Origin of the sequence: Halobacillus salinarum (assembly GCF_022919095.1) — a bacterium.
Lineage (GTDB): Bacteria > Bacillota > Bacilli > Bacillales > Halobacillaceae > Halobacillus_B > Halobacillus_B salinarum.
In genome coordinates this window covers 2,649,165-2,764,507 of the sequence record NZ_CP095073.1, presented here as the reverse complement: position 1 = coordinate 2,764,507, position 115,343 = coordinate 2,649,165, and the positions used below count along the sequence as shown (strand labels likewise).

The window sequence follows — 115,343 nt, the reverse complement described above, 5'->3', positions numbered from 1 at the left end:
GCTGCTCAAAGCACGCGATAAGTCTTGTAAGTATGGCTGCTTTCTATTCATAATAAACCTCCGTTGGGTGAATGCCTTTCTCAATCAGTGAATATGTATAGATACTGAATCCTTAATCGAGAGGTTGATCTTCATTGCAGAAAGCAGTCCAGCTGGAAATAGAGCGGCTCATCAATCTTTTGAAGGCAGAACAAACCAGTGACGGGTCCTGGAATTACGCTTTTGATACAGGTGTAATCACTGACGCCTATATGATTATATTATTGCGTTCTTTATCAATTAATAATGAGGAAAAATTAATCATCGAGTTAACTGAACGAATTATGAGCAAGCAAGAACAAAATGGAGCTTGGAAGCTTTACTACGATGAAGAACAAGGTAATTTGTCAAGAACAATCGAAGCTTATTATGGCCTTCTTTATTCTGGCTACTATGATAAAGATGATGAATGCATGCAAAAAGCACAGACTTTTATTCTCGCACGCGGCGGGCTTGAAAAAGCAGGAATGTTCACCAAAATCATGCTCTGCCTGACCGGACAGCTGCCTTGGCCAGTATTTTTCCCAGTGCCGATTGAAGTTATGCTGCTTCCTGCTTATTTTCCTGTACATTTATTTGATATTTCCGTATTTGGAAGAGCTAACATTGTTCCTATTCTTCTTCTTGGGAATCGCAAGCATGTGTTTACAACAAAGGATACTCCTGAGTTGTCCCATTTGAAAACACAGAAAAGAGAGCAGGAAGTTTTTGTGCATCCTCAATTAGACGAATGGCAAGAGTATTTTTCCTCTCTCATACAAGCAAGAGGAGAGGAACTGCGTTTTTTTGAAGGACTGGAGCAGCAGGCGATTAACGATGCAGAACAATATATGCTCCGTCGAATTGAGCCAGATGGTACCTTGCTAAGCTATTTTAGTTCCACATTTTTAATGATTTTCGCCTTGCTTTCCATCGGTTATTCCGAGAATGATCCTCTCATTGAGCGGGCTCTCGATGGATTAAAATCTATGAAGTGTAAAATAAACGGCTGCAGTCATGTTCAATATACTACAGCAGATGTCTGGAATACTTCTTTAATAAGCTATGCATTACAAGAGGCTGGGGCTGCCCCGGCTGATGAAACCATTCGAAAAGCAAATGCTTACTTATTATCGCGTCAGAATGTGAAGTATGGGGACTGGGCAATCCATAATCCACATCAACTCCCTGGGGGCTTTGGTTTTTCAAATATTAATACCATTAATCCAGATGTAGATGACAGCACGGCTAGTTTGAGATCTCTTGCCCACGAAGTTTTCCAAGAACCTGGTACTTACTCGCGCTGGCAGCTTGGGTCCTCATGGGTTCTTTCCATGCAAAATGATGATGGAGGATGGCCCTCCTTTGAAAAAGGAATAAATAAGCCCTATCTTTCTCTGCTGCCGATCGAAAAAGCAGCATTTATATTTGAGGATCCTTCCAGTGCTGATTTAACTGGAAGAACATTAGAGTTCTTAGGCAATTACACAAATCTTTCAAAACAGCATCCAAGTGTAAAGAAAGCTCATAAGTGGCTGAAATCCAATCAAGAAGCCAATGGCTCATGGTATGGCCGCTGGGGCATCTGCTACATCTACGGTACGTGGGCAGCTGTTACAGGGTTGGCTGCAACTGGCGCCGCCCCTGGAGGAAAGCTGCTAAAAAAAGCAGTCAGCTGGCTGGAAGAGATCCAGAGAATAGATGGGGGATGGGGAGAGTCGTGTGAAAGCGATCAGAAAAAGAAGTATGTTCCTTTACAGGCCAGTACTCTTACTCATACCGCATGGGCGGTAGATGCGCTTATCTCAGTTTCAGAGACACCGACGAAAGCGATTGAAAAGGGGATTCAATTTTTAGTGAAGCATGGAAAATCTCAAAAATGGACGGAGGATTATCCAAAAGGACAGGGAATGGGCGGGACTTTTTATATTCATTACCATAGCTACCGATTCATTTGGCCGCTGCTGACACTCAGCCACTACACGCGGAAATATAGCTGAGGATAAATACAAAGGAAGAGCTTAATTTCTTCCTTTGTATTTTCTGAATGTTCAGGGGACATGCAGCATATATACGTAAGTAAAGAGGATGGGGGTTAAAAAAAGTGGATCTCATAATGGCTGTGCTGGAAGGATTAGGAGTAATTTTTTTGTTTATCGTTCTTGTCATGGTTAAGACGGTTTATGACTCCAAAAAGCGGAAGTAATTGTCAGTCGTTTATATATACATAAAACCCCTGGGGGAGTCCCAGGGGTTTTTTTAATGACCGAGCGAACGCATGATAAATTCAACGAGAAAAACCATGGCAATACAAACAACCGGTACCGATAATTCTTTTTGTTTCCCGATCGCAAACTTAACAAGCGGGTATGCAATAAATCCAAATGCCATCCCATCTGCAATGGAATACGTAAAGGGAATCATTACAATGATTAAGAACGCAGGCATTGCTTCAGCCAAATTGACGAGCGGGATGTGCTTAATGTTTTGGACCATCAGAGCCCCGACAATAATTAATATCGGGCTAATTGCTGTTGAAGGCACCATCGTAATCCAAGGAATGATGAATAACGTTCCTAGAAAAAGCAGTGCCGTAACCAATGCTGCCCTTCCAGACTTTGCGCCGGAGGCGATTGATGCCGCGCTTTCAGCAGAAGAAACAGTGGGTGAAGTACCTAAAAAGCCGCAGAACAACGCTGAAAATGCCGTGGCTTGATAGGATTTTTTGAACTTTTCCTCCTGATTGAGCATGCCCAGTTGTCCATGAATTAACCCCATGTTCTCAAAAATAAGCACAATGGCTAATGGAAATACTGCCATCCAAAAACGGAAGTCTCCGATTTCGTTGAAAGATGGAAGCATGATCCAATGCTGGTCGCTTAGTTCAAGGGATGAACCTTGAGGGTTTAAAACCCCTGTAAATTTTGCGATCAGAGTTCCGATGAGCATGCTGATGAGAAAATTACCCGGCACGTTCCTGACAAATAACAATATGGCAATAAAAAGTGTGATCAGACTGGTAATCACCAGGGCCGAAGAAGGATTCCCCAATTGAATTAAAGAATGTTCTCCTTTGACGACGAGCCCGCCTTTTTCTAAGCCAATCAGTGTAAGGAACAAGCCTAACCCAACAGTAATGGCATGCTTTAACGATTCAGGAATTGCATGTTTCAACCATTCACCAAGCTTAGTGAATGCAGTCAGGAGAAAAATAGCTGATGCTGCTGTTACAACTCCGAGTCCCTCCTGAAAACTGAAACCTCCGCTTTCGACAATCGAATAGGCGAATAAAGCATTAATCCCCATGCCAGGGATGAGAATCATCGGTGCTTTCGCATATAGAGCCATGATCAAACAGCCAACCGCGCTGGCAAGAATTGTGGCTGTCATACCGCTTTGCAAAGGCAATCCGGCACTTTCAAGAATTTGACTATTAACTGCAACGATGTAGACCGTCGTAAAATAACCAATCATGCCTGCCACAATTTCATTTTTCCAGCTGGACTGGCCGGAATGCTGATTGAGCATAAGAAACTCCTCTATGAAATTATCCCTCTCCCACCCGGTTACCGAGTAACCCACAAAATATTATTTTACCTCGGTTATTTAAAAGAAGCAATATTAACAACATCTTTTCATTACTTTCTTAGAAAATATGATAAGATAGTATTGGCATGAAACTGGATTAGAAAGCGTTTTCTCGTTAAAATAGATAGTGAGAATAAAGGATGGTGGAAGTTATGAAATATCGATCAGTTTTTGATATTATCGGTCCAGTCATGATTGGACCTTCAAGTTCACATACAGCCGGAGCTGCAAGAATCGGGCGTGCAGCGAGGCATTTATTTGGCCGGGAGCCAAACTATGCCCACATTCACCTCTATGGTTCCTTTGCGAAGACATACAAAGGCCACGGAACAGACGTAGCGATTGTAGGAGGTCTGCTGGACTACGATACGGATGATCCCCGAATTAGTGAGGCATTGAAAAAAGCGAGAGCGGGAGGCATGAAAGTCCGTTTTCACGAAGAGGATGCTCATACAGACCATCCGAATACAGCGCGGATAAAAATTGGGGACGACGATGGGGAACTCGAATTAGTCGGCATTTCAATCGGCGGCGGGAAAGCAGAAATCACTGAGCTGAATGGCTTTGAGCTCAGACTTTCGGGCAGTCATCCAGCTATACTGCTCATTCATAACGATCGTTTTGGGGCCATAGCTTCATCTACAGCCATTTTGGCCAAGCATCAAATTAATATCGGCCGGATGGAGATGTCAAGGAAGGCTGAAGGAGAACAAGCTCTGATGGTCATCGAAGTCGATCAGAATGTCGGTGACTCGCTGCTAAGTGAATTGGAACGGGCGGATCATATTATTCAAGTGGCAAAGATCTCTGATTAACCTTTGAAAGGAGAAAGTCTATGTTTAGAAATGTAGCTGAATTAGTTGAATTAGCTGAAACTGAAGGCATACAAATATCCGAAGTCATGATTCGGCAGGAAATGAAAGTGAAAGAACTAACAAGAGATGAAGTTGTCGGTCAAATGGAAAAAAATCTGGATGTTATGGAAAAGGCGATTGAAGATGGTCTTAAAGGTGTGAAATCCCACAGCGGCTTGACAGGAGGAGATGCGGTCCTCATTCAAAATTACATGAAAAACCATACTCCTCTTTCTGGACAGCTGCTTATGGATGCAGTGAGCAAAGCGGTAGCCACCAATGAAGTGAACGCAGCCATGGGAACCATTTGTGCGACACCGACAGCAGGAAGTGCAGGTTGCGTCCCGGGCACTCTATTCGCGGTTAAAAACCAATTAAATCCAACGAGAGAGCAAATGGTTCGTTACTTGTTTACCTCTGGGGCATTTGGGTTTGTTGTCGCCAATAATGCATCGATTTCCGGTGCAGCCGGCGGCTGTCAAGCAGAAGTCGGCTCGGCTGCTGGAATGGCAGCAGCAGCTATAGTAGAAATGGCAGGTGGTACGCCTTCGCAGTCTGCAGAAGCCATGGCCATTACTTTGAAAAATATGCTAGGCTTAATTTGTGATCCTGTAGCAGGGTTAGTGGAAGTTCCATGTGTAAAAAGAAATGCTATGGGTGCCTCCAACGCTGTAGTCGCAGCGGATATGGCACTGGCCGGCGTGAAGAGCAGAATCCCTTGTGATGAAGTAATCGATGCCATGTATAAAGTAGGGCAGAGAATGCCGTCTGCTTTTCGTGAAACTGCTCAAGGAGGGCTTGCTGCTACTCCTACAGGCAGAGAGCTGGAAGCAAAAGTATATGGAATATCCTTAAAAAGAGAGTGAGTGAAAAATTGTGCTGCGTCAGCCGATTAATGAAGTGAAAGGGGTAGGAGAGAAGGTTGCGGCTCATTTAAACGAGCTCGGTCTTTTTACCGTAGAGGATTTGCTTTTTTACTTCCCTTTTCGTTATGACTCATACGAAGTAAAGCCGCTGACAGAGCTTGCCCACAATGAAAAAGCTACGATTGAAGGGAAGGTGGTTTCTGAGCCTTCCCTTAGCTATTTTGGCAGAAGAAAATCTCGGCTTACGATGACTTTGCAAGTGGAACAATTTGCTGTCAAAGCTGTGATGTTTAATCGAGCTTTTGCTAAAAAGCAAATTCAACAGGGCGATACCATTACCGTTACCGGTAAATGGGATCAGCAGCGCCTGCAAATTACAGTGAGTCAGTATAAAAAAGGGGAATCAAAATCGCAGGAGCCTATCCAGCCCGTCTATTCTTTAAAAGAGAATCTTACCTTAAATACGCTAAGGAAAGTGATCAAGACAGCTCTTGATGATTATTCGCATGAAGTTCAGGAAATTCTTCCTGAGGATATAAAAAACTCCTATAAATTACCGGATCGTGCCGGTGCTTTACATCAGATGCATTACCCACAGTCAAGAATTCTTTTAAAACATGCAAAAAGACGATTTATTTATGAAGAATTTCTCCTCTTTCAGCTAAAAATGCAGCTGTTAAGAAAGAGTCATCGGGAGTCTACCAAAGGAAATGCCCAGCGGTATAACAATGATGAACTGACTTCTTTTGTGCAGTCCCTGCCTTACGAGCTTACGAACGCTCAAAAAAAGTCTCTGGCTGAAATTTTAAAAGATATGAAGAGTTCTTACAGGATGAATCGACTCCTTCAAGGGGATGTAGGTTCAGGGAAAACAGCAGTTGCGGCGATCGCCCTGTACGCTTCCTTGACCTCAGGGAAACAGGGGGCGCTGATGGTGCCGACTGAGATTCTTGCCGAACAGCATTTCCATTCTTTACAGGAAATGTTCCACAGCCGGGCGAATGTAGTGCTGCTTACCGGTTCTGTTAAAGGCAGGCGGAGAAAAGAAATTCTTGAAAGGATCAATAAAAAAGAAGCGGATATCATTGTCGGTACACATGCTCTGATCCAGGAGGAAGTAGTCTTTAATGATTTAGGCATGGTTATCGTTGATGAACAACACCGCTTCGGAGTTCAGCAGCGTAGAACCCTTAGAGATAAAGGTCTCCACCCGGACGTCTTATTTATGACCGCCACCCCAATTCCAAGAACTCTGGCAATTACTGCCTTTGGTGATATGGATGTTTCTGTCATTGATGAAATGCCAGCAGGAAGAAAGCCGGTAGAGACCTATTGGGTAAAAGGAGAAATGACCAACCGGGTGCTGTCCTTTATTCATAAAGAAGTAGCGGACGGACATCAGGCCTACGTTATTTGTCCTTTAATTGAAGAATCAGACAAACTTGATATTCAAAATGCTGTGGATATCTATACCCAATTGAGTGCTGTTTTTGAACCAGACAGTTCCGTAGGACTTATGCATGGCCGGCTTAGTAACGAAGAAAAGGAAGAAGTGATGAAGCGTTTCTCTGAAAATGAGTTGCAAATTCTCGTATCTACGACAGTTGTAGAAGTTGGAGTAAATGTCCCTAACGCGACTGTGATGGTGATTTATGACGCCGAACGTTTTGGATTATCCCAGCTTCACCAGCTCAGGGGGCGAGTCGGAAGAGGAGACAGGCAGAGCTACTGTATTCTGCTCGCAGATCCAAAAGGGGATGTAGGTAAAGAACGTATGAGAATCATGACAGAGACTAATGACGGGTTTGAGCTTTCAGAACAAGATTTAAAGCTCAGAGGTCCCGGAGACTTTTTTGGCAGAAAGCAAAGCGGACTTCCTGATTTTAAAGTAGGTGATATGGTCCATGATTACAGAGCTCTTGAAACAGCCAGACAGGACGCACTAGATATCATTGAAGGGGAGAAGTGGCTTCATGACCCTTCCTACAGTGAAATAAAAGCTTTGCTGGAAGAGGACGAGCACTTGAAAGGCGAAGTTCTGGATTAACAGGTAAAAGTCACCTCTTGTCCTGCATATCTTTTAAAATAGGAAACCTTAAAACGCATGCGGAAGGTTTCCTATTTTAACTAGGGAGGATAAGAAGATGATACAGCCGAAAGCACTGCGCCGAGGAGACGCTGTAGGTGTAATAGCACCGGCGAGTTCTCCTGATCAAAGGAAGTTAACCCGCGGGATTCAGTTTCTTCAATCACTGGGGTTAAAGGTTTATCTTGGACGAACTGTAACCGAAAAGCAAGGTTATTTAGCAGGTTCTGATCAAGTCAGGCTAGGCGATTTACACGAAATGTTTCTGAATCCTTATATTCGAGCTGTATTTTGCGCTAGAGGCGGATACGGAACCGCTAGGATAGCTGAAGGCATCGATTATGATTTAATAAAGTGCCATCCAAAGATTTTCTGGGGTTACAGCGATATTACTTATTTACATATGGCAATTCAAAAGTTTACGGGTCTCGTTACGTTTCATGGACCGATGATAGTCTCGGATTTTAATTCAGCGGCCCGTTTTTCTTTTTTGCAGCTTTTTCAGCCTCTTGGTCTTGCTTACAATGATAGGATTTCTCCACTCCAGGTCATAGCGGAAGGAAAAAGAGCGGGAAGTCTGACAGGCGGAAATTTAACCGTTTTAACTGATACGATTGGCACGCCTTTTGAAATCGAAACAATAGGAAAAATACTTGTCATTGAAGATGTGAATGAACCTGTTTACAGAATTGATGCCATGCTGCAGCAGCTAAAGTCCTCCGGTAAGTTTAATGGTATTCAAGGAGTCGTCATAGGAGATTTTACGATGGATAAGGATCAAGAAGCGTATAGTAAGGAGCTTGATTATTTTTTTCGCTGCTTTTTTCAATCGGCCCCCTTTCCTGTGCTAAGCGGATTCAAGTTTGGTCATGGAAGAAGGAATTATGGATTAGCATTTGGGGTAAATGCCTGTATAGATACCGCAGGTAAATTATTAACAGCTGAGCCAGGCATTCAATTATAAGCAGAGCGAGGGGCAAGTCTTGCGTAAACGGTTCAGCTATTATATATTACTATTAGTACCTAGTCATAAGGTTGAAGTTACTTGGAAGGGTACAGGCGGTGGAAATGAATGAAAAAATCAAAACAATTACGTCAGGAGGAGCTCAAACAGACGATTGAGCGCACTCCTTTTATTACAGATGAAGACTTAGCGAAACAATTTGGAGTAAGCATTCAAACGATAAGACTTGACCGGATGGAGTTATCCATTCCTGAGCTTCGGGAACGAATAAAATCTGTCGCAACACAAGAGTGGAAGGAAACTGTTAAGGCACTCCCTATAGAAGAAGTAATCGGGGAGGTTATTGACCTGGAATTGGACGAGAGAGCGCTTTCAATTTTTGACGTCAGACAGGAACATGTATTTTCCAGAAACAATATTGCCCGCGGCCATCATTTATTTGCCCAAGCCAACTCCTTAGCTGTAGCGGTAATAAACGATGAGCTTGCGCTCACTGCCCGTTCGGACATTGCTTTTAGAAGGCAGGTTAAATTAGGGGAACGAGTAGTTGCGAAAGCCACGGTTCAGGGTGAGGACGAAAAAGGCCGGACAATCGTTTCTGTTCACAGCTATGTGGAGAACGAAGAAGTGTTTTCGGGTTTGTTTGAGATGTTTCGCTCAAATCAACACAAGGAGCTTGATAACCATGAAACTAGCCATTGACGCAATGGGCGGAGACCACGCACCAGAAGCCATTGTGAAAGGAGCGGTAGAGGCAGTTCATGCCAACCCGGCTTTAGAGATAACTTTAGTTGGAGATGAGGAAAAGATCCGCCCTCATTTAAATGAGGAATCCAATATATCAATTTTACATACCACTGAAGTTATTACTTCAGAAGATGAGCCTGTGCGGGCAGTCAGAAGAAAGAAAAATGCATCCATGGTACTAATGGCCAAGGAAGTAAGCGAGGGTCGTGCCGAAGCTTGTATTTCAGCTGGAAATACGGGAGCTCTCATGAGTGCTGGTTTGTTCATTGTAGGCAGAATGGAAGGCGTGGAGCGGCCCGCCTTGAGTCCAACCCTTCCTACTCAGGATGGAAGCGGGTTTTTAATGCTTGATGTCGGGGCTAATGTGGATGCAAAGGCAGAGCATCTGCTGCAATATGCGATCATCGGATCCATTTACTCTGAAAATGTCCGGGGCGTTAAAACTCCGCGCGTAGGGCTGCTGAATGTAGGAACGGAAGAAGGCAAAGGCAGCGATCTTACAAAAAAAGCTTTTCAGCGGATGAAAGAAGCACCAATCCATTTTATCGGCAATGTGGAGGCTAGAGACTTGCTTGATGGAGCAGCTGATGTAGTCATTACGGACGGGTTTACAGGAAATATCGCTTTAAAAACAATAGAAGGCACGGCACTTACGATGTTTTCTATGATGAAAAAAACCTTTATGTCCAACATGAAAACAAAAATCGCTGCAGGTCTAGTAAAAAGTGATTTAAAGGGATTACAAAAGCAGCTGGATTATTCGGAGTATGGAGGAGCTGGCTTGTTTGGATTAGCGGCGCCAGTAATTAAAGCCCATGGTTCATCCAATGCGAGAGCCGTATACAGTGCAATCCGCCAGGCAGAGCAAATGGTCGAACAAAATGTCACTAGGACGATAGCAAAAACACTTAAAGAATTGCGGTTGAAGGAGGAGGAGCAAAAATGAAGCAATTAGCTTTTATTTTTCCAGGGCAAGGTTCTCAGGAAGTAGGAATGGGCAAAGATATGTACGACCAGTATGATAAGGTGAGAGAATTGTTTGACGAGGCTGACGAAGCGCTCGGTTACCCTTTGACAAAACTGATGTTTGAAGGTCCTTCAGATGAACTGACTAAAACAGAAAATGCCCAGCCTGCATTATTGTTAAACAGTGCTGCCATCGCATTAGTATTGAAAGAAGCAGGAATAGAACCAGTGATGACCGCAGGGCATAGTCTGGGTGAATACAGTGCGCTAGTTTCTGCGGGAGCGCTTACTCCAATAGAAGCGGTGAAGCTTGTCCATATCCGCGGGAAGCTGATGGAGGAAGCTTACCCTACTGGTAAAGGGGCGATGGCTGCTGTCCTGGGGCTGTCTAAGGAAGACATCGAAGCTGCTATAGCCGAATTGCATTCAGACGAAGTGGTGGATCTTGCAAACATTAACTGCCCCGGTCAAATTGTCATTTCCGGAACAAGGGAAGGAGTGGAAGAAGCCTCTTCTTACCTTAAAGAAAACGGGGCAAAACGTGTGCTCCCCCTAAATGTAAGCGGTCCGTTTCACTCGAAGCTGATGGAACCAGCAAGCGAAGATTTTTCCCGTTATTTAAACGAAACGACCGTAACGAAAGCGGATATTCCTGTTTATGCGAACGTCACGGCTCAGCCTGTTCAGGAGCCTGAAAAAATTGAAAAACTCCTTGTTGAACAGCTGTACTCTCCAGTGCGGTTCCAGGAAATATTAGAGAGCTTCACGACTCAAGAATTAGATGCTATCGTTGAAGTGGGCCATGGAAAAGTATTGAGTGGTTTAGTAAAAAAAGTGAACAGAAGAACGAAGACTTTTGCGATACAAAACCCGGAATCTGTCAGCGAACTGATTACGTGGTATAAGGAGGAGTCTTAATGCTGAATGAACAAGTAGCTTTAGTCACAGGTGCATCAAGAGGAATAGGCAGAGCCATCGCACTAGAGCTTGCTGCTAAAGGCGCAAAAGTGGCGGTCAATTATGCTGGCAGCGAAGCAAAAGCGGAGGAAGTCGTAAACCTGATTAAAGAGCAGGGTGGAGAGGCCATTAAAATTCAAGCCAACGTAGCAGACAGCGATGATGTGACGAATATGATTAAAACGGTTGTCAGTGAATTTGGACGGCTTGACATCCTCGTTAATAATGCAGGGATAACGAAAGATAATCTGCTGATGAGAATGAAAGAAGAAGAATTCGATGATGTAATTGATATAAATCTTAAAGGGGTCTTCCTTTGTACGAAAGCTGTGACCAGGCAGATGATGAAGCAGAAATACGGGCGCATCATTAATATTGCCTCGATTGTAGGGGTTTCAGGTAATCCGGGGCAGGCAAATTATGTAGCCGCGAAAGCAGGAGTCATCGGCTTGACGAAATCATCTGCAAAAGAACTAGCCACACGTAATATCCTAGTAAATGCTGTTGCTCCAGGTTATATTTCCACAGATATGACAGATGCACTTACCGAGGAGCAGCGTGAACAGATGCTTGCTTTAATTCCGTTAAAGCGTCTCGGCAGCGGGAAAGATGTCAGCCGTGTAGTTCGTTTCCTCGCTTCAGAGGATGCTTCCTACATGACAGGACAGACTCTTCATGTGGACGGCGGAATGGTGATGTGAAAATAATCTGGTTTTCCGCCGGGAAATTTACTATAATGACTGAAGGGAGGTGAAGTTCCAATGGCAGAAACATTTGACCGTGTAAAACAAATCATTGTCGACCGTCTTGATGTAGACGAATCAAAAGTAAAAATGGAAGCTTCCTTCAAAGAAGATCTAGAAGCAGACTCTCTTGATGTTGTAGAATTAGTAATGGAGCTTGAAGATGAGTTTGATATGGAAATCTCCGATGAAGAAGCTGAAAAGATTAATACAGTTGGCGATGCTGTGAATTACATAAGCAGCCAGAGCTAAACTTTGAATAGCTGCCTGCTTTTTGTAGGCAGCCTTTCTGTATGATTCTATTGTAAAGGATAAGGTGAACTATGGACGATTTTTCCAGTTTGCAAAAAAAAATAGATATTTCCTTTAATGAACTATCGTTACTGGAACAAGCTTTTACCCATTCATCCTATGTGAATGAGCATCGAAAAAAGGACCGGGAAGATAATGAACGGCTTGAGTTTTTAGGGGACGCTGTACTTGAGCTTGGAGTATCCCAATATTTATATCGTGAATTCCCTGATATGGCTGAAGGAGAGCTAACTAAATTTCGTGCCTCCATCGTTTGTGAAGTGTCTCTCGTGAAATTTGCCAATGAGCTGAATTTTCAAGATTATATTCTGCTTGGCAAAGGAGAGGAAATGACGGGAGGAAGAAGCCGGCCGGCGCTTCTTGCTGATGTGTTTGAAGCATTCATTGGGGCTCTTTATCTTGATCAGGGTTTTGACCAAGTCATTCTTTTCCTGGAGAAGTATGTCTATCCTAAAATTAAAAAAGGTGCTTTTTCTCATGCGATGGATTTTAAGAGTCAGCTTCAAGAATTTATCCAACGGGACAACCACAGTAAGATTGAATATGAAATCGTAGAAGAAAGAGGACCTGCCCACAGCCGTGAATTTATTGCTCATGTAAGAATTAAAGAAGAGACAGCGGGGATTGGGATTGGCCGAACAAAAAAAGAAGCCGAACAAAAAGCTGCTCAACAAGCACTACTTAACCATAATGCGTACCAATAAAAAGCCCGCAGGGAACGAAGGGTTCCTTACGGGCTTTCATTTTTATTATTTACGGTATTGACCAAGCTCTTGAACAAAAGCCTGGATCTCTGATACACTCAGCTGACCTTTCATTTGAATGACATCATGGAGGGACTTGATTTCATCGTATTTACTGAGGTCATAGTCTTCCGGGTCCATAATGGAACGATTGACGACTTGGAGTTTGTCTGCCATATCATTAATCAGTACCTCTAAATTATCCGTAGTTGCTTCTTCTAAACTCACTCTTTTTTCCTCCTTCACTAACTTCAACTCTTTTTAGTAGTTTCTATGATAAATTAATTAGATCGTTTTTAAAACCCTTATTAATAGTGTAAGCCCTTTCATTTAGTGCGCTGTAGAGAAGGATCCTACCGCAACCGTTAAGTTTATGATAAAATAACTAAGTTGAACACTGAAAGATTGCTAATTATACAGGAGGATGAATATGTTCCTCAAACGTTTAGATACCAAAGGTTTTAAGTCGTTTGCTGAACGGGTTACCGTAGATTTTGTAAATGGCGTAACCTCTGTCGTTGGACCGAATGGCAGTGGGAAGAGTAATATTACGGATGCCATTCGCTGGGTGCTCGGAGAACAATCGGCAAAGTCACTGAGAGGGTCAAAAATGGAAGATATTATTTTTGCCGGCAGTGACTCGAGAAAACCGTTAAACATGGCAGAAGTAACTTTAACTTTAAACAATAAAGACCAGACACTTCCCCTTGATTATGAGGAAGTCAGTGTCACCCGCAGAGTATATCGGTCGGGTGAAAGTGAATTTTATATAAACAATCAAACGTGCCGGTTAAAAGATATTGTCGACTTGTTTATGGATTCCGGGCTTGGGAAGGAAGCTTTCTCGATCATAAGCCAGGGGAAAGTTGAAGAAATTTTAAGTTCAAAGGCCGAAGAGAGAAGGTCGATTTTTGAAGAAGCTGCCGGAGTCCTTAAATATAAACAGCGAAAGAGAAAAGCGGAACAGAAGCTCGGGGAAACGCAGGAGAATTTAAACCGGGTGGAAGATATCGTCTATGAAATTGAAGGACAGCTGGAACCGCTGAAACTACAGGCTTCGGTTGCAAAAGATTATCTGGAAAAAAAGGAAGAATTGAAGAAAATAGAAGTCTCTCTTTTAATTACACAGATTGAATCACTGCACAGTGATTGGCAAAAGCTGCTTGATGAACTGAAAGAAATTAAGCAGCAGGAAGAAGAGCTTAACAACTCGATTGAATCAGGTCAGGAAAAAATTGAACGACAGCGTGACCAGATGCAGGCGCTGGATGAATCCATTGAAGATCTGCAGGAGACCTTGCTTGTTCTTACGAAAGATTTAGAGAATCTTGAAGGTAAAAAAGAGCTGATGAAGGAAAGACACAAGCATTATTCGGAAAACAAGACAAAAATTGAAGGCGAATACAAAGAGCTTTCGATAAAGCTTGAGGAACTGAAGGTAACTCTTCAAAAAGAAAATTCAGAGCTTACAGAGGCCAGAAATCAAGGAAGGCAGCTTAAGAAGGAACTAAAGGAAACGAATGAAACATTAAGCCAGGGCGCACAGAATATCGAAGACCAAATCGAAGAATTAAAAAGTGAATACATTGATCTCCTGAATGATCAGGCTGCTAAAAAGAATGAAAAACAGCTCTTAAGCCAGCAGCAGGAGCAGCTTTCTACAAAACAGGACAGACAGCAGGATAAGTTTAAAGATTTACGGCTGGAAAGAGAAAAAACAGAAAAGAAACTCACTTCCGTACAAACAGCCTGTACGGAAAAAGAGCAAGAACGCACGGGTTTACAAAGACGCCATGCAGAGCTCAGCCAATCCTATGAGAAGAACGAAGCCGCCTATCAAGAATGGCAGCAGAAGCTTTATCAAGGCTATCAATATATGGAAAAACTCAGGTCGAAAAAAGAAATGCTGGAAGATATGAAAGAGGATTTTTCAGGATATTTTCAAGGTGTGCGCGAAGTGTTAAAAGCACGCGAAGCTGGAAAGTTATCAGGAATCGAGGGTGCTGTCATAGAAGTAATGGAGGTACCTTCCCATTTGATTACGGCTATTGAAACAGCTCTGGGTGCCCAAGCCCAGCATGTGATTGTTACCGATGAACGTTCTGGCCGTGCTGCTATTCATTGGCTGAAACAGACGAACAAGGGAAGAGCTACCTTTCTGCCTCTTTCATCAATCCATCCCCGCTCACTGCACGGACAGGCAGCTGGGTCTTTGGAGAATCTTGAAGGAGTAGTGGGTGTCGCGGGTGATCTCGTTTCTTATCAAGAGAAGCACAAAAAAGCGATTCAGCATTTACTTGGGCACATCGTCATTGCTGAAACATTGGAACAGGCAAATGCCATAGCCCGGCAGTTAAACAGAAAATACAGGGTTGTTACTTTGGAAGGCGACGTTGTAAATCCAGGAGGTTCCATGTCCGGCGGAGCCCAGAAAAAATCCGGCCAGTCCTTGTTTACGAGAGACAAGGAACTCCAGGAGCTGACTCAAAAAATTTCGACGTATGAGCAGAAAACAGCAGAAGTTGAGAAAAAGGTCCAGCACTTAAAAACATCTGTTCAGAAAGAGAAGCAGGAAGCGGAAAGGCTCAAGGTCCAATTGGAAGAAGCTCAAAATGAAGAGTATGAAATCCAATCCCAAAAGAGAGAATTGGAATTGAAAGTGCAGCATTTAAACGACCAGCTTCAATTATTCGATCAGGATCAACTGCAGTTTCGTGAAGATCACCAGTATACGAATGAAAAACTTGATAGTTTGGAAGCTGCACTATCGGAGCTCAATCACCAGCTTGAAACAATCCAACAGGAGATTGAGTCGTTAACGGAAAGAAAACAAAAGCAAAAATTAGACGAGGATCATTTGCAGGGGCGAGTTCAGGAACTAAAGGTGCTGATCGCTGAACAAGATTCCTTTATTAATAACCAGCAGGAAAAAGTGGAGCGTTACCGAGTTTCTTATCAAGAGACAGAAGCCCAGCTCGTACAAAATAAAGATTCTTATCAACAACTAGTTGAGATTGTAGAATCCAATCAAACGGAAGAAGAGATTGGGGAACAAATTGAGCAGACAAAACAGAGAAAACAAGCCACTTCCCAGCTGATTCAGGAACGAAGAAAAGAGCGCAATGAATATGGAGTGAACGTTCAGGAGGCAGAACGTCTGCTGAAAGAAACGAAGCGTAGACATGGAAATTTTGTCCAGGAAATCCAGCAGAAAGAAGTTAAGGAAGGTCGAATGGACGTCGAATTGGAAAATCTGCTCACTTACCTGCAGGAAGAATATGTGATGACTTTTGAAAAAGCTAAACAAAACTTTCCGAGAGTAGAAGATATCCGTCAAGCTGAAACAGACGTAAAGCTCATAAAGCGATCCATCGATGAACTTGGCACCGTAAACTTAGGTGCGATTGAAGAATATGACCGCATCCTCGAACGTTATGAATTCCTTACAGGACAGCAGGAGGATTTACTTGAAGCTAAGCGAACGCTGCATTCAATTATTAATGAAATGGACGGCGAAATGCAGCGCCGTTTTGAAGATACGTTTACAAAGATCAAAGCAGAATTCGGGAGTGTTTTTCAGAGTTTATTCGGCGGCGGAAAAGCAGACCTGGTGTTGACAAGCCCCGAAGATCTATTGGAAACCGGGGTAGATATTGTTGCCCAGCCGCCAGGTAAGAAACTTCAAAATCTCAGCCTGCTATCTGGTGGAGAGCGTGCACTGACAGCCATTGCCTTGTTGTTTTCTATTTTAAGAGTCCGTCCGGTACCTTTTTGTGTGCTGGATGAAGTTGAGGCTGCTTTAGATGAAGCCAATGTAGACCGGTTTGCTAAGTTTCTAAAAGAATTTAGTTCCAAAACGCAGTTTATCGTTATTACCCATAGGAAAGGCACGATGGAAGAATCAGATGTGCTTTACGGGGTTACGATGCAGGAATCCGGAGTGTCTAAGCTGGTTTCCGTCAAATTAGAAGAAACTACAGAACTATTGGAAGTGTAGAAAGGATGAGGTCATGAGCTTCTTTAAAAAACTAAAAGAAAAATTTATAGGAGAAGAAACGGAGCAAGAGAAAGAGCAGGAAGAAGCAGAGCAAACAGCAAATGAAGATCCGACAGGTGACGAAGAACCTCAACAACATGAACTGCGCATGGAAGAGTTACAGGGTGAATCAGAAGTAGAAGAGGAGCCTGAGCTTGAAGAGCAGGAAGAAACACAGGAAGAAATAGAAGAACCTAACGAGGAATCTGTCGCTTCAAAGTTTAAGAGAGGTCTTGCTAAAACGAGAGATTCCTTCTCGAGTAAAATCAATGATCTCGTCGCCAGGTACCGTACAGTGGATGAGGATTTTTTCGAAGAACTCGAAGAAGTACTTATTTCCGCAGATGTCGGCGTGAGTGCGGTTATGGAGATGATAGATGAACTACAAATGGAAGTGAAACGACGTAACATCAAAGATACACAACGTGTTAAAGAAGTCATCTCTGAAAAGCTTGTCGAAATGTACTATGGTGATGACACAGAGAATGAGCTCGAAGGCCTTAGAGAAAGCTCCGAAGGGCTGACGATTTATTTATTTGTCGGGGTGAACGGAGTAGGGAAAACTACTACAATTGGAAAGCTTGCCCATAAGCTGAAGAATGAAGGAAAACGTGTCGTCTTAGCGGCGGGTGACACATTTAGAGCAGGGGCTATCGAACAATTGGAAATCTGGGGGACCGTGTCGATGTTCCTGTTGTAAAACATGGAGCTGGCGGAGATCCGGCTGCTGTCATTTTTGATGCGATTAAATCAGCTAAATCTAAGGATGCAGATGTATTAATTTGTGACACAGCGGGCAGGTTGCAAAACAAGGTAAACCTGATGAATGAACTTTCTAAAGTTAAACGGGTAATTGAACGGGAAGTCCCTGACGCTCCTCATGAAGTGCTGTTGACTCTGGATGCTACGACCGGGCAGAACGCGATGAGTCAGGCAAAAACATTTTCCGAAGCGACGGATGTTTCAGGCATAGTCTTAACTAAGCTTGATGGCACAGCTAAAGGCGGAATTGTGCTGGCTATTCGTAAAGATTTGGAAATTCCGGTCAAACTCGTTGGACTCGGAGAAAAATTAACAGATTTAGAAACCTTTGATGCTCATGCGTTTGTTTATGGATTGTTTGCTGACATGATTGAGGAGTATGAGGAAGAGGAGAATGAAGGGGTATAGCTTGACACGAAACTGCCGCCTCCGTTACTATTTTAATATGTAAAGGTATTTCACTTAACAAGGAGTGCTTTTCATGCTTGAAAAAACAACCCGGATTAATTTTTTATTTGATTTTTATCAATCGCTGCTCACTCCAAAGCAAAGGAATTATATGGAGCTCTATTACCTTGAGGATTACTCGCTTGGTGAAATATCTGAAACCTTTGACGTCTCAAGGCAGGCCGTTTATGATAACATTCGACGTACAGAACATATGCTTGAGGAGTATGAGGAAAAATTACACTTATATGAGAAGTTTGAACAGCGCCAAAGCTTGATCCAGTTCATGCTTGACGCAGTAGATACAGATAATAAAGAACTCGTTCACTCTTTGAAGCAACTACAAGAATTGGAATAGGAGGGTCCTTCGATGGCTTTTGAAGGTTTATCCGACCGTTTGCAGGAAACGATTAAAAAGATTAAAGGCAAAGGCAAGGTCACCGAACAAGATGTGAAAGAAATGACGCGTGAAGTTCGTCTTGCCCTCCTTGAAGCTGATGTTAACTTTAAAGTAGTCAAGGATTTTGTGAAACGCATTAGAGAGCGGGCAGTGGGGCAAGAAGTTATGAACAGCCTCACTCCCGGTCAGCAGGTTATTAAAGTCGTTAAAGATGAGCTGACGGAATTGATGGGTGGGGACGAAAGTAAGATCGCCGTTGCCAAGCGCCCTCCTACTGTGATCATGATGGTAGGTTTGCAAGGGGCGGGGAAAACGACCACCACCGGGAAGCTGGCGAATCTGCTTCGGAAAAGCTATAACCGGAGTCCGTTACTCGCGGCAGCAGACGTTTACCGCCCTGCTGCTATCAACCAGCTGCAAACACTCGGTAAGCAGCTGAACATGCCGGTCCATGAACAAGGAACAGAGGCAGATCCTGTGGACATTGCAAAGAATGCCATTGAAAAGGCAAAGGAAGAGCACAATGATTATGTAATCATTGATACGGCAGGTCGTCTCCACGTTGATGGGGAACTGATGGATGAACTGCAGCGAATCAAAGATGCCGTAAACCCTGACGAAATTTTCTTAGTTGTTGATGCAATGACTGGTCAGGATGCAGTAAACGTAGCAGAGAGCTTTGATGAACAGCTGGATATCAGCGGGGTGTTGCTAACGAAATTGGATGGGGACACCCGTGGCGGTGCTGCGCTGTCCATTAAAGCCGTAACTGGAAAACCGATTAAGTTTGCCGGTATGGGAGAAAAGCTTGACCAGCTTGAAGCCTTCCACCCGGAGCGGATGGCTTCCCGGATTTTAGGAATGGGAGATATGCTCACCCTGATTGAAAAAGCTCAGACGCAGGTGGATGAGCAGCAGGCAAAGGAACTGGAATCAAAGATGCGCTCCGCTTCGTTTACTTTTGAAGACTTTCTCGATCAGATGGAGCAGGTAAAAAACATGGGGCCGCTCGATGAGCTTATCAACATGATCCCCGGAGCTAACAAGATGAAGGGGTTAAAGAACGTCTCTTTTGATGATAAACAGATTGTCCACGTAGAGGCGATCATCCAGTCGATGACAAAAAAAGAACGCATTGAACCATCTGTTATGAATGCGAGCCGGAAAAAGCGGATTGCGAAGGGGTCCGGTACTTCAGTTTCTGAAGTCAACAGGTTGTTAAAACAGTTTGAAGAAATGAAAAAAATGATGAAACAAATGAGCAATACGAAAGGTAAAAAGGGTAAGGGTATGAATTTTCCTTTTATGTAATGGAAAAAACCTTTACACATTATCTAAGTTCTGCTAAAATCTAAAATTGTGTGAAACACTTAAGAAGAATTATAATGGAGGTAGTTAAATATGGCAGTAAAAATTCGCCTTAAACGTATGGGTTCAAAACGTAATCCTTATTATCGTGTAGTTGTAGCAGATTCCCGTTCTCCTCGTGATGGACGTTTCATTGAGCAGATCGGCACATATAATCCTGTAGCTAACCCTGTAGAAGTTAAACTGGATGCTGAGAAAGCTATTACTTGGATGTCCAATGGGGCACAACCGAGCGATACAGTGCGCAACCTTTTTTCAAAAGAAGGCATCATGAAGCAATTTCACGACAAGAAAAACCAAAAGTAAAGAAGTGATATCATGAAAGCCTTAATTGAAACGATCGTCACCCCGCTCGTTGACCACCCTGAGGATATTCAAGTGAATGTGAATGAGGAAGAACGCAAGGTGGTGTACCACTTAACCGTTCATCCGGATGATGTCGGTAAGGTGATTGGGAAAAACGGACGGATTGCAAAGGCGATCCGCACTGTCGTTTACGCGGCAGGCTCTGATTCTAAGAAAAGAATCTATCTGGATATCATGTAAAAAAGGGAAAGGGTGAACCTTTCCCTTTTTTACCATGCAGAGATATGTGGAGAGGCGGTCGGTGGATGCAGATCATTAGACGAATACCCGTAAAACATGTACTCACAGAGCAAAGCAGAAGCAAACTGAAAAATCGTTTTGATGCTCGAGTAAAGCAGTTGGAGCAGGAATGCTACCATTTGACCTTTGAACAGAAAAAGCTTGAAAGAAAGCCTGGTCTTTCCAAACAAGAGGTGGGCCGCAGATTTTCTAAGGAAATAAGCAGACGTAAAGATGAACTACGCTGGATGGAACACCAGCTTAATCAGCTTAATATTCTACCTGATGGCAGTGAGCTTGAAACAGATGAAGTAGAAGCAGTACTTTCCATTAATGAGGGAGACGAGTGGAGCGAGAGTGTTCTAGAACAGCAAATTGTCATTAAAGACGGAATCGTAATACGAGCGAGGTAAGAGAACCATGAGTGGACAAATGTTCAATGTTGGAAAAGTTATTAATACACACGGCATTAAAGGTGAAGTGAAAGTTCATCGAATCACCGATTTCGATGAACGATTCCAGCCAGGGCAGCTTTTGTATTGGGTAATTGAAGGAAAAGATCCTGTGGAGCTTAAAGTAGCCAGTCACAGAGTGCATAAGGGCTTTGATTTGCTTACGTTTGAGGATCACTCCACGATTAATGATGTGGAAAGGTATAAAAACGGCATGCTTATGATTGATGAGCAGGAGCAGGCAGAACTTGGAGAGCATGAATTTTATTTTCATGAAATCATCGGCTGTCATGTTTATCTATCCAGCGGTGAGGAAATCGGAGAGATTAAAGAGATTCTTACACCTGGAGCGAATGATGTCTGGGTAGTTAAGTGCCAGGGTAAACCAGATGTACTCATTCCGTACATTGGAGAGGTTGTGAAGGAAGTTCATCCAGAAAAGCAACAGGTGATCATTGATCCAATAGAGGGGCTGCTTGATTAATGCATATCGATATCCTTACGTTATTTCCGGAGATGTTTGAAGGTGTTCTGAATGCTTCGATATTGAAAAGAGCACAGGAAAGAAATGCGTTCAGCTATCAAACCACCAATTTCCGCGAGTACACTTTGAATAAACATAACAAAGTGGATGATTATCCTTATGGGGGAGGCGCGGGGCTTGTGTTATCGCCGCAGCCAATCTTTGATGCCGTGGAAGCAGTTAAAGGAAAGACGGATACCCCTCCGAGAGTGGTGCTTATGTGTCCGCAGGGAGAGCCTTATAACCAAAGAAAAGCTGAAGATTTTTCCTATGAGGAACATCTGATTATCATTTGCGGTCATTATGAGGGTTTTGATGAACGAATTCGTCAGGAATTGGTTACGGATGAAGTATCGATAGGTGATTACGTTTTAACCGGCGGAGAACTGGGAGCAATGGTTGTCGTTGATTCTGTAGTTCGTTTGCTCCCCGGTGTACTCGGAAATGAATCCTCTGCTCCTCGTGATTCGTTTTCCAGCGGATTGCTTGAACATCCTCATTATACGAGACCGGCTGAGTTTCGCGGAGCCCAGGTTCCTGATGTACTGCTTTCAGGCAACCATGCGAAAATTGACGAATGGCGGCATTATCAATCTCTAAAGCGCACGTATGAACGACGCCCCGATCTGTTGTTAAATAGAGCGCTCTCTGATAAGGAAAAAGCGTGGATTCAGGCGTGGAAAGATGAAGAGTAAACCTTGCGTATCAACTGAAATTATGATATATTAATTTTTGTGCTTAAACGTTCGGTTTAAGCGGAAAACGATGTTCCGCTGCCTCTTAGCAGGTAAGAGCATTAGTTAAGAAGGAGTGAAATACCATGCAGCAACTAATTCATGAAATTACGAAAGAACAGCTTCGTACAGACATCCCGGACTTTCGCCCAGGTGATACTGTAAAAGTACACGTGAAAGTTGTCGAAGGAAACCGCGAGCGTATCCAGGTTTTCGAAGGGGTTGTAATCAAGCGTCAAAACGGCGGTATCAGCGAAACTTTTACTGTTCGTAAAATTACTTACGGTGTAGGAGTAGAGCGTACCTTCCCGCTACATTCACCAAGAGTAGCTAAAATCGAAGTTTCTCGCCGCGGAAAAGTACGTCGTGCGAAACTTTACTACTTGCGCAACCTTCGCGGTAAAGCAGCAAGAATTAAAGAAATTCGTTAATCCATTTCTTAGGGAGCTTGCATATGTCAAGCTCCTTTTTCTCATCAATCGTAGGAGAGGAGGGGGATGACAATGAACAAACAGCTGCTCGATTGGCTGAAAGCTTTCGCGATTGCAGCTATTCTAGCGATCGTTGTTCGCGTTTTTCTGTTTGCCCCTGTCGTTGTCGAAGGCCCCTCAATGTTAAATACACTGCATAATGGGGATCATTTAATCGTGAGTAAAATAAATTACACTCTAGGTTCCCCGGACCGGTTTGATGTCGTGGTGTTTCACGCTACCGAAACAAAAGATTACATAAAACGTGTAATTGGACTGCCTGGTGATCATATTGAATATAAAAATGACCAGCTCTATGTAAATGGGAAAAAAGTAGACGAAACCTTTTTAAATGAAAGAATCAGTAAGCTGCCAGACGGAGAAAAGCTGACAGAAGATTTCTCCATTGAACAGATCCCCGGCGGTTATGAGACCGTGCCAAAAGGGAAAGTTCTTGTATTAGGAGATAATCGCAATAACTCAACCGATAGTCGAATGCTGGGTATGATTCCGGAGGATAAAATCGTCGGTCAGGCCGTTCTGCTTTATTGGCCGCTTGATCGTATTCGACTGGTTCAGTAGGAGGGTCACTGTGACTATACAATGGTTTCCTGGCCACATGGCTAAAGCAAAGCGGGAAGCAGCTGAAAAATTAAAACTCGTTGATTTTGTGATTGAGCTTGTAGATGCGAGGGCACCGCTTTCATCTCAAAATCCTATGCTTCACGAAATTTTGCAGGAAAAGCCGAAGATGGTGGTTCTTATGAAAAAAGACCTTGCTGATCCTGAAGTCACCAAAGAGTGGCTTAATAGTTACCAAGAAAGCGGAATTCCAGCACTGGCGATTGAAGCCAATGAAAAAAAAGACGTAAAAAAAGTGATCGATCTGGCGAAAGACCTAGGGAAAGAAAAGCTGGAAAAATTAAAAGCTAAAGGCGTGCGTCCTCGACCTTCGAGAGCCATGATTCTCGGGATCCCTAATGTAGGAAAGTCAACGTTAATTAATCGTCTGGCTAACCGGAAGCTGGCTAAAACTGGAGACAAGCCTGGTGTTACAAAAGCACAGCAATGGATTAAGGTGAAAAAAGAATTTGAGCTGCTTGATACGCCTGGAATCCTTTGGCCGAAATTTGAAGATGAAGAGGTCGGGTACAGACTCGCTTCCATCGGAACAATTAAAGACCAGATTCTCCCGAAAGAAGACGTGGCAGCCTATATCCTAAATTACTTGAAGGACCGTTACCCTGGTTTACTTGAAAAACGATTCGGCTTTTCTGACTATGAAGATATTATGACTGCTTTTGAAACCATTGGACAAAAAAGAGGCTGCCTTGAAAGCGGTGGTCTAGTCAATTTTGAAAAAACGTCCGATGTAATTCTTCAGGATTTACGAACAGGAAAGATCGGTCTTGTCAGTTTTGAAGAACCGGAATAATGAACGGTTGAAACGCAGATAGGATGTGATCCTCTTTGCGTTTTTTTTATTACATAAACAGAAGAATGTGTCGATATTAACAGAAATGAGGTTCGAGGATGGGAGATAAGAAAACCATTCAGCAAATTAAAGAGCAGATCGCTGCCAGCGGATTGACGAATGAAGAGGTCTCTCAACTTAAGCTGGATTCACGTAAGGGAGTACGTACACTTTTGCAGCAATATGAACGTGAGCTGCAAAAAAAACGAACCTTGAGAATGGCCTTCTATGAAATGCGCCAGTGGGAACAAAAATGTTTTGCTGAAGGAAAAACGTGTATAGCTGGAATTGATGAAGCGGGTCGCGGTCCGCTTGCCGGCCCGGTGGTCGCTGCAGCTGTGATTCTGCCGGAGGGTTTTTATTTGGAAGGATTAAATGATTCGAAGCAGCTCTCTCTAGCAAAGCGTGAAGAATTCTATACATATATTACAAAAACGGCTGCTACTAGTACGGGGCTGGCAACAAATAATGAAATTGACGAACTGAATATATATCAGGCTACGAAGCTTGCTATGCAAAGAGCGGTAGCTGAACTGCCTATGAAACCGGATCACTTGCTTATAGACGCTATGGAAATTCGAGAGACCGCATGTACACAGGAATCCATTATTAAAGGTGACCAGAAGAGTGTATCGATCGCTGCGGCCAGCGTAATTGCTAAAGTAAGCAGAGATCGTTTAATGAAAAAGATCCATAAGGAATTTCCGGTGTATGAATTCTCTTCCAATCAGGGCTATGGGACGAAACAACACCTGGAGGCAATGGAAAAACACGGTGTAAGTCCTTATCATCGTCAAAGCTTTTCACCTGTTAAAAATCTTCATTTTGTGTAAAGGGGAATCGGATATGAATCCCATCTTTTCTGAAATGCTAAAAAACATTCCAGCCATGCAGAAGAAGGCGGAAGTAAATACGCTTAAGCCTGGCCAGATGGTGTCAGGAAAAGTATCAGTTCTCTATCCAAATAATCAGGCTCTGATCCATATAGGTTCAGCTAAAGTTCATGCACAGTTGGAAACGTCGCTTACCAAAGGAGAACGCTACTTATTTCTAGTTAAATCGACAGGTGATCAAATCCATTTGAAAGTGGTAAGTGATCCTCGTACAAAGGAAAATGCGATCACAAAGCCCCTTGGCTTTCAATTATCAAAGCATGCAGAACAACTCTTGAATGAGCTGTTTAAAAAAGAAATCGCATTTACTAGTCATCAGCTGCAAAAGGCCGCAAGTCTGCTGGAACAAGCTGGGAATAAAGCAGAGGCAAAACAAGTGTTATTGGAAATGTTTGCACGGAAGCTTCCAATTCACAAACCCGTGTTTGAAGCATTGCTGAAAAGAAGCAGAATAAGCTTGTCCAAGCAGCTTAATGAACTTTCAAGCTCGCTGGATTCTAAGCCTTTGTTCACCGCTTCAGACAAGAGGATGAGCCCCTTGCTTTCTTTGTTGAAAGGACAGGATCCTCTACCTTTTTCTGAATTTATCGTGCAAAAGTTTAACACGGAGATTAACGATCACTCCACTGCTTCTTTCCGTTTGTTTCAAAAAGCCCATATTATTTCAGACCAGTATTCGTTTTCAGCGTTTCAGGAAAATGTGAAATGGGGAGAGACTGCAACTCCTCCCAATGGAACGGGAAGAACTCCACAGCTGACTTTAAAGGACTTTCCTTTTGGGAGCCAGAACCCAAAGCAAATCGCAGAGAAAATCATCGATTTATTTACGAAACAGCTTCCTTTTTCTGAACAGGAGCAGAAGGTTTTTACTCAATGGCGTACTCTGCTTGAATCGTTATTGAAACCAAGTATTACCAGTGCCAAATCTTCCAGCATCGACCTTCACACTTCCCAAAATCAGCTTATGCAGCTTTATCAGCAATTACAGGAGTTTCATAGTTTTGAAAAAATACTCCCATTTTTTAAGGGAGATGACGCAATTTTGTTTAAGCAGGCCGTTGAACGCCTGCCTCAAGTGTTATCGAATGAGAAGAGCGGGGCATTTCAGTCAGGACTTTTCTCTTTACTGGAGCAATTAAAAGCTATTGATCTGCAGCAAGTGCCTAAAGAACTGAAAGTACCGTTGGCGGAATGGGCTGGCCATGCGATCCATGAATCTCAGCCAGGTATAGATAAACACATCTTTTTAGTGAAAATGAAAACAGTGATGAACCTTCTAGGAATCAATCACGAAGCCTTATTAAAAGAATCAGGGGATTCACTAGAGAATGTATCTACTGTGAAGTCAAATCTTATGCAGGGGCTTAACGATTCAGCATCTTTGATCAAGCCGGACGCTGCTAAACAATTGCTTCACTTTCTAAACGGACTGCAGCTGACTGCCCATCAAGAAACGAACCAAACGATTCAAATGACGATGCAGTTTCCTGGTGGATTATTGGAAATCGCTGATGACATTTATGTAGACATTCAAGGAAGGAAGAAGAGGGATAAAATTGATCCTGACTTCTGCCATGTTATGTTTTTTCTGGATTTGAAATCGTTGAAAGAAACGGTGGTCGACTTAAAGATTATGAATCGTCGGGTAAACTTGACCGTATATAATGAAGATAAACGCACAGCGCAAGCTGTAGAAAAACACAAGGAGAGTCTCCATGCAGGCCTTGATGCTCTTGGATATACTCTTTCCAATGTGGCTATTAAATCCATGAGCAAAGCGTCTGAAAAGAAAGCGAGACCGGGTAATCAACTGAATTACGGTCGGGAAGGACTAGATGTTCGGATATGACAAATCAACGAAAAAATGCTGTAGCACTTGGGTATGAAGCAAATAAGGAAGAAGCACCAAGAGTAATTGCTAAAGGAAAAGGATATGTAGCTGAGAAAATATTGGAAAATGCTCAAAAACATAACATTCCTGTCCAGGAAGATCCTACCCTTCTGGAACTTCTTTCACAGCTGAATATTAACGAGCAGATCCCAGAAGAGCTCTACCATGTCGTCGCTGAAGTATTTGCCTTAATCTATCGAACCGATCAAGATATTGAATGAACCGATTTAGTTTACATAATAATGTTTTCGTAAACTATTGTGGAAATTTCGACATAAACTATCGTTACTGTGGACAATTGACAGCGTTTTTTTATACAATGAAAATGCAGTGAAATTTGATGGGAGGATGAAACATGAACATTCACGAGTATCAAGGAAAACAAATTATGCGCGATTTTGGCGTTTCTGTGCCAAATGGCCATGTGGCATATACTGTAGATGAAGCTGTTGAAGCAGCTAAGAAATTAGACTCTGCTGTCACGGTTGTCAAAGCACAAATTCATGCCGGCGGACGCGGAAAAGCCGGTGGAGTAAAAATTGCCAAAAATCTTGACGAAGTGCGTACATACGCAGACGAAATTCTAGGAAAAACATTAGTTACCCATCAGACAGGTCCGGAAGGAAAAGAAGTAAAACGTTTACTCATTGAAGAAGGCTGCGACATTCAGAGCGAATATTATGTCGGGCTGGTTCTTGACCGGGCTACAAGTAAAGTTACGATGATGGCATCAGAAGAAGGCGGTACAGAAATCGAAGAAGTAGCCGCAAAAACTCCTGAGAAAATTTTCAAAGAAGTCATTGATCCTGTAACCGGGCTTACGCCATTCCAGGCAAGAAGACTGGCGTTTAATATCAATATCCCTAAGGAAGCCTTAGGAAAAGCAGTTAAGTTTATGCTTGGATTATATGATGTATTCGTTAAAAAGGATTGTTCTGTAGCTGAAATTAACCCGCTGGTTACAACAGGAGACGGTGATGTTTTAGCGCTTGATTCCAAACTTAACTTCGATGATAATGCGCTGTATCGTCAAAAAGACGTAGCAGAACTGCGTGATCTTGAAGAAGAGGATTCTAAGGAAATTGAAGCTTCTAAATACGATCTAAGCTATATTGCTTTAGATGGAAACATCGGCTGCATGGTAAATGGAGCTGGTCTTGCTATGGCAACAATGGATACAATCAAGCACTACAGCGGCGATCCAGCCAACTTCTTAGATGTAGGTGGCGGTGCAACAACTGAAAAGGTTACGGAGGCTTTCAAAATCATTTTATCCGATGAAAATGTTAAAGGGATCTTTGTAAACATTTTCGGAGGCATTATGAAATGTGACATCATTGCTGAAGGCGTAGTAGAAGCAACGAAGCAGATCGGGCTTACCTTACCATTAGTCGTTCGTTTAGAAGGTACCAATGTAGAACAAGGTAAGAAAATTCTTGAAGAATCAGGTCTAAACATTACTTCTGCCGACTCTATGGCAGCAGGTGCACAAAAAATCGTAGAACTAGTCAAGTAAGAAAGGCGGGGAAATCATGAGTGTATATGTTAATAAAGATACAAAAGTGATTGTTCAAGGGATTACAGGCTCCACTGCATTGTTTCATACGAAACAAATGCTGGAATATGGTACACAAATCGTCGGTGGTGTAACACCTGGAAAAGGTGGAACAGAAGTGGAAGGAGTACCTGTTTTTAACACAGTTGAAGAAGCTGTAGCAAAAACAGGAGCCAATGCTTCAGTTATTTATGTTCCGGCACCTTTCGCAGCAGATGCAATCATGGAAGCAACAGATGCAGAGCTGGACCTTGCTATTTGCATTACCGAACATATTCCTGTGCTTGATATGGTGAAAGTTAAGCGATTTATGGAAGGAAAGAAGACACGTCTTGTAGGGCCGAACTGTCCTGGAGTAATCACGCCTGATGCATGTAAAATTGGAATTATGCCAGGGTACATCCATAAAAAAGGTCATGTAGGCGTCGTTTCCCGCTCTGGAACGTTGACTTATGAAGCCGTTCATCAGCTTTCTGAATCTGGCATCGGTCAGTCTACAGCTGTCGGGATTGGTGGAGATCCTGTCAACGGGACCGATTTCATTGACGTGTTGAAAGAATTTAATGAAGACCCAGATACGGAAGCCGTCATTATGATCGGTGAAATCGGCGGTACTGCTGAAGAGGATGCTGCTGAGTGGGTGAAGGCAAACATGAATAAACCGGTTGTAGGGTTTATCGGTGGTCGTACGGCACCTCCTGGAAAAAGAATGGGCCATGCTGGCGCCATTATCTCCGGTGGTAAAGGCACGGCTGATGAAAAAATCCGCATCATGAATGAATGCGGCATTGAAGTAGCCGAAACACCTTCCGTTATGGGTGAGACATTAATTAAAGTGTTGGAAAAAGAAGGATTACTGGATAAATGTAAAACGGTATAACAAATAGAGGAAGCCGTGTCTTTAAGGCACGGCTTCCTTATCATTAAGAAAAGAGGCTGATGAATGAACGAATTTCGTCAAAGATTGATTCATCTTCAGGCTATTCCTGCGGTGACAAGAACTTTACTGCGTAAAATAGTTAAAGTGGATCCCCAGCTTGTCGACATCTATTCCTTATCTCCTGAAAAAATATCCTCGACGTACCTCATAAAAGATCAACGTGCCCGGATAATCTACAAAAGTTTACATGACCCTAATATAATGAAGAAACTCGACGAAATTTTGCAGCCATACTCGGCGGTCACACTATTTGACGACAATTTTCCCCCTCTGCTCCAAGCCATTCCGGACCCACCATTTGTATTATATTGTTTTGGAAATGATGAATTATTACATCATGACCCATCTCTCAGTGTAGTGGGAACGAGAACGCCCTCGAAAGATGCTTATCCATCAATGGAAAAAATTCTTTTGCCACTAGTGAGAGAGGGGTTCCTGCTTGTTAGCGGATTGGCCAGGGGCATTGATCAACTTGCCCACAGCTTAGCCGTCAATCATAATGGAAAAACAATTGCAGTTCTCGGCTCCGGTTTTAAACATATCTATCCTGCTAATGATCTTTCCCTCGTTAAAAAGCTTTCAGAAAATCAGCTTATCGTCAGTGAATACCCTCCTTTTACTCCACCTAAAAAATTTCATTTTCCTGAGCGTAACCGAATTATCTCCGGCTTAACTCCTGCGACGCTTGTCGTAGAAGCTCGAGAGCGAAGTGGTTCATTAATTACTGTCGACCAGGCACTCGAACAAGGACGTGATGTGTTTGCTATGCCGGGACCTGTATACAGAGAAACAAGTACTGGATGTAACCAGCTGATTCAACAGGGAGCCCAGCTTGTTCATAGCTATCATGACCTGATTTGAGGAAAATAAATTTGAAAAAATTCTTAAAACAGTGTTAAAGTCAGGAAGGGAAACAGCCGTAAACAAGTAAAATTTGACCAGTCAAGTTTGACAAACGGTTTCATTGTATTTAATAATAGGGAAGATTTATCTTTACAATTATTACAGAGAAAACACCTCTATGGGAGGAACATATATGGCAGATTATCTTGTAATCGTCGAATCGCCAGCGAAAGCAAAAACGATCGAACGATACCTTGGAAAGAAATATAAAGTAAAAGCATCACTCGGCCACGTCCGTGATTTACCAAAAAGCCAAATGGGCGTCGATGTCGAACATGAATTTGAACCTAAATATATAACCATCCGCGGCAAAGGCCCGGTATTAAAAGAATTGAAAACAGCCGCTAAAAAAGCTAAGCGCGTTTATCTTGCTGCCGACCCTGACCGCGAAGGGGAAGCGATTGCCTGGCACTTAGCCCACAGTCTTGATATAGACGAAACGTCAGAATGCCGGGTTGTGTTTAATGAAATAACTAAGGAAGCTATTAAGCAGTCCTTTAAGCAGCCTAGGACGATTGACTCTCATTTAGTTGATGCTCAGCAGGCACGCCGGATATTAGACCGGTTGGTCGGCTATAACATTAGTCCAATCCTTTGGAAAAAAGTGAAAAAGGGACTGAGTGCCGGCCGTGTCCAATCCGTGGCTGTGAAAATTATCGTAGACAGGGAAAATGAAATTAAAAACTTTGTGCCGGAAGAATATTGGACCATTGATGGAATTTTTCTTAAGGAAAAAGAATCTTTTGAAGGATCTTTCTACGGAGTGGATGGAAAAAAGCAGGATTTAAAAACAGAAGACGATGTTAAAAAGATTCAGCAGAAAATGAAAGGGAAAGATTTTTCTGTAGATAAGGTCAACAAAAGGGAAAGAAGACGCAATCCATCGATGCCTTTTACGACTTCTTCTTTGCAGCAGGAAGCGGCTCGAAAATTGAATTTCAGAGCAAAAAAGACGATGATGATTGCCCAGCAGCTCTATGAGGGTATCGATTTAAAAGGAAATCTTGGTATTACTGGTTTAATTACCTATATGAGAACAGATTCAACGAGACTTTCCAACTCTGCGAAAGAAGATGCTAAACAATATATTCAAACGACTTATGGCAGTGAATTCCTCGGTCAGTTTAAAAATGCTAAAAAGCAAGAAGGGGCTCAGGATGCCCACGAAGCCATACGACCAACTGGTGCTGACCGTGACCCGAAATCAATGAAAAGTATTTTATCCCGTGATCAATACCGCTTGTACAAATTAATCTGGGACCGGTTTATTGCGAGCCAAATGGCTCCGGCAGTGCTCGATACGATGACAGTGCACCTCTTAAATGAAGGGGTGGAGTTTCGTGCTACGGGTTCTAAAGTCAAGTTTAAAGGGTTTATGAAGGTCTATATTGAAGGTCGTGACGATAATAAAAAAGAACAGGATAAGATGCTGCCAAACCTTGAAGAAGGCATGAAGGTAAAGGCTGAGGAAATTAAGCCCAACCAGCATTTTACTCAGCCGCCCCCAAGGTACACAGAAGCACGTCTCGTAAAAACTCTTGAAGAATTGGGGATCGGCCGTCCTTCGACATATGCTCCAACGTTGGATACGATCCAGAGAAGAGGCTATGTGGCACTTGACAACCGACGATTCATTCCTACTGAATTAGGGGAAATTGTCCTCGAACAGTTAAAAGAGTACTTCCCAGAGATTATCGACGTGGATTTCACAAAAGAAATGGAAGATGAACTTGATGCGATCGAAGTTGGCAAAGAGGATTGGGTATCCATCATCGGAGAGTTCTACAAAGATTTTAAACCAAGACTCGACAAAGCTGAAAAAGAGATGGAAGAAGTAGAGATTAAGGATGAGCCTGCTGGGATAGAATGCGAAAATTGCGGACACGAAATGGTCTATAAAATGGGACGGTACGGCAAGTTTCTCGCTTGCTCCAACTTCCCGGAATGCAGAAATACAAAGCCGATTCTCAAGAAGATTGATGTCACTTGTCCTAAATGCCAGAAGGGCGAGGTTGTAGAGAGGAAAAGCAAGAAGAATCGGAAGTTTTACGGCTGCGAACGTTATCCGGAATGTGATTTTATTTCCTGGGATCAACCAATCAGCCGTCCATGCCCGAAGTGCAGTTCGCTGTTAGTGGAAAAACGCGCGAAAAAAGGTACGCAGATCCAGTGTACGGAATGTGATTACAAAGAAGAGCCGCAATCATAAGGGGGAATAAGCCTATAGCTGAATATCAGCTATAGGTTTTTCTCATTATGATCGTCTTCTTTTTACTTTCCATTCGTAAACTATGATTAATGCTTCGTAAAGTTCATGACGAATAGATTGACACTGCATGTATAGACCGCTATAATTACGCTTTGGTAAGATAATCCCTTGTCAATAGTTCTTTAAGCTTTGCAGGGTGTAGGTCATTTTGCTTACCTGGTCAATCAAATTTTTTTATTCCATGAGTTGGAAACAATTCTGAATTTTGTTACAGTTTTGTTAAATCCATTGTTATCAAGGATAGAAGTGTGATAAAATTTAGACGCTCTTGTGAGGTGACCTATGAACCAGCTGGAAGCGAGTAAACAAAAGTTTTTAGAATACTTACAGATTGAAAAACAAGCCTCCCCTCTAACGATTCAAAGCTACAGGGAGGATGTCGAAGCGTTTGCAGCCTTTCTTCAAGCGGAAAGCGTTTCCTATGAGCATGTGGAATATGCAGTAATCAGGGTTTATCTTTCTCAGCTGCATGAAATGCATTTATCAAGGAGGAGCGTTTCGAGAAAAGTTTCTTGTTTAAGGAGTTTTTATCGATTTTTGGAACGTGAAGGAATGGTCACGGCTAACCCATTTTTAAATGTAAGACTGCCTAAAGGGGATAAGCCAATTCCTGAATTTTTTTATGAACAGGAATTGGAACAATTGTTTACAATCAGTGATTTAAACAAACCTCTCGGGCAGAGAAATCAAGTTCTTCTGGAACTTCTATATGGTACAGGAATGCGTGTAAGTGAGTGCACGGCTTTAACTACGGAGGATTTGGATTTTTCATTGTCGACTGTTCTCGTGCGTGGAAAAGGCCGGAAAGAACGTTACGTCCCCTTCGGGAGTCATGCGGAAAGAGCGCTTCACCTTTATTTAGATGATGGAAGGCAGCAGCTTACTGACAAAAATCAATCTGATGTTAAGGACTTACTCCTGAATGCCAGAGGTGGTCCATTGACGAGCAGAGGTGCCCGCCTGATCCTGAATAAAATGGTCAAGGAAGCGGCCATAACAGCTGAGATTCATCCTCATAAACTCAGACATTCTTTTGCCACTCACTTACTGGACCGTGGAGCAGACCTTCGATCCGTTCAAGAATTATTAGGACATGAACATCTTTCATCTACGCAAATTTATACACACGTGACTAAGGACCGGCTGCGTAACGTCTATATGAACAGCCATCCTAGAGCAAATAAATGAGGTGAGTTAATGGAACAGGAGTTTCACGCAACAACAATATTTGCCGTTCAACACAATGGAATGAGCGCCATGAGCGGTGATGGGCAGGTAACACTGGGCAATCAAGTTGTAATGAAGCATAAAGCCAAAAAGGTGCGTCGTTTGTTTAATGATGAAGTTTTAGCTGGATTCGCCGGGTCTGTTGCTGATGCGTTTACCTTGTTTGAAAAATTTGAGGCAAAGCTGGAAACTTTCGATGGCAACCTCGCCCGGGCAGCGGTTGAACTGGCCAAAGAGTGGAGAAGTGACCGTGTTCTTAGAAAACTTGAGGCTATGCTCATTGTCATGAATAAAGAAAAAATGTTTCTCGTTTCAGGAACAGGGGAAGTCATAGAACCGGATGACGGAATACTTGCGATTGGATCCGGAGGCAATTTTGCCTTGAGTGCCGGCAGAGCTTTAAAAAGATACTCCACCGATCAAACCGCCAAAGATATAGCTAAAGCTGCCTTGGAGATTGCTGGTGAAATCTGCGTGTTTACGAATGACCAAATAACTTTAGAGGTTCTCGAATAAGGAGGGCACCGCCGTGTCATTAAATTTAACACCGAAGCAAATTGTGGAAAAACTTGATCAATATATCATCGGTCAGAACGGGGCGAAGCGCTCTGTTGCCATTGCACTGAGGAATCGCTATCGTCGGATGCAGCTCAACGATGACATCCGGGAGGAAATTGTTCCTAAAAACATCTTGATGATCGGTCCGACAGGTGTAGGAAAGACAGAAATTGCCCGTCGTCTGGCCAAGCTTGTCGGAGCCCCATTTGTTAAAGTTGAAGCTACAAAGTTTACCGAGGTCGGTTACGTTGGAAGAGACGTCGAATCAATGGTCAGGGATCTTGTGGAAATGGCTGTCCGGATGGTAAAAGAAGAAAAAATGGAAGCGGTCAAGGAACGAGCGGAAGAACAAGCGAATAAACGTCTCGTAAAATTAATCGTCCCTTCCAAGAAGAAGCAGGCAAACAATTTTAAAAATCCATTTGAAATGTTGTTTAACCAAGGGGCTCAACAAGAATCAGAGCCTAAAGAGGATTCAGAAGAGTCAGAGATAGAAAACAACCGCAGGCGTATCAGACATCAGCTTGATATGGGAGAACTTGAGGACACCATGGTTACTATAGAAGTGGAAGAATCACAGTCTTCGATGTTTGATATGCTTCAAGGCTCGGGTATGGAGCAGATGGGAATGAATATGCAGGATGCCTTTAATCAGTTCATGCCAAAAAAGAAAAAGAAACGACGGCTGCCGGTGTCAGAGGCAAGAAAAGTCCTGACCCAGGAAGAAGCAGGTAAGCTTGTGGATATGGATGAAGTAGGGCAGCAGGCAGTAGAAAAAGTGGAGCAGGCAGGTATGATTTTCATCGATGAGATTGATAAAGTAGCGGCCAAAGGAGAAAACCAAGCGAATGTTTCACGGGAAGGCGTTCAAAGAGATATTCTCCCAATTGTGGAAGGATCGACGGTAGTTACGAAATATGGACCTGTATCAACAGACCACGTGTTGTTCATAGCTGCTGGTGCTTTCCATATGGCAAAACCATCTGATTTAATCCCTGAGCTTCAGGGGCGTTTTCCGATCAGAGTAGAACTCAGCAAGTTGACGGTAGAAGATTTTAGGAACATTTTAATCGAGCCTTCCAACGCGCTTTTGAAACAATATAAAGCGCTGCTGGAAATCGAAGGTATAAAGGTTGAATTTTCTGACGATGCTATTACAAGACTTGCAGAAATCGCCTTCGAAGTTAATCAGGAAACCGATAATATTGGCGCGAGAAGACTGCACACAATTTTAGAAAAGCTTCTCGAGGATCTGTCGTTTGAAGCTCCTGATGTCACGATGGATACGATAGAAATTACACCGCAATACGTAGATAGTAAATTATCCAGCATTGTGAAAAATAAAGATTTAAGCAGATTTATTTTATAGCACCATCAACAAGGAGGAAAGAACATGGAATTACTAAATCGTGCAAGAAGAATTAATGCTATGCTGCAAAAAACAACAGGGAAATCAGTAGACTTCAATGATATGTCTGCTACTTTACGAGACGTAATAGGAGCAAATACGTTTGTACTCAGCCGCCGAGGCAAACTGTTGGGCTTTGCAATTAAACAAGAGATTGAGAATGAACGTATGAAAGCTATGCTTTCAGAACGCCAGTTCCCACAAGAATATACCCAGAACCTTTTTAATATTCAGGAAACGACTCCGAATATTGATATCAACAGTGAATACACGGCTTTTCCTGTTGAGAACCGCGATTTATTCGAAAACGGCTTGACTACCATTGTACCGATTATCGGTGGTGGTCAGCGTTTAGGGACCCTCATTTTAAGCCGTTTAACGGAAAGCTTCAATGAAGATGATTTGCTGCTGGCCGAATACGGAGCAACTGTTGTCGGCATGGAAATCCTTCATGAGAAAACGAAGGAAATTGAACAGGAAGCACGTAGCAAAGCCGTTGTACAAATGGCGATTAGTTCCCTATCCTATAGTGAACTGGAAGCTATCGAGCATATTTTTGAAGAACTTGAAGGAAATGAAGGACTTCTGGTAGCCAGTAAAATTGCTGACCGCGTCGGGATTACACGTTCTGTTATCGTGAACGCGCTGCGTAAACTTGAAAGTGCTGGAGTCATTGAGTCCCGTTCTCTTGGAATGAAAGGGACCTATATCAAAGTTCTTAACAACAATTTCTTACTGGAACTTCAAAAATTGAAAACCAATTAATAAACGATTTGTTTAAAAGCCACTACGGGTGATGTAGTGGCTTTTTTTAATGTGAAAAAAGAACAGTGAACTACGTTTTTTCTTGTTTGAATTTTACCGGTTCATTCGACACTGGAAAAATGAATCTTGTATTTATCCATTTTTATGTAATAATGTTCATTATAAGAGGATATTCGACAAATGGAAATGAATTCCACTATAAAGAGACAAAAAACCTAATCGATTAGTCCTATTTTGTAATTTAAAAGTAAAAGTACGTAAAATTGCATAGACAGTTGTATACGAATTACTTACAATATGCATGGTAGTACGGAATTTTGTCGAATGGAGGATACCGATATGAAGCTGTTTGGAAATACTATACAGAGCCTTGAGCACTCTTTGAATTACGCAGCTGCTAAGAACAATGCTATCGCTGACAACATTGCGAATGCTGATACGCCCGGGTATAAGGCGAAAAAAGTAGTATTCAAGGATGAGCTGCAAAAAGAATTAGGCTCATTAGAGGCAAAACGAACTAGTCCGAAGCACCTCCCATTCCAAGCCGGCACTCCATCATCTTTTTCAACGATAGAACAGAAAAATACTACATATAACCACAATGGCAACAATGTTGATATTGATCAGGAAATGAGTGAACTGGCTAAAAACCAAATTTACTATGACGCCTTAATCGATCGGTTAAATGGCAAATTTAGAACTTTAGAAACTGTTATTAAAGGAGGAAGGTAACTTTGGGAATCTTTCACTCTTTAAATACTAGTGCAAGTGCGCTCACGGCTCAAAGGCTGCGTATGGATGTGGCATCGTCCAATATTGCGAATGCTGATTCGACACGAGCGACACGAACTGAGGATGGTAATTGGGAACCCTACCGTAGAAAGACGGTGGTATTTAAACCTAAGGAAGAAAGTTTTCAATCTTTCCTGCAAAAGGCAGCCAACAGCCAAAGTTCATCATCAGGAGGGGTCGAGGCTGTGAAAATCACGGAAGATGACGAACCCTTTAAAATGGTGTACAACCCTAATCACCCTGATTCAGATCAAAACGGGTATGTAAAGCTTCCCAATGTGGACCCTTTACAGGAAATGGTAGATATTATGGGGGCCACTCGTTCCTATGAAGCGAATGTGACCTCGATTAACGCATCTAAGAACATGCTTATGAAAGCTCTGGAAATTGGAAGATAGGTAGGAGGTACTATATGATAAACAGCAGCCAAATGGTTTCTAGCCCTTCTTTGACACAAATGAAAGGAATGACCAGCAAGGCGGTTAGCCCGAGCCAGGCTCACTCTCAATTTGCGGATAGTCTGAAGCAGGCCATTGACCAATTAAATCACTCCCAAGTAGAGTCCAACCAAAAAACGGAGGCCTTAGCCAAGGGAGAAATCAATGATTTACACGACGTTATGATCTCTGCTCAAAAAGCCAGCATTTCTATGCAGACAGCTGTAGAAGTACAGAATAAGGTCATTGACGCTTATAAAGAAATGATGCGCATGCAAGTATAATTAATTAAATTTGTCTTTACATCATTCTTGTAATCAGCGTTTTTTATGGGGGCCGTTATGAAAGAAAAAATAAATTTATACAAAGAAAAAATAACTTCTTATTGGAGGCAGCGATCCAACAAGCAGCGGGGAATGATTGTAGGTACTGCGATAACCGTTATCCTATTAGCTGCCTTAGGGGTGTATCTTTCGTCACGGACAAAGATGGTGCCTCTTTATAGTGATTTAACGCTGCAGGAGGTCGGCCAGGTAAAAGCCGAACTGGATACTCGCGGCGTTGACTATGAGCTTCAGGGAGGCGGACAGACAATTATGGTGCCGGAGTCTGAAGCCGAATCCCTGCTGGTTGATTTAGCAGCTTCGGGAATGCCTGACAGTGGCAAAATCGATTATAGTTTCTTTAGTGATAATACTTCCTGGGGAATGACTGATAAAGAATTCGATGTTATTAAAGTAGATGCCATGCAGTCAGAGCTAGCTAACTTAATCAGTGGAATAGCCGGCATACAAGATGCAGAAGTGATGATTAATGCTCCCGAGGATGAAATTTTTTTAACGGATGCCAAGCAGGAAGCTTCAGCATCCATCGTGTTGAAGGTCGAGCCCGGTTACCAGGTTGAAAGCAGTAAAGTAGAGGCGCTTTATAACTTGGCTTCGAAATCGGTTCCCAATCTTCCTAAAGATAATATCGTCATCATGGATCAAAACTTTAACTATTATGACATAAATAATCCAAATTCTGGAGAAGAAGGCACTTATACATATCAGCAGAAAGTGAAAAAGGATATCGAGCGTGATATTCAACAGCGTGTTCAGCGGATGCTTGCCATGATGATCGGCCAGCAGAAGGTTATTGCCACTGTTACGGCTGATATCGATTTTACAAAAGAAAACCGAGTTGAAAATATTGTGGAACCTGTTGACCCTGATAGTATGGATGGATTGCCGGTCAGCGTTGAGAGAATTGAAGAAACCTACACGGGAGATGGTGCTTCGCCTGGCGGAGTTCCGGGTGAAGGTGAAGAAGACGTCAGTTCTTATCAAGGTGAGGACGGTTCTTCCGGGGAATACAGCATGAACAAAGAAACCATTAACAATGAATTCAACCGGATTAAAAAGAACATTGAAGAAAGTCCGTATAAAGTGCGGGATTTAGGTATCCAGGTTGCCATTGACAGCAAGAAAGGAACGGATGACCAGGGAGATCCTCTTTTGCTGTCGCAGCAGGAGCAGCAGACCGTCCAGGACAGCGTTCAATCCATTCTCAATTCAATGATAACAACTTCGATAAATGAAGATTACGGTGAAGTGAATCCAGCGGATAAAGTATCCATCGTATTTCAGGAATTTAATGGAGAGCCGCAATTTACAGATGAGCCTCAAGGTATCCCGCTTTGGATGTATGTCGCTGGCGGTGTCCTTTTAGCAGTTATCGCAGTGCTGATCTGGATGCTTGCTCGGAGAAAGAATGAAGTGGAAGAAGAAGAGTTTAAGGAAATTCAACAGCCGATCCCTGTTGAAGTACCAGATATAGAAGAAAAAGAAACAGAATCCACAGCGCGTCGCAAACAGCTTGAAAGAATGGCTAAGGATAAGCCGGAGGATTTTGCTAAACTGCTGAGAACATGGATTGCAGAAGATTAAGGAGGTCTCTCATTGGCATATCAGAGTACGAGGTTAACCGGAAAACAGAAAGCAGCTGTATTGTTAATCTCTCTTGGTCCGGATGTAGCTGCTCAAGTGTACAAACATTTAAATGAAGATGAGATTGAAAGACTAACGTTAGAAATTTCTTCCGTGCAAAAAGTCAATTCTAAAGAAAAGGAAGAAATTCTTGAACAATTTCATCAAATAGCAGTCGCCCAGGACTATATTTCTCAAGGGGGGATCGGTTATGCCAAAACTGTTCTTGAGAAAGCGCTTGGAGAGGATGAAGCGGCTAATATTATTGGACGGCTTACTTCATCCCTGCAAGTCAGGCCATTTGATTTTGCTAGAAAAGCAGATCCGAACCAAATCCTTAACTTTATTCAAAATGAACATCCACAGACGATTGCGCTTGTGCTTTCTTATTTAGATGCGTCCCAGTCCGGACAGATATTATCCGAGCTTCCTCAGGAGCTGCAAGCGGATGTCGCCAGAAGGATAGCGACCATGGATTCCACGTCTCCTGAAGTTATTAACCAAGTGGAACAGATTCTTGAAAAGAAGCTTTCTGCCACAGTGACTCAGGATTATTCCGAAACTGGCGGCATTCAAGCTGTAGTAGAGGTGTTGAATGGCGTTGACCGCAGTACGGAGCGGACAATATTAGACTCACTTGAAATTCAGGATCCAGAATTAGCAGAAGAAATAAAGAAAAGGATGTTTGTGTTCGAGGACATCGTTACCCTTGACAACCGGGCAATTCAGCGTGTTATCAGAGAGGTCGAAAATGACGATCTGCGCTTGTCACTTAAAGTATCGAGTGAAGAAGTTAAAGACCTTGTTTTCAATAACATGTCAACGAGAATGTCCGAGACATTCCAGGAGGAAATGGAGATTATGGGTCCTGTTCGTCTTCGTGATGTAGAAGAAGCGCAGACGAGAGTAGTAGCTGCAATTCGACGACTGGAGGATGTTGGAGAGATTGTGGTCGCACGTGGTGGAGGGGATGACATCATTGTCTAACTCGCCAAATTCTCACACACGTGTCATAGAGCTTAAACCGATTAAAAAGAAATCTTTCAGCGAAGCCAAGGGAAGCCAAAAAGAACAGCAGGATTTCGAAAGAGAGCAGACAGAAATGATGCGGGCTCAAGCAGAAGAACAAGTAAGACAAGCTGAATTGGAAGCTGAAGAACTCCTGCAGCGAACAAAAGATCAAATTACAGCTGAGAAAAGCAGCTGGGAAAAAGAAAGACAGTCCTATGTTGAACAAGCGAGGCAGGAAGGATATTCTGCAGGTTACGCCGATGGCAAAGCGAGTGGTTTTGAGGAATATACAGGGAAGATTGAACAGGCTAACGAGCTCATTGCCCAGGCAAAACTAGATTATCAATCGATCCTCCAGTCCAGCGAGGAAGAAATGCTCGAAATAGCCATGAAAAGCAGTGAGAAAATACTGAATCAAACGTTAAAAGACCAGCCGGAAGCTTTTCTGGAAATTGTAAAAAAGGCGGTCCAGGAAGTACAAGAGCAGCCTGAGGTAATCGTTCACGTCCATCCTGATCATTATCCGCTGTTACAGACTCAAAAAGAAGAACTTACTGCCTTGATCGACTCACGATCTACGCTTTCCTTATTTATGAAAGCAGATCTGCCCATCCATTCATGCACCATTGAATCACCATTTGGAAAAATAGAAGCTGGAGTTGACAGCCAGCTCGCAGAAATCCGGAAGCGGCTGATCGAGCTTTCCGAGGAGTCTGAAACGAATGAATAAACAAGCTTATTTGCAAGCCATAGAGCAAATTGATCCTTATAAAAAATTTGGAAAAATTCATAGAGTCGTCGGGTTAATGGTTGAATCAAAGGGTCCGGAAGCATCGATCGGCGACCTTTGTTATATCCATGCTCCTTCGGCTTTAGGGTCTCGCATCGCTGCCGAAGTCGTCGGTTTTAATAATGAAAATGTCCTCTTAATGCCCTACAGAGAAATAAAAGATATACGTCCAGGCAGTCTAGTTGAGGCCACAGGTAAACCATTGCAAATAAAAGCCGGCTTAGGTCTCGTAGGAAGGGTCATCGATGCTATGGGGCAGCCAATGGATGCTTCTTCTCTGCCGAGAGGATTAAAAAATTATCCTACCGATCAGGAGCCGCCCAACCCCTTATCGAGGCCGGTTATTGAAGAACCGATCCAAGCTGGTGTAAGAGCCATTGATTCGCTGTTAACCGTGGGCAAAGGGCAGAGAATCGGAATCTTTGCCGGAAGCGGAGTGGGTAAGAGTACGCTCATGGGAATGATCTCACGTAACAGCTCAGCGGATATTAATGTCATAGCTTTAATAGGGGAACGAGGCCGTGAAGTGAGAGAATTTATCGAAAATGATTTAGGTGAGGAAGGATTAAAGAGATCTGTGGTGATCGTAGCCACTTCAGACCAGCCGGCTCTTATGAGAATGAAAGGAGCGTTCACAGCTACTGCGGTCAGTGAGTACTTTCGAGATCAAGGGTATGATGTGAACTTAATGATGGATTCAGTAACGAGAGTGGCTATGGCACAGCGGGAAATCGGTTTAGCGATCGGTGAACCACCAACTACTAAAGGGTATACCCCTTCGGTGTTTGCTCTGCTTCCTAAGCTTTTAGAGAGGACAGGGACCAGCAAGACGGGTACCATTACCGCCTTTTATACCGTTCTCGTTGACGGAGATGATTTGAACGAGCCGATAGCCGATACGGTAAGAGGAATCCTTGATGGACATTTTGTTCTGGATCGTAAATTGGCTGAACAAGGTCAGTTTCCCGCTCTCAACGTCCTAAAGTCAGTCAGCAGGGTTATGAAACAAATCGTTTCAGAGGAGCATAAAAAGGCTGCGGAACGACTAAGAGCCTTGCTAGCCACTTATGAGGAAAATGTAGAGCTGATACAAATTGGAGCTTATAAGAAGGGAAGCAGCAGCAAAATTGACGAAGCTATCCATTATCATCCTGCGATTATCAACTTTTTAAAGCAAGGGGTTCACGAGCCTTCCAGTTATGAACAGTCCCGTTCTACGTTAAATGAATTATTTACTTAGAGGTGATGAGGTATGGCGAGAATAGAAACCTTTCAAAAAATTAAAGATTTGAAGGAACGGGATAAGAATGAACATATGAAAGCTTATCGCCGTTCTGTGGAGTCTTTTGAACAAGTGGCTACGGAACTGTATGAAACGTTAAAGGAAAAAGAGCAGGCAGAGGATAATTTCTATCTTTCCCTGGAGCAAAAAAAAGTTCCAGCAGTTTCTTTTATTCAGCATCAGCAGTACATACAGAGATTAGATGAGAAAGCTGAATTTTTGCAGCCAAGAGTGCAAACCGCAAGAACTACAATGGAATCTTCACAGGCTAAGCTTACGGACGCTCACGTGGAAATGAAAAAGTTTCAAAAGCTGATTGAACGTAGAATAGAAAAAGACGAGCAGGGAGTAAAAGAAGCTGAAGCTAAACATATGGATGAACTCTCAATGAATCAATTTTTAAATTATAAAAATAGGTGATTGCATGGGGAAACTAGCTAATCAAGAGGAAGAAAAAGGAAGTAAATTGCAAAGCTTTTTCTTTATTTTCGTCGTTCCTTTAATTTTCGCCATTACCGTAGTTTTAATTATCCTTACGGTAAAAGGTGTTCATGTTATCGATTATGCTCAGAAGATAAGCAATGATATACCAGGTGTATCAAAGGTGGTCTCAACTTCTGAGGAAAAAGACAAGGCAAGGGAGCAGGAGCAAGTGCAATCGACCATACAGGAAAAAGATGAGAAGATTGCCAGTCTAAAAGATGATGTGGACATGAAGCAGGCGACCATTGAAGATCTTCACCAACAGATAGAAAAGCTCGAGGCCGACTTAGCCGCTTCTAAAGAAGTAAATGAAGAACAGACCGATAAATTAAAAGAGCTGGCTCAGTCCTTTGAAGGAATGGATGAGGAAAAAGCGGCGCCGATTCTTGAAAGCATGGACGGTCCCCTTGCTGTACAAGTACTTGAAAAAGTACCAAGTGAGGAACGTGGGAAAATTCTAGGGGAAATGAGTCCTGAAAAAGCTGCTGCTCTTGCAAGTTCGATTCTAGGTTCAAATTAACCCGGAAACAACTGAAAGGAGGTGAATTCAATGATGAATGTATCGTTAAACAATCCTGATTATTCTTATTTTCCTGGAGGATCTTCTAACCAGCAGACGCCATCAGCAAAGAATGATACATTTCAACAGCTGTTAAACCGGTCAACAGGTCCTCTTAATTCGGCAGTTGCAGGCAGGAAAGGCACTGTGTTCCATTTGCTGAAGGAATTACGAAAGCTGCTTACCTCTCTCGGAATAGAACTCTCACAAAGTTCGGATGCCGGGGAAGAGTCGGGTGGAAAATTGAGTGGATTTTCGATTAGCACAAAGGACCTGGATCATCCACTGGCCTTAAATTCTTTACAAAAAGAAATAAAAGAACTGATGAATAAACTTCACGATTTAAATCCAAAGGCTATAAACGCTGAAGATAAGAAAGAATTAATCAACATTCTCGAAGAATTGTACCCGCTGCTAAACATTTATAAACCTATGAACCAATCTGGATCTTCCTTAAATGGCATGGTTCATGGCTCTAAGGACAGCTTAAATGCGGCGCAGAATTCCTTGAAAAAGGAATTAAACGACATTTGGTCTTCATTTAAATCCTTCAGCCAAAAGAAAAGCAATGAATCAACAGCAGGCGAAATGCCTGAGAATTTGAAAATGCTCGCCCGCAAGTGGCTGAATATTGAAAAACAGCAGAAGTCCGCTGAAGCTCATTTTAACCAACAGTGGCAAGAGATAACGAATCAGGCGACACCAGAGCAAAAAGCAGCATTTACACATTTGCTGCAAACTGTTCGGACTTCCGATAACTCGAGTATTCAAGATCCTAAGCTGGATGCACAGTTGAAAACACTATGGCAGACCTTTCATAAAAATGTCGAAGGAATAGCTGCTTTAGACAGTCATTTATCATTAAAGCAAGCAGCTGCTGTTAAAGAAACGCTTATCAAGTGGTCCGCTCTCCAGTCCGAGCAGCAGAATAAACAAAGTTTTCTTAATAAATGGTCAACCGCAGCCCAAGAAGGGACAAAAATAGAACGTCAATTGTTTACAAGGCTGATCAACAACATGCAAAATCGTATGACACTTCCTACTACATATCTTAATCAATCACAGATCAGCACAAAAGACATTGGTAAATGGGTGAAGCAGTACTTATCCAATGTGCAGCCAAACGAAAGCGCAGAACAACCCAGCCGCTTAAATACAGCAGGTCCATCTCTTCCCATGGCAAAAATGGAACAGTTTATTATTAATGTCAAACCCACCGATACGGGGCAGCCTTCTTCCAGCCATTTTATGAAAGAAATGGAAAATGCAGTAACATCCAGTCGTTTTTTGATGAATAAGAGCGGAGACATGCAGCTGAATATTAAGCTGAAACCTGGCAACCTGGGGGACTTGACTCTAACAGTTACAAAAATGAATGGGGAAATGGCCATAAAGATTTTGGTAAGCAGTCAAGCAGCTAAAGAAATGCTGGACAGCAATATGCATCAGCTGAGGCACATGTTTTCACCGCAGCAGGTAATCATCGAAAAATCTGACCAGCAGTACAATGGTCAAGCCTATTTAACCGATGATTCCAAGCAAGAACAAAGCTTTGAAGGGCAAAAAGAGGAACAATCCCATCATTCAGGAAACAAAGAGGAGCAGCAGCCATCACAAGAAGAGCTGTCCTTTAAAGAAATCATGAATGAGAAAGTGTAGGTGACAAAGGTGACAACGATTGATCCTTCTTATTATTTAAAAAATCAGCAGCCGAAAAGTACATCCAATAATGAATTAGGGAAAGATGAATTTTTAAAGATATTAATGGCTCAACTGCAAAATCAAAACCCCTTAGATCCGATGAAGGATAAAGAATTTATTTCGCAAATGACCCAGTTTTCCAGTCTGGAGCAAATGACAAATATGTCCCAAGCGATGCAGAATTTTCTTCAAACGGAGCAGCAGCCACCTGTAGTCCAATACAGCAGTTTGATCGGCAAAGAAGTCACTTACCCAGTTTATGATGAAGAGACAGGGGAGTTTGACCATAACGAATCAGCTGTTGTAGAAGCGGTGGGACAAGAAGATGGAAACACGATTTTGGAACTTGCGAATGAAACCACTGTCTTGGTAGATGAAATTACGAAAGTGAGCCATACAAAAGAATCGAACTAGAAAGAAGGCGCAAGTATGAAAGCTAAATTACATCAGCTTCACCAGCCTTTGACGCCTCCCGGCTCGTATAAACCGGTAAAAAAACAGTCGGCTTCTTTTAAAGAAGTATGGCAGGAAGCAAGGGAGCTAGTAGTAAGTAAACATGCAAAAGAACGGTTAAAAGACCGTAATATTAGCATCAGTGACTCGAAGTGGCTGGCCATATCTGAAAAAATGGCAGAAGCAAAGGCAAAAGGAATTACCGATTCCTTAGTCGTGACGAATGATGCGGCTTTAGTAGTCAGTACAAAAAACAATACCGTAGTAACCGCTATGTCTCGGGCAGACTCTGCCGCACATATTTTTACAAATATTAATGGAACGATTGTGATGGATGATTAGGCTGGACCTTACGGAAGCCTTACGATGCTGCTGACCGATAGACGCAGCTAAAAATTTAAGAAACAGGAAGGAATGTGAGCATAATGCTACGTTCAATGTACTCAGGAATTTCAGGAATGAAAGGTTTTCAAACAAAACTCGATACGATCGGGAACAATATTGCCAATGTGAATACTTACGGATACAAGAAGGGCCGCGTTACGTTTCAGGATACGATGAGCCAGACGATGTCAGCGGCACAGGGAGCGATTGCCGGCGTTCGAGGAGGGATTAATCCAGCCCAGGTTGGGTTAGGCTCGCAAGTCGGTTCTGTTGATACCGTTCATGAACAGGGAAACAGGCAGACGACAAACCGGCCGCTTGATTTAGCTTTAGAAGGTGATGGGATGTTTGTATTAGCGGAAGGAATTCCGGGATCACCAATCAATGAAACCAGCACGAATGTTGACTTATCTCAAGTAAATGTCAGTTTTACCAGAGCTGGGAATTTTTATTTGGATGATTCAGGCGCAATCGTGAATGGAGATGGAAAGTATTTGATCGGAGAATCGAGTACAGGTCAGGCCGGGGTTATCACTATTCCTGATGATGCGCAAAGCTTCAGCATCCAAACGGATGGTTCGGTTAATTATGTAGATTCAACTGGAAATCCTCAAGAAGCAGGACAAATCCGCTTAGCAAAGTTTTCGAACCCTGGCGGTCTGCAGAAAGTCGGCAGCAACACTTTTCAAAATACAAATAATGCAGGATTAAGTACGGCAGCTGATGGGACTTTCAATGATATCAATGATTTACTTGTGGCCGGAGAAGACGGCACAGGTAAAATGGTTTCCGGGGCACTGGAGATGTCAAATGTTGATCTAGCAGAGTCTTTCACAGAGATGATTACAGCTCAGAGAGGCTTTCAAGCGAATACAAGAATTATTACGACTTCCGATGAAATTCTTCAGGAACTCGTCAACTTGAAACGTTAATTAAAGGGGGCAGGAGGGCTGCTCAACAGGCAGCCCTGCCATTATATGATTGCTTTAACACGTTTAAACGGAGAATCCTTTTATTTCAATGCCTTATACATAGAGCAGGTTCAATCTAATCCGGATACGACCATTACGACTACGAAAGGACGCAAATTTGTAGTTAAGGAAGCAGAAGACCTGGTGATTGAAAGAATGATGGATTTTTACCAAAAGCTTGGTTTGATCACCCTGAAGGATAAGGCAGGTGAAGAAGAGCGTGAAGCCTAAACTATTTAAAACGATGATGATTATTTTAAGTACAATTACAGTGCTTGGGGTAGTGGCTCTAATTTTAGTTATTAATTTATCCGACAGCGAGGCTAGTGGAGAACGGTCCATAGATGAGGTTCGGGATAGTTCCCTTCTCACTGAGGAGATCACGACGGATCTTGAAAACGGCGATTATGTCCGCATTAAGTTCCGGATAGTCACAGACAGCAAAGGTGCACTTGAAGAACTCCAAAAAAGAGACTTTCAAATGCAGAATATTATTATTAAAGAGCTCGCTACGATGGATACGAAAGCCTTTAAATCCGGGTTGAGTGATTTGGAGGAAACGGTGAAGCTGAAACTGAACCAGCTGATGACTGAAGGTAAAGTTACAGAAGTTTATACTGTCGAAAAAGTGCTGCAGTAGCACTAGCACAATGCAGGCTGAGGAGGTGAGGTTTTTTTGGCAGAGGAAGTACTCTCTCAAAGTGAAATAGATTCGTTATTATCAGCGCTCTCTACAGGAGAAATGGACGCTGAAGAACTAAAGGTAGAAGATAAAGAGAAAAAAGTGCGAGTCTATGATTTTAAACGGGCACTAAGGTTTTCTAAAGATCAGATAAGAAGTTTATCAAGGATTCATGAAAATTTCGCTAGACTTCTGACCACTTATTTTTCTGGCCAGCTGCGTACATACGTGAACATCCAGGTTGCCTCTGTTGATCAGCTTCCATATGAGGAATTTATCCGCTCGATTCCAACGATGACGATTTTAAATATTTTTAGTGTTTCTCCTCTGGAGGGACGGATTTTACTGGAAACCAATCCGAATGTTGCCTATGCCATGTTGGATCGGGTTTTAGGCGGAAGAGGAAGCAGCATGAATAAAGTCGACAACCTGACAGAAATCGAAACGACGATTATGTCCCAGCTGTTTGAGCGGGCGTTGGAAAACTACCAGGAGGCATGGGGGTCGATCGTAGAGATTGAAGCGCTCCTTGAAGAATTTGAAGTGAATCCGCAATTTCTGCAAATGGTTTCACCTAATGAGACCGTCATCGTTGTTTCGTTGAATACGACAATTGGCGAAGCAAGTGGAATGATAAATATTTGTATCCCTCATGTCGTCCTTGAACCGATTATTCCTAAGCTCTCTGTCCATTACTGGATGCAGAACCAGCAGCCGAAGGAGCGCAATATAGAAGAATACGAATCCCTGCAGAAAACGATTCAAAAGGCGCAAGTTGACGTGAAAGCTGTATTAGGAGAGACCGACATTTTTATTGAGCAGTTCCTGCAATTACAGCAAAATGACGTAATTCGGTTAAACCAAAGGATTGATGAACCTATGACACTTAAAGTCGATGACGAAAAGAAATTTTATATCCAGCCTGGTCAATTGAAAAATCAAATGGCTGTTCAAGTATTGGAAGAAATTAGAGAGGAGGAGGAAGAAAATGAATGATGATATGCTCTCGCAGGATGAAATTGATGCGCTTCTCAATAGCAGTGACGATGACCAGGACCAAGAAGAAGAACATGCGGTTGAAGATCACCTGTCAAGCTTGGAAGAGGATGCTCTGGGCGAAATTGGCAACATTTCTTTTGGCAGCTCAGCCACAGCTTTGTCTTCTCTGCTTAACCAAAAGGTAGAGATTACGACTCCGAAGATTGTTATCGTTCCGCGCTCGAAGCTCCGCAATGAATTCCCGAAGCCTCATGTAGCCGTCCAGGTTACATATACAGACGGGTTTTCAGGTGAAAATGTTCTTGTAATTAAATCGAAGGATGCAGCGATTATTGCAGATCTAATGCTTGGAGGGGATGGAAATTCACCGGCAGAAGATTTACAGGATATTCACTTAAGTGCTGTGCAGGAATCGATGAATCAAATGATGGGTTCTGCAGCTACAAGCATGTCGACCATTTTTAATAAAAAGGTGGATATTTCACCTCCGACCATAGATGTCCTTAACTTAGACGAGGACCAAGGGACAGATCAAATTCCTGATGATGAAATTCTCGTCAAAGTCTCTTTCCAATTAAAAGTGGGCAGCTTAATCGATTCAAATATTATGCAGCTGCTGCCAATTAAATTTGCAAAACAGTTGGTTGATGAATTGATGAATCCGGCAGATGAAGAAGAGCCTGCTCAAGAACAAGTATCCACTTCTGAACCACAGCGGGAAGAAAAGCCTGTAGAAAGAGGATCGCAAGTAAACAAGCAAGCGGAGCAAAAGGATGTTCCTAAAAGCGGGGAATCTCCCCAGTTAGTCGGCGGGGCTCATGGAAAGGACTTAACTGATACAAATGTGCAGTCTCCTAAGTTCCAGAGTTTTGAATCTGTGCAGCTGAATGATAATGAACAGAGAAACTTAGACATGCTCATGGATATCCCATTAAAAGTTACTGTGGAATTAGGAAGGACGAAACGTACCATCCGTGAGATTTTGGAGATTTCATCCGGCTCCGTCGTTGAATTAGATAAACTGGCAGGCGAACCTGTTGATATTCACGTCAATGATAAGTTGATGGCAAAAGGCGAAGTTGTGGTCATTGATGAAAATTTCGGTGTCCGGGTGACAGATATCTCCAGCCCTAGAGACCGATTAAATAAACTTCGATAATCCTGTGAGGAGGAAAAAGCATGGCAGAAAGAATCTTAATTGTAGATGATGCAGCATTTATGCGGATGATGGTAAAGGATATTTTAACAAAAAATGGGTATGAAGTGGCTGCCGAAGCTGAAGATGGCCAAAAAGCTGTGGAAATGTACAAGGAGCACGAGCCTGACTTAGTAACAATGGACATCACCATGCCTGAGATGGATGGAATTACAGCTTTAAAAGAGATCAAACAATTGAATCCAAACGCCAAGGTGATCATGTGTTCGGCGATGGGCCAGCAAGCAATGGTAGTGGATGCGATTCAAGCAGGCGCCAAGGATTTTATCGTAAAACCGTTTCAAGCGGACCGTGTCATAGAAGCTATTCAAAAAGCTTTAAGTTAATTAAGAGAGGATTCTTATGTTTCGATCAACCAGCATTTCAGCTATGACTCTTGTAGTAGCGTTTATACTATGTATCTTTCAAGGTTCCGTTGTTTACGCAGCGGGGCCATCTGTTAGTGAGTGTGCAAAAAATCCTCAACTAGAGGGCTGTGGCACTCAACCTGATAACGTGGAGCAAAAGACAGATCCCTCCTCCGCTGAAGACCAGCAGACAACTGCAGGGACCGAACAGTCTTCGCTTGTTTGGAGTATTATCCGGTTAATTTTTGTTCTGCTCTTTGTTCTCGCGCTTATTTATGGTTTGCTAAAATTTTTTAACTCGAAAAACAAGCTGTTCAGAAGCAGCCGTACAATGGAAAACCTAGGTGGAATGAACCTTGCTCCCAATCGTTCGATCCAAGCAGTGAGGATTGGCAAACAAGTGTTTATCGTAGGAGTGGGAGAGTCTGTAGACATCATCACGGAAATTACTGACGAAGAAACGAAAGATCGGTTATTGAAAACGGATGAGGAAACGGCGATTCAGCAGGCATTTGGTCTCGAAAAATGGCTCGACAAGCTAAAAGGAAAGCAAGCTTCACCAGAGAAAGATTCAAGTGTTCAATTTAAACAATTATTTGAGAAACAGCTGACGGAAATGAGTAATAACCGTAAGCAGCTTAGAAAAAAGCAACAGGAGGATCGGGAAAATGAATGAATTTGTCGACATATTTTCAAGTTCCGATCCGGAAAACATCGCTACTTCCGTTAAACTTCTTCTGCTTCTCACGGTGCTTTCGCTTGCTCCAAGCATTCTTATTTTAATGACAAGTTTTACGAGAATATTAATCGTTTTATCATTCGTTCGGACGTCACTTGCTACTCAGCAGATGCCGCCTAATCAGGTGTTGGTCGGGATCAGCTTGTTTTTAACTTTTTTTATCATGGCACCTACCTTTCAACAAGTCAATGAGCAGGCTCTCACGCCGTTGTTTAACGAAGAAATTACTCTGGATGAAGCCTATGACCAGGCAAGTGAGCCGATGAAGGAGTTTATGGCAAAGCATACACGGCAGAAGGATTTAGCTCTGTTCTTAAATTATTCAGAAACAGAGCGACCTGAATCCGTTCAGGATATCCCGCTGACGACTTTGGTGCCCGCTTATACGATTAGTGAACTTAAAACTGCATTTCAGATGGGATTTATGATCTTTATTCCATTTCTAGTTATCGATATGGCCGTAGCGAGTGTGCTTATGTCTATGGGGATGATGATGCTGCCGCCAGTAATGATTTCACTGCCATTTAAAATCCTGTTGTTTGTTCTAGTTGACGGCTGGTACTTAATTATTAAATCTCTGCTGGAAGGCTTTTAAGAAGGGAAGAGCGTTATTTTGGATACACAAATGGTCATTTCTTTTGCAAAAGAAGGCATTTATACTATTTTATTGGTCACTGGACCGCTGCTTATTCTAGCCCTTGCAGTAGGATTGCTCGTAAGTATTTTTCAGGCCACAACGCAAATTCAAGAACAAACCCTGGCGTTTATTCCTAAAATCGTTGCTGTAATGATCGGGCTTGTGTTCTTTGGACCGTGGATGCTTACAACCATGATTAATTTTGCGGCAGATATTTTTAAGAACTTAAACGTGCTAGTGGGGTAAGACATGCTTGAACAAATTCAATTTGCCAATTTTCCTGCTTTCCTGCTTATACTCATTCGCATTACCGCTTTTTTCGTCAGCCTGCCGTTGTTTTCATATCGGAATATTCCTACACGTTATAAGATTGGCTTGAGTTTTTTTCTGGCTCTCATCATGTATTACACGGTAGAACTTCCTTCAATTGAATTAAATGGAGACTATTTTTTATTGCTGCTGAAAGAAGCATCGGTTGGGTTATCGGTCGGAGTACTTGCTTATATTGTCCTTGCTTCCGTGCAAATTGCCGGAGGGTTTATTGATTTTCAAATGGGGTTTGCTATCGCTAATGTGATTGACCCGCAGACAGGCGCGCAAAGTCCTTTGATTGGACAATACCTTTACATAGTTACACTCTTATTTATCTTAACGGTCAACGGCCACCATCTTATCATCGACGGCGTCTTTTACAGTTACCAAATGATTCCGCTCGATCACTATCTTCCTCTTTCCGATGGACAGTGGATTGAGTATGTTATCCATACTTTTAATAAGATGTTTGTCATTGCCTTTCTAATGGCAGCGCCCATCGTCGGCTGTTTGTTTCTCGTTGATATTGCTCTAGGTATTATTGCGAGAACGGTGCCGCAATTAAATGTATTTGTTGTTGGACTCCCATTGAAAATCTTTATTGGACTCTCCGTGCTTGTGATCGCGATGACGTTTTACATCATGCTTATCAGACAATTGTTTGAAACCATGCTCACAACGATGGAGGGCCTCATGCAGCTATTCGGAGGCGGTTGACATGTTAAAGCTTAATTTACAATATTTTGCTGCAGATGAAAAAACAGAAAAAGCGACGCCTAAAAAACGACAGGATACGAGAAAAAAAGGACAGGTGCCTAAAAGCCAGGATGTCAACACAGGGTTTTTGCTGCTGATGGTTTTCGGATTGTTATTTTTAATGGGCGGCTCGCTTAAGGGCACGTTGACAGGTATGTTTGAGCATACTTTTCAGGAATATATCTCCTGGGAAGTGACCGAAAATCAAGTATATGATGTGTTTGTTGAAAGTCTGCTGGAAATCAGTAAAGTGGTCGTTCCAATTATGGGAATTGCCATTGTAGCCGGCGTCACATCCAATCTGCTCCAGGTAGGGGTGATGTTTACAGGAGAGCCCTTGAAAATGGACTTGAAAAAAATTGATCCCATTCAAGGAGCCAAAAAGATTTTTTCTGCAAGAGCGTTAGTAGAACTTGTTAAATCCTTGCTTAAAATCACCGTAGTCGGCACGATTACATTTTCAATTATCTGGATGAACAAAGAGACAATGATGGAGGTTTCCCAGATGTCCATCGACGGAGCCCTTGCCTTCTTCGGCAGGACTACGATTTTGATGGGACTGGCTTCAGCGCTTGCTTTACTGCTGCTTTCCGTATTGGATTACAGTTATCAAAAATACGACCATGAGAAGAACATAAGGATGTCGAAGAAGGATATCAAGGATGAACACAAAAACATTGAAGGGGATCCGCAAATCAAATCTAAAATCAAAGAAAAACAGAGGCAGATGGCGGCATCGAGAATGATGAGTGAGGTTCCTGAAGCGGATGTCGTAATTACTAACCCCACTCACTTTGCCATTGCTGTAAAATATGATGAAGAAAAATTTGATGCCCCTTATGTTGTTGCAAAAGGAGTCGATTTTTTAGCTTTAAAAATTAAAGAAGTGGCCAAAGCTCACGAAATCGTAACTGTTGAAAATCGACCTTTAGCAAGAGCATTGTACCAGAAGTCAGATATCGACCAACCGATTGACGAGGAATTCTACAAAGCAGTTGCAGAAATCCTTGCCTACGTCTATCGGATACAGAAGAAAGTTTAGATAAAAAAGGAGGGATCCGCTTGTCGGCTAGAGATTTATCCGTAATTCTTGGAGTTATTTTAATTATCGTTATGCTCGTTATTCCGCTGCCGGGCTGGCTGCTGAGCTTTTTCATATTAATCAATATTTCTCTCGCTCTTATAGTCATTTTAGTTTCGATGAATATGGAAGAGGCCCTGCAGTTTGCGATCTTTCCTTCACTTTTACTTTTGTTGACGTTATTCAGGCTCGGACTAAATGTATCAACGACCCGTTCCATTTTGTCAAAAGCGGAAGCCGGTGGCGTGGTTCAAACATTTGGAACATTTGTCATCGGAGGAAACCCGCTTGTCGGGTTTGTCGTATTTGTCATTTTAATCATTATTCAGTTTCTTGTGATTACGAAAGGAGCGGAAAGGGTTTCCGAAGTGGCTGCTCGTTTTACCCTGGACGCGATGCCGGGAAAACAAATGAGCATTGATGCAGATTTAAATGCAGGAATGATCAACGAACACCAGGCTAAAGAACGACGTAAAAAGATAGAAAACGAAGCAGACTTTTATGGGGCGATGGATGGTGCGAGTAAATTTGTAAAAGGAGATGCCATTGCAGGGATCATTATAGTACTCATTAATATTATTTTTGGCTTAATCATTGGAATGGTCCAAATGGATATGCCTTTTACTGAAGCGATTGACACGTATATGCGGTTGACCGTAGGGGATGGCCTTGTCAGCCAGATCCCTGCACTGCTTATTTCTACAGCTACAGGAATTGTGGTCACACGCGTGGCTTCAGAAGGTAACCTTGGTTCCGATGTGACGAGTCAGCTGCTTCGCTATCCGAAACTTCTTTACATAGCCGGAGCAACGATCTTTCTCTTAGGGCTGACTCCTATTCCGTTCTTATTGACGACTCTAATTGCTTCCGTGCTTATTTTCGGCGGTTATTGGCTCTCAAGAGAAGATCGTGTTCCTGAAGTAGAAGAACCGGAAGAAGCAGATGAAGCGGATGGTGAACAGATGAGGTCACCAGAGAATGTCGTGAGCCTGATTAGTATGGATCCCATTGAATTTGAATTCGGCTATGCATTGATTCCGATAGCAGATACAAACCAGGGAGGCGATTTGTTAGACAGAATCGTAATGATCAGGCGCCAGCTGGCCATTGAATTGGGGATCGTTATTCCTGTGGTGCGGATTAGAGACAACATCCAGCTTGAGCCGAATGAATACCGGCTGAAGATTAAAGGGAATGAAGTCGCAGCTGGCGAACTGCTGCTTGATCATTACTTAGCTATGAGCCCTGGAGTGGACGAAGATGAGATTGAAGGGATAGACACCGAGGAACCCGCTTTTGGGCTTCCTGCAAAATGGATTAGTGAAGATTTAAAAGACGAAGCTGAATTATCCGGCTATACAGTCGTTGATCCACCATCGGTCGTCTCCACTCATATCACTGAAGTCATAAAACAGCGTGCTCACGAACTATTAGGAAGACAGGAAACTCAACAGCTGATCGACCATCTTAAAGAATCTTATCCTATTCTTGTAGACGAAGTGACTCCTGATCCTCTCGCTGTCGGAGATGTTCAAAAAGTGCTGGCTAAGCTGCTTCGGGAACATGTTTCCGTTAAGAATCTTCCTGTAATATTTGAGACGCTCGCTGATTTTGGCAAAATGACCAATGATACGGACCTCCTTGCTGAATACAGCAGGCAGGCTCTTGCCGCTCAAATAACCGGGCAATACCGAAGTAAAGATGCCAGTATTCAAGTGATCACAGTATCGGGAAAAGTAGAAAAGCTTCTCGCTGACCACATTCAACAGACAGAACATGGAAGTTATTTAGCCCTTGATCCAGAGACACAGCAAACAATAATTCAAGCAGTAGCTTCTCAAGTTGAGCAAGTCTCCCTTCAGCAGGAGACTGCTATATTACTCTGTTCCCCAGCTGTTCGAATGTATTTAAAACAGCTGCTTGATCGCTTTTTGCCGCAGGTTGTCGTTTTGTCCTATAACGAGTTAGAGCCAAGTGTGGAAGTTCAAAGTGTAGGGGTGGTGAACGTGGCATGAAGGTGAAAAAATATCAGGCAGCTAATATGCCGGAAGTAATGAAAAAAGTACGTCAGGATTTAGGACCGGATGCTGTCATATTGAATTCAAAAAACATTAAAGTCGGCGGTTTTCTTGGGATGTTCAAAAAAGTGAATACAGAAGTAGTGGCCGCTCTAGATCCAGCACCAGAACTTCAAAAAGCGTCCCGTGCCCCAGTGGAAAAAACGGGTACTTCTCAGGTGAAATCCAGCTATTCTGATTCGGAAGTCATGCAGGAGATTAAATTACTTAAATCGCTTGTCTTGAAACAGCAGGAAGACGCTTTGTTTTCGCCAGCTTATCAAAGCTTGTACATGTATTTACTATCACAGGATGTGGAACAAGAACATGCAAAGATGCTGACAAGTCTGGCGGACGAGTACCAACTTGCAGATGAAGAAGGAAATTTGGACAAAAAATATATGCACAAGCTGGCCGTGGATTATCTAAAACCTTTCATGAACAGCAGGTCTCTGCCTGATCGACAATATGTGCATTTTGTAGGGCCGACCGGTGTAGGAAAAACAACAACGATTGCAAAGCTTGCTGCAGAAGCAGTCTTGAATTTTGATTTAAAAGTGGCATTTATCACAACAGATACGTATCGAATTGCGGCTATTGAACAGCTGAAAACCTATGCAAAACTTCTGAATATACCATTGGAAGTTGCTTACAGCCACACAGATTATTTAAAGGCTAGAGAAAAATTTATAGATTATGATCTCGTACTTATTGATACGGCCGGACGCAATTATAAAGATGGTTACTTTGTAAATGAGTTGAATGGACTCATTACAACCGATGACCAGACAACAACCTATTTAGTCGTTTCAATGACTTCTAAGTATCAAGATATTAAAGAAATCTATCAGCAGTTTCAAACTATTCAGATGAATGAAGTAATTTTTACTAAATTAGATGAAGCCTCCAGTATTGGACCGCTTATTAATCTCCTTTTAGAAAATGAGATGAAATTGGCCTATTTGACGACCGGCCAAAATGTTCCAGATGATTTCATAACAGCTTCTAGTGAAACAGTGGTAGAAAAGCTCATGGAGGATTGGTAAATGGCTGATCAAGCAGAGAGGTTAAGAATCCGCATTAAGCAGCAAACCCAGAATAGAAGCGGCAAGACAATTGCGATAACCAGTGGTAAAGGTGGAGTAGGAAAGTCTAACTTTACGATTAATTTTGCTCTGAAACTTGCGGAATTAAACAAGAAGGTATTGATTTTTGATCTTGATATCGGGATGGGAAACATCGATATTTTACTGGGGGTCACACCTCGTCATTCTTTTGTCGATTTATTTTCAAGTACTTTGTCGATTCATGATATTATTGAATCAGGACCAAATGCCCTCTCTTACATTGCCGGGGGCTCTGGGTTGAGTGATCTCTTTCAGCTGGATGCTCATAAGTTTGAATATTTCCAATCTGAATTTATGAAGCTTCTGCAATCCTATGATTTTATATTATTTGATATGGGAGCCGGGCTCACTAACGAAAGCTTGAGTTTCTTAACTTCTGCTAATGAAGTCATCATTATTACGACGCCTGAACCAACGTCGATTCGGGATGCATATTCAGTAATTAAGCACTTGACTTCGAAGGATAAAGAGCTTCCCATCCACATCACCGTGAATAAGGCGCTTGACGATCGCGATGGAAGGAATGCTTTTTTTAGAATCCAAAAAGTAGCCGGCCAATTTTTAAACAAGCAGGTGAGCCAGCTGGGCATAATTCCTGAAGACAGGGCGGTTCTCAAGGCAGTTTCGAATCAAAGCCCATTTTCTATTGCCAGTCCCAAGTGCAAAGCAAGTATGGCAATGACTCGTATCGCCGAACAGTTCCTGGAAGCTGGGGAAGGGATAAATCCGAAACCTCAAGAAAGCTTTTTATCGAAACTGAAAAGATTAGTGTTGGAAAGGTAGGCATCATGAACAAGGTAAAAGTATTAGTGGTTGACGATTCAGCTTTTATGAGAAAAATGATTTCTGAAATTTTAAATCAGGACATCCGAATTGAAGTTATTGCTACCGCCAGGAATGGAAAAGATTGTCTTGACCAATTAGATTCCATTAAGCCTGATGTGATTACAATGGATGTTGAAATGCCTAAACTAGATGGTTTGCAAACACTTGAATCCATTATGGAAAGAAAACCGCTTCCTGTTGTTATGCTTTCAAGCCTGACGGGGGATGGAGCAGAAAGTACGTTAAAGGCATTAAGCCTTGGAGCCGTAGATTTTGTTGAAAAACCTTCTGGTTCTATTTCATTAGATATTGAAAGAGTGGCAAGCCACCTTGTTCGCAAAGTCATCGCTGCAAGCAGAGCAAAGGTGAAAGCTCAGCCTGTCGTGAATTCATCACCGCCACGTGCTTTTTATCCAAAGTCCAATCATTTGACAACAGTGGTAGCAATTGGAACTTCGACAGGCGGTCCGAGAGCTTTGCAAAAAGTGTTAACAGAATTACCAGCAGACTTCCCCGCTCCGATTGTAGTCGTTCAACATATGCCCAAAGGATTTACTCATTCTTTAGCGAACCGGCTGAATAAACTTTCCAGTCTTCATGTGAAAGAAGCAGTGCATAATGAAGAACTTAAAAATGGGGTTGCCTACATAGCTCCTGGAGATTTCCATTTAGAAGTCATAAAAATGAATAGCAGACTTCTGGTTCAGCTGAACCAATCGGAGGTTTTGAACGGACACCGTCCTTCAGTAAATGCCATGTTTACTTCTTTAGCCAGTCTCCCAGATGTTTACTCCATTGCAGTGGTGATGACTGGAATGGGAGCGGATGGGATGGAAGGACTAATGCATTTGAAGGAAACTTGTCCGCAAACCGTAGCGATAGCTGAAGCTGAGGAAAGCTGCATCATTTATGGAATGCCGAAAGCAATCGTAAAAACAGGTCTTGCTGATGTCGTTTCGCCGCTTGAGAAGATCAGTGGCTGCATAATCAAATCTATTGGTGAACACTAAGGAGGAGAAAGCGTTGGAAACCAATCAATACATGGAAGTATTTATTGATGAAAGTAAAGAACATCTTCAAGCCATTAATGATCACTTACTACAGCTGGAGAAAAATCCAGGGGACCTCGGAATAGTCGGGGAAATCTTTCGATCTGCTCATACGCTGAAAGGGATGTCAGCGACTATGGGATACCAGGATTTATCGAATTTAACTCACAAAATGGAAAATGTGCTGGATGGTGTAAGAAACAAGAAGATTGATGTAAATACTGAAATGCTCGATGTTGTTTTTGATTCAGTGGATGACCTCGAAGCAATGGTTATGGACATTGCAGACGGAGGCACGGGAAAACGAGACGTTGAAAAGGTAGTACTTATGCTTCAGGCTATTGAAAATGGGACGGTATCAGACCACGTTGAGAATAAAGCCATACATACTCCTTCACCTACTCCTGAAATTCAGCTTGATGAATTCACTTTGACGGTCTTAGAGCAATCCCAGGAACAAGGTCAGTTCAATTATCAAATTGAAATTACTTTAAGAGACGACTGTTTATTGAAGGCGGCCAGAGTTTACATGGTATTTGAAGTGTTGGAACAGGTTGGAGAAGTCGTCTATTCAGTACCAAGTGTAGAGGATTTAGAAAATGAAGCCTTTGAATCTTCCTTTCATGTCGTTTTGATCTCAGGAGAAAAAATGGAAGAAATTAAGGAGAGGATACTTAAAGTTTCCGAGATTGAAAGAGTTGAAATTTCCACGTTCTCTCTCCAGGAGTACGAGCAAGTACCAGAAAACGAGGAACCGGAGGGAGGTTTCTCCAGAGAAAATGCAGCAACACAGGAAGAGCCTGTACACAATTCAACTGCCAAGCAGAATTCGAACAAAACAATAAGAGTCAATATAGATCGACTAGATGTACTTATGAATCTATTTGAAGAACTTGTGATTGACCGGGGAAGACTTGAACAGATTTCGAACGAACTCGCTCATGAGGAACTCAAAGGAACAGTAGAAAGAATGTCAAGAATTTCAGGGGATTTGCAAAGCATTATCCTCAACATGCGTATGGTCCCTATAGAACAAGTGTTCAACCGGTTTCCGAGGATGGTTCGACAGCTTTCCAGGGATTTGGGTAAGCAAGTCGATTTACAAGTAGAAGGAGCAGATACCGAACTCGATCGAACTGTTATCGATGAGATTGGAGATCCCCTCGTGCATTTAATTAGAAATGCTTTAGACCACGGCTTGGAACATCCTGATATTCGGGAGGAAAAAGGTAAACCAAGGGAAGGTCGTCTGGAATTAAAGGCTTTCCATAGTGGGAACCACGTATTTATCGAAATCTCTGATGATGGGGCTGGTATCAATCGCAGTAGAGTGATAGAAAAAGCGGTACAGAACCAAGTCGTAACTGAAGAACAGGCGGCTGGATTGCCTGACAACCAAGTATTTGAATTGATTATGGAAAGCGGTTTTTCTACTGCCGACCAGATCTCTGATATTTCAGGGCGTGGAGTCGGCCTGGATGTTGTTAAAAATACGATCGAATCACTTGGCGGAAACATTTCTATAACGTCAGAAGTCGATCGCGGGAGTACCTTTTCAATCCAGCTTCCACTCACACTTTCAATCATCTCCGTCATGCTCGTTGAGGTTCAGGATGAGAAATATGCTATTCCATTATCGTCTATTATTGAAACCGCAATTGTTAAGCGGGAAGATATCTTCCACGCTCATAACAAAAAGGTCATTGATTTTCGAGGCAAAGTGGTTCCGCTTGTATTTTTAAAAGATTTATTTACAGTTCCTGAAACTCGTGAACAAAACGAGTTCTATTCGATCGTTCTCGTAAGAAAAGGCGATAAGATGGCTGCTTTAGTCGTAGATTCATTTATCGGGCAGCAGGAAGTTGTTTTAAAGACGCTTGGCAACTATTTATCAGGGGTATTTGCTATATCGGGTGCAACGATTTTAGGGGACGGTCAGGTAGCACTCATTGTTGATAGTAATGCCTTGATTAAATAACGAACTGGAGGGATTGGAATGACTGAAGAAGCGGTAAAGCAAACAAAGGTAATCGTTTTTCAATTAAAAGACGAGGAATATGCCATTCCTGTGGAAAACGTTGGTTCCATTGAGCGGCTGTTACCTATTACCCGTGTCCCTAAGACAGCGGAGTTTGTTGAGGGAGTCATCAACCTGCGGGGAGTTGTAACACCGATCATTGACTTAAGAAAAAGGTTTAACCTGGAAGCGTCTGAGCATGATGAACAAACAAGAATTATTGTCAGTTCGATTGCGGATATGGATGTCGGACTGATTGTGGATAGTGCAAATGACGTTCTTGACTTGAAAGAAGATGATATTGAGCCGCCTCCGGAGGTAGTCGGGACAGTAGAAGTCGAATACATCCGCGGCGTAGCAAAATTAGAGAGGCGTCTATTGATTTTACTGGACCTGGAAATGGTGTTAAATCAAAAGGAAGTACAGAAGTTAATGGAGATTGAAGGTTGATGTCATGAGCTTCAGTGAGCAATTTTCTACCCTTCATTTGGATGTTCTCAAAGAAGTCGGAAACATTGGTGCCGGTCATGCAGCCACCTCACTTTCAAATTTGTTAAATCGAAAAATCGATATGCACATCCCCGCAGTAAATGTAGTTACTTTTGACGAAGTGATGGATTTAGCCGGTGGAGCAGAAGAACCTGTTGTCAGTATTGCTTTGAAAATCAGTGGAGATGTACCCGGAGACATCTTTTTTATTCTGCCGCCAGTGGAGGCAGAACGATTTGTTCAGCAAGTAACTGGATTAGAGCAGGGGAGCCTTGACACAATCATAACCGAGGAATTTGCAGTCTCTGCTCTGCAGGAACTAGGAAATATTCTTTCTGGTTCATACATATCTGCATTGAGTGATTTTACCAACCTTGATTTGTATCTATCAGTGCCCTCCCTTGCCATGGATATGGCTGGAGCGATATTAAGTTACGGATTGCTTGAGCTGTCGCACGTAAGCGATCAGGCAATCGTAATTGAAACGGCTTTAGGGGAAGAGGATAACCAGTCTGAAGAAAGAATTAAGGGGCATTTTTTTCTGTTTCCACATCCTGATTCATACAGAACTTTGTTTAAAGCATTAGGAGTGGCGGATGATGACTGATGTAGTCCAAATCATTAAGGTAGGAATAGCGGATGCCAAGGTGATCAAGAGCCCTCATGTATTAAAAACTTCCGGGCTCGGCTCTTGTGTTGGAATCGTTCTGTTTGACGGCATCCAAAAAATTGCCGGCATGGCCCATATCATGCTGCCTGACTCCAGTACTTCGAGACATTTGAATATCAATCGCGCTAAGTTTGCAGATACAGCAGTCGAGGATCTCGTTAGGGCTATAGAAACGGCAGGTGGCAGAAGGTACCGTTTGAAAGCTAAGCTCGCTGGGGGAGCACAGATGTTTCAATTTCACACAGAAAATGAATTGATGAGAATTGGACCGAGAAATATTGAGGCTGTCCGGAAAAAGCTGAACAGTCTCAGTATCCCTGTTGTAAGTGAAGATGTCGGGGGAAGAAGCGGAAGAACGATACAATTTGATTCTGAAACCGGCATGCTTAAGGTGCGGACGGTAAACAAAGGACAAACTGAAATCTAAATGTTTTTGGACGTGCAGGAAGCTTTGGGAAATACTTCAGCCGAGGGGGATGACTATGGCGAACTCTTTTACTCCTCAAGAACAACAATTGTGGGAGCTCTGGAAAAAAGAGCAGCACCCAGATGCAGCCAATGAACTGGTACAATGCTACCTCTATTTAGTTAATTACCATGTACAGCGCATCTCTGCTCACTTACCGAAAAATGTCAGTAAAGATGATGTGCATAGTTTAGGATTATTCGGGCTTTACGATGCGTTAAAAAAATTTGACCCTTCCAGAGACTTGAAGTTTGATACGTACGCTTCTTTTAGAATCAGAGGCTCTATTATTGATGGCTTAAGAAAAGAAGACTGGCTGCCTAGATCTGTCAGAGATAAGGCTAAGAAAATTGAGCAAGCAGCGGAAGCTATTGAACAAAACCAGCATAGAGCAGCAACATCTGAAGAAATTGCCGAGCAGCTGCACATGCCGGTGGAGGAAGTGGAAGAAATAGTGAAAGATTCTTTGTTTGCCAATGTTTTATCGATCGAGGAAAAGCCTAGAGACGGCGGAGACGAACATAAAGAAGGAATCGGTTATTCCATCCCGGATCAATCCGCGTCCTCTCCTCAGGACAACATGATTAAGCAGGAAAATTATGATGAGCTAGCCTTGCAAATCAAAACACTCAACGAAAAAGAGCAAACCGTCATCAGTTTATTTTATAATGAAGAATTAACCTTAACCGAAATCGGCCAGGTGATGAGCTTAACGACTTCGAGAATATCTCAGATTCACGCCAAGGCCATTTTTAAGCTTAGAAATGCCCTGAGTTTGCAAAAAGCTTAGCATCAGGAGGTTGGATACACGTGCAGAAACAATTGGAAGGATTGAGACTGTCTGTTTCCAATGACAGATTGGAAGCCTATTTATATCATGATTCTGACTTTCATCTGGAAGAAGTGTCGGTGGATGAAATTATGGGAATACTTGAGGAAAACCATGTTTTGTTCGGTGTGGATGAAGAGGCTGTACGTCTGCTGTCAGAGAACATCCACTCAGTGGATTTTCCGCTTGTCATAGCCATCGGCAGGGAAGCGAAACATGGAAAAAATGGCAAAGTGATTTTTGATCATACTTTTTCTATGGAAATTGAAGAACATGAAAAAGTGAGCTTCAGAGACATCATTCAGATCCCATCCGTTAAAGAGGGTGAGCGGATTGCGGTGATAGAACCTCCTACAAAAGGGACTCCCGGCAAAAATGTGCTCGGTGAAGTATTACCGGCCAAGCCAGGTAAAGCTCCAGTCATCAAGGCAGGAAAAAATACAGATTACAAAGGGGCCGAAGCGAGTTTTTATTCCACGATCAACGGAAAGCTGAGCTATGAAGACAGGGCTCTTAACGTCCAGCCGCTGTTTGAAGTTGCTGGAGATCTGGATTTAAAAACTGGAAACCTTGATTTTGTCGGCTCTGTTGTTATTAAGGGAAATGTGCCTTCCGGCTATCAAGTGAAGGCGGAAGGTGACGTTCAGGTTTATGGGATGGTAGAAGGAGCAACGATTTGTGCAGGTGGTTCTATTCATGTGGCAGAAGGAATTGCAGGGTTGGGAAAAGCGAGGATTGAAGCTGGCCAGGATGTCCGGGTTGGATATATTAACCAGGCAAGTGTAGAAGCAGGCGGGAGCATTTTTGCTGCGCATTCCATTCTTCATAGCGAATGTGTCGCTAAGGGAAGTATCTATTGTCAGCACGGCAATATTATCGGCGGCTCTTTATCCGCAGGGGCATTAGTGGAAGCGAAAGATATAGGAAACAGAATGAGCACTAAAACAGAAATATCAATTGGATTAAATAGAAAAGTAGCTGAAAAACAGCAGGACACGGCTAAGCAGTTAAAGAAAAAAAGAGAAGAAGAAAAGAAACTTCACAAATTAGCAGAAGTGCTGCGTGAGAAACAAGAAACGCAAGGGTTGACAGTGAAAGACAGAATTACGATGCTCAGGCAAAGAAATTCTTTAGAAGTGGTAGAAGCAGAGATCAGCCATTGTTTAGAATTATTAAGCGAGTTAAATGCTTCGATAAGTGATTTGACCAATGCTAAGGTACAGGTAAATGGAACGATGTATCCACATGTCCATTTGGGTTTTGGAAAATATCAATACAAACTTTTATCTCCTCATAAAAATGTGTGTGCTACGATTTTAGACAGTGAAATTGTAATCAAACCAAAGGAAGAATAAAGATGGGTTCTATAAGAGGGGAGCTTTCATGACGTTATTCTTAATTATTCTCAATTTTATTATCGATGGAATATTAATTTTAGCTGTTATGACTCTAATGGCTAGAATAAAAAAAACAGAAGAGCTTGAGCAGAAACAAAAACAGACAGCTCGTGAAATAGAAGAACTGTTCAGTTCTTATCTGCTCGAAATAAAGGAAGAAAACAAGCGGTTGAGTGATAGGCTAGCTTCTTCCGGTAATGATGTAGAAAGAGAGAATGTAAACAAAAAGAAGGAAATACAGAAGAAAGAACAGACTTATTCACATGAGGCCGGCCAGGTTCAAAGTTACCAGCCTCCAGCACCTAAAGAAGAAGAATCTGCTTATCAGCCTTCCCTGCATTCAAAAGTGTACCAATTGAAAGAGCAGGGACTCAACAACGAGGAGATCGCAAGGAAATTAAATAAAGGAAAAACAGAGATTGATCTACTTATCAAATTTCAACAGGAAAATTAGCAGAATCACTTGAATGAGCGGCTTTGATATGGTATATTTACTGTCGGTGTCAATACACACGCCTTTGGATTTCTTGAAAAGGTTGCTCTCTATTCAGGGAGTTTTTCAAGAAAGATGAATGAGGCGGAGGATACTAATAAACCAAAACAGGAGGAAAAATAATGTCTGTTATTTCTATGAAACAGCTTTTAGAAGCTGGTGTTCATTTTGGACACCAAACCCGTCGCTGGAATCCGAAGATGAAAAAGTACATCTTCACAGAGCGTAACGGAATTTATATCATCGACCTGCAAAAAACGGTGAAAAAGGTTGATGAAGCTTACAACTATGTAAGAGAGATTGCTGCTGATGGTGGCAACATCCTATTCGTTGGAACGAAAAAACAAGCGCAGGACACAGTCCGTGACGAAGCAAACCGCTGCGGCATGTTCTATATTAACCAGCGCTGGTTAGGTGGAACACTAACGAACTTCCAAACCATCCGCCGCCGTATCAACCGTTTAAAAGATATTGAGCGTATGGAAGAGGACGGTACATTTGATGTGCTTCCGAAAAAAGAAGTCGTAGATATGCTTAAAGAAAAAGACCGCCTTGTGAAATTCCTTGGTGGAATTAAAGAAATGAACAGCCTTCCGGATGCAATGTTTGTCATTGATCCTCGTAAAGAGCGTATTGCAATCGCAGAAGCTCATAAACTAAATATCCCGGTAATCGGTATTGTAGATACAAACTGTGATCCGGATGAAATCGATTATGTCATCCCGGCAAACGATGACGCGATTCGCGCCGTGAAATTGCTTACTTCCAAAATGGCAGATGCCGTACTGGAAGCGAAGCAGGGCGAAGAAACTGAAGTTACTGAAGAAGCAGAAGAACTTGAAGAAGTAGAAACTGCTCAAGAGTAAGGATAGTTTCAGAAGGTGATAAGGGGGAAGACCTTTTATCACCTTTTTTAAAGCAATAAAGGTATATTTATTAAGGAGGCATAACAATGGCTGTAAATGCTAAGATGGTTAAAGAACTTCGTGAAAAAACAGGTGCAGGTATGATGGATTGCAAAAAAGCCCTGACTGAAAACGATGGAGATATGGAAAAAGCAATGGACTGGCTCCGTGAAAAAGGAATTTCCAAAGCTCAAAAGAAAGCAGACCGCATTGCTGCTGAAGGATCTGCTCATATTGAAGTTTCCGGCAACACCGCTGTTCTTATGGAAGTGAACTGCGAAACGGACTTTGTAACAAAAAATGATCAGTTCAAAACACTGCTGCAAGAATTGGGCAAGCATCTCGTAAACCAAAAACCAGCCACTCTAGAGGAAGCTCTAGATCAAAAGCTTCATGGTGAAGGCGATACGATCAACAGCTACATCACTGATGTCGTAGCTAAAATTGGTGAGAAGATTTCTCTCCGCCGTTTTGTTATTAAAGAAAAAACAGATAGTGATGCTTTTGGGGCTTACCTGCACATGGGTGGTAAAATTGGAGTACTTACAGTCCTTGAAGGTTCAACTGACGAGCAGGCTGCGAAGGACGTAGCGATGCATGTAGCAGCTGTTAACCCTCGTTATGTGTCTCGTGATGAAATTCCTGAAGAAGAAATCAACAGTGAACGTGAAGTTCTTAAAACTCAGGCTTTAAATGAAGGAAAGCCTGAAAATATTGTGGAAAAAATGGTAGAAGGCCGTTTAAATAAGTTCTTCCAGGAAATTTGCCTTCTTGAACAGGCTTTCGTAAAAGACCCGGACCAAAAAGTGAAGCAGTTTGTCGCTTCTGCAGGTGGCAGCGTGTCCAGTTTTGCTCGTTTTGAAGTGGGCGAAGGAATGGAAAAACGCGAAGAAAACTTTGCCGATGAAGTAATGAGCCAAATCAAAAAATAATGATTGTGAAATGTAGGGGACACGTAGTGTTCCCTATTTTCAAACATGCTACATAGGATACAAAGATAACTAGTAGCACAAAAAACAAAAAAAGACAAGCAATGATAAATGGAGGTAACTATGACTACAGCTCGCTATCGTCGTATCGTACTTAAACTTAGTGGGGAAGCCCTTAGCGGTAAAGCTGGTTTCGGAATAGAGCCCAGCATTATCCAGTCTGTATCACGCCAAGTAAAAGAAGTGGCTGAACTTGGTGTGGAAGTTGCTGTCGTAGTTGGAGGCGGCAATATTTGGCGGGGAAAAGTTGGAAGTGAAATGGGAATGGATCGAGCAAATGCTGATTATATGGGGATGCTGGCTACGGTCATGAATTCCCTTGCCCTCCAGGACAGTTTAGAAAACATGGGAATTCCAACTCGAGTTCAAACGTCTATAGAAATGAGACAAGTGGCTGAACCTTACATCCGCAGAAAAGCGATCCGCCATTTAGAGAAGAAACGGGTGGTCATCTTTGCAGCAGGTACAGGAAATCCTTACTTCTCCACTGATACGACTGCTGCGCTTCGTGCCGCTGAGATTGAAGCGGATGTTATTCTAATGGCTAAAAACAACGTCGATGGCGTATATACTGCTGATCCAAAAATAAATAATAACGCTAAAAAGTACGAGCAGCTCTCTTACTTGGAAGTGCTGAATGAAGGATTAGGCGTAATGGATTCTACTGCTTCTTCTTTGTGTATGGACAATGATATCGATTTATTGGTATTCTCTATAACAGAAGAAGGTAACATTAAGAAAGCCGTAATGGGCGAAAATATTGGAACGATTGTTAGGGGGAAATAATCATGTCAGAAGCCGTGATTAATGAAGCAAAACAACAGATGGAACAAGCTGTACAGGCGTTTTCCCGTCAGCTTGCAACTGTGCGTGCCGGAAGAGCAAATCCTTCCATCCTTGATAATGTTTATGTAGATTACTATGGAGCAGCTACACCACTTAAACAGCTTGCCCAAGTGTCAGCACCTGAACCTCGTCTGCTTGTCATTACTCCATATGATAAGTCAGCAATTGCTGAAGTGGAAAAAGCCATTCAAAAAGCGGATCTCGGGCTTTCACCGTCAAGTGATGGCAATATCGTAAGAATTAATATTCCAGCACTTACAGAAGAACGTCGTAAAGATCTTGCAAAAGTAGTCGGTAAGTATACAGAGGAAGCCAAGGTGCAGATCCGTAACATCCGCCGGGACGCTAATGATCGACTTAAAAAGCTCGAAAAAGATGGAGATCTTACGGAAGATGATCTGCGTTCCTATCAGGATGACGTGCAGAAAGTCACCGACGACCACGTGAAAAAAGTCGACCAGTACGCCAAAACGAAAGAAGAAGAGATCATGGAAGTCTAAATTCTTTCTTGCCAAGTCATAAGTCTTTAGTGAATAAAAGCCGCACTGTAGCTGTTTGGCAGTGCGGCTTTTATTATTGCGCTATTCCCGCTTTTTTTTCGTATGCCTTTATGTGAATGGAGGCATGTTGTAGGATAATAGTATATAATATAAAGATGGAATAATCGGACTGGAGGATTATGAATGCCAATCAAGTTTCCGTTTACTAAAAATAAAAAGCAGCAAACTACTAAACCTCTAGGTCTAGATCATAATCACCTCCCAAAACATGTGGCGATAATTATGGATGGAAACGGCCGCTGGGCGAAAAATAGAGGAATGCCGAGAATTGCCGGTCACAAAGAAGGCATGGGTGTTGTAAAAAAAATCGTCAGGCACGCCTCAGATCTAGGTGTAAAGGTTTTAACTCTATATGCTTTCTCAACGGAAAATTGGAAGCGTCCGAAAAAAGAAGTCGACTTTCTAATGAAGCTGCCGGTGGAGTTTTTAAATACATATTTGCCTGAACTCATTGAACGTAATGTCCAGGTTCAGACGATAGGTGATTTCACGGTTCTTCCGCCCCACACACAAAAGGCGGTTAAGGAAGCTATGTCCAAGACAAAGGACAATGATGGGTTAATATTAAACTTTGCCTTGAATTATGGCAGCCGGTTTGAGATGGTCAATGCAGTCAAGCAAATTGCAGCAGAAGTTGAACAGGGTGACATTCGGGTCTCTGATATTGATGAGAAGCTTTTTTCCAGACATTTATATACATCAGAGCTTTTAGAACCGGATTTGTTAATTCGAACTAGTGGAGAGCAGCGTTTAAGCAATTTTCTATTATGGCAGCTGGCTTATGCGGAATTTTGGTTTACTGAAGTATATTGGCCGGATTTTGATGAAAGCCTATTTGAGAAAGCGCTGTTTGATTATCAAAATCGTAAACGTCGTTATGGCGGAGTGTAAGGTGTGATTGATTTTTATGAAGCAACGTACGATCACCGCGGTTATTGCGGGAGTTATATTCTTATCCATCGTAGTACTCGGGAAAAACCCGTTCTATTTATTCGTTTATATTATTGCAAGTATAGCCATACTTGAGCTTATTCGCATGAAAAAAATTGCCCGCTATTCCGTTCCTTCAGCAATGACTCTACTATTAATGTGGGCGTTGATGTTTCCAGAAAAACTCATTCACGATTTTCAATTTGGAGATTATGTGACAAAGTCTGAAATTACATTGCTGGCTGTCCTCTTATTACTAAGTTATACAGTATTGGTTAAAAACCGTTTTACTTTTGATGACGCAGGTTTTTTGCTGCTCTCTGCAATTTACATCGGCATGGGATTTAATTATTTAATAGAAACGAGAGAAGCCGGTCTTGAGTTTATTTTTTATGCCCTGTTTGTAGTTTGGGCAACAGACACGGGGCCTATCTGTTTGGCAGAGCCTTTGGCAGGAAAAAACTCTGGCCGCAGATCAGTCCTAAAAAGACAATCGAAGGAGCGGTCGGGGGGATTGTGCTCGCTTGTGTGGTCGCGGTAATTTTTCAAATGGTCGTACCGCTCAATCATTCCCTGCTGATTGTGCTGCTCGTCACTATCCTTATTTCCATTACTGGACAGATTGGGGATTTGGTCGAATCTGCTTTCAAAAGGCACTATGCAGTCAAGGACTCGGGAAAAATCCTCCCCGGCCATGGGGGAGTGCTGGATCGGTTTGACAGTTTAATTTTTATATTACCTATACTGCATTTGATTAACTTTATCTCGATTTAATAGAGAGGGGCATCCGTATGAAAAAAATTTCACTACTCGGCGCTACAGGGTCGATAGGTATCCAAACCCTGGAAGTCATCAGAGCCCATCCCGAAAAATTTAGTATTCACGCACTCGCTTTTGGCAAAAATGTTCATAAAGCCATGCCCTTAATTAAGGAATTCAGGCCAAAGCTGATCGTCGTCCAGGATGAAGAAACCAAGGAACTAGTAACAAAAGAAGTTAGTGAAACCGTGGTTTTATCAGGAAGTGGCGGTCTGATTGAAGCGAGCGTAGCCGACGAAGTGGATGTGGTCGTTAATGCCATATTAGGCAGTGTCGGACTTCCGGCTACTTTAAAAGCAATCGAGGCGAAAAAACAAGTGGCCATCGCCAATAAAGAAACGCTTGTAACAGCAGGCCATCTTGTGATGGATGCTGCAAAGGAGCATGGTGTAGAACTTCTCCCTGTAGATAGTGAGCATTCAGCGATTTACCAATCACTGAATGGAGAGAACAGTCGTGATATAAATAAATTAATTATCACCGCATCGGGTGGAAGCTTCAGAGATAAAACGCGTGAGGAGCTTGAAGGAGTGACAGTGGAGGATGCTCTGAACCACCCGAATTGGAGCATGGGGGCAAAAATAACAGTAGATTCAGCAACTATGATGAATAAAGGGCTCGAGGTCATTGAAGCTCACTGGCTTTTTAATGTGCCATATGACCAGATTCATGTTATTCTTCATAGAGAAAGTGTCATTCATTCTATGGTAGAATATGTGGACAGCAGTGTCATCGCTCAACTGGGAACCCCTGATATGAAAGTTCCTATTCAATATGCGCTCACATTTCCGGAGAGAAGTGAAGTCCCTGCTGCCAGACATCTCAACCTGGAAGAAATCGCGACACTGCATTTTGAAAAAATGGATATGGAACGTTTCCCCTGCTTGCGTATGGCCTTCGAGGCAGGAAGGCAAGGCGGTTCAATGCCTACTGTCTTAAATGCTGCCAACGAGGAAGCTGTACAATTGTTTCTTGAAGGAAAAATTTCTTTTCTGGACATTGAGAGGCATATAGAAGAAGCGCTTGCTGAGCATACGCGGATTCATAACCCTGATTTGTCCACCATATTGTCTATAGACGAGGAAACTAGAAAGCGGGTCCGTTTCCACTTAAATTAAAAGGAAGGTGCTTCATTTGACTACAGTGATTGCATTTATACTCATGTTCGGCCTCTTGGTGTTTGTTCATGAGTGGGGGCATCTCATATTTGCCAAACGAGCAGGAATGCTTGCTCGTGAATTTGCTATCGGGTTCGGTCCAAAGATTTTTGCATTCACAAGAAATGAAACGTTATACACCATTCGGCTTCTTCCGATTGGCGGATATGTTCGTGTAGCTGGAGAGGATCCAGAAATTATTGAACTTAAACCAGGACACCATATTGGACTTGAATTCAATGAGGAAGGTAAAATAAACCGGATCATTGTGAACAACAAGTCAAAGCATCCTCATGCTCGTGTCATCGAGGTGGAACGTTCAGATCTTGATCATCAGCTGGTGATCGAAGGCTATGAGATTGATGAAGATGAGAAGCTACGTTTTGAAGTCGATCCAAAAGCTATGTTTGTCATGGATGAAAAAGAAACCCAAATTGCTCCTTACAATCGTCAATTTGCTTCTAAATCGGTTCCCCAGCGCGCAATGCAGCTGTTTGCCGGCCCTTTGATGAATTTTGTACTAGCTATTGTGTTGTTTATGATATTAGGGTTCATTCAAGGTGTTCCGATGGACAAGGCGGTATTGGGCGAAATCCAGCCGGACACTCCGGCAGAGCAGGCTGGTCTGCACGAGGGAGACCGGGTTGTAGCCATTGATGGACAGTCGGTGGATACTTGGGAAGAATTTACGAAAATCGTAAGAGAACATCCGGAAGAAGAGATTACGTTATCCATAGATAGAAATGGAGAGACACAGAACGTAGAGGTCACCCCGGCTGCTGTAAATGAAAGTGAACAGCAAATCGGACAGGTAGGTGTGGCCCGAGCCTTTGAAGATTCCTTTGCCAAGAAAATCACTTTTGGTTTTACCCAATCCTATGATTGGACGAAGCTGATTCTCACGAACTTAGGCAAATTGGTTACCGGTCAATTCTCTTTGGATATGCTTTCGGGACCAGTAGGGATCTACGATGCAACGGACAAAGTCGTTCAGACAGGCTTTACAAACTTTATGATGTGGACCGCGATCTTATCGATAAACCTTGGAATTGTCAACATGCTTCCGCTTCCTGCGCTTGATGGAGGAAGACTTCTGTTCGTTGCAATTGAAGGGGTAAGAGGAAAACCGATTGATCCTCAGAAGGAAGGAATCGTCCATTTCATCGGGTTTGCACTCCTCATGCTGTTAATGCTCGTGGTTACCTGGAATGACATTCAACGATTATTTCTGTAACGAAACTAAGAGCTGGAAGCCATAGAGACAACAGCTCGTCTAAGGCTTCCAGCTTGTTTTTTATACTATTGGAATTGAGGTGGTTGGAAATGAAACAGAGTGAAATGTTGCTTCCTACTTTAAAAGAAACTCCTGCAGACGCTGAAATAAAAAGTCACCAGCTGCTTGTTCGTGCAGGTTACATACGTCAGATTGCTTCAGGGATATACAGCTTCCTGCCAATTGGAAAAAGAATTCTTCGCAAAGTGGAAGATGTCGTTAGAGAAGAGATGGAAAAGATCGGTGCTCATGAAATGATGATGCCTGCCCTGCAGCCCTCAGAGCTATGGAAAGAATCCAGCCGCTGGAGCACCTTTGGCTCAGAGCTGATGCGGATTGATGATCGAAACAATCGTGAGTTTGCCTTAGGGGCGACACATGAAGAAGTTATTACAAGTATTGTGCGTGACGAAATAAAAAGTTATAAACGACTTCCTCTGCTCGTTTTTCAAATCCAAAATAAATTCAGGGATGAAGCAAGACCCCGCTTTGGATTACTCCGTGGGCGGGAGTTTTTAATGAAGGATGCGTATTCCTTTGATGATTCTTTTGAAAGTCTGGATAAGTCCTATGATAAGATGTTTCAGGCTTACACGAATATCTTTACTCGTTTAGGCTTGAATTTCCGTGCCGTCATAGCTGATTCTGGTGCAATGGGAGGAAAGGATACTCACGAGTTCATGGTTCTTTCCGAAGTAGGAGAAGATGTCATTGCTTATTCAGATACTTCCCAGTACGCTGCAAATATTGAAATGGCTCCAGTTATTAGAGAATATAAGAAATCAGGGGACGAGCCTAAAGAAATGAGTAAGGTTGAAACGCCTGAGCAGAGAACAATGAAGGACGTTGCGGATTTTCTCGGACATGAGCTTAAAGAAGGTCTGAAAGCAATCATGTTTAAAGTAGACGAGCGATTTGTGATGGCTGTCACCCGCGGGGATCACGAGGTTAACGATGTAAAATTAAAAAATCTTTATTCTGCGGGGATAGTTGAACTTGCTTCGGAAGCCGATACAAAGCGGCTGATGGGGACTGGCTTTGGATCTCTCGGCCCGGTCGGAGTTTCGGAAGAGGTTGAGGTCGTCGCTGACTTTGCCGTTGAAGCATTACAAAATGTTTCCTGCGGGGCAAATGAGGATGGGTTCCATCTTAGGAACGTTACCCCAGGAATAGATTTCCAGCCTTCTCAATATGCGGATCTGCGATTTATCGAAGAAGGTGACCCGTCCCCAGATGGTCAGGGAACGATAAAGTTTGCAAGAGGAATTGAAGTGGGCCATGTGTTTAAACTCGGTACTTTTTACGCCGAACACATGAATGCTCAATTTTTAGATGACCAGGGCAAAGCCCAGACGATGGTAATGGGAAGCTACGGAATCGGAGTTTCTCGAACGCTGGCAGCTCTTGTGGAACAAAATCATGATGACCGGGGAATCACGTGGCCGGCTAATATTGCTCCTTTTCAAGTCCATCTCCTGTCTATGAATCCGAAGAAAGCTGAGCAGGCTGACCTTGCAGACAAACTCAACGCACAGCTTGAGGAAGCGGGGATAGAAGTGTTGTATGACGACCGTAAAGAGCGGGCTGGCGTTAAGTTTGCAGACAGCGACCTTATCGGAATTCCATTGCGAATTACTGTTGGAAAGCGTGCAGCGGATGGTATTGTGGAACTGAAGGAACGAGTATCAGGGGAACAGCAGGAAATAGAAGCGAGCCAAGTGATTGAACAGGTGAAAACTTGGTATAAACATTGATTGGATCTGCAAAACGAACTTATACCCTTGCCTAAACGAATAGAGCAAGGGTATCTTTCATTGTTCTAGGGAATGAGGAGGAATTAACTTGCATGTGAGCAATCAGGAAAAAATGCACTTTCTGCTGGAGCAAATCCAATTTCCTGCAGAGCTGATTGAACCGCATTTTAAAGAGTGTACGATGGATAAGCTGGTGGTTTTCAAGGAAAAAAAACAGTGGCATTTTCACTTTAGTCTGCCAGTGCCTCTGCCACCATCTGTTTACCAGTTGTTTTCAGCGAAGCTGATGCAGACCTTTCAGTCGATTGCGGAAGTAAACTGGACGTTTCATTCGGCTAAGAAAGAAATGGCTTCTGAAGATATTGCAGAGTATTGGCGCCAATTTATTCAAGCAATTCCGAACTTGACTCCGAGCTATAAAGATTTATTATTCGATCAGCAGCCTGAAGTTAACGGTAATAAGATTATGTTAACTTGCCGGAATTACGCAGAAAGTCACGCCATTAAAAAGAAATTGGAAGCAGAGCTTCAAAAGTATTGCACGAATGCCGGACTTCCAATGCTGCAGCTTGCCACCCGTGTAAAAGAGGAGCAGGAGGAACTGAAGAAATTTCAGGAAGAACGGCAGAAAGAAGATAAGATCATCGTGCAGCAGGCAGTCAAGGAGCAGGAAGAGCGGGCCAAAGATAAAGAAGATTCAAAACCTAAGGGGCCGGTTGAAATCGGTTATAAAATTCAGGAAGAAGCCGAGCCTATGGAAACAATTGAAGAAGAAGAACGCCGCAAAATCATCCAAGGTTATGTGTTCGATGCAGAGGTAAAGGAATTACGCTCAGGACGTCACTTGCTTTTGGTGAAGGCGACCGACTATACGGATTCTTTTTCGATCAAGATGTTTTCGCGCGGAGACGACCATGCGGAAATGTTTAAGCAAGTAGAAAAAGGGATGTGGATCAAAGCAAGAGGCAGTATTCAAACGGATAACTTTACCAATGAGTTGACCATGATGGCTAATGATATTAACGAAATTAAGCCAAAGCTTAGAGAAGATAAGTCAGAAGAAGGCAGTAAGCGCGTAGAGCTTCACGCTCATACGACAATGAGTCAAATGGATGCACCAGTTTCCGTCGGCCGATTGGTCAGCCAGGCAGCTGAATGGGGCCACGAAGGCATTGCGATTACTGATCATGCAGTAGTACAGGCTTATCCAGAAGCTTATGCTGCCGGTCAGAAACATGGCATTAAAGTCGTTTATGGAGTCGAAGCCAATCTCGTTGATGACGGTGTACCAATTGCTTATGAAGAACAGGACCGTGAGCTTGAAGACGCTTCTTATATCGTGTTTGACGTTGAAACTACCGGTTTATCAGCTGTGTACGACAAAATTATCGAGCTTGCTGCTGTTAAAGTGAGAGGCGGAGAGATAATTGATCGGTTTGAACGGTTCGCCAATCCTCATGAGCCGCTTTCTGAAACGACGATTGAACTTACAGGAATTACGGATGATATGGTCAGGGATGCCCCGGAAATAGAAGATGTTCTCAAGGACTTTTACGCCTGGATACAGGATGATATCCTGGTTGCTCATAATGCAAGCTTCGATATGGGTTTTCTAAATGCCGGGTTTAAGAGGATTGATTATGGCAAAGCTGAAAATCCGGTCATTGATACGCTTGAACTTGCCCGCTTTTTAGTTCCTGAGCTTAAGAATCACCGTCTGAATACTCTCTGTAAACACTTTGATATTGAATTGACCCAGCATCACCGGGCTATTTATGATGCTGAGGCGACAGGCTATCTACTTTGGAAACTTTTAAAAAAGGCGTTCGAAAAGGGAATCTGCAATCATAAAAACTTGAATGATTATATGGGAGAAGGAAAGGCTTATCAAAGGTCGCGTCCCTCTCATTGCACGCTTCTTGCTGTAAACAATACTGGATTGAAAAACATTTACCGCCTTGTTTCAGAGTCTCATGTTAACTATTTTTACAGAGTTCCGAGGATTCCCCGCTCCCGGCTTGCTAAATTGCGGGAAGGCATTCTAATTGGCTCTGGCTGTGACAAAGGTGAAGTGTTTGAAACAATGATGCAGAAATCTGCTGAGGAGGCAGAAAAGGTGGCAGAGTTTTATGATTATATCGAGATACAGCCTCCAGGGAATTATTATCATCTACTGGAGAAAGATTTAGTGCAGAATGAGGCACAAATTTTCGATATTTTGAAGAAACTCACTGCGATGGGAGAGAAGTTAGGAAAAACGGTGGCGGCAACGGGGAACACCCATTATCTTGAACCTCATGATAAGATGTACCGGCAGATTTTAATTTCTTCGCAGAATGGTAATCCTTTAAACCGTCAAACACTTCCAGAAGTACATTTCAAAACAACAGATGAAATGCTTGAGGAACTCTCCTTTCTCGGAGAAGAAAAGGCCCGCGAAGTAGTCGTGACAAATACGCAGAAAATTCTTCACCAAATAGGGGAAGTCACGCCGGTTAAAGAAGAACTTTTCACCCCTAATATTGAAGGGGCAGACAAGGAAATTCGTGAGATGTCCTACAACAAAGCTAAAAGTATTTACGGGGATCCCATCCCTGAACTCGTTGAAAAAAGACTGGATAAAGAACTTGAAAGCATCATCGGGCATGGGTTTGCGGTTATTTATCTAATCTCTCAAAAACTGGTAACTAAATCACTTGAAGATGGCTATTTGGTAGGTTCCCGTGGTTCAGTAGGATCTTCCTTCGTAGCGACGATGACGGAGATTACGGAAGTTAATCCACTTCCTCCGCACTACGTATGTCCTGCTTGCCAGTATCATGAATTCTTTACGGATGGTTCCATTGGGAGCGGGTTTGATCTGCCTGAAAAATCTTGTCCGGAATGCGGGACAAACTTGAAAAAAGACGGACAGGATATTCCTTTTGAAACATTTCTAGGCTTTAAAGGAGACAAAGTTCCGGATATTGACTTGAACTTTTCAGGAGAATACCAGCCGAACGCCCACAATTATACGAAAGTTCTTTTTGGTGAAGACAAGGTATTCAGAGCAGGTACCATTGGTACGATAGCTGAAAAAACGGCTTATGGTTATGTGAAGGGGTATGCTGGAGACCATCAGCTCCAGTACAAAAACGCTGAGATAGACAGGCTTGTCCAAGGCTGCACAGGGGTCAAACGAACGACCGGACAGCATCCAGGCGGCATCATTGTAGTTCCAGACGATATGGAAATTTATGATTTCTCACCCATTCAATATCCAGCTGATGATACCAAATCAGAATGGCGGACGACGCATTTTGATTTCCATTCGATTCACGATAATTTGCTGAAGCTTGATATTCTGGGACACGATGATCCGACCGTGATCCGCATGCTGCAGGATTTAAGCGGCATCGACCAGAAAGAAATCCCAGTGGATGATCCTGAAGTAATGAAAATATTCAGCGGGCCGGAGGCACTTGGAGTAACCGCGGAACAAATAATGTGCAAGACTGGAACATTAGGAGTTCCTGAATTCGGTACACGTTTTGTCAGGCAGATGCTCGAGGATACAAAGCCAAAAACTTTCGCAGAACTCGTCATTATTTCCGGACTTTCCCACGGTACCGACGTATGGCTGGGAAATGCCGAACAATTGATTAATGATGGCATTTGTACACTGCCGGAAGTTATCGGATGCCGGGACGATATCATGGTTTACTTGATGCACAAAGGTCTTGAACCTTCTCTCGCTTTTAAGATTATGGAATTTGTCCGTAAAGGAAGAGGGCTGCAGGATGAATGGATCGAAGAGATGAAAAAGCATGGTGTACCGGACTGGTATATTGATTCTTGTAAAAAGATTAAGTACATGTTTCCGAAAGCTCACGCAGCGGCGTATGTATTAATGGCTGTTCGGATTGCCTATTTCAAAGTTCATTATCCGATTTATTTTTATGCTGCTTATTTTACTGTAAGAGCGGGAGACTTTGAGCTTGAAACGATGGTTAAAGGCTCACAGGCAATCCGCAAGCGAATTGAGGAAATCCAGAGCAAAGGATTGGATGCCTCGCCTAAAGAGAAAAGCTTAATGACAGTGCTTGAGCTTGCCCTCGAGATGTGTGAACGAGGGTATGGCTTTAGAAGTGTAGATTTATATGAATCAAGCGCGACTGACTTTTTGGTAGACGGTGACCAGTTAATCCCGCCATTTAATGCTGTGGACGGGCTGGGTACCAATGCTGCGCTAAACATAGTGAAAGCCCGTGAAGAAGGAGAATTTCTCTCTAAACAGGATTTAAGAGAGCGCAGTAAGATTTCTAAAACGGTACTGGAATACTTGGATGTGCAAGGATGTCTCGAAGGAATGCCTGAAGAGAATCAGCTTTCACTTTTTTAGGTTTGTTGCAAAACAACTATATCTATGATATATTCTTTATGGTGAGAAGAGCGATATGTACGAGCGAAAGAGTGGGGCGACCCACTCTTTCGTCATATTTTACGCTCCTACTCGAGTTGACACGTGGATGATCAAGGGCTGAACAGCCTGAGACGAGAAGCCGCTATGATTTAATTCATAGCGGTTTCTCGTGAGAATAAATAATGCCTGCTGTGCAGTGCCTTAATCCTTTAGCAAAAAGTTTTATTCCATACGTAAGACATCTTCAATAAACAGGGCATCTCTATAAAAAGGAGGGATTTGTTTTGAGCAATGACGTAACAAAAGTAACCGAAGATTTAGTAGAACCGATCTTAGACCAAATGAACTTGGAACTAGTCGATATTGAGTTCAAAAAAGAAGGAAAAAACTGGTTTCTGCGAGTGTTTATTGATAAACCCAGCGGTGTGGACATAGAGGAATGCGGAATAGTTTCTGAACAGCTGAGTGAAAAGTTAGACGAAACGGATCCAATTGATTTTCCCTATTTCTTAGAGGTGTCATCACCAGGTGCAGAACGGCCGCTGAAAACACCGCAGGATTTTGAAAACCACGTAGGAAAGCACGTTTACATGAAGCTTTATGAACCAATTGATGGAGAAAAAGAATTCGAAGGCACGCTTCTCACATTTGAGAAGGAGCAAGCCGAAGTGGAAATCCGTATTAAAACGAAAAAGAAAAGATTGGAAGTGCCTTTTGAAAAAATAGCAAAGGCCAATTTAGCCGTCACGTTTAACTAAGGGGGAAAAACAGTTGAGTAGTGAACTTTTTGATGCCATGAATTATTTGGAGAAGGAAAAGGGCATCGACAAAAATTTGTTGTTAGAAGCGCTTGAAGCCGCATTGATTTCTGCTTATAAAAAGAATTTCAATTCAGCGACAAATGTAAGAGTGGACATTAATGAAGACGAGGGTACAATGAAGGTTTTTGCTCGTAAAACAATCGTTGAAGAGTCCATGGATCCACAGCAGGAAATTTCTCTCGAAGAAGCTGCCGAAATTGATCCAAATTACGAATTGGATGATGTCATTGAAGTGGAAGTCACTCCAATGGACTTTGGAAGAATCGCTGCCCAGGCAGCAAAGCAGGTAGTGACCCAAAGAGTCCGTGAAGCAGAAAGAGGAATTATCTACGGTGAGTATGTAGATCGTGAGGAAGATGTTATGACAGGCATCATCCAGAGAAAAGATCCGAGATTTGTCTATGTAAACCTCGGTAAAATTGAGGCACGCCTGCCTGAAGGAGAGCAAATGCCGACGGAAACCTATGAAGTTCACGACCGTCTAAAAGTATTCGTTACCAAAGTAGAGAACAGCAACAAAGGTCCGCACATCTATGTTTCCCGTACCCATCCAGGTTTGCTGAAGCGTTTGTTTGAAATGGAAGTGCCTGAGATTTATGATGGCACAGTGGAAGTAATTTCCGTCGCTCGAGAAGCTGGAGACCGCTCAAAAATTTCAGTTCATGCCGAAGATCCTGAAGTCGATCCAGTAGGTTCATGCGTTGGCCAGCGCGGGCAACGGGTACAGGCAATAGTCAATGAACTGAAAGGTGAAAAGATTGATATCGTTCAATGGTCAGAAGATCCGATTGAATATGTTTCTAACGCTCTCAGCCCTTCCAAAGTCGTGGAAGTACTGGTAGATGAAGAAAACAAAGCTACTACAGTTATCGTTCCTGATTATCAACTGTCCCTTGCCATCGGAAAACGCGGGCAAAATGCGAGACTCGCTGCTAAGCTTACTGGCTGGAAGATTGACATTAAAAGTGAAAGTGAAGCGCGGGAACAAGGCATGTTAACTGAAGACAGCGAGAGTGAAGAAGAACCAGAACTGTTTGAGGAATAAGGAGTGGGAGTTATGGCCCGTTCAAAAAATCAACCATTAAGAAAATGCGTCGTCACACAGGAAATGAAACCAAAAAAACAATTAATACGAATCGTCCGTAATAAGGACGGAGAAGTGTTTGTGGATGAAACAGGAAAAAAGAACGGACGGGGAGCTTATCTAACACTGAATATAGATGTTATTGATCAAGCAGAAAAAAGTCAGATCTTAAACCGTCATTTAAATACAGAGGTTGATCCAACTATCTATGAAGAATTAAGAGAATGTGCGAAGGCTGCTGGCCATGAATAAGCACTTAAACTTGTTAGGTTTAGCTGTACGGGCTGGACAATGCACGATAGGAGAAGAAGCTATCGTACGTGATATTCAGAAGCAGAAAGCAAAAATCGTCTTGTTGGCCGGTGACATCGGAACACAGACAAAGAAGAAGCTCACTGATAAGTGCAGCTATTACCATATACCTTATTACATGGTGGAAGAGCGGGATACCTTATCCCATGCCATCGGTAAAGAAGGGAGAGTCGCGATCGCAGTGCTGGATCACGGATTTGCAAAAAAGTTGCAATCGCTGCTCGATGAATCTATTCGGGGGTGACAAAATGAGTAAGATGCGAGTTTACGAATATGCGAAACAGAATGAACTGACTAGTAAAGAGGTTATAGATAAATTAAAATCAATGAATGTGGAAGTGACCAACCACATGTCAACAATCGAACCAGGTGTGAAGAACAAGCTGGATAACGGATTTGGGAAAGGGAAAGCTAAAGAAGAAGCGAAACCTGCAAAACCAGCCAACCAGAAAAAACAAACGAAAAATACGAAACCGAATCCTAACAAAAAGAATAATCAGGGTTCGAAGAAGCAGCAACGACCGAACCAGAAGCAGACTTCTCAGAAAACAAAACAGACACCGGAGAAAATTACTTATTCGGGTAGTTTGACAGTTGGAGAGCTTGCTGAAAAGCTTAACAAAGATTCTTCTGAAATCATTAAAAAGCTGATGTCTCTTGGCGTTATGGCTACGAAAAATCAGGATCTTGATGCTGATTCCATCGAATTGATCTGTGAAGAATTCAATGTTGAAGTAGAAGAGGAAGTCATCGTTGATGAAACAGACATTGAAAACATGACGTTTGATGACGCTCCAGAAGATCTCCAAGAGCGCCCGGCTGTCGTTACCATTATGGGACACGTGGACCACGGGAAAACTACGCTTCTTGACCGAATCCGCGACACAAAGGTTACAGAAGGAGAAGCCGGGGGCATTACCCAGCATATCGGTGCTTATCAGGTTGAAGAAAATGATAAAAAAATTACGTTCCTGGACACCCCTGGTCACGCGGCTTTTACAAGCATGCGTTCCCGTGGAGCCCAAGTAACGGATATTGCGATCCTTGTAGTGGCGGCAGATGATGGCGTTATGCCTCAAACCAGAGAAGCAATCAACCACGCTAAGGCTGCAGAAGTGCCTATTATTGTAGCAGTTAATAAAATGGATAAAGAAGGCGCCAACCCTGATCGAGTAATGCAGGAACTGATGGAATACGAACTCATTTCTGAAGAGTACGGCGGGGAAACCATTTTCGTTCAAATGTCAGCTGTAAATGGTGAAGGAATCGATGAACTCCTAGAAATGATCGTTCTCGTTTCCGAAATGGAAGAACTGAAAGCAAATCCTGGCCGTCCTGCTTACGGTACTGTAATTGAAGCTGAACTAGATAAAGGACGCGGACCTGTAGCCACGCTGTTAATTCAAAATGGTACGTTAAACGTAGGAGATGCCATAGTAGTTGGTAACACTCACGGGCGAGTCCGGGCTATGGTGAACGATCTTGGCAGAAGGGTCAAAACGGCCGGTCCGTCTACGCCGGTTGAGATCACAGGTTTAAACAATGTTCCTCAAGCAGGTGACCGTTTCCTAGTATTTGAAGATGAAAAGAAAGCTCGTTCTGTGGGAGAGTCAAGGGCTCAAGCCCAGCTGGAAGCAGAAAGAAGCTCCACAGCTAAAGTGAGCTTAGATGACCTATTTGAACAAATCAAACATGGCGATATTAAGGAAATTAATCTCATCCTAAAAGCTGACGTCCAAGGTTCAGTAGAAGCTTTAGCAGGCTCTCTACAGAAAATTGAAGTCGAAGGTGTTAAAGTGAAGATTATTCACACAGGTGTAGGCGCCATTACAGAATCAGATGTATCTCTTGCTTCTGCATCCAATGCCATTATTATTGGATTTAATGTCCGCCCGGATGGAAATGCGAGAAAAGCTGCTGAATCTGAGGATGTAGAAATCCGCCTTCACAATATCATTTATAAAGTAATTGAAGAAATCGAGTCTGCTATGAAAGGGATGCTGGATCCTGAGTATGAAGAGCAGATCATCGGTCAAGTTGAAGTGAGAGAAACCTTTAAGGTATCAAAGATCGGTACCATTGCCGGTTCCTATGTAACAGACGGAAAGGTGTCACGTAACTCAGGAATCCGTGTCATTCGCGATGGAGTGGTTATTTTTGAAGGCGAAATTGATGCCCTTAAACGCTATAAGGATGATGTTAAAGAAGTTTCTCAAGGTTACGAATGTGGTATTACAATTAAGAACTTCAACGATATCAAAGTCGGGGACGTCATCGAGCCTTATGAAATGAAAGAAATTGAGCGCACATGATTCTAAGTGCTGAAGTGGAATGCCTTATTTATGATGCCCAGTCGCTGAAACAGAAGCGCTCTGTTATCAAGAGAGTGATGACTAGAATTCAGAATGAATTTAATGTTGCTGTAAGCGAGCTGGAGTTTCAAGATCTCTGGCAGCGGACAACCATTGGGATAGTAACTGTAGCCAGCAGTAAAGTCATCGCCGAGCAGACCATTCAGCAAGTATTGGCTTTTATTGATTCCTTTCCAGAACTGGAGCGAGCCGAGACAGTTCTGGAATGGTTATAAGTGCGGTTTTTTTGAAGAGGTGAAGAAATATGAACGATCTACGGGCAAACCGTGTCGGAGAACAAATGAAAAAAGAAATGAGCGACATTATTAGTAAAAAAATCAAAGATCCCCGTGTCGGTTTCGTAACTGTTACAGAAGTCAAGGTAACAGGGGATTTGCAGCAGGCTAAAGTGTATATTTCTGTATTAGGTGATGAAAAACAACGTCACGATACACTAGTCGGTCTCGCAAAAGCAAAAGGATTTATCCGCTCGGAAATTGGTCAAAGGATTCGATTGCGGAAAACACCAGAGATTATGTTTGAGTTTGATGAAGCAATTGAACGTGGAAATCGCATCGAGACCATTCTAAAAGACCTTGATGATACAGAAAGTTAATAGATAATCCGTGCCTTTGGAAGCACGGATTCTATCTGTTTCCATTCTAGAAAGACAGGATTGATAACATGGATGGTATTGTGGCTCTGTGGAAGCCGAAAGGTTTTACTTCACATGACTGCGTGAGCAAAGCTAGAGGAATGTTTAAAACAAAGAAAATCGGTCATACCGGTACGCTTGACCCTGATGTAGAAGGGGTACTGCCTCTTTGTGTCGGCAAAGCGACGAAGATTGTCCCGTTTCTTACCAACACCGAAAAGGTCTATGAAGCTGAGATTACGCTTGGAATTGCAACTGAAACTGAAGATGCCTCAGGTGAGCACATTTGTAAAAAAGCGGTGACCAGCCAGTTATCAAATCAGGAGATTAAGGAAGTGCTTACGTCGTTTACTGGAACCATTAAGCAGGTTCCGCCCATGTATTCGGCTGTTAAAGTGGATGGGAAAAAACTCTATGAATATGCCAGAGAAGGAAAAGAAGTGCCACGGCCTGAAAGAGAAGTAGAGATTCATGGCATTGAATTGACGAGTGATGGGGCAATACTTCAAGATGGCAGAGCTGTTTTTTCTTTTAACGTCCGCTGTTCCAAGGGTACATACATACGAACACTCTGCGTAGATATAGGCAAGGCCTTAGGTTATCCTGCTCATATGTCCCACCTTGTGAGGACTGCAACTGGAGGGATAACCAAGGAAGTTTGTTTGCGTTTTTCCGATGTACAAAAACTAGTGGATGAAGGAACACCCGAAAAAGCTCTGCTTCCTATTTCAACTGGTCTATCTCATTTACCTTCCTTAACAGTGGATGAACAAACAAAAGCTTTAATAAAAAATGGCAGAGTATTGGAGAAGGAGCAGGGGATGCCTAATTCGGAATTTACTGTTCGGTGTGGCGAAGAAGTATTAGCTGTGTACAAGACCCATCCCAGCAAACCTGATAAAATTAAGCCCGTCCGGGTATTTTAGAAATTTGCAGCAAAGCAGGTGAAATTGATGGAAACGATATTACTGTCTGCTTCCAATCCGCATCCTACAAAGACAATAGAACCAAATGTCACCGCTGCAGGCTTTTTTGATGGGGTTCATAAAGGACATCAAAAAGTAATACTTACAGCTAAGGCTAAAGCTGATCAAGAGGGACTGAAAAGTGCAGTCATGACTTTTGATCCTCACCCATCTGTCGTCTTAAAAAAAGAAAAACGTCACGCGCGGTATATCACTCCGATGAGAGACAAGCAGAAGCTGCTTTACGAGATGGGCATCGATTATCTATTCATCGTTCATTTTGATCAAGCACTTGCGTCTATGTCTCCTCAGGAGTTTGTTGATGATTTTTTCGTGAAGCTCGCGGTACGCCATGTGGTAGCGGGATTTGATTTCAGTTATGGACATAAAGGAAAAGGCTCTATGGAATCCTTACCTGAGCACGCAAGGGGAAGGTTTACGCAAACCACTGTCCATAAAGTAGAGGATCAGTTGGAAAAAATAAGTTCTACTAGAATTCGTGAGCTATTGGATAAAGGAGAAGCTGTGGAAGTAAACCGGCTTCTAGGAAGACCGTTCAAGTTAAGCGGAGATGCGGTTAAAGCAGTGAACGGGAGCGTTTCAGGATGCCCGGCAGCCGGCATTCAAATTAATCCTGACTATTACCTGCCCAAACCAGGTGTTTATGCAGTAACCGTAGAATATAATCATGAACATTACGAAGGAATAGCAGAAGTAGGGCGAAAACCTGCGGACGAGCAACACTCGGAAACAGAAGTGGAAGTGGTTTTATTTGATATATCCGAAGACTTACACGGAAAACATCTAGACGTCTATTTTCATTATTATGTAAGAGAAAATAGACAATTTTCTTCGGCTGAAGAGTTAAAAAGACAATTACAGAAAGACGAAAAAAAAGTAAGGGATTTTTTCCATAAAGCCTAAGGTTATGCTTGCATTTTGGCTGCAAAACTTGTACTCTGTAATATGGAACCTTCTCTTGGCGGTACGAAGCTCCGACGCCCGCTAGGAGGATGGGAATCACAAATTTTTTTAGGAGGTGTAGCTATAATGGCTATCACACAAGAACGCAAAAACGAATTAATCAATGAGTACAAAACTCATGAGAGCGACACAGGTTCTCCAGAAGTACAAATTGCTGTACTTACTGAACAGATTACGAACTTAAACGAACACCTGCGTGTTCATAAACAAGATCACCATTCACGCCGTGGTCTTCTGAAAATGGTAGGGAAACGCCGTAACCTATTGAACTACCTTCGTAATAAAGACATTACGCGTTACCGTGAGTTAATTAAAAGTCTCGGCCTACGTCGTTAATGGATGGATAAAAGCGGGAGTATTCCCGCTTTTTCTGTATGTTTAAGTACATAAGGGTGTAAACTGATGTTAGTCCCTTAAGACTATGATTGTAATTGAGAGGAGTTTAGTTCTTTATGCCAGAAGAAAAACAAGTGTTTTCGATTGATGTGGCTGGGCGCACATTCTCTATAGAGATTGGCGAATTAGCTAAACAGGCAAATGGTGCAGCGTTAATCCATTATGGTGATACGACCGTACTTTCAACGGCTACAGGTTCAAAAGAGCCAAAGGATTTACCTTTTTTCCCTTTAACCGTGAATTATGAAGAGCGCTTATATGCAGTTGGAAAAATCCCGGGTGGTTTTATTAAACGTGAAGGCCGTCCTAGTGATAAAGCAGTACTTGCATCACGTCTCATCGATCGTCCGATCCGGCCGATGTTTCCAGATGGTTTTAGAAATGATGTGCAAGTGATCAGCACGGTGATGAGTGTTGACCAGGATTGTTCATCCGAAATGGCTGCCATGCTTGGTTCATCTATTGCATTAGGTATTTCTAATATTCCTTTTGGAGGTCCGATTGCCGGAGTTATCGTGGGACGAGTGGACGGGGAGTTCATTATTAACCCGACTGTTGAGCAGCAGGAAAAGAGTGACATTGATCTGACTGTGGCAGGAAACCGGGATGCGATTAATATGGTAGAAGCCGGAGCACAGGAAGTTCCTGAAGAGGACATGCTGGAAGCAATTATGTTCGGCCATGAAGAAATTAAGAAGCTTGTTGCCTTTCAGGAAGAAGTCATTGCTGCTGCGGGCCGCGAGAAAATGGAGGTTCAGCTCATAGAAGCGGACAAGGACCTCAAGGAAAAAGTTGAAGCAGAAGCGACAAGTGCGATTGTTGATGCAATTAAAACTGTTGAGAAAAAGGCACGTGAAGAGGCCATCGATCAAGCTAAACATGCAGCAATAGAACATTTCGAAGAGATGGAAGCTGATGAGGATACACTAGAGCAGGTTCAATCCATTCTTGATGATATAGTCAAAGCTGAAGTGCGCAAGCTGATCACGAAAGATAAAGTGCGGCCAGATGGACGTCAGGTAGATGAAATCCGTTCATTGTCATCCCGGGTCGGATTGCTGCCGCGAACACACGGTTCAGGACTGTTTACCCGCGGTCAAACTCAAGCACTCAGCATTTGTACCCTTGGAGCATTAGGAGATGTTCAAATCCTGGACGGGCTTGATTTGGAAGAATCCAAACGGTTTATGCACCATTATAATTTCCCGAAATTCTCAGTAGGTGAGACGGGACCTATCCGCGGACCAGGCAGAAGAGAAATCGGACACGGTGCTCTTGGAGAACGGGCGCTTGAACAAGTGGTTCCAAGTGAAAATGAGTTCCCTTACACCATCCGTTTAGTTTCCGAAGTACTTGAATCCAACGGATCCACTTCACAAGCCAGTATTTGTGCAAGTACCCTTGCGATGATGGATGCAGGTGTACCTATTAAATCCCCAGTTGCAGGAATTGCGATGGGACTTGTGAAGTCTGGGGACGATTATACAATTTTAACAGATATTCAAGGCATGGAAGATGCTCTGGGTGACATGGACTTTAAAGTTGCAGGGACAGAGAAAGGCGTAACCGCTCTGCAAATGGATATAAAAATCGAAGGACTGTCCAGAGAAATCCTTCAGGAAGCACTTGAACAAGCGAAGAAAGGCCGGATGGAGATTTTAGCATCCATGCTGAAGACCCTTCCTGAGACGAGGACTAAGCTTTCTGATTATGCGCCAAAAATCATGACCTTAAAGATCAATCCGGAAAAAATCCGTGATGTCATCGGACCAAGCGGTAAGCAGATCAACCAGATCATTGAAGATACCGGAGTGAAAATTGATATTGAGCAGGACGGTACAGTCTTCATATCTTCAACAGATGAAGATATGAACGCAACGGCCCGTAAGATTATTGAAGACATTGTCCGTGAAGTGGAAGTAGGCGAAGTTTATAATGGCAAAGTGAAACGAATTGAAAAATTCGGAGCATTTGTTGAATTATTTAAAGGCAAAGAAGGGCTTGTTCACATTTCCGAAATGGCTGAAGAGCGCATCGGAAAAGTGGAAGATATCGTATCCCTTGGTGATTTCATTAAAGTTAAGGTAAAAGAAATTGATAACCAGGGAAGGATCAATCTTTCCCGTAAAGCTGTTCTGATTGATGAGAAAAAACAACAGGAAAGCAAACAGGAAAAAGAGTAACTGGCCAGCCAGGCTCTTTTTTTTATGGCTGAAAAGAGTCTTGTCCGCTAATGAAAAGCATACACTTGGATGAGGAGTGAATGCTGATGACTAATTTTAGGATATGGGCCGTTGGATGCATTGCATCATTTTTTTTGCTTGGCGTAAGCCTTGCATTCATTTCCATGAACGATCAAACTCAAACAACAAGCGGAACAGATGACTTGTATGAAGAAATTATTTCTAACAAAGCGAAATATGAGAAGCCGGCAGAAAATGCGGTTATAGATAAAGTATGGAAAAAAACTCCAGGGATCGAAGGACGCGCTGTAGATGTTCAGGCATCCTACAATAAAATGAAAAAAGATGGAGTTTTTAACGAGAAGATGCTCGTTTATAAACGTGTTAAGCCGGACATCTCTTTAGAAGACCTTCCTTCTTCACCTATCTACAGAGGCCATCCAGATAAAAACATGGTGGCTTTATTAATCAATGTATCATGGGGGGAAGAATACATTCCGGATATGGTAAAAATATTTTCTAAATATCATGTAAAAGCTACTTTTTTTATTGACGGTGCCTTTGCAAGCAAGCATAAAGAATTGGTACAAATGATTGAGGATGAGGGACATACAATCGGAAGTCATGGATATCTGCATAAAGATATGGCCCAAATGTCAGAAAATCAGGCAGAGATAAACATGGAAAAGGCGAACGAGGTGCTTTATGCGCTTACTAATAAGAAAGTCAAATGGCTCGCTCCTCCGTCCGGTAGCTTTACCATGAATACGGTCATTGCAGCGGACAAACTTGGAATGGAGACGATTTTATGGACGGTGGACACCATAGATTGGAAACAGCCGACGAAACAAGTCCTTTTGCAAAGGGTATTAGGAAAAGTGCATAACGGAGCTACTATCCTTATGCACCCAACCCAAGTCACTGTAGACAGTCTTCCTGAACTTATCGAACAGCTTAAAAAGAATTATCGGATAGGTTCAGTGCCTACCCTTTTAAGTGAAAACCGTTAGGAGGAATCGTTCATGAGGTTAAAGACGCTTGCAAGTAAACAAGTGATTGATGTGGAAAATGGTGAGAAGCTGGGAATTCTGGGGAGAGCGGATTTAGTTATTGAACCGGAGACAGGCAGGATTAAATCACTTATTATTATGAACAATGGCATCATGGGCATCGGCAAATCAAGAAAGGAAGTAATGATCGATTGGGAACAAATCACGACAATTGGAGAAGATACGATTTTATTAAAGAGCAAGAAGATGAGGGAATTTGGATCCTGACAAACGTCAGGGTCTTTTTTTTATGTACGTTTCCAACAGAAATGTCATATACAACTATACCCCCTTTTCCTAGGCGATTTCGATATCACTAACTGTTCGCATCAGCATAGGATACAAAGAGATTAGATCATGGATAAAGGAGACTTCCGGCATGCTTACAGGATATCATGTGGCAGTAATAGGGGCGATGCCCGGCAATTAGAAATTATCCGGCGATTGAACGAGTGGGATGCCACGGTTTATCTTGCTGGGTTTGACCAATTAAAAGGAGGATTCACAGAATCCATTGACCTTGATTTTGAAGGCAGTCAAGTGGAAAGATTGGATGCAATTATTCTTCCTGTAGCAGGGACAGATGAACAGGGAAGAGTGGATGGTGTCTTTACTAATCGCCTGATTCAATTATCGGAAGATTGGCTGAAAAAAACCCCAAAGCATTGTCAAATCTATACAGGAATAACAAACCCCTACTTTTCAAAAGTTGTGGAGAAGATAAAACGAACACTCGTTCCTTTGATGGATCGGGATGACGTAGCGATTTATAATTCGATTCCTACTGTGGAAGGAACGATTATGATGGTTATCCAGCATACAGATTTTACAATCCACGGATCAAAGGTCGTCGTATTAGGATTAGGACGGGTAGGGATTGGTTTAGCCCGTGCATTTGCCCATTTAGGAGCGGATGTCTCAGTGGGAGTAAGGTCTTCCGCCAGTGCAGCAAGAGTATTTGAGATGGGGTTAACTCCGCTTGATATGAACGGCTTAGATGAAGAAATGGGTCAATGCGACATCCTCTTAAATACCGTTCCTGCACCGGTTGTTCAAGCTGCAGTAATCAAGCAGTTACCTTCCCATGCCTTAATTGTAGACCTTGCTTCAAAACCGGGAGGGACCGATTTTCGCTACGCTGAAAAGCGGGGGGTAAAAGCAATCCTTGCTCCGGGGCTGCCAGGAATCGTTGCACCAAAAACAGCGGGGCGGATCATTGCAGATGTGATATGCAAATTACTAAAAAATGTAAATCGAAAGGTGGATGGCTCATGACAAGTTTAGAAGGTAAGACAATAGGCTTCGGATTGACAGGGTCTCATTGTACGTATCACGAAGTTTTTCCTGTTATGAAGCGGTTAGTGGGAATGGGGGCAAAAGTCATTCCGATTCTCTCCTATACTGTTCAAAACACAGATACAAGGTTTGGGGATGCGGCAGATCATTTGAAAACGATAAAAGAAATCACAGGAGAAGAACCAATTATGACCATTCCCGATGCTGAACCTTTAGGACCGAAACGGCCGCTGGATTGTATGGTAATCGCACCAATGACTGGAAATTCTACCAGCAAGTTTGCTAATGCATTGACGGATTCACCGGTCTTAATGGCAGCAAAAGCGACATTAAGGAATGGAAGCCCCGTTGTAGTTGCTATTTCGACGAATGATGCGCTAGGATTAAATGGAGTCAACGTTATGAAATTGATGGCTGCAAAGAACATTTATTTTGTCCCACTTGGTCAGGATCATCCGTATAAAAAACCCAATTCCCTGGTAGCAGATATGACGTTGATTCCTGAAACCATCGAGGCAGCTTTAAAAGGAACACAGCTTCAGCCTGTGCTTATTGAGCGATACAACGGCTAATTCGAGATTTTCTTCCCAGAAGTGCTAAAAAATATGATAGAATAACAAAATAGTGACTCTGACTGACTAACTAATGTAAATAGCGATTAACCAAGAAAGGAGATCCTAATATGAGTCATAACCATACGTATAATGTCGCTGTCGTTGGTGCAACCGGCGCAGTCGGACAAAAAATGCTGGAAACTTTGGAAGAAAGAGATTTTCCTATCAATCAATTGAAGCTGCTTTCTTCCAGCAGGTCTGCTGGAAAGAAGGTTCCATTTCGTGGAGAAGAATTAACCGTGGAGGAAGCGACGCCAGAGAGCTTTGAAAATGTACAGATCGCCTTGTTCTCTGCTGGAGGCTCTGTTTCTAAGAAGTTTGCACCAGAAGCCGTAAAACGCGGCGCTGTGGTCATAGACAACACGAGCGCATACCGGATGGCAGAAGACGTACCCCTTGTAGTTCCTGAGGTGAATGAAGAAGATATTAAAAATCACCAGGGAATCATTGCGAATCCGAATTGCTCTACCATCCAAATGGTAGCTGCTCTTAAGCCTATAAAAAATGAGCTTGGACTTAAACGAGTGCTCGTCTCGACGTACCAGGCTGTATCTGGAGCTGGTAATGAAGCAGCTGATGAACTTCGTGACCAGTCACAAGCCTTTTTAAACGGTGAGAACCTTGAAGCTGAAATTCTACCGGTAAAAGGCGAAAAAAATCATTATCCAATTGCTTTTAATGCCTTGCCTCAAATCGATGTCTTTCAAGATAACGGATATACGTTTGAAGAAATGAAAATGATCAATGAAACGAAGAAAATCCTGCACGCACAGGAATTACCGGTGGCAGCTACGTGCGTCCGTCTGCCTTTCTTCACTTCTCATGCTGAAAGCGTATATATTGAAGTTGACCGCAAAGGGGTAACGGTAGAAGAAATAAGAAAATTAATGGATCATGCTCCTGGAATTGTCCTTCAGGATGATCCTGCAACACAAACGTATCCAACCCCGCTGGATGCAGCAGGTAAGAAAGATGTCTTTGTTGGACGGATCCGAAAAGACTTGGACAATGAATACGGTTTCCATCTTTGGGTGGTTTCTGATAATCTATTAAAAGGAGCCGCTTGGAATTCCGTTCAAATCGCTGAACGAGTGATCGCTAATCAGTGGCTATAATCTTTAATAGGTTGAGGTGTAGACATGAAGTTACTTGTTCAAAAATTTGGAGGTACATCAGTCCGGGACAGTGAAGGCAGGTCCCGGGCCATTTCTCATATTAAAAAAGCAGTTGAGGAAGGTTACAAAGTAGTCGTGACAGTTTCGGCCATGGGACGTAAAGGAGAACCTTATGCTACTGACACTCTGCTTGACCTTATTGAATTTCCCAACAGCAAAGTATCCTCACGAGAGCAGGATATGCTCATGGCTTGCGGAGAAACCATATCTTCTGTAGTGTTGTCTCATGAGCTTCTTCGTGAAGGCGTTTCATCGGCTGCATTAACTGGTGCTCAGGCAGGTTTTTTAACAAATGAGGATTTCACAAAGGCAAAAATTTTACGCATGGAGCCTGCCCGGATTTTAAAAGAGTTAAAATTACACGACGTAGTCGTTGTTGCCGGATTCCAGGGCCGTAATGAGGATTTTGATACAACTACAATCGGCAGAGGGGGAAGTGATACAAGTGCTGCTGCACTTGGCGCCTCCTTAAATGCGGAATTTATTGATATTTTTACGGATGTTGAGGGAATCATGACTGCGGATCCAAGGCTTGTGGATAAAGCAAGGGCGCTCGATGCGGTCACGTACAATGAAATCGTCAACCTTGCCTACCAAGGGGCAAAGGTTATTCACCCTAGAGCCGTTGAAATTGCGATGCATGCTAAAGTTCCAATTCGTGTTAGATCCACTTATTCGGACCTTCCAGGTACACTGGTTTCTGCTTCTTCTGAAGGGGAAGCAGGAAAGGATGTACCAGATCGCCTGGTTACAGGCATAGCCCACATGGGTGGGATTACCCAGATTAAGGTCCAATCTAAAGAAGACCCAAGCAAGCTGCAGTCTGAAGTATTTAAATCAATGGCTGAAGCCAATATTTCCGTCGATTTTATCAACATATCTCCGAGTGGGGTTGTTTATACTATCGATGCGATTTTCACCTCTAGAGCTGTAGAAATATTGAAGGAGCTTGGTTACGATCCTGAAGTAAGAGATAAATGCGCAAAAGTTTCCACCGTTGGCGCAGGAATTACCGGTGTGCCAGGTGTAACTTCCAAAATCGTTCAAACCTTAACTGATGCAGGAGTGCAGATCCTGCAATCCGCAGACTCGCATACAACAATCTGGGTGCTGATTAAGGAAGAAGATCTAGTGTTAGCTGTAAATGCCCTGCACGATATATTTGAATTAAATGCAGTGGAGCATTGAAAGGGGAGAAAAGAGTGAATTTCGGGAAAGTTTTAACAGCAATGGTGACCCCTTTTGACATTCATGGTAATCTTGATTTAGCAAAGACCACCACCCTAATCGAGTACTTGCTCAATAACGGCACAGATGGTTTAGTAGTAGCAGGTACAACAGGGGAATCACCGACCTTAACATCTGAAGAGAAAATAGCTTTATGGAAGCATGTCGTTGAGGTGGTTGATGGCCGGGTGCCCGTAATTGCAGGCTCAGGAAGTAATAATACCCAGGCAACCATCGAATTGTCTAAAAAAGCAGCAGCTACAGGAGTAGACGCTCTTATGCTCGTAGCCCCATATTATAATAAACCTAATCAAAGAGGGCTTTACGAACACTTTAAAACAGCTGCAGCTGCGACTGATCTGCCGGTCATGGTATATAATGTACCGGGTAGATCCGTCATAACCATTGCTCCTGAAACAATCATTGAGCTGTCAAAAATCGACAACATCGTTTCCGTGAAGGAAGCGACGGGTAGTCTCGATGCCATGACTCAAATTATTGAAAATACGGATGATTCCTTTAGTTTGTACAGCGGAGACGATAATTTAACTCTGCCATCTTATGCGGTTGGCTCACACGGCGTAGTCTCCGTTAGTGCACATGTATTGGGAAATCAAATGCAGGAAATGCTGCGATTGTTTGATGAAGGAAAAGTGAAGGAGGCTTCTGCCGCACACAGAAAATTCCTGCCGGCTTCGAACGCCATGTTCTGTGCCCCTTCACCTGCCCCGATAAAAACAGCGCTGCAGATGAAAGGACTCGACACGGGCGGTGTTCGTTTACCCCTTGTTTCCTTAACTGCAGAAGAACGTTTATTAATTCAACAAGTCATCAACGGTTTGGCGTAAATGAAACGGCAAGGAACTTCCTTGCCGTTTTTTGTATGTTTGGCTCCTTCATAATCCATACTACAAGAAAAGAATGAAAGGAGCTCCATTCATGAAAGAATCACAGGAAGAAAAAGAAAAGGATCAATCGAAGTCAGGGATCGTTGAGAAAATCCAGCAGTTAGGCCAGGGAAATGTTCCCCAGCCTCCAGATTCCAATATTCATGTTCTGCCGGTTATTGGCCAAGTAGAAGGTCATGTACAATTACCAGCTCAAAATAAGACAACAAAATATGAGCACCTTCTCCCCCAATTGATTGCTATTGAACAAAATCCAAAAATTGAAGGTCTTGTTGTCCTGTTAAATACGGTTGGCGGAGATGTTGAGGCGGGGCTCGCCATCTCTGAAATGATTACGTCGCTGTCCAAACCTTCGGTATCCATCGTTTTAGGCGGCGGGCACTCGATAGGTGTTCCAATTGCGGTTTCTGCGGATTATTCATTTATTACAGAAACAGCAACGATGACGATTCATCCAATTCGATTGACCGGGCTTGTGATTGGAGTCCCACAAACGTTTGAGTATATGGATAAAATGCAGGATCGAGTCGTAAATTTTGTAACGCGTCATTCCCACATAGATGAAGAAAAGTTTAAAGAGTTGATGTTTGCTAAAGGAAACCTGACGAGGGATATCGGCACAAATGTAGTCGGCCAAGATGCGGTAGACTATGGATTGATTGATGCTGTAGGCGGTGTGAAAGAAGCCATGGTTAAATTAAATGAGATGATCGAAGCACACAAAGGACCACAGGAACAGCAGGTGGTCCAATGATTCATTATACCCCGCTCAGTGAATACGATATTTTTCCTGATGCTGGAAGTGGAAAAATTGTCTATCATCAGCATAAAAATAAACCTGTGAAATGTCTGGATTTAGGGAATGGAAAAATGCAGATTATCCAGTTGTTATCGACAGATCCTGAAGATTATATGGATCCTTCACTGCAACCAGGACAATGGTTGGAATAGTAACATTTCTCTTTTCTGTGATATAATAGAATAGGCGAACATGCTGGAAGTCAGGATGTCGGATGGTATTTTCTATTTTATGTAGAGAATCATTCGGCATCCTGTTGTTTTCCTTTTAAAGGATGGTGTAGTCTTTATGGCTAGACGGAAGAAAAAACAATCTAAGAAAAAACAATCAGGTCTGAAACAGCAGATTAAATTTGAGCTGGTCGGTCTGTTTCTCCTCTTTTTAGCCGTCTTTGGCAGCGGTGCCTCAGTCATAAGCTCTGGTGCGATACCGGGTGGGTTAGAGAGGATTTGGCAGGTGATTTTTGGAGTATGGTATTTTGTGCCCTCCATTTTCTTTTTAGCTGTTGGTTTGTTTCTTATGATCAAACGAAGGTGGCCGGCCTTTTTACATAAGCGGCTCATTGGCATTTATTTAATTTTTATCGCTCTTCTGCTGTTCACTCATCTAGAAACATTAGGGGACGAGCTTGCCGCGGATCAGGGATCCATCGTAGCTTTAACTTGGGACAGGCTTGCCGGGATGATGCGGGGAACAGCAAGTTTCTACAGCATTGGCAGTGGTTTAAGCGGGGCGTTTCTCCTCTTGATTACCTACTATTTGTTTTCAGGGGTGGGAACGGCCATAGTCTCCTTTTTCTTGTTTTTAATCGGGGCCTTGTTTTTAAGTGAATGGTCGATCGGTGAAGTACTGCTGAAGGCTGGATCGTTCTTGAAATCACTTACGAACAGTCAGGTCAGCCGTTTTCAGGAAAAGCGTGAAAAAAGGCAGAATGAACGCATTGACGTTACACCTGAGGAGAAAACGACAACTTATGAATTAAATGAAGGTGAACCAGTGGAGACAGCGGAAGAACCAATTATTGAGGACTTCACTGACAACGCTTATAAACAAGAAGCTGAGACGGCAAAAGCAGTTGAATCCACTTCAAAGGATCAGAAGGATGGAGAGGAGGCTGCACTTGAAAAATCTATGCCGACAGCAGAAATGGAAAATGAGGATTACCAGCTTCCCGGTTTTGATCTTCTGGACGAACCGACTTCGGGTCCACAGAGCCAGGGGCGTTCCCATATTCAAGCTACGGTCAGAAAGCTGGAGAAAACCTTTCAAAGTTTCGGGGTAAAAGCAAAAGTAACCAAAGTCCACGTTGGTCCTGCGGTAACGAAATATGAAGTGTATCCGGATGTAGGAGTAAAGGTTAGTAAAATTGTTAATTTAAATGATGACCTTGCATTGGCACTGGCGGCCAAGGACATTCGGATTGAAGCACCGATTCCAGGTAAATCTGCGGTTGGGATTGAGGTGCCTAACCAGGAGGTTTCGATGGTTTCGCTGCGCGAAGTTTTAGAAACTGGAAAGGCAAAGCCCGATGCGAAGTTAAGTTTTGCCCTGGGCAGAGATATTTCAGGGGAAGCGGTCATGTCTGAGCTCAACAAGATGCCGCACCTGCTGGTTGCAGGAGCAACTGGAAGCGGAAAAAGTGTTTGTATCAATGGGATTATTACGAGTATTCTCATGCGAGCCAAGCCTCACGAAGTCAAAATGATGATGATTGACCCGAAAAAAGTAGAGCTTAATGTGTATAATGGCATTCCGCATTTGCTGGCGCCTGTAGTGACTGATCCAAAAAAAGCATCCCGGGCTCTTAAAAAAGTGGTCTCCGAGATGGAACGCCGTTATGATTTATTTTCTGATTCTGGTACGAGAAATATTGAAGGATATAATGAGTACATTAAAAAACACAACGAGGAACATGAAGATACCCAGCCCCAGCTCCCATACATTGTGGTGCTCGTAGATGAGCTTGCTGATTTGATGATGGTGGCTTCCAATGAGGTAGAAGATGCCATCACCCGGCTCGCTCAAATGGCTCGTGCTGCTGGTATTCATCTCATTATCGCTACACAGCGTCCTTCTGTGGATGTAATTACTGGGGTAATTAAAGCCAATATTCCTTCAAGGATTGCGTTTAGTGTCTCTTCTCAAACCGATTCGCGCACAATATTGGACTCCGGCGGTGCTGAGAAGCTGCTCGGCCGTGGAGATATGCTGTTTACTCCAGTGGGAGCCAATAAACCAACTCGTGTCCAAGGGGCATTTCTTTCTGACGAAGAAGTAGAAAGAGTGGTCAACTTCTGTGTAGAACAGCAGCGTGCCCAATACCAGGAGGAAATGATTCCTGAGGAAGAAAGCGAAGTAAAACAGGAAGTAGACGATGACCTCTATCCTGAAGCAGTCGAAATGGTCATTGAAATGCAAAGTGCGAGTGTTTCGATGATCCAGCGCAGATTCAGGGTGGGTTATACACGGGCTGCCCGTTTAATTGATGCGATGGAGGACAACGGGATTGTTGGTCCATATGAAGGAAGTAAACCTAGAAATGTCCTCGTTTCTCAAGTATCTGAGGAACAATCTTCCTAAGTAAAAACATAGAATTGAAGTGCAGTCTTTTCCAAGGAGAAGGCTGCTTTATTTTGCCTTTGGTTGTACACTTTTCCTGAAAAAGTCTTACTTTTTCTCCTAAAAACCTGAAAAGTTACAAAATTCATAGTATATCAATAAGTCGCAAAAACGATAAAAATGTCCCAATTCTATTTATTTATTGTAAGAAAAGTGTTATATTATTCAAGAATGTGATGTGTCGAACGTCAGATGTCAGATCTCTTACTTATAGGATAATAGACTTGGAGTGTGAAGCCTATGTCGATCAGACAAGATACTAGGCACCTGTATTTACAGGTGATCGAACAGATCAAACGGGATATTGAAAATGGCATCTATCAGGAAAAACAAAAGCTGCCTTCTGAATTTCAATTATCCAAATCATTAGGGGTGTCGAGGGCAACCTTACGAGAGGCTTTACGCATTCTTGAAGAGGAAAGTATTGTTACAAGAAGACATGGTGTAGGAACTTTTGTAAATCCTAAACCTGTATTTTCTTCAGGAATTGAAGAGCTTGATAGTGTAACCGGGATGATTAGTAAATCCGGTATGACCCCGGGTTCACAGTATTTATCTGCTGAATTAATCGAACCAACAGAAGAAGAACGCAGCCGTTTTGCTCCCGTAGAGATACATAACTTAGCAAAGGTAGAACGGGTACGAACAGCAGATGGACAGCCAGTCGTTTATTGTGTAGACAAGCTCCCTCAAGGGTTAATTCCTTTAGAGCAGGTAAGAGAAGCCGATTCCATGTTTGGCATCTTGGAACAATACACAGGCAAATCGATCAGCTACGCAGTTACTCACATTGTACCTATCGGATACCACGAACGAATCTCACCTATATTAAACAGTGAACCAGATCAAGCATTACTCTTGTTAAGACAGATGCATTATTCCTATGAAGATGAACCTATGCTTCTTTCGTCCAATTACTTTAGAGCAGACAAGTTCAGCTTTCACGTTTTAAGAAGAAGGGTGTAAGGGCTTACATTTTCGAGCGAATTTTTGGGGAGGTGAGGCTGGTAACAACTATGTGCTGCCGTTTCGGCGAATGGACTTTTCACTTATCAAATTAGGGGGTAATTGATTTTGAAAAAACATCGTTTTCTTTTAGTTTTTGTCCTTTTATTAACAATTGGCATGGTGTTAGGTGCTTGCGGTTCTTCTGATAAGGAAGGCGATAACAAGGAAGCAAGCGGCGATTCTAATGGAGAAAAAGCAGCTAGTGATGATTTCTCTGTTGGAATGGTTACGGACGTCGGTGGAGTAGACGATAAATCTTTTAACCAGTCGGCTTGGGAAGGCCTTCAAGCGTTTGGTAAAGAGCATGACATGGAAAAAGGTAAAGGTTTCGACTATTCTCAATCCGAAAGTGACGCTGATTATACAACGAACTTAAACCGATTAGTTCGTGAGGATTACAACCTGATCTTCGGGATTGGCTATAAACTTCAGCCAGCCATTGAAAAGGTAGCTGAGCAATACCCTGATACTCATTTCAGCATCGTAGACTCTGTAGCAAAAGGGGACAACGTTGCAAGTATTACTTTCAAGGAGCACCAAGGCTCTTTCTTAGCAGGTGTAGTTGCCGCTATGAAAACAAAATCTAACAAAATTGGCTTTGTCGGCGGGGTAGACGGCGATTTGATTAACAAATTTGAAGCAGGATTTGTTGCTGGTGTTAAAACGGTAAATCCAGATATTGACGTAGATGTTCAGTATGCAGAAAGCTTTGCTGCAGCTGATAAAGGAAAGTTAATTGCATCAAGCATGTATTCTAAAGGCATAGACGTTATTTATCATGCGTCCGGAGCGACCGGGAATGGCGTATTTTCCCAGGCAAAAGACCTTAAGAAAAATAACCCTGATAAAGATTACTGGGTGATTGGCGTTGACCGGGACCAGTATGATGAAGGTCAGATCGGTGATTACAATGTAACCCTTACTTCAATGGTGAAACGTGTGGACGTAGCTGTTCAGGACGTCGCAACTCAATCCATGGAAGGCAGCTTCCCTGGAGGAGAAGTGCTTGAGTACGGTCTGGATGATGATGCGATCAGCATTGCCCGTACAAACAAAGATGCGCTGACAGATGACATCACGAATGCAGTAGAAGAATACAAAGGGAAGATTGTTGACGGAGACATCGAAGTCCCAAGTACTCGCGATGAACTAGATAAATACATTAAATCCCTATAAAAGGTGCAGAGAAAGGCTGATAAAGCCTTTCTCTCCCTAATAAGAAAATCATCAAATGAAGAGGGGTTCCGGCGTTCTTCATTTGATGATTTTTTCTAGGGGAAGACAGATAGGTAAGGAGTGAGGGAGACGAATGGATTACGTGATCGAGATGCTGAATATTCGTAAGGAATTTCCTGGGATCGTAGCCAATGATAATATAACCCTTCAAGTTAAAAAGGGAGAAATTCATGCGCTGCTTGGAGAGAATGGCGCTGGAAAATCTACATTGATGAATGTTTTATTTGGACTCTACCAGCCGGAGAGAGGCGAAATAAAAGTTAAAGGTGAAAAAGTGAATATTACTGACCCTAACGTGGCTAATGATTTAGGAATTGGGATGGTACACCAGCATTTTATGCTTGTCGATACCTTTACAGTTACTGAAAATATTGTTCTTGGAAGTGAACCACGAAAAGCTGGAACCGTGGATATCAAAAGAGCAGAAAAAGAAGTGGCAGAGCTTTCAAAACGGTACGGGCTGAATGTTGACCCTAAAGCCAAAATTCGGGATATCTCTGTTGGTATGGAGCAGCGTGTAGAGATATTAAAAACGTTATATCGTGGTGCTGAAATCCTTATTTTTGACGAGCCGACAGCAGTTTTGACTCCTCAGGAAATCAAAGAACTGATCACCATTATGCAAGGGCTCGTTAGAGAAGGTAAATCTATTATTTTGATCACTCATAAACTGAAAGAAATTATGCAGGTTTGTGACCGTTGTACCGTAATAAGAAAAGGCGAGGGAATCGGCACAGTCGACGTCAAAGATACCAATCCTACTGAACTTGCTTCTCTAATGGTAGGAAGAGAGGTTAGTTTTACTACCGAAAAATCAGAAGCTAATCCTAAGGACAGGTATTTAACTATTAAAGATCTGCACGTGAAAGACGTACGCGGTGTTGAAATGGTGAAAGGCCTGAATTTAGATATTCGCGGCGGTGAAATTGTCGGTATTGCTGGTGTAGATGGTAATGGCCAGACTGAGTTGATTGAAGCGATCACAGGCTTAAGGAAAACGGAGTCAGGGAGCGTCCATTTAAAAGACCGCGTCATTACGAACTTGAATCCAAGAAAAGTAACGAAATCAGGCGTATCTCATATTCCGCAAGACAGGCATAAATTTGGGCTCGTATTAGACTTTCCTATTGGTGAAAACATGGTTCTGCAAAATTATTTCGAGCAGCCATTTTCAAATAAGGGGGTCCTGAACTACAAAAACATTTATAAAAAAGCTCGTGAACTCATTAACGAATATGATGTGCGGACTCCAGACGTTTATACGAAAGCGCGTGCATTGTCGGGTGGAAACCAGCAGAAGGCTATTATCGGCCGTGAAGTCGACAGATCCCCGGATTTAATTATTGCCGCTCAGCCTACACGCGGGCTGGATGTTGGAGCCATTGAATTTATTCATAAGAAATTAATAGAAGAACGGGATAAAGGCCGTGCCGTTTTGCTGCTGTCTTTTGAACTGGATGAAATTATGAATTTGAGTGATCGGATTGCAGTTATGTTTGACGGACAGATTGTGGCTATGAAGAAGCCGGAAGAAACTAATGAACAGGAACTAGGGCTGCTTATGGCGGGAAATACAAAAGAGAAAGCGGGGAGCGAATGATATGTTTTCAAATCGTACTGTAAATATATTAATTCCAATTATCTCCGTATTGCTCGGATTAATTTTTGGAGCGGTCATTATGCTCGCTTTTGGATATAATCCGATCAAGGGCTATGGCGCATTATGGAGCGGGGCTTTTGGAGATCTGTATTTCTTCGGGGAAACACTCAGGCAGGTGACTCCTTATATCCTATCAGGACTTGCAGTTGCCTTCGCCTTACGCTCTGGGTTACTAAACATCGGTGTGGAAGGGCAGGTCTTCGTTGGCTGGCTTGCTTCTGTGTGGGTAGGGGTTACCTTTGATTTCCCAATGATCATCCATTTGCCGCTGGCCGTATTAGCAGGGGCTTGTGCCGGAGCATTCTGGGGATTTATTCCTGGAATTCTTAAAGCAAAGCTTGGTGTCCATGAAGTTATCGTTACGATCATGATGAATTACATAGCTTTGTATTCTTCCAATTCACTTGTGAGGAACGTTATTACAGATGGAGAGGATCAGACGGAACACATTAAAGCGTCAGCATCATTAGCATCCGACTGGCTCGCCGGTATGACTTACTTTTCCCGTCTGCATTACGGTATTTTAATTGCCTTATTTATGGCTGCTGTCATGTGGTTTGTATTAAATAAAACGACGACCGGATTCGAACTCCGTTCCGTTGGGTTTAACCAAAATGCTTCCAAGTATGCTGGGATGAGCGTGAGTCGTAATATTGTTCTTGCTATGGTTATATCAGGAGCTTTTGCAGGACTTGCTGGTACGATGGAAGGTTTGGGTACATTTGGTTATATGTCAGTTAAATCAGGATTTACCAATATTGGTTTTGATGGAATCGCTGTTGCCCTGTTGGGAGCCAATTCTGCAGTAGGTGTTGTCCTTGCTGCCCTGTTGTTTGGGACTTTAAAAATTGGGGCATTAAATATGCCGACTGAAGCCGGCGTGCCTACAGAACTTGTCGAAATCGTAATTGCATTAATTATCTTTTTTGTAGCTTCCAGCTACGTCATTCGATGGGCCATTCTTCGGTTTAAAAAGGAGGGGAAATAAATGAGTTTCTTTGAAATATTGCAATCGATCATTCCGCAGGCATTGTTTTTTGCCTCCCCTCTTATTTTTACTGCGCTAGGCGGCGTGTTTAGTGAGCGCTCCGGAGTCATTAACATTGGCTTGGAAGGACTAATGATCATGGGGGCGTTTGTCGGAGTAGTGTTTAACCTGGCTTTTTATGATACTTTCGGTGCGGCAACACCTTGGATTTCTATTATTGCTGCAATGGTGGTCTCAGCCATATTTGCCTTAGTCCATGCAGTTGCTTCCATTACTTTCAGGGCAGATCAAGTTGTCAGCGGTGTGGCTATTAACTTCCTTGCTCTTGGGATCGGGTTGTTTTTAACTAAACAGTGGTATGATAAAGGTCAGACAGACATGGTTGAACGCCCTTTTTATACAACAAACATTCCAGGTTTAAGCAAAATACCAGTGATCGGAGATTTATTTTTCTCCAATATGTACATCACTTCTTATGTTGCGATCGCTTTAGCGTGTCTCGTATGGTTTATCCTTTTTAAAACTCCCTTCGGTCTCCGTCTTCGGTCAGTAGGGGAACATCCGATGGCTGCTGATACGAATGGAATCAATGTCTACAGCATGCGTTACGTTGCAGTAATGCTGTCGGGAGCTTTAGGGGGCCTTGGCGGTTCCGTTTATGCTCTTACGATTGCATTAAATTTTTCCCACGCAACGATTGTTGGACAAGGGTTTATGTCCCTTGCTGCTGTAATCTTCGGCAAATGGCATCCTTTAGGAGCTCTTGGAGCCGCTTTGTTTTTTGGTTTTGCACAAAGTTTAAGTATTGTAGGGCCGAGCCTCCCGTTATTGTCTGAGGTTCCTTCGATCTTTCTTTTAATTGCCCCTTATGTGCTGACTATTCTTGCTCTTGCAGGTTTTATCGGCAGAGCAGAGGCGCCGAAAGCACTCGGAGAACCTTACGTGAAAGGAAATCGTTGAATTTTTGCCCGGTACAAATGTGCCGGGCTTAATTTTTTACTTTTTGCTACATATACCTTAGCATAGGACTTAGTTCCTCGTGGATGAATAGAAGTAAGATTGACCATAATAGAATAGAGAAATAAGGAGGATGGAAGATGAAAATAACAAAAGAATCCGTTAAGCATAACGAAGGGTATCGGCTACATATTTTACCTAGCAAAAAATACAAAACCATATCAATCGTAGCGAAGTTTAAAAGGCCATTGCTTCGAGAGAAGATTACTGAACGTGCTTTGCTTCCTCATGTGCTGCAAAAAGCTACGAACAACCATCCAAATATACGTACTCTTCAAAGTGCGTTTGAGAATCTGTACGGTACAGCTTTATCCAGTGATGGTTCGAAAAAGGGAGAAAACCACGTGCTCAGCTTCAGGATGGAAGTTGTAAACGAAACCTACCTCAAGGATAATGAACCCATCCTGGAGGAAGCTTTTAAACTGCTTCATGAAGTATTATTTGATCCAAAAACTGTTGGTCAAGGTTTTGACCCTGAAATTGTTCAACGGGAAAAGCAAACCTTGGAGCAAAAAATTACTTCTATTAAAGATGACAAAATGTCCTATGCAAATCTAAGGTTAATGGACCATATGTGCAAGGATGAACCGTATTCTCTTCACGTGCATGGTTATTTAGAGGACTTTTCGTCCATTACTGCTGAAAGCCTCTATGATTATTACAAAACGATGATTGAAAATGACATGCTTGATGTCTATGTCATTGGAGATGTGGATGTCTCTCATATTGAAGAATTAACAGACCGAACGTTTAAAAGAGAGAAGAACCGCAGGAATGAGGATAACGACCAAAAATCTCTTCATAAAGAAATCGAAAAAGTGAAAGAAATTACGGAAGCTGAAGATGTGAACCAAGGTAAGCTTCATATCGGCTACCGGACGAACACGTTGTTTGGGGATGAAGACTACTATGCACTTCAGGTTTTCAACGGCATATTTGGCGGTTTTCCAAGTTCAAAGCTGTTCTTAAATGTGCGTGAAAAGCACAGCCTTGCTTATTACGCGGCTTCAAGGTTTGAAAGTCATAAAGGACTTCTGCTCGTATTCAGCGGTATTGACCCGAAAGATTTCAAGCAGGCGAAAGAAATCATTCTCGACCAGATGGAAGCTATGAAAAAAGGGGATTTCTCTGAAGAACAGGTGGAGGAAACTAAGCATCAGGTGATCAACCAATTACAGGAAACGATGGACAATGCCAATGGTTTAATTGAAATCCTTTACCATCAAATGCTCTCAGGAGCTGAGATGCCGGCCGATAAACTGATCAACCACATTCGTGAAGTAACAAAACAGGATGTAATAGATATGGCCAACAAAGTGGAATTAGACACCATTTATTTCTTAACAAGTGAAAAAGGTGGGGAATAACCATGGAAGTACTCGAATACCAGCAGCTTAATGAAAAAGTTTATAAAGAGACGATGGATAATGGCCTGCAGGTCTTTTTGCTAGCAAAACCGGAAATGGCCAAGACCTTTGGGATTTTCACAACCGACTATGGTTCCATCGACCAAACCTTCACACCGATCGGAAAAGATGAAAAAATAACCGTGCCTGAAGGAATTGCGCATTTTCTAGAGCATAAATTATTCGAAAAAGAGGACAGAGACGTTTTTCAGGACTTTACGAGACAAGGCGCATCGGCCAATGCCTTTACCTCTTTTACAAAAACAGCCTACTTATTTTCGTCTACGAGCGAGATTGAAAAGAACGTGCAGACGCTGCTTGATTTTGTTCAGGACCCTTATTTCTCTGAAGAGTCTGTGGAAAAAGAAAAGGGGATCATCTCTCAAGAAATCCGTATGTATGATGACCAGCCTGACTGGAGGGCTTTTTTTGGCACGATTCAAAGCCTTTATCACGAACATCCAGTAAAAGTGGATATTGCAGGAACAGTGGATTCTATCAATACGATTACGAAAGATGATCTTTATACCTGCTATGAAACATTTTATCACCCTTCCAATATGGTTTTATTCATCGCTGGAAATATAGAGCCGGAAGCCTTGATGAAGCAAATTCGCGAGAATCAGGCGAGCAAGGAATTTGCTGAACAGCCGCAAATCGACCGGTTCTATCCGGAAGAACCTTCAACCGTTGCAAAAAAAGAGCATTCAATTACAATGCCGGTCACAACCGCGAAATCTATGGTAGGGGTAAAAGAAAATGTAGAGGGATTAACAGGACAGGAATTATTGAAAGCTGAACTGCTTTCCAGCATGATTCTGGATTATTATTTTTCAAAGAGCGGCGCCTATTATGAAGAGCTTTATAAAAATGATTTGATCGATGACAGCTTTCAATTTGAAACAGAGCTTGACCGGCAGTTTGGATTTACTATTCTTGGCGGCGATTCGAGGAAACCAGAAGAACTGGCGAACAGGATCAAAGAAATGCTGCACCAATTAAAAAACGAAAAAATCGCTGAAGAAGATTTTTCGAGAATGAAGCGAAAAAAGATCGGTCAGTTTATGAGAGCGTTGAATTCAATGGAATTTATCGCAAATCAGTTTGTCCATTACCATCTCATTGGAGTAAATTTATTTGATGTATTACCAGCGATTGAATCACTAACTGCTAATGATGCTGAAGAATATGTGAATCAATGGATAAAAGAAGATACAATTGCTGTCTTTCAGGTGAAACCCCAGCAGTCATGAGAAGCTGTTTAATCATTGGAAGCAGCGGTGAGATCGGGAGCAGGACTGCTCAATTACTCGCTGAAGAAGGCTGCCAGGTAGGACTCCACTATCATTCAAACGCTAGTGCGATTCACAAGCTGGAGCGTGCCATTCCTGCTGGTCAGTTGTCAGGCACGATCCGGGGGGATTTATCAAACCAGGACGGTGTGGATAAATTTTTATCCCAATTAAAAACTGATTGGGATGCGGTCGTTTTTGCAGGAGGAAGTCACTGGAGCGGCCAGTTTCAGGATATGAACCCATCACAGATGGATCAGTTGTATTTCCAGCATATGAAAGGACCGTGGATGATTACTCAGCACGTTCTGCCTGCCATGATTTCGCGTAAGCAAGGCAGCATAGTGTTCGTTTCTTCTATTTGGGGTGAAATAGGAGCCAGTATGGAAGCCGCTTACAGCGGAGTTAAAGGTGCTCAAATCAGTTTTGTAAAAGGGCTGGCAAAAGAGCTTGCTCCAAGCGGAATACGAGTGAATACTGTGACACCGGGCCTCATAGATACGAAAATGAACGGGATGCTTTCACAAGAGGAGCTCGATCAACTTGAAGAAGATATTCCTGTTGGACGGGCTGGGAAACCGATAGAAGTGGCAGAAGCCATAGCATTTCTGTTAAGTTCAAAAGCCTCTTATATTACCGGGCATACCTTCCAGGTAAATGGAGGATGGAATTAATTTCTTCGCATGTATAAAATGGTTTTTACCTCCTCATACTAATCATGATTAATTACCATGAGGAGGTAACTGAAATGTCTGTTCTTGAAAACTTTGATTCTTGGAAGGATTTCTTAGGTGACCGTCTGCACCAGGCACAAGGACAAGGAATGAGTGATCGTGCGGTGAACGAACTTGCTTTTGAAATCGGGAATTACTTAGCAACACAAGTGGATGCACAAAATGATCAGGAAACTATTCTTCGTGAACTTTGGAACGTGGCAGATGATCACGAACAACATGCCATCGCTAAAATGATGGTCAAACTAGTACAAAACGAAGGAAATCAAGCTTAATTCGACAAAAACCGCACAATATGATTTTGTGCGGTTTTTTTATATTTTTTCCATTCAGCCCATTTACAGCCTTTCCTTAACAATTAAAATCATTTATGATAGTAGGAGGACGTTACTGGTTCAATTTCTCATTTGACAAATTACGACAAAATCCTGAGGAGTTGTATAATGGAAAAAAAGGAATGGTATTTAGAATATGAAATACAATACAACCGCCCGGGTTTACTTGGAGATATATCTTCCTTACTTGGTATGATGGCTATAAATATTGTAACGATAAATGGAGTAGAGAACTCCCTGCGTGGAATGCTACTACTGTGTAAAGATGATGAACAAATCACCCGTTTAAAATCCATATTAAACACAATGGATACGATAAAAATAACGAAATTGCGCCGTCCGAAGCTCAGAGATCGTTTAGCTGTACGACACGGCAGATACATACATAGCGACGTGGATGACCGGAAGACTTTCCGCTTCAACCGGGAAGATCTTGGGTTGCTCGTTGATTTTATGGCCGAATTGTTTATGAAAGAAGGCCATAAACTCATTGGTATAAGAGGTATGCCGCGAGTTGGGAAAACTGAATCCGTCGTAGCTGCTAGTGTATGTGCAAATAAGCGCTGGTTATTTGTATCAAGCACTTTATTGAAACAGACGGTTAGAAACCAATTGATTGACGATGAATACAGTGAAGATAACTTATACATTATTGACGGTATTGTTTCCGCTCGCAGAGCCAGTGAAAAGCACTGGCAGTTAGTCAGGGAAATCATGCGGCTTCCCGCGACGAAAGTTATTGAACATCCTGATATATTTGTGCAGGAAACGGAATATAAAATGGATGATTTCGATTATATTATCGAGTTGAGAAATAATGAAGAAGAAGAGATCACATATGAAACGGTGGAAAAACCAGGCATGCCGATGAATGATGGGTTTTCCATGTTTGATTTTTAAATAATGGATGGTGGTTAGACATGGAAATGGATATTGGGACCCGTTTACGGGAGGCTCGTGAAAAAAAGGAAATGCCGCTAGAGCAGGTGCAGGAAATTACAAAGATTCAAAAACGCTATCTGCAGGCGATTGAGAACAATGATTTTAAAGTGCTTCCTGGAAAATTTTATACGAGGGCATTTATACGTGAATACGCGTCAGCAGTGGGGTTGGATCCTGAAGTAATCATGCAGGAACATAAAAGCGAACTTCCTGAATATGAAGACGAAAACCTCGTGCAATACAGCCGTGTACAAAAAGCGAGCAGGGAGTCTGCTTCCAAGTCGTCGTCTGGTATTTCAAAAGTATTTCCTACGATCATGACAGTCGTTCTCATTGTTTTTCTGCTGTTTGTGGCTTGGGCATTTATCACCCAGATTAAAGGAGGAGGCAATGAGGACCAGCCTACTTCAACGAAAGACGAAAATGAAGTCAGTGTTCCGGAGTCGCAAAATGACAGCGGTGATGGATCAAGCGCAGATCAGAATTCTTCAGAAAGTGAGAATAACAGCGGCGATTCCAATTCTCAGAACGATGAGGATAAAGAACAGTCCTCTGATGAAAAGAACCAGGAAGAAGATTCTCAACCCAAGCCTGAAATAAAGCTCGTGGAACAAGGAAACGGCAATTTTCCTGAGCATACGTTCGAAGTAAAGAATGCTAAAGAGTCCAGTTTGACCGTAGAGATTTCAGGGCAAACCTATCTGGAGGTAAGCGCTCCGAAGAATGGAGAGAATTTAACACCACCTAAGATTTACTCGAAATCTGATTCCCCTCTTACTTTTGACTTGAAAGGTCAGAAGGAAGTTTATGTGAAAATCGGTTCGGCTAAAGCGGTGACTGTAAAGATCGATGACCAAGAGGTGGAATACCCTATTAACCCGGATCAGCTGGTTACCCAGAAATTTTTATTGAAATTCAAGTAAGAAATGAAGGAAGGCTGTCCTTTGCATGAATAGGAGAAACGAATGGACGTGCCGTTTGTTTACTATTCACGAGGACAGCCTTATGTTGTAAATGAGGAGAGTGTTGGTATGAATTTACCGAATAAAATCACCCTGTCAAGAATTTGTTTAATCCCCCTGTTTATCATCCTGATGAGTGTACCATTTAATTGGGGGCTGTTCCTATGGGGGACCGTGAACTTCCTATTGCCCACCTTGCAGCAGCGATTTTGTTTATTCTTGCATCCACTACGGATTGGATTGATGGCTACATAGCAAGAAAGTACAATCTGGTAACTAATTTAGGTAAATTTCTTGATCCGCTTGCAGATAAACTGCTTGTAAGTGCCGCACTTATTTTACTTGTGGAAATAGGGCTTGCCCCTGCATGGATTGTGATTGTCATTATCAGCCGTGAGTTCGCTGTGACAGGGCTGCGGTTAGTTGCAGCAGGGGAAGGCAGTGTCCTTGCGGCAAGCCAGATGGGAAAACTGAAAACATGGCTTCAGATCATCGCTGTTTCAGTATTGTTATTGCATAATTGGCCGCTTTCTTATGTGAACTTTCCCCTTGGATTAATTGCATTATATGCTGCGCTTCTTATCACCGTAGTGTCAGGATGGGACTACTTCGCTAAAAACTGGCATGTTATGAGAGATTCCAAATGAAGGCAGAAATTATCGCTGTAGGAACAGAATTGCTGTTAGGCCAAATTGCCAATACGAATGCTCAGTGGATTTCCAAAAAACTCGCTGCTTATGGTGTTCCTGTGTACTTTCATAATGTTGTAGGAGACAATATGGCACGGGTACAGCAAACGTTTCAAATTGCCCGGGAACGTTCTGATATCGTCCTGATCACCGGAGGTCTGGGACCCACTGATGATGATATGACGAGAGAAGCTGCACAAAAAATAATCAAGCAGAAGCTGGTAGAAGATCAGCAGTCGATGGCTAAAATCGAAGACTATTTTCAGCGAAACAACAGAAAGATGACGTTGAACAACCGCAAACAGTCACGAGTGTTTGAAAACGCTCGTGTTTTTCCTAACCCTGAAGGTATGGCTCCCGGGCAGGCTGTCGAAGAAGAAGGGTGCGTATGGATTTTTCTACCCGGGGTTCCGAGAGAAATGAAAAAGCTGATGGAGGATTTTGTGCTTCCTTATTTGCAGAAAACGTTTCAGCTGAATTCCGAAATTGCATCAGAAATGATGAGGTTTATTGGCATTGGGGAATCCACGCTTGAACATGAGCTCTACGATATTATTGAAAAACAAACCAATCCAACAATCGCCCCCTTGGCGGGGAATGGAGAAGTGGCTTTAAGATTAACGGCCTCAGGGTCCTCTCCATCAGACGTTCGGAAGCAAATTCGAGAGTTGAAAAATATAATCCTATCCAGGGTCGGTGAGTATTACTATGGCAGTGATGAAATCACGATAGCCGGTAAAGTATTAGAGCTGCTTCGAGCTGAAAACATGTCGCTTTGTTCTGCTGAAAGCCTGACAGGTGGAAAATTTATTGAAGGACTGATCTCTCTGCCTGGTGCTTCAAAAGTATGCCAGGGAAGTCTGGTCGCTTATACACCGGAAGCAAAACATAAAGTCATTGAAGTTCCTAAATTTATTATCGATGAATTTGGAACGATCAGCCGGGAATGTGCAGAAACAATGGCTTTGAACGCTCAAAGCATTCTGGAATCCGATGTGTCTATAAGCTTCACGGGAGCAGCAGGTCCAGATCCTAGTGAAGGTCATGAGCCTGGTATCGTCTTTATTGGGATTCAAGTTCAGGAAGAGCAGCCTGTGGTGAAAAAATTCCATTTTGACGGCAGCAGAGACAAAATTCGCAGCCGGGCGGTAAACAAAGGGTATGAATTGTTGTTCCATCTATTAAAAAATCGATGAAAATTTGATGGCAGAAGTGACTAATAAATAATATTTTCAATAATCATGTGTACAGAATTTCATTTATACGTAAAAGAAAATTGAAATTCTGTACACATTTTCAAATTAAAAAAGGGAACATTTATTCGCTTTTTAGTTGGCAAACGATAAAAAACAAGTTATGATAAGGATAGAAATTTTGAAAGGGGTATCGTATGAGTGATCGAAAGCAAGCGTTAGATATGGCACTAAGACAAATTGAAAAGCAATTCGGAAAAGGTTCGATTATGAAGCTGGGGGAAAATGCTGAACAGAAAGTAAACACTGTACCCAGTGGATCCCTTGCCCTGGACGTAGCACTGGGGGTTGGTGGTTATCCCCGCGGTCGAATCGTTGAAATATATGGCCCTGAATCCTCCGGTAAAACAACAGTCGCCCTGCACGCTATTGCAGAAGCACAAAGACAAGGCGGCCAGGCTGCTTTTATTGATGCGGAACATGCCCTTGACCCGGTTTATGCGAGACGGCTTGGCGTTAATATTGATGAACTGCTTCTTTCCCAGCCGGACACGGGGGAACAGGCTTTAGAGATAGCTGAAGCACTGGTCCGCAGCGGTGCAGTGGACATGGTCGTTATTGATTCGGTTGCCGCACTTGTACCAAAGGCCGAAATTGAAGGGGAAATGGGTGATTCCCATGTCGGTTTACAAGCACGTTTAATGTCGCAGGCGCTCCGTAAGCTCTCCGGCGCAATTAGTAAATCTAAAACGACCGCTATCTTTATTAACCAGATTCGTGAAAAAGTGGGTGTGATGTTCGGAAGTCCTGAGACCACTCCAGGCGGACGTGCGTTAAAGTTCTATTCTTCCATACGTTTGGAAGTCCGCCGGGCGGAAACGTTGAAGCAGGGGAATGACATGGTCGGGAATAAAACCCGGTTGAAAGTGGTAAAAAATAAAGTTGCCCCACCTTTTAAACAAGCAGAAGTAGATATTATGTATGGCGAAGGAATCTCCAGAGAAGGAGAATTGGTAGATATAGGAACAGACCTTGATCTAATTCAGAAGAGCGGTTCATGGTATTCCTATAAGGATGAGCGTTTAGGTCAAGGAAGAGAAAACGCGAAGCAGTTCCTTAAAGAAAACGAAGAAATCTATCAGGAAGTAAAACAGTTAATCCGGGAACACTACGGGATGATAGAGGGTGCTGAAGAAAAAGAAGCTGCGAAAGAAGAAAGTCAGGAATCTCTCGACTTTTAAGTATTTCACCTTTCATACGGTTTGTTTTGCCGTAAACTCTCTTTCACAGCAAAGTTAATGACCAGCTGATCAATCTGTAGTGAGAGTCTCGTAAAAACATCGAAAACAGTGCACGTGCGGCACTGTTTTTTGATCGTCCAAATAGACTGATAGTTTTAAATATTTCGCCTTAAATGATGACATAAATATGACGATTCCTTGACATTACCAAACGTCAGGAATAAAATGAGAGTGTATCATTTTCATCTTTATACCCTATTTTAACAGTAATGAAACTGAAAATGAATCGTTTGTACATGCCGACAAACGGACCAAGTTCATAGCAAGAGGAGGTGAAATTATGGATTTGATATCCTCGCTCATCTTCATTTTGCTTGCCCTTATCGTCGGTTCTGTTGTTGGTTATCTTATTCGGAAATCGATTGCGGAGGCGAAAATTTCCAGTGCAGAGGAACTAGCGAAGCAAATCGTCGAGGAAGGAAGACGAAATGCGGAATCTGCTAAGAAGGAAGCTCTTCTTGAAGCGAAAGAAGAGAACCAGAAATTTCGTCAAGAAGCGGAAAATGAAATCCGCGAACGCCGCATGGAACTGCAGAAAACTGAAAATCGTTTAACACAGAAAGAAGAGAATCTTGATCGTAAAAGTGGCACGCTTGATCAGCGTGATTTATCACTTGAAAAGAAAGAAGGGACTCTTGCCGAGAGACAACAACAAATTGAAGAAATGGAAAGCAAAGTGAAAGCTATGCTTCAAGAACAGCAAGCCGAGCTCGAACGAGTATCAGGCTTAACATCAGATCAGGCGAAACAGATTATCCTTGAACGTGTAGAACAAGAGGTTTCACACGAAACTGCGATTATGATTAAAGAAGCAGAAAATCGCGCGAAAGAAGAAGCAGACAAGAAGGCGAAAAGCATTCTTTCACTTGCCTTGCAACGATGCGCCGCAGATCATGTTGCGGAAACGACGGTTTCTGTCGTCAATTTACCTAATGACGAAATGAAAGGTCGGATTATTGGTCGTGAAGGACGTAATATCCGTACCCTGGAAACTCTTACTGGAATTGATCTTATCATTGATGATACACCGGAAGCGGTCATTCTTTCAGGGTTTGATCCGATTCGACGGGAAACTGCACGCATGGCGCTTGAAAAACTGGTCCAGGATGGACGGATCCACCCAGCTCGCATCGAGGAAATGGTGGACAAGTCCCGCCGTGAAGTAGATGATTATATACGAGAGGTTGGAGAACAAACCACCTTTGAGGTTGGTGTTCATGGTCTTCACCCTGACCTTGTAAAAATATTAGGCCGTTTGAAATACCGTACCAGTTATGGACAAAACGTGCTTAAACACTCTACTGAAGTTGCCTATCTTTCGGGACTGCTTGCCGCAGAATTAGGCGAAGATGAAATGCTAGCCCGCCGCGCGGGTCTGCTCCACGATATTGGTAAAGCGATTGACCATGAAGTGGAAGGCAGTCATGTCGAAATTGGGAAAGAACTGGCAACCAAGTACAAAGAAAATGAAACTGTAATTAATGCGATTGCTTCTCACCATGGTGACGAAGAACCGACGTCTATCATTTCGGTTCTGGTTGCTGCAGCAGATGCTCTTTCCGCTGCCCGCCCAGGTGCTAGAAGTGAAACTCTCGAAAATTATATTAAACGGCTTGAGAAACTGGAGGAAATTTCAGAGTCCTATGAAGGCGTTGAAAAATCCTTTGCCATCCAGGCTGGACGCGAAGTTCGTATTATGGTTCGTCCTGATGAAATTGATGATCTTGAAGCGAAACGATTAGCACGAGATATTAGAAATCGAATCGAGGGAGAACTCGATTATCCAGGTCATATTAAAGTAACCGTTATTCGTGAAACACGCTCAGTGGAATATGCGAAATAATAAATGAAGCGGCCCTTGGGCCGCTTCATTGCTGTTTTACAGGTCATAGAAAAGGAAATACTACTAAGAGGAAATAGAGCAGGATATAGAAAGGAATCGATGTCATGAGAATTTTATTTATCGGGGACGTGGTAGGCTCTCC

Annotated in this window: 114 protein-coding genes and 4 pseudogenes (2 of these 118 cut by a window edge); 115 read left to right on the top strand and 3 right to left on the bottom strand. The window is 42.7% G+C overall.

All coding sequences use genetic code 11. From position 1 onward, the window contains the following. On the bottom strand, positions 1-51 hold the 5' end (the start) of the coding sequence (locus MUN89_RS14205; protein ID WP_244708455.1) for a DUF2515 family protein. The gene continues 1,116 nt to the left of window position 1, outside the view; the window shows 51 of its 1,167 coding nt (coding positions 1-51); the start codon lies at positions 49-51; the stop codon falls past the left edge of the window. Positions 52-134: 83 nt separating this feature from the next. On the opposite strand from MUN89_RS14205, the gene MUN89_RS14200 reads away from it, so the two are divergent. Further along, positions 135-2,018: a terpene cyclase/mutase family protein gene (locus MUN89_RS14200; RefSeq protein ID WP_244708454.1), complete on the top strand. Its 1,884-nt coding sequence runs from the start codon at positions 135-137 to the stop codon at positions 2,016-2,018. Positions 2,019-2,277: 259 nt separating this feature from the next. Here MUN89_RS14200 and MUN89_RS14195 read toward each other — a convergent pair whose 3' ends face one another. Further along, complete coding sequence (locus tag MUN89_RS14195) at positions 2,278-3,546, bottom strand: NCS2 family permease (protein ID WP_244708453.1); 1,269 nt, start codon at positions 3,544-3,546, stop codon at positions 2,278-2,280. A gap of 212 nt (positions 3,547-3,758) precedes the next feature. Between MUN89_RS14195 and sdaAB the strand changes: the two genes are divergently transcribed. The 10 genes from sdaAB (at position 3,759) to rnc (ending at position 12,805) form a co-directional block, all read left to right on the top strand. Next, on the top strand, positions 3,759-4,421 hold the full coding sequence (gene sdaAB, locus MUN89_RS14190; protein ID WP_244708452.1) for an L-serine ammonia-lyase, iron-sulfur-dependent subunit beta: 663 nt from the start codon (positions 3,759-3,761) through the stop codon (positions 4,419-4,421). A 20-nt stretch (positions 4,422-4,441) separates the two neighbouring features. After that, positions 4,442-5,326 (top strand): L-serine ammonia-lyase, iron-sulfur-dependent, subunit alpha, encoded by an 885-nt coding sequence (gene sdaAA / locus MUN89_RS14185; protein ID WP_244708451.1) that lies wholly within the window; start codon positions 4,442-4,444, stop codon positions 5,324-5,326. 10 nt (positions 5,327-5,336) lie between these two features. Beyond that, positions 5,337-7,373, top strand: a complete 2,037-nt coding sequence (recG, locus tag MUN89_RS14180; protein ID WP_244708450.1) for an ATP-dependent DNA helicase RecG — start codon at positions 5,337-5,339, stop codon at positions 7,371-7,373. Between the two features lie 97 nt (positions 7,374-7,470). Continuing rightward, a complete protein-coding gene (locus MUN89_RS14175) occupies positions 7,471-8,376 on the top strand; it encodes a S66 peptidase family protein (RefSeq protein ID WP_244708449.1) in 906 nt (301 codons plus the stop codon). A gap of 108 nt (positions 8,377-8,484) precedes the next feature. Then, positions 8,485-9,078 (top strand): transcription factor FapR, encoded by a 594-nt coding sequence (gene fapR / locus MUN89_RS14170; protein ID WP_244708448.1) that lies wholly within the window; start codon positions 8,485-8,487, stop codon positions 9,076-9,078. Further along, positions 9,062-10,069, top strand: a complete 1,008-nt coding sequence (gene plsX, locus MUN89_RS14165; RefSeq protein WP_244708447.1) for a phosphate acyltransferase PlsX — start codon at positions 9,062-9,064, stop codon at positions 10,067-10,069. The genes fapR and plsX overlap by 17 nt, the downstream gene beginning before the upstream one ends. Then, on the top strand, positions 10,066-11,007 hold the full coding sequence (gene fabD / locus MUN89_RS14160) for an ACP S-malonyltransferase (protein ID WP_244708446.1): 942 nt from the start codon (positions 10,066-10,068) through the stop codon (positions 11,005-11,007). The genes plsX and fabD overlap by 4 nt, the downstream gene beginning before the upstream one ends. Further along, positions 11,007-11,747 (top strand): 3-oxoacyl-[acyl-carrier-protein] reductase, encoded by a 741-nt coding sequence (fabG, locus tag MUN89_RS14155; protein ID WP_244708445.1) that lies wholly within the window; start codon positions 11,007-11,009, stop codon positions 11,745-11,747. Before fabD ends, fabG begins: the two co-directional genes overlap by 1 nt. Positions 11,748-11,807: 60 nt before the next feature. Then, positions 11,808-12,041 (top strand): acyl carrier protein, encoded by a 234-nt coding sequence (gene acpP / locus MUN89_RS14150; RefSeq protein WP_244708444.1) that lies wholly within the window; start codon positions 11,808-11,810, stop codon positions 12,039-12,041. 71 nt (positions 12,042-12,112) lie between these two features. Further along, positions 12,113-12,805 carry a ribonuclease III gene (rnc, locus tag MUN89_RS14145; protein ID WP_244708443.1) on the top strand — a complete coding sequence of 231 codons (693 nt, stop codon included), beginning with the start codon at positions 12,113-12,115 and terminating at the stop codon, positions 12,803-12,805. Between the two features lie 45 nt (positions 12,806-12,850). Here the strand turns inward: rnc and MUN89_RS14140 are convergent, their stop codons facing one another. Continuing rightward, positions 12,851-13,072: a DUF1128 domain-containing protein gene (locus tag MUN89_RS14140; protein WP_244708442.1), complete on the bottom strand. Its 222-nt coding sequence runs from the start codon at positions 13,070-13,072 to the stop codon at positions 12,851-12,853. A gap of 202 nt (positions 13,073-13,274) precedes the next feature. Between MUN89_RS14140 and smc the strand changes: the two genes are divergently transcribed. The 104 genes and pseudogenes from smc to MUN89_RS13620 form a co-directional block, all read left to right on the top strand. After that, the gene (gene smc / locus MUN89_RS14135; protein WP_244708441.1) at positions 13,275-16,841 is read left to right on the top strand and encodes a chromosome segregation protein SMC; all 3,567 of its coding nucleotides are present in this window, start codon (positions 13,275-13,277) and stop codon (positions 16,839-16,841) included. 13 nt (positions 16,842-16,854) lie between these two features. Continuing rightward, a pseudogene (gene ftsY / locus MUN89_RS14130) lies at positions 16,855-18,050 on the top strand (signal recognition particle-docking protein FtsY). Between the two features lie 73 nt (positions 18,051-18,123). Beyond that, positions 18,124-18,447 carry a putative DNA-binding protein gene (locus MUN89_RS14125; RefSeq protein WP_244708440.1) on the top strand — a complete coding sequence of 108 codons (324 nt, stop codon included), beginning with the start codon at positions 18,124-18,126 and terminating at the stop codon, positions 18,445-18,447. 12 nt (positions 18,448-18,459) lie between these two features. Beyond that, positions 18,460-19,800 (top strand): signal recognition particle protein, encoded by a 1,341-nt coding sequence (gene ffh, locus MUN89_RS14120; RefSeq protein WP_244708439.1) that lies wholly within the window; start codon positions 18,460-18,462, stop codon positions 19,798-19,800. 90 nt (positions 19,801-19,890) lie between these two features. Further along, on the top strand, positions 19,891-20,163 hold the full coding sequence (rpsP, locus tag MUN89_RS14115) for a 30S ribosomal protein S16 (protein WP_244708438.1): 273 nt from the start codon (positions 19,891-19,893) through the stop codon (positions 20,161-20,163). Positions 20,164-20,175: 12 nt separating this feature from the next. Beyond that, positions 20,176-20,403: a KH domain-containing protein gene (locus MUN89_RS14110; protein WP_244708437.1), complete on the top strand. Its 228-nt coding sequence runs from the start codon at positions 20,176-20,178 to the stop codon at positions 20,401-20,403. Positions 20,404-20,468: 65 nt separating this feature from the next. After that, complete coding sequence (locus MUN89_RS14105) at positions 20,469-20,855, top strand: YlqD family protein (RefSeq protein WP_244708436.1); 387 nt, start codon at positions 20,469-20,471, stop codon at positions 20,853-20,855. Positions 20,856-20,862: 7 nt separating this feature from the next. Then, positions 20,863-21,378: a ribosome maturation factor RimM gene (rimM, locus tag MUN89_RS14100; protein WP_244708435.1), complete on the top strand. Its 516-nt coding sequence runs from the start codon at positions 20,863-20,865 to the stop codon at positions 21,376-21,378. Continuing rightward, positions 21,378-22,112 carry a tRNA (guanosine(37)-N1)-methyltransferase TrmD gene (trmD, locus tag MUN89_RS14095; RefSeq protein ID WP_244708434.1) on the top strand — a complete coding sequence of 245 codons (735 nt, stop codon included), beginning with the start codon at positions 21,378-21,380 and terminating at the stop codon, positions 22,110-22,112. Before rimM ends, trmD begins: the two co-directional genes overlap by 1 nt. A 125-nt stretch (positions 22,113-22,237) precedes the next feature. Further along, entirely contained in the window at positions 22,238-22,582 is a 345-nt protein-coding gene (gene rplS / locus MUN89_RS14090; RefSeq protein ID WP_244708433.1) for a 50S ribosomal protein L19, read from the top strand. Positions 22,583-22,654: 72 nt separating this feature from the next. Further along, positions 22,655-23,203, top strand: coding sequence for a signal peptidase I (gene lepB / locus MUN89_RS14085; protein ID WP_244708432.1), 549 nt, complete (start codon positions 22,655-22,657; stop codon positions 23,201-23,203). 10 nt (positions 23,204-23,213) lie between these two features. Beyond that, positions 23,214-24,056 carry a ribosome biogenesis GTPase YlqF gene (gene ylqF / locus MUN89_RS14080; protein ID WP_244708431.1) on the top strand — a complete coding sequence of 281 codons (843 nt, stop codon included), beginning with the start codon at positions 23,214-23,216 and terminating at the stop codon, positions 24,054-24,056. Between the two features lie 98 nt (positions 24,057-24,154). Continuing rightward, a complete protein-coding gene (locus tag MUN89_RS14075) occupies positions 24,155-24,928 on the top strand; it encodes a ribonuclease HII (protein ID WP_244708430.1) in 774 nt (257 codons plus the stop codon). A 13-nt stretch (positions 24,929-24,941) separates the two neighbouring features. Further along, positions 24,942-26,837, top strand: coding sequence for a hypothetical protein (locus MUN89_RS14070; protein WP_244708429.1), 1,896 nt, complete (start codon positions 24,942-24,944; stop codon positions 26,835-26,837). After that, entirely contained in the window at positions 26,834-27,100 is a 267-nt protein-coding gene (locus MUN89_RS14065; RefSeq protein WP_244708428.1) for an EscU/YscU/HrcU family type III secretion system export apparatus switch protein, read from the top strand. The genes MUN89_RS14070 and MUN89_RS14065 overlap by 4 nt, the downstream gene beginning before the upstream one ends. A 134-nt stretch (positions 27,101-27,234) precedes the next feature. Then, complete coding sequence (gene sucC, locus MUN89_RS14060) at positions 27,235-28,395, top strand: ADP-forming succinate--CoA ligase subunit beta (protein ID WP_244708427.1); 1,161 nt, start codon at positions 27,235-27,237, stop codon at positions 28,393-28,395. A 16-nt stretch (positions 28,396-28,411) separates the two neighbouring features. Continuing rightward, positions 28,412-29,314, top strand: coding sequence for a succinate--CoA ligase subunit alpha (sucD, locus tag MUN89_RS14055; RefSeq protein ID WP_244708426.1), 903 nt, complete (start codon positions 28,412-28,414; stop codon positions 29,312-29,314). A 63-nt stretch (positions 29,315-29,377) separates the two neighbouring features. Further along, the gene (dprA, locus tag MUN89_RS14050; RefSeq protein ID WP_244708425.1) at positions 29,378-30,235 is read left to right on the top strand and encodes a DNA-processing protein DprA; all 858 of its coding nucleotides are present in this window, start codon (positions 29,378-29,380) and stop codon (positions 30,233-30,235) included. A gap of 175 nt (positions 30,236-30,410) precedes the next feature. Beyond that, the gene (gene topA / locus MUN89_RS14045) at positions 30,411-32,486 is read left to right on the top strand and encodes a type I DNA topoisomerase (protein WP_244708424.1); all 2,076 of its coding nucleotides are present in this window, start codon (positions 30,411-30,413) and stop codon (positions 32,484-32,486) included. A gap of 342 nt (positions 32,487-32,828) precedes the next feature. Next, positions 32,829-33,734, top strand: coding sequence for a tyrosine recombinase XerC (gene xerC / locus MUN89_RS14040; protein ID WP_244708423.1), 906 nt, complete (start codon positions 32,829-32,831; stop codon positions 33,732-33,734). Between the two features lie 9 nt (positions 33,735-33,743). After that, positions 33,744-34,289, top strand: coding sequence for an ATP-dependent protease subunit HslV (gene hslV / locus MUN89_RS14035; protein WP_244708422.1), 546 nt, complete (start codon positions 33,744-33,746; stop codon positions 34,287-34,289). 13 nt (positions 34,290-34,302) lie between these two features. After that, on the top strand, positions 34,303-35,700 hold the full coding sequence (gene hslU / locus MUN89_RS14030) for an ATP-dependent protease ATPase subunit HslU (protein WP_244708421.1): 1,398 nt from the start codon (positions 34,303-34,305) through the stop codon (positions 35,698-35,700). 24 nt (positions 35,701-35,724) lie between these two features. After that, a complete protein-coding gene (gene codY / locus MUN89_RS14025; RefSeq protein WP_244708420.1) occupies positions 35,725-36,504 on the top strand; it encodes a GTP-sensing pleiotropic transcriptional regulator CodY in 780 nt (259 codons plus the stop codon). A 339-nt stretch (positions 36,505-36,843) separates the two neighbouring features. Then, positions 36,844-37,236: a flagellar basal body rod protein FlgB gene (flgB, locus tag MUN89_RS14020; protein WP_244708419.1), complete on the top strand. Its 393-nt coding sequence runs from the start codon at positions 36,844-36,846 to the stop codon at positions 37,234-37,236. 2 nt (positions 37,237-37,238) lie between these two features. After that, positions 37,239-37,694 (top strand): flagellar basal body rod protein FlgC, encoded by a 456-nt coding sequence (gene flgC / locus MUN89_RS14015; RefSeq protein ID WP_244708418.1) that lies wholly within the window; start codon positions 37,239-37,241, stop codon positions 37,692-37,694. Between the two features lie 14 nt (positions 37,695-37,708). Then, positions 37,709-38,017 (top strand): flagellar hook-basal body complex protein FliE, encoded by a 309-nt coding sequence (gene fliE / locus MUN89_RS14010; protein WP_256463990.1) that lies wholly within the window; start codon positions 37,709-37,711, stop codon positions 38,015-38,017. Positions 38,018-38,074: 57 nt separating this feature from the next. After that, positions 38,075-39,661, top strand: a complete 1,587-nt coding sequence (gene fliF, locus MUN89_RS14005; RefSeq protein ID WP_244708417.1) for a flagellar basal-body MS-ring/collar protein FliF — start codon at positions 38,075-38,077, stop codon at positions 39,659-39,661. A gap of 12 nt (positions 39,662-39,673) precedes the next feature. Then, a complete protein-coding gene (gene fliG / locus MUN89_RS14000) occupies positions 39,674-40,687 on the top strand; it encodes a flagellar motor switch protein FliG (protein ID WP_244708416.1) in 1,014 nt (337 codons plus the stop codon). Next, a complete protein-coding gene (gene fliH / locus MUN89_RS13995) occupies positions 40,680-41,441 on the top strand; it encodes a flagellar assembly protein FliH (protein ID WP_244708415.1) in 762 nt (253 codons plus the stop codon). Before fliG ends, fliH begins: the two co-directional genes overlap by 8 nt. Continuing rightward, complete coding sequence (fliI, locus tag MUN89_RS13990) at positions 41,434-42,741, top strand: flagellar protein export ATPase FliI (protein ID WP_244708414.1); 1,308 nt, start codon at positions 41,434-41,436, stop codon at positions 42,739-42,741. The genes fliH and fliI overlap by 8 nt, the downstream gene beginning before the upstream one ends. 12 nt (positions 42,742-42,753) lie before the next feature. Next, positions 42,754-43,203: a flagellar export protein FliJ gene (gene fliJ / locus MUN89_RS13985; protein WP_244708413.1), complete on the top strand. Its 450-nt coding sequence runs from the start codon at positions 42,754-42,756 to the stop codon at positions 43,201-43,203. 4 nt (positions 43,204-43,207) lie between these two features. Next, a complete protein-coding gene (locus MUN89_RS13980) occupies positions 43,208-43,786 on the top strand; it encodes a MotE family protein (RefSeq protein WP_244708412.1) in 579 nt (192 codons plus the stop codon). A gap of 30 nt (positions 43,787-43,816) precedes the next feature. Next, positions 43,817-45,484: a flagellar hook-length control protein FliK gene (locus MUN89_RS13975; protein ID WP_244708411.1), complete on the top strand. Its 1,668-nt coding sequence runs from the start codon at positions 43,817-43,819 to the stop codon at positions 45,482-45,484. Next, a complete protein-coding gene (gene flgD, locus MUN89_RS13970) occupies positions 45,485-45,940 on the top strand; it encodes a flagellar hook assembly protein FlgD (protein ID WP_318036082.1) in 456 nt (151 codons plus the stop codon). It begins immediately after the preceding gene. A gap of 15 nt (positions 45,941-45,955) precedes the next feature. Further along, positions 45,956-46,321 (top strand): TIGR02530 family flagellar biosynthesis protein, encoded by a 366-nt coding sequence (locus MUN89_RS13965; protein WP_244708410.1) that lies wholly within the window; start codon positions 45,956-45,958, stop codon positions 46,319-46,321. A gap of 83 nt (positions 46,322-46,404) precedes the next feature. Continuing rightward, positions 46,405-47,295: a flagellar basal body rod protein FlgG gene (gene flgG, locus MUN89_RS13960; RefSeq protein WP_244708409.1), complete on the top strand. Its 891-nt coding sequence runs from the start codon at positions 46,405-46,407 to the stop codon at positions 47,293-47,295. A 45-nt stretch (positions 47,296-47,340) separates the two neighbouring features. Continuing rightward, complete coding sequence (locus MUN89_RS13955) at positions 47,341-47,565, top strand: flagellar FlbD family protein (protein ID WP_244708408.1); 225 nt, start codon at positions 47,341-47,343, stop codon at positions 47,563-47,565. Continuing rightward, entirely contained in the window at positions 47,555-47,974 is a 420-nt protein-coding gene (gene fliL, locus MUN89_RS13950; RefSeq protein WP_318036081.1) for a flagellar basal body-associated protein FliL, read from the top strand. Before MUN89_RS13955 ends, fliL begins: the two co-directional genes overlap by 11 nt. 36 nt (positions 47,975-48,010) lie before the next feature. Next, positions 48,011-49,012: a flagellar motor switch protein FliM gene (gene fliM, locus MUN89_RS13945; RefSeq protein WP_244708407.1), complete on the top strand. Its 1,002-nt coding sequence runs from the start codon at positions 48,011-48,013 to the stop codon at positions 49,010-49,012. After that, positions 49,005-50,174 (top strand): flagellar motor switch phosphatase FliY, encoded by a 1,170-nt coding sequence (gene fliY, locus MUN89_RS13940; RefSeq protein ID WP_244708406.1) that lies wholly within the window; start codon positions 49,005-49,007, stop codon positions 50,172-50,174. The genes fliM and fliY overlap by 8 nt, the downstream gene beginning before the upstream one ends. Before the next feature lie 20 nt (positions 50,175-50,194). After that, complete coding sequence (locus MUN89_RS13935; protein ID WP_244708405.1) at positions 50,195-50,557, top strand: response regulator; 363 nt, start codon at positions 50,195-50,197, stop codon at positions 50,555-50,557. Positions 50,558-50,600: 43 nt separating this feature from the next. Then, positions 50,601-51,254, top strand: coding sequence for a flagellar biosynthetic protein FliO (locus MUN89_RS13930; protein ID WP_244708404.1), 654 nt, complete (start codon positions 50,601-50,603; stop codon positions 51,252-51,254). Further along, a complete protein-coding gene (gene fliP / locus MUN89_RS13925) occupies positions 51,247-51,912 on the top strand; it encodes a flagellar type III secretion system pore protein FliP (protein ID WP_244708403.1) in 666 nt (221 codons plus the stop codon). The genes MUN89_RS13930 and fliP overlap by 8 nt, the downstream gene beginning before the upstream one ends. 18 nt (positions 51,913-51,930) lie before the next feature. Beyond that, the gene (fliQ, locus tag MUN89_RS13920) at positions 51,931-52,200 is read left to right on the top strand and encodes a flagellar biosynthesis protein FliQ (protein ID WP_244708402.1); all 270 of its coding nucleotides are present in this window, start codon (positions 51,931-51,933) and stop codon (positions 52,198-52,200) included. Positions 52,201-52,203: 3 nt separating this feature from the next. Then, positions 52,204-52,983, top strand: coding sequence for a flagellar biosynthetic protein FliR (fliR, locus tag MUN89_RS13915; protein WP_244708401.1), 780 nt, complete (start codon positions 52,204-52,206; stop codon positions 52,981-52,983). 1 nt (position 52,984) lies between these two features. After that, the gene (gene flhB / locus MUN89_RS13910; protein WP_244708400.1) at positions 52,985-54,064 is read left to right on the top strand and encodes a flagellar biosynthesis protein FlhB; all 1,080 of its coding nucleotides are present in this window, start codon (positions 52,985-52,987) and stop codon (positions 54,062-54,064) included. Positions 54,065-54,084: 20 nt separating this feature from the next. Beyond that, complete coding sequence (gene flhA / locus MUN89_RS13905; protein ID WP_244708399.1) at positions 54,085-56,118, top strand: flagellar biosynthesis protein FlhA; 2,034 nt, start codon at positions 54,085-54,087, stop codon at positions 56,116-56,118. Further along, entirely contained in the window at positions 56,115-57,206 is a 1,092-nt protein-coding gene (flhF, locus tag MUN89_RS13900) for a flagellar biosynthesis GTPase FlhF (RefSeq protein WP_244708398.1), read from the top strand. Before flhA ends, flhF begins: the two co-directional genes overlap by 4 nt. Continuing rightward, positions 57,207-58,070: a MinD/ParA family protein gene (locus MUN89_RS13895; RefSeq protein WP_244708397.1), complete on the top strand. Its 864-nt coding sequence runs from the start codon at positions 57,207-57,209 to the stop codon at positions 58,068-58,070. Positions 58,071-58,075: 5 nt separating this feature from the next. Then, complete coding sequence (locus MUN89_RS13890; protein ID WP_244708396.1) at positions 58,076-59,122, top strand: protein-glutamate methylesterase/protein-glutamine glutaminase; 1,047 nt, start codon at positions 58,076-58,078, stop codon at positions 59,120-59,122. Positions 59,123-59,135: 13 nt separating this feature from the next. After that, entirely contained in the window at positions 59,136-61,139 is a 2,004-nt protein-coding gene (locus tag MUN89_RS13885; protein ID WP_244708395.1) for a chemotaxis protein CheA, read from the top strand. A gap of 18 nt (positions 61,140-61,157) precedes the next feature. Next, a complete protein-coding gene (locus tag MUN89_RS13880) occupies positions 61,158-61,628 on the top strand; it encodes a chemotaxis protein CheW (RefSeq protein ID WP_244708394.1) in 471 nt (156 codons plus the stop codon). Positions 61,629-61,632: 4 nt separating this feature from the next. Then, positions 61,633-62,274 (top strand): chemotaxis protein CheC, encoded by a 642-nt coding sequence (locus tag MUN89_RS13875; protein ID WP_244708393.1) that lies wholly within the window; start codon positions 61,633-61,635, stop codon positions 62,272-62,274. Then, positions 62,267-62,764 (top strand): chemotaxis protein CheD, encoded by a 498-nt coding sequence (locus MUN89_RS13870; protein WP_244713804.1) that lies wholly within the window; start codon positions 62,267-62,269, stop codon positions 62,762-62,764. Before MUN89_RS13875 ends, MUN89_RS13870 begins: the two co-directional genes overlap by 8 nt. A gap of 55 nt (positions 62,765-62,819) precedes the next feature. Beyond that, on the top strand, positions 62,820-63,593 hold the full coding sequence (locus MUN89_RS13865) for a FliA/WhiG family RNA polymerase sigma factor (RefSeq protein ID WP_244708392.1): 774 nt from the start codon (positions 62,820-62,822) through the stop codon (positions 63,591-63,593). 20 nt (positions 63,594-63,613) lie between these two features. Then, complete coding sequence (locus MUN89_RS13860; RefSeq protein ID WP_244708391.1) at positions 63,614-64,987, top strand: flagellar assembly protein A; 1,374 nt, start codon at positions 63,614-63,616, stop codon at positions 64,985-64,987. A gap of 28 nt (positions 64,988-65,015) precedes the next feature. Continuing rightward, positions 65,016-65,483 carry a hypothetical protein gene (locus MUN89_RS13855; protein ID WP_244708390.1) on the top strand — a complete coding sequence of 156 codons (468 nt, stop codon included), beginning with the start codon at positions 65,016-65,018 and terminating at the stop codon, positions 65,481-65,483. Positions 65,484-65,644: 161 nt separating this feature from the next. Further along, the gene (gene rpsB / locus MUN89_RS13850) at positions 65,645-66,388 is read left to right on the top strand and encodes a 30S ribosomal protein S2 (protein ID WP_244708389.1); all 744 of its coding nucleotides are present in this window, start codon (positions 65,645-65,647) and stop codon (positions 66,386-66,388) included. Positions 66,389-66,474: 86 nt separating this feature from the next. Then, positions 66,475-67,359: a translation elongation factor Ts gene (gene tsf / locus MUN89_RS13845; RefSeq protein ID WP_244708388.1), complete on the top strand. Its 885-nt coding sequence runs from the start codon at positions 66,475-66,477 to the stop codon at positions 67,357-67,359. A gap of 120 nt (positions 67,360-67,479) precedes the next feature. Then, complete coding sequence (pyrH, locus tag MUN89_RS13840; protein ID WP_244708387.1) at positions 67,480-68,202, top strand: UMP kinase; 723 nt, start codon at positions 67,480-67,482, stop codon at positions 68,200-68,202. A gap of 2 nt (positions 68,203-68,204) precedes the next feature. After that, complete coding sequence (frr, locus tag MUN89_RS13835) at positions 68,205-68,762, top strand: ribosome recycling factor (protein WP_244708386.1); 558 nt, start codon at positions 68,205-68,207, stop codon at positions 68,760-68,762. Between the two features lie 183 nt (positions 68,763-68,945). After that, positions 68,946-69,713, top strand: coding sequence for an undecaprenyl pyrophosphate synthase (locus tag MUN89_RS13830; protein ID WP_244708385.1), 768 nt, complete (start codon positions 68,946-68,948; stop codon positions 69,711-69,713). 16 nt (positions 69,714-69,729) lie between these two features. After that, a pseudogene (locus MUN89_RS13825) lies at positions 69,730-70,526 on the top strand (phosphatidate cytidylyltransferase). Positions 70,527-70,543: 17 nt separating this feature from the next. Then, entirely contained in the window at positions 70,544-71,689 is a 1,146-nt protein-coding gene (gene dxr / locus MUN89_RS13820; protein ID WP_244708384.1) for a 1-deoxy-D-xylulose-5-phosphate reductoisomerase, read from the top strand. Positions 71,690-71,705: 16 nt separating this feature from the next. After that, positions 71,706-72,962, top strand: a complete 1,257-nt coding sequence (gene rseP, locus MUN89_RS13815) for an RIP metalloprotease RseP (RefSeq protein ID WP_244708383.1) — start codon at positions 71,706-71,708, stop codon at positions 72,960-72,962. A gap of 89 nt (positions 72,963-73,051) precedes the next feature. Next, positions 73,052-74,755: a proline--tRNA ligase gene (locus tag MUN89_RS13810; protein ID WP_244708382.1), complete on the top strand. Its 1,704-nt coding sequence runs from the start codon at positions 73,052-73,054 to the stop codon at positions 74,753-74,755. A gap of 112 nt (positions 74,756-74,867) precedes the next feature. Then, complete coding sequence (locus tag MUN89_RS13805; protein WP_396266114.1) at positions 74,868-79,136, top strand: PolC-type DNA polymerase III; 4,269 nt, start codon at positions 74,868-74,870, stop codon at positions 79,134-79,136. 305 nt (positions 79,137-79,441) lie between these two features. Then, a complete protein-coding gene (gene rimP / locus MUN89_RS13800; protein ID WP_256463989.1) occupies positions 79,442-79,915 on the top strand; it encodes a ribosome maturation factor RimP in 474 nt (157 codons plus the stop codon). Between the two features lie 13 nt (positions 79,916-79,928). Then, entirely contained in the window at positions 79,929-81,023 is a 1,095-nt protein-coding gene (gene nusA, locus MUN89_RS13795) for a transcription termination factor NusA (RefSeq protein WP_244708380.1), read from the top strand. A 12-nt stretch (positions 81,024-81,035) separates the two neighbouring features. Beyond that, positions 81,036-81,314, top strand: coding sequence for an RNase P modulator RnpM (gene rnpM, locus MUN89_RS13790; protein ID WP_244708379.1), 279 nt, complete (start codon positions 81,036-81,038; stop codon positions 81,312-81,314). Continuing rightward, positions 81,307-81,618, top strand: a complete 312-nt coding sequence (locus MUN89_RS13785; RefSeq protein ID WP_244708378.1) for a YlxQ family RNA-binding protein — start codon at positions 81,307-81,309, stop codon at positions 81,616-81,618. Before rnpM ends, MUN89_RS13785 begins: the two co-directional genes overlap by 8 nt. Before the next feature lie 4 nt (positions 81,619-81,622). After that, positions 81,623-83,686 carry a translation initiation factor IF-2 gene (gene infB, locus MUN89_RS13780; RefSeq protein ID WP_244708377.1) on the top strand — a complete coding sequence of 688 codons (2,064 nt, stop codon included), beginning with the start codon at positions 81,623-81,625 and terminating at the stop codon, positions 83,684-83,686. Continuing rightward, positions 83,683-83,961 carry a DUF503 domain-containing protein gene (locus tag MUN89_RS13775; protein ID WP_244708376.1) on the top strand — a complete coding sequence of 93 codons (279 nt, stop codon included), beginning with the start codon at positions 83,683-83,685 and terminating at the stop codon, positions 83,959-83,961. The genes infB and MUN89_RS13775 overlap by 4 nt, the downstream gene beginning before the upstream one ends. 29 nt (positions 83,962-83,990) lie before the next feature. Next, positions 83,991-84,341 carry a 30S ribosome-binding factor RbfA gene (gene rbfA / locus MUN89_RS13770; protein WP_244708375.1) on the top strand — a complete coding sequence of 117 codons (351 nt, stop codon included), beginning with the start codon at positions 83,991-83,993 and terminating at the stop codon, positions 84,339-84,341. Positions 84,342-84,409: 68 nt separating this feature from the next. Further along, positions 84,410-85,306 (top strand): tRNA pseudouridine(55) synthase TruB, encoded by an 897-nt coding sequence (truB, locus tag MUN89_RS13765; protein WP_244708374.1) that lies wholly within the window; start codon positions 84,410-84,412, stop codon positions 85,304-85,306. 27 nt (positions 85,307-85,333) lie between these two features. After that, complete coding sequence (ribF, locus tag MUN89_RS13760) at positions 85,334-86,269, top strand: riboflavin biosynthesis protein RibF (RefSeq protein ID WP_244708373.1); 936 nt, start codon at positions 85,334-85,336, stop codon at positions 86,267-86,269. Positions 86,270-86,395: 126 nt separating this feature from the next. Beyond that, positions 86,396-86,665, top strand: a complete 270-nt coding sequence (gene rpsO, locus MUN89_RS13755) for a 30S ribosomal protein S15 (protein WP_244708372.1) — start codon at positions 86,396-86,398, stop codon at positions 86,663-86,665. Positions 86,666-86,781: 116 nt separating this feature from the next. Beyond that, positions 86,782-88,908 (top strand): polyribonucleotide nucleotidyltransferase, encoded by a 2,127-nt coding sequence (gene pnp, locus MUN89_RS13750; protein WP_244708371.1) that lies wholly within the window; start codon positions 86,782-86,784, stop codon positions 88,906-88,908. Between the two features lie 86 nt (positions 88,909-88,994). Continuing rightward, positions 88,995-89,918 carry a polysaccharide deacetylase family protein gene (locus tag MUN89_RS13745; protein ID WP_244708370.1) on the top strand — a complete coding sequence of 308 codons (924 nt, stop codon included), beginning with the start codon at positions 88,995-88,997 and terminating at the stop codon, positions 89,916-89,918. Between the two features lie 12 nt (positions 89,919-89,930). Continuing rightward, positions 89,931-90,185, top strand: a complete 255-nt coding sequence (locus tag MUN89_RS13740; protein WP_244708369.1) for a YlmC/YmxH family sporulation protein — start codon at positions 89,931-89,933, stop codon at positions 90,183-90,185. Between the two features lie 151 nt (positions 90,186-90,336). Then, positions 90,337-91,232, top strand: a pseudogene (gene dpaA / locus MUN89_RS13735) (dipicolinic acid synthetase subunit A). Next, positions 91,229-91,825, top strand: a complete 597-nt coding sequence (locus MUN89_RS13730; RefSeq protein WP_244708368.1) for a dipicolinate synthase subunit B — start codon at positions 91,229-91,231, stop codon at positions 91,823-91,825. Before dpaA ends, MUN89_RS13730 begins: the two are co-directional and overlap by 4 nt. A 110-nt stretch (positions 91,826-91,935) precedes the next feature. Further along, positions 91,936-92,982 (top strand): aspartate-semialdehyde dehydrogenase, encoded by a 1,047-nt coding sequence (gene asd / locus MUN89_RS13725; RefSeq protein ID WP_244708367.1) that lies wholly within the window; start codon positions 91,936-91,938, stop codon positions 92,980-92,982. A 24-nt stretch (positions 92,983-93,006) separates the two neighbouring features. Then, entirely contained in the window at positions 93,007-94,230 is a 1,224-nt protein-coding gene (gene dapG / locus MUN89_RS13720) for an aspartate kinase (RefSeq protein WP_244708366.1), read from the top strand. A gap of 14 nt (positions 94,231-94,244) precedes the next feature. After that, entirely contained in the window at positions 94,245-95,117 is an 873-nt protein-coding gene (dapA, locus tag MUN89_RS13715) for a 4-hydroxy-tetrahydrodipicolinate synthase (protein ID WP_256463988.1), read from the top strand. Positions 95,118-95,208: 91 nt separating this feature from the next. Further along, the gene (locus MUN89_RS13710; protein ID WP_244708365.1) at positions 95,209-95,931 is read left to right on the top strand and encodes a ClpP family protease; all 723 of its coding nucleotides are present in this window, start codon (positions 95,209-95,211) and stop codon (positions 95,929-95,931) included. Next, positions 95,928-96,128 (top strand): YlzJ-like family protein, encoded by a 201-nt coding sequence (locus MUN89_RS13705; RefSeq protein WP_244708364.1) that lies wholly within the window; start codon positions 95,928-95,930, stop codon positions 96,126-96,128. Before MUN89_RS13710 ends, MUN89_RS13705 begins: the two co-directional genes overlap by 4 nt. Positions 96,129-96,264: 136 nt before the next feature. Next, a complete protein-coding gene (locus MUN89_RS13700; protein ID WP_244708363.1) occupies positions 96,265-98,556 on the top strand; it encodes an FtsK/SpoIIIE family DNA translocase in 2,292 nt (763 codons plus the stop codon). 279 nt (positions 98,557-98,835) lie between these two features. Continuing rightward, positions 98,836-99,561 (top strand): GntR family transcriptional regulator, encoded by a 726-nt coding sequence (locus MUN89_RS13695; protein ID WP_244708362.1) that lies wholly within the window; start codon positions 98,836-98,838, stop codon positions 99,559-99,561. A 108-nt stretch (positions 99,562-99,669) separates the two neighbouring features. After that, positions 99,670-100,779: a BMP family lipoprotein gene (locus MUN89_RS13690; RefSeq protein ID WP_305852423.1), complete on the top strand. Its 1,110-nt coding sequence runs from the start codon at positions 99,670-99,672 to the stop codon at positions 100,777-100,779. Between the two features lie 133 nt (positions 100,780-100,912). Next, the gene (locus MUN89_RS13685) at positions 100,913-102,439 is read left to right on the top strand and encodes an ABC transporter ATP-binding protein (protein WP_244708361.1); all 1,527 of its coding nucleotides are present in this window, start codon (positions 100,913-100,915) and stop codon (positions 102,437-102,439) included. 1 nt (position 102,440) lies between these two features. Then, complete coding sequence (locus MUN89_RS13680) at positions 102,441-103,487, top strand: ABC transporter permease (protein ID WP_244708360.1); 1,047 nt, start codon at positions 102,441-102,443, stop codon at positions 103,485-103,487. After that, on the top strand, positions 103,488-104,447 hold the full coding sequence (locus tag MUN89_RS13675) for an ABC transporter permease (protein WP_244708359.1): 960 nt from the start codon (positions 103,488-103,490) through the stop codon (positions 104,445-104,447). It abuts the gene before it with no gap. 137 nt (positions 104,448-104,584) lie between these two features. Then, positions 104,585-105,871 carry an EF-P 5-aminopentanol modification-associated protein YfmF gene (yfmF, locus tag MUN89_RS13670; RefSeq protein ID WP_244708358.1) on the top strand — a complete coding sequence of 429 codons (1,287 nt, stop codon included), beginning with the start codon at positions 104,585-104,587 and terminating at the stop codon, positions 105,869-105,871. Between the two features lie 2 nt (positions 105,872-105,873). After that, entirely contained in the window at positions 105,874-107,163 is a 1,290-nt protein-coding gene (gene yfmH / locus MUN89_RS13665) for an EF-P 5-aminopentanol modification-associated protein YfmH (protein ID WP_244708357.1), read from the top strand. Beyond that, complete coding sequence (gene ymfI, locus MUN89_RS13660) at positions 107,160-107,876, top strand: elongation factor P 5-aminopentanone reductase (protein ID WP_244708356.1); 717 nt, start codon at positions 107,160-107,162, stop codon at positions 107,874-107,876. Before yfmH ends, ymfI begins: the two co-directional genes overlap by 4 nt. A gap of 74 nt (positions 107,877-107,950) precedes the next feature. Further along, positions 107,951-108,211 carry a DUF3243 domain-containing protein gene (locus tag MUN89_RS13655; protein ID WP_244708355.1) on the top strand — a complete coding sequence of 87 codons (261 nt, stop codon included), beginning with the start codon at positions 107,951-107,953 and terminating at the stop codon, positions 108,209-108,211. 168 nt (positions 108,212-108,379) lie between these two features. Then, positions 108,380-109,171, top strand: coding sequence for a DUF3388 domain-containing protein (locus MUN89_RS13650; RefSeq protein ID WP_244708354.1), 792 nt, complete (start codon positions 108,380-108,382; stop codon positions 109,169-109,171). Positions 109,172-109,191: 20 nt separating this feature from the next. Continuing rightward, positions 109,192-110,136, top strand: coding sequence for a helix-turn-helix domain-containing protein (locus MUN89_RS13645; RefSeq protein WP_244708353.1), 945 nt, complete (start codon positions 109,192-109,194; stop codon positions 110,134-110,136). A gap of 108 nt (positions 110,137-110,244) precedes the next feature. Then, positions 110,245-110,822 (top strand): annotated as a pseudogene (gene pgsA / locus MUN89_RS13640) (CDP-diacylglycerol--glycerol-3-phosphate 3-phosphatidyltransferase). After that, complete coding sequence (locus MUN89_RS13635; protein WP_244708352.1) at positions 110,819-112,060, top strand: competence/damage-inducible protein A; 1,242 nt, start codon at positions 110,819-110,821, stop codon at positions 112,058-112,060. Before pgsA ends, MUN89_RS13635 begins: the two are co-directional and overlap by 4 nt. A gap of 194 nt (positions 112,061-112,254) precedes the next feature. Further along, entirely contained in the window at positions 112,255-113,298 is a 1,044-nt protein-coding gene (gene recA, locus MUN89_RS13630; RefSeq protein ID WP_244708351.1) for a recombinase RecA, read from the top strand. 340 nt (positions 113,299-113,638) lie between these two features. Continuing rightward, the gene (gene rny / locus MUN89_RS13625; protein ID WP_244708350.1) at positions 113,639-115,201 is read left to right on the top strand and encodes a ribonuclease Y; all 1,563 of its coding nucleotides are present in this window, start codon (positions 113,639-113,641) and stop codon (positions 115,199-115,201) included. Between the two features lie 104 nt (positions 115,202-115,305). Beyond that, positions 115,306-115,343, top strand: partial view of a TIGR00282 family metallophosphoesterase gene (locus tag MUN89_RS13620; protein WP_244708349.1) — the 5' end (the start) only. It continues 760 nt past the right edge of the window; 38 of the gene's 798 nt are visible here — the first part of the coding sequence; the start codon lies at positions 115,306-115,308; the stop codon falls past the right edge of the window.

What these genes read in the sequence shown, in the direction of transcription:
- fabG (WP_244708445.1), top strand. Translation starts at nt 11,007, where the DNA reads ATGCTGAATGAACAAGTAGCTTTAGTCACAGGTGCATCAAGAGGAATA.
- rny (WP_244708350.1), top strand. Translation starts at nt 113,639, where the DNA reads ATGGATTTGATATCCTCGCTCATCTTCATTTTGCTTGCCCTTATCGTC.
- sdaAA (WP_244708451.1), top strand. Translation starts at nt 4,442, where the DNA reads ATGTTTAGAAATGTAGCTGAATTAGTTGAATTAGCTGAAACTGAAGGC.
- lepB (WP_244708432.1), top strand. Translation starts at nt 22,655, where the DNA reads ATGAACAAACAGCTGCTCGATTGGCTGAAAGCTTTCGCGATTGCAGCT.
- MUN89_RS13865 (WP_244708392.1), top strand. Translation starts at nt 62,820, where the DNA reads ATGGCGAACTCTTTTACTCCTCAAGAACAACAATTGTGGGAGCTCTGG.
- xerC (WP_244708423.1), top strand. Translation starts at nt 32,829, where the DNA reads ATGAACCAGCTGGAAGCGAGTAAACAAAAGTTTTTAGAATACTTACAG.
- flhF (WP_244708398.1), top strand. Translation starts at nt 56,115, where the DNA reads ATGAAGGTGAAAAAATATCAGGCAGCTAATATGCCGGAAGTAATGAAA.
- MUN89_RS13955 (WP_244708408.1), top strand. Translation starts at nt 47,341, where the DNA reads ATGATTGCTTTAACACGTTTAAACGGAGAATCCTTTTATTTCAATGCC.
- sucD (WP_244708426.1), top strand. Translation starts at nt 28,412, where the DNA reads ATGAGTGTATATGTTAATAAAGATACAAAAGTGATTGTTCAAGGGATT.
- MUN89_RS14075 (WP_244708430.1), top strand. Translation starts at nt 24,155, where the DNA reads ATGGGAGATAAGAAAACCATTCAGCAAATTAAAGAGCAGATCGCTGCC.
- fapR (WP_244708448.1), top strand. Translation starts at nt 8,485, where the DNA reads ATGAAAAAATCAAAACAATTACGTCAGGAGGAGCTCAAACAGACGATT.
- rpsB (WP_244708389.1), top strand. Translation starts at nt 65,645, where the DNA reads ATGTCTGTTATTTCTATGAAACAGCTTTTAGAAGCTGGTGTTCATTTT.
- fliR (WP_244708401.1), top strand. Translation starts at nt 52,204, where the DNA reads ATGCTTGAACAAATTCAATTTGCCAATTTTCCTGCTTTCCTGCTTATA.
- ymfI (WP_244708356.1), top strand. Translation starts at nt 107,160, where the DNA reads ATGAGAAGCTGTTTAATCATTGGAAGCAGCGGTGAGATCGGGAGCAGG.
- topA (WP_244708424.1), top strand. Translation starts at nt 30,411, where the DNA reads ATGGCAGATTATCTTGTAATCGTCGAATCGCCAGCGAAAGCAAAAACG.
- pnp (WP_244708371.1), top strand. Translation starts at nt 86,782, where the DNA reads ATGCCAGAAGAAAAACAAGTGTTTTCGATTGATGTGGCTGGGCGCACA.
- MUN89_RS13655 (WP_244708355.1), top strand. Translation starts at nt 107,951, where the DNA reads ATGTCTGTTCTTGAAAACTTTGATTCTTGGAAGGATTTCTTAGGTGAC.
- hslV (WP_244708422.1), top strand. Translation starts at nt 33,744, where the DNA reads ATGGAACAGGAGTTTCACGCAACAACAATATTTGCCGTTCAACACAAT.
- MUN89_RS13710 (WP_244708365.1), top strand. Translation starts at nt 95,209, where the DNA reads ATGAAAGAATCACAGGAAGAAAAAGAAAAGGATCAATCGAAGTCAGGG.
- rbfA (WP_244708375.1), top strand. Translation starts at nt 83,991, where the DNA reads ATGAACGATCTACGGGCAAACCGTGTCGGAGAACAAATGAAAAAAGAA.
- MUN89_RS13870 (WP_244713804.1), top strand. Translation starts at nt 62,267, where the DNA reads ATGACTGATGTAGTCCAAATCATTAAGGTAGGAATAGCGGATGCCAAG.
- fabD (WP_244708446.1), top strand. Translation starts at nt 10,066, where the DNA reads ATGAAGCAATTAGCTTTTATTTTTCCAGGGCAAGGTTCTCAGGAAGTA.
- pyrH (WP_244708387.1), top strand. Translation starts at nt 67,480, where the DNA reads ATGACTACAGCTCGCTATCGTCGTATCGTACTTAAACTTAGTGGGGAA.
- fliP (WP_244708403.1), top strand. Translation starts at nt 51,247, where the DNA reads ATGAATGAATTTGTCGACATATTTTCAAGTTCCGATCCGGAAAACATC.
- MUN89_RS14195 (WP_244708453.1), bottom strand. Translation starts at nt 3,546, where the DNA reads ATGCTCAATCAGCATTCCGGCCAGTCCAGCTGGAAAAATGAAATTGTG.
- rnpM (WP_244708379.1), top strand. Translation starts at nt 81,036, where the DNA reads ATGGCCCGTTCAAAAAATCAACCATTAAGAAAATGCGTCGTCACACAG.
- ffh (WP_244708439.1), top strand. Translation starts at nt 18,460, where the DNA reads ATGGCTTTTGAAGGTTTATCCGACCGTTTGCAGGAAACGATTAAAAAG.
- MUN89_RS13775 (WP_244708376.1), top strand. Translation starts at nt 83,683, where the DNA reads ATGATTCTAAGTGCTGAAGTGGAATGCCTTATTTATGATGCCCAGTCG.
- MUN89_RS14110 (WP_244708437.1), top strand. Translation starts at nt 20,176, where the DNA reads ATGAAAGCCTTAATTGAAACGATCGTCACCCCGCTCGTTGACCACCCT.
- flgB (WP_244708419.1), top strand. Translation starts at nt 36,844, where the DNA reads ATGAAGCTGTTTGGAAATACTATACAGAGCCTTGAGCACTCTTTGAAT.
- MUN89_RS13635 (WP_244708352.1), top strand. Translation starts at nt 110,819, where the DNA reads ATGAAGGCAGAAATTATCGCTGTAGGAACAGAATTGCTGTTAGGCCAA.
- fliI (WP_244708414.1), top strand. Translation starts at nt 41,434, where the DNA reads ATGAATAAACAAGCTTATTTGCAAGCCATAGAGCAAATTGATCCTTAT.
- dxr (WP_244708384.1), top strand. Translation starts at nt 70,544, where the DNA reads ATGAAAAAAATTTCACTACTCGGCGCTACAGGGTCGATAGGTATCCAA.
- yfmH (WP_244708357.1), top strand. Translation starts at nt 105,874, where the DNA reads ATGGAAGTACTCGAATACCAGCAGCTTAATGAAAAAGTTTATAAAGAG.
- MUN89_RS14105 (WP_244708436.1), top strand. Translation starts at nt 20,469, where the DNA reads ATGCAGATCATTAGACGAATACCCGTAAAACATGTACTCACAGAGCAA.
- sdaAB (WP_244708452.1), top strand. Translation starts at nt 3,759, where the DNA reads ATGAAATATCGATCAGTTTTTGATATTATCGGTCCAGTCATGATTGGA.
- sucC (WP_244708427.1), top strand. Translation starts at nt 27,235, where the DNA reads ATGAACATTCACGAGTATCAAGGAAAACAAATTATGCGCGATTTTGGC.
- MUN89_RS13680 (WP_244708360.1), top strand. Translation starts at nt 102,441, where the DNA reads ATGTTTTCAAATCGTACTGTAAATATATTAATTCCAATTATCTCCGTA.
- frr (WP_244708386.1), top strand. Translation starts at nt 68,205, where the DNA reads ATGTCAGAAGCCGTGATTAATGAAGCAAAACAACAGATGGAACAAGCT.
- MUN89_RS13705 (WP_244708364.1), top strand. Translation starts at nt 95,928, where the DNA reads ATGATTCATTATACCCCGCTCAGTGAATACGATATTTTTCCTGATGCT.
- MUN89_RS13675 (WP_244708359.1), top strand. Translation starts at nt 103,488, where the DNA reads ATGAGTTTCTTTGAAATATTGCAATCGATCATTCCGCAGGCATTGTTT.
- asd (WP_244708367.1), top strand. Translation starts at nt 91,936, where the DNA reads ATGAGTCATAACCATACGTATAATGTCGCTGTCGTTGGTGCAACCGGC.
- truB (WP_244708374.1), top strand. Translation starts at nt 84,410, where the DNA reads ATGGATGGTATTGTGGCTCTGTGGAAGCCGAAAGGTTTTACTTCACAT.
- flhB (WP_244708400.1), top strand. Translation starts at nt 52,985, where the DNA reads ATGTTAAAGCTTAATTTACAATATTTTGCTGCAGATGAAAAAACAGAA.
- MUN89_RS13785 (WP_244708378.1), top strand. Translation starts at nt 81,307, where the DNA reads ATGAATAAGCACTTAAACTTGTTAGGTTTAGCTGTACGGGCTGGACAA.
- MUN89_RS13855 (WP_244708390.1), top strand. Translation starts at nt 65,016, where the DNA reads ATGACGTTATTCTTAATTATTCTCAATTTTATTATCGATGGAATATTA.
- MUN89_RS13745 (WP_244708370.1), top strand. Translation starts at nt 88,995, where the DNA reads ATGACTAATTTTAGGATATGGGCCGTTGGATGCATTGCATCATTTTTT.
- MUN89_RS13875 (WP_244708393.1), top strand. Translation starts at nt 61,633, where the DNA reads ATGAGCTTCAGTGAGCAATTTTCTACCCTTCATTTGGATGTTCTCAAA.
- MUN89_RS13975 (WP_244708411.1), top strand. Translation starts at nt 43,817, where the DNA reads ATGATGAATGTATCGTTAAACAATCCTGATTATTCTTATTTTCCTGGA.
- rnc (WP_244708443.1), top strand. Translation starts at nt 12,113, where the DNA reads ATGGACGATTTTTCCAGTTTGCAAAAAAAAATAGATATTTCCTTTAAT.
- MUN89_RS14065 (WP_244708428.1), top strand. Translation starts at nt 26,834, where the DNA reads ATGACAAATCAACGAAAAAATGCTGTAGCACTTGGGTATGAAGCAAAT.
- dprA (WP_244708425.1), top strand. Translation starts at nt 29,378, where the DNA reads ATGAACGAATTTCGTCAAAGATTGATTCATCTTCAGGCTATTCCTGCG.
- dapG (WP_244708366.1), top strand. Translation starts at nt 93,007, where the DNA reads ATGAAGTTACTTGTTCAAAAATTTGGAGGTACATCAGTCCGGGACAGT.
- ribF (WP_244708373.1), top strand. Translation starts at nt 85,334, where the DNA reads ATGGAAACGATATTACTGTCTGCTTCCAATCCGCATCCTACAAAGACA.
- MUN89_RS14125 (WP_244708440.1), top strand. Translation starts at nt 18,124, where the DNA reads ATGCTTGAAAAAACAACCCGGATTAATTTTTTATTTGATTTTTATCAA.
- fliE (WP_256463990.1), top strand. Translation starts at nt 37,709, where the DNA reads ATGATAAACAGCAGCCAAATGGTTTCTAGCCCTTCTTTGACACAAATG.
- rimM (WP_244708435.1), top strand. Translation starts at nt 20,863, where the DNA reads ATGAGTGGACAAATGTTCAATGTTGGAAAAGTTATTAATACACACGGC.
- MUN89_RS13830 (WP_244708385.1), top strand. Translation starts at nt 68,946, where the DNA reads ATGCCAATCAAGTTTCCGTTTACTAAAAATAAAAAGCAGCAAACTACT.
- flgG (WP_244708409.1), top strand. Translation starts at nt 46,405, where the DNA reads ATGCTACGTTCAATGTACTCAGGAATTTCAGGAATGAAAGGTTTTCAA.
- MUN89_RS13685 (WP_244708361.1), top strand. Translation starts at nt 100,913, where the DNA reads ATGGATTACGTGATCGAGATGCTGAATATTCGTAAGGAATTTCCTGGG.
- MUN89_RS13890 (WP_244708396.1), top strand. Translation starts at nt 58,076, where the DNA reads ATGAACAAGGTAAAAGTATTAGTGGTTGACGATTCAGCTTTTATGAGA.
- acpP (WP_244708444.1), top strand. Translation starts at nt 11,808, where the DNA reads ATGGCAGAAACATTTGACCGTGTAAAACAAATCATTGTCGACCGTCTT.
- MUN89_RS13805 (WP_396266114.1), top strand. Translation starts at nt 74,868, where the DNA reads ATGCACTTTCTGCTGGAGCAAATCCAATTTCCTGCAGAGCTGATTGAA.
- fliY (WP_244708406.1), top strand. Translation starts at nt 49,005, where the DNA reads ATGAATGATGATATGCTCTCGCAGGATGAAATTGATGCGCTTCTCAAT.
- recA (WP_244708351.1), top strand. Translation starts at nt 112,255, where the DNA reads ATGAGTGATCGAAAGCAAGCGTTAGATATGGCACTAAGACAAATTGAA.
- rpsO (WP_244708372.1), top strand. Translation starts at nt 86,396, where the DNA reads ATGGCTATCACACAAGAACGCAAAAACGAATTAATCAATGAGTACAAA.
- MUN89_RS13935 (WP_244708405.1), top strand. Translation starts at nt 50,195, where the DNA reads ATGGCAGAAAGAATCTTAATTGTAGATGATGCAGCATTTATGCGGATG.
- MUN89_RS14070 (WP_244708429.1), top strand. Translation starts at nt 24,942, where the DNA reads ATGAATCCCATCTTTTCTGAAATGCTAAAAAACATTCCAGCCATGCAG.
- MUN89_RS13730 (WP_244708368.1), top strand. Translation starts at nt 91,229, where the DNA reads ATGACAAGTTTAGAAGGTAAGACAATAGGCTTCGGATTGACAGGGTCT.
- MUN89_RS13980 (WP_244708412.1), top strand. Translation starts at nt 43,208, where the DNA reads ATGGGGAAACTAGCTAATCAAGAGGAAGAAAAAGGAAGTAAATTGCAA.
- MUN89_RS14175 (WP_244708449.1), top strand. Translation starts at nt 7,471, where the DNA reads ATGATACAGCCGAAAGCACTGCGCCGAGGAGACGCTGTAGGTGTAATA.
- yfmF (WP_244708358.1), top strand. Translation starts at nt 104,585, where the DNA reads ATGAAAATAACAAAAGAATCCGTTAAGCATAACGAAGGGTATCGGCTA.
- smc (WP_244708441.1), top strand. Translation starts at nt 13,275, where the DNA reads ATGTTCCTCAAACGTTTAGATACCAAAGGTTTTAAGTCGTTTGCTGAA.
- fliJ (WP_244708413.1), top strand. Translation starts at nt 42,754, where the DNA reads ATGGCGAGAATAGAAACCTTTCAAAAAATTAAAGATTTGAAGGAACGG.
- MUN89_RS13700 (WP_244708363.1), top strand. Translation starts at nt 96,265, where the DNA reads ATGGCTAGACGGAAGAAAAAACAATCTAAGAAAAAACAATCAGGTCTG.
- MUN89_RS13645 (WP_244708353.1), top strand. Translation starts at nt 109,192, where the DNA reads ATGGAAATGGATATTGGGACCCGTTTACGGGAGGCTCGTGAAAAAAAG.
- MUN89_RS13895 (WP_244708397.1), top strand. Translation starts at nt 57,207, where the DNA reads ATGGCTGATCAAGCAGAGAGGTTAAGAATCCGCATTAAGCAGCAAACC.
- MUN89_RS13650 (WP_244708354.1), top strand. Translation starts at nt 108,380, where the DNA reads ATGGAAAAAAAGGAATGGTATTTAGAATATGAAATACAATACAACCGC.
- MUN89_RS13740 (WP_244708369.1), top strand. Translation starts at nt 89,931, where the DNA reads ATGAGGTTAAAGACGCTTGCAAGTAAACAAGTGATTGATGTGGAAAAT.
- plsX (WP_244708447.1), top strand. Translation starts at nt 9,062, where the DNA reads ATGAAACTAGCCATTGACGCAATGGGCGGAGACCACGCACCAGAAGCC.
- tsf (WP_244708388.1), top strand. Translation starts at nt 66,475, where the DNA reads ATGGCTGTAAATGCTAAGATGGTTAAAGAACTTCGTGAAAAAACAGGT.
- MUN89_RS13930 (WP_244708404.1), top strand. Translation starts at nt 50,601, where the DNA reads ATGACTCTTGTAGTAGCGTTTATACTATGTATCTTTCAAGGTTCCGTT.
- rplS (WP_244708433.1), top strand. Translation starts at nt 22,238, where the DNA reads ATGCAGCAACTAATTCATGAAATTACGAAAGAACAGCTTCGTACAGAC.
- codY (WP_244708420.1), top strand. Translation starts at nt 35,725, where the DNA reads ATGGAATTACTAAATCGTGCAAGAAGAATTAATGCTATGCTGCAAAAA.
- rpsP (WP_244708438.1), top strand. Translation starts at nt 19,891, where the DNA reads ATGGCAGTAAAAATTCGCCTTAAACGTATGGGTTCAAAACGTAATCCT.
- trmD (WP_244708434.1), top strand. Translation starts at nt 21,378, where the DNA reads ATGCATATCGATATCCTTACGTTATTTCCGGAGATGTTTGAAGGTGTT.
- MUN89_RS13965 (WP_244708410.1), top strand. Translation starts at nt 45,956, where the DNA reads ATGAAAGCTAAATTACATCAGCTTCACCAGCCTTTGACGCCTCCCGGC.
- MUN89_RS13880 (WP_244708394.1), top strand. Translation starts at nt 61,158, where the DNA reads ATGACTGAAGAAGCGGTAAAGCAAACAAAGGTAATCGTTTTTCAATTA.
- MUN89_RS13810 (WP_244708382.1), top strand. Translation starts at nt 73,052, where the DNA reads ATGAAACAGAGTGAAATGTTGCTTCCTACTTTAAAAGAAACTCCTGCA.
- fliF (WP_244708417.1), top strand. Translation starts at nt 38,075, where the DNA reads ATGAAAGAAAAAATAAATTTATACAAAGAAAAAATAACTTCTTATTGG.
- MUN89_RS13695 (WP_244708362.1), top strand. Translation starts at nt 98,836, where the DNA reads ATGTCGATCAGACAAGATACTAGGCACCTGTATTTACAGGTGATCGAA.
- infB (WP_244708377.1), top strand. Translation starts at nt 81,623, where the DNA reads ATGAGTAAGATGCGAGTTTACGAATATGCGAAACAGAATGAACTGACT.